Source organism: Streptomyces sp. NPDC001450 (assembly GCF_053597295.1).
Map to the genome: position 1 here is coordinate 128,653 of NZ_JBSFHY010000011.1, position 104,026 is coordinate 232,678.

The 104,026-nt window shown below is 70.9% G+C and carries 94 protein-coding genes and 2 riboswitches (1 of these 96 cut by a window edge); of the genes, 32 read left to right on the forward strand and 62 right to left on the reverse strand.

Annotated elements, in window-relative coordinates; translation table 11 throughout:
* On the reverse strand, positions 1 to 3,479 hold the 5' portion of the coding sequence (gene dnaE, locus ACWC5O_RS14800) for a DNA polymerase III subunit alpha (RefSeq protein WP_450587271.1). It extends 61 nt beyond the left edge of the window; only the first 3,479 of its 3,540 coding nucleotides appear in the window; it begins with the start codon at positions 3,477 to 3,479; the stop codon falls past the left edge of the window.
* Positions 3,480 to 3,648: 169 nt separating this feature from the next.
* Here dnaE and ACWC5O_RS14805 point away from each other — a divergent pair, with 169 nt between their 5' ends.
* The 4 genes from ACWC5O_RS14805 (at position 3,649) to ACWC5O_RS14820 (ending at position 8,401) form a co-directional block, all read left to right on the forward strand.
* On the forward strand, positions 3,649 to 4,989 hold the full coding sequence (locus tag ACWC5O_RS14805; protein ID WP_450587269.1) for a DUF2252 domain-containing protein: 1,341 nt from the start codon (positions 3,649 to 3,651) through the stop codon (positions 4,987 to 4,989).
* Between the two features lie 67 nt (positions 4,990 to 5,056).
* Positions 5,057 to 5,740 carry a hypothetical protein gene (locus ACWC5O_RS14810; protein ID WP_450587267.1) on the forward strand — a complete coding sequence of 228 codons (684 nt, stop codon included), beginning with the start codon at positions 5,057 to 5,059 and terminating at the stop codon, positions 5,738 to 5,740.
* A gap of 66 nt (positions 5,741 to 5,806) precedes the next feature.
* Complete coding sequence (locus tag ACWC5O_RS14815; protein ID WP_450587266.1) at positions 5,807 to 6,625, forward strand: thioredoxin domain-containing protein; 819 nt, start codon at positions 5,807 to 5,809, stop codon at positions 6,623 to 6,625.
* A gap of 105 nt (positions 6,626 to 6,730) precedes the next feature.
* Positions 6,731 to 8,401, forward strand: a complete 1,671-nt coding sequence (locus ACWC5O_RS14820; RefSeq protein ID WP_450587264.1) for an alkaline phosphatase D family protein — start codon at positions 6,731 to 6,733, stop codon at positions 8,399 to 8,401.
* Positions 8,402 to 8,408: 7 nt separating this feature from the next.
* Here ACWC5O_RS14820 and ACWC5O_RS14825 read toward each other — a convergent pair whose 3' ends face one another.
* Positions 8,409 to 8,978 carry a dienelactone hydrolase family protein gene (locus tag ACWC5O_RS14825; protein WP_450587262.1) on the reverse strand — a complete coding sequence of 190 codons (570 nt, stop codon included), beginning with the start codon at positions 8,976 to 8,978 and terminating at the stop codon, positions 8,409 to 8,411.
* A gap of 107 nt (positions 8,979 to 9,085) precedes the next feature.
* Here ACWC5O_RS14825 and ACWC5O_RS14830 point away from each other — a divergent pair, with 107 nt between their 5' ends.
* Positions 9,086 to 10,168 carry a mechanosensitive ion channel family protein gene (locus tag ACWC5O_RS14830; protein WP_450587260.1) on the forward strand — a complete coding sequence of 361 codons (1,083 nt, stop codon included), beginning with the start codon at positions 9,086 to 9,088 and terminating at the stop codon, positions 10,166 to 10,168.
* Between the two features lie 113 nt (positions 10,169 to 10,281).
* On the opposite strand, the gene ACWC5O_RS14835 is transcribed toward ACWC5O_RS14830, so the two are convergent.
* From ACWC5O_RS14835 to ACWC5O_RS14855, 5 genes are all read right to left on the reverse strand, one after another.
* Positions 10,282 to 11,868 (reverse strand): Na+/H+ antiporter, encoded by a 1,587-nt coding sequence (locus tag ACWC5O_RS14835; RefSeq protein ID WP_450587258.1) that lies wholly within the window; start codon positions 11,866 to 11,868, stop codon positions 10,282 to 10,284.
* 85 nt (positions 11,869 to 11,953) lie between these two features.
* Complete coding sequence (locus tag ACWC5O_RS14840) at positions 11,954 to 12,421, reverse strand: GNAT family N-acetyltransferase (protein ID WP_450587256.1); 468 nt, start codon at positions 12,419 to 12,421, stop codon at positions 11,954 to 11,956.
* Positions 12,418 to 13,362, reverse strand: a complete 945-nt coding sequence (locus tag ACWC5O_RS14845) for an RluA family pseudouridine synthase (RefSeq protein WP_450587255.1) — start codon at positions 13,360 to 13,362, stop codon at positions 12,418 to 12,420. Before ACWC5O_RS14845 ends, ACWC5O_RS14840 begins: the two co-directional genes overlap by 4 nt.
* 74 nt (positions 13,363 to 13,436) lie before the next feature.
* Entirely contained in the window at positions 13,437 to 14,039 is a 603-nt protein-coding gene (gene lspA, locus ACWC5O_RS14850) for a signal peptidase II (RefSeq protein ID WP_450587254.1), read from the reverse strand.
* A gap of 67 nt (positions 14,040 to 14,106) precedes the next feature.
* Complete coding sequence (locus ACWC5O_RS14855; protein WP_450780993.1) at positions 14,107 to 15,342, reverse strand: TraR/DksA family transcriptional regulator; 1,236 nt, start codon at positions 15,340 to 15,342, stop codon at positions 14,107 to 14,109.
* A 1,098-nt stretch (positions 15,343 to 16,440) separates the two neighbouring features.
* Between ACWC5O_RS14855 and ileS the strand changes: the two genes are divergently transcribed.
* Positions 16,441 to 19,617 carry an isoleucine--tRNA ligase gene (gene ileS / locus ACWC5O_RS14860; RefSeq protein WP_450587251.1) on the forward strand — a complete coding sequence of 1,059 codons (3,177 nt, stop codon included), beginning with the start codon at positions 16,441 to 16,443 and terminating at the stop codon, positions 19,615 to 19,617.
* Between the two features lie 255 nt (positions 19,618 to 19,872).
* Here ileS and ACWC5O_RS14865 read toward each other — a convergent pair whose 3' ends face one another.
* From ACWC5O_RS14865 to rsmH, 16 genes are all read right to left on the reverse strand, one after another.
* Positions 19,873 to 20,997 carry a DivIVA domain-containing protein gene (locus ACWC5O_RS14865; protein ID WP_450587249.1) on the reverse strand — a complete coding sequence of 375 codons (1,125 nt, stop codon included), beginning with the start codon at positions 20,995 to 20,997 and terminating at the stop codon, positions 19,873 to 19,875.
* A 55-nt stretch (positions 20,998 to 21,052) separates the two neighbouring features.
* A complete protein-coding gene (locus ACWC5O_RS14870; protein ID WP_094220204.1) occupies positions 21,053 to 21,340 on the reverse strand; it encodes a YggT family protein in 288 nt (95 codons plus the stop codon).
* Between the two features lie 50 nt (positions 21,341 to 21,390).
* Positions 21,391 to 22,032 carry a cell division protein SepF gene (locus ACWC5O_RS14875; RefSeq protein ID WP_450587246.1) on the reverse strand — a complete coding sequence of 214 codons (642 nt, stop codon included), beginning with the start codon at positions 22,030 to 22,032 and terminating at the stop codon, positions 21,391 to 21,393.
* Positions 22,033 to 22,160: 128 nt separating this feature from the next.
* Entirely contained in the window at positions 22,161 to 22,880 is a 720-nt protein-coding gene (locus tag ACWC5O_RS14880) for a YggS family pyridoxal phosphate-dependent enzyme (protein WP_450587245.1), read from the reverse strand.
* A gap of 6 nt (positions 22,881 to 22,886) precedes the next feature.
* Positions 22,887 to 23,615 (reverse strand): peptidoglycan editing factor PgeF, encoded by a 729-nt coding sequence (gene pgeF / locus ACWC5O_RS14885; RefSeq protein WP_450587243.1) that lies wholly within the window; start codon positions 23,613 to 23,615, stop codon positions 22,887 to 22,889.
* Positions 23,612 to 24,814 (reverse strand): cell division protein FtsZ, encoded by a 1,203-nt coding sequence (gene ftsZ, locus ACWC5O_RS14890; RefSeq protein WP_450587242.1) that lies wholly within the window; start codon positions 24,812 to 24,814, stop codon positions 23,612 to 23,614. Before ftsZ ends, pgeF begins: the two co-directional genes overlap by 4 nt.
* 278 nt (positions 24,815 to 25,092) lie before the next feature.
* Positions 25,093 to 25,887, reverse strand: a complete 795-nt coding sequence (locus tag ACWC5O_RS14895; RefSeq protein WP_450587240.1) for a cell division protein FtsQ/DivIB — start codon at positions 25,885 to 25,887, stop codon at positions 25,093 to 25,095.
* Positions 25,888 to 25,913: 26 nt separating this feature from the next.
* The gene (gene murG, locus ACWC5O_RS14900; RefSeq protein ID WP_450587238.1) at positions 25,914 to 27,002 is read right to left on the reverse strand and encodes an undecaprenyldiphospho-muramoylpentapeptide beta-N-acetylglucosaminyltransferase; all 1,089 of its coding nucleotides are present in this window, start codon (positions 27,000 to 27,002) and stop codon (positions 25,914 to 25,916) included.
* Positions 27,003 to 27,008: 6 nt separating this feature from the next.
* Positions 27,009 to 28,370: a putative lipid II flippase FtsW gene (gene ftsW / locus ACWC5O_RS14905; RefSeq protein ID WP_450587236.1), complete on the reverse strand. Its 1,362-nt coding sequence runs from the start codon at positions 28,368 to 28,370 to the stop codon at positions 27,009 to 27,011.
* 97 nt (positions 28,371 to 28,467) lie between these two features.
* Entirely contained in the window at positions 28,468 to 29,916 is a 1,449-nt protein-coding gene (gene murD, locus ACWC5O_RS14910; RefSeq protein WP_450587234.1) for a UDP-N-acetylmuramoyl-L-alanine--D-glutamate ligase, read from the reverse strand.
* Positions 29,898 to 30,971 (reverse strand): phospho-N-acetylmuramoyl-pentapeptide-transferase, encoded by a 1,074-nt coding sequence (gene mraY / locus ACWC5O_RS14915; protein WP_393466407.1) that lies wholly within the window; start codon positions 30,969 to 30,971, stop codon positions 29,898 to 29,900. Before mraY ends, murD begins: the two co-directional genes overlap by 19 nt.
* Complete coding sequence (locus tag ACWC5O_RS14920; protein ID WP_450587232.1) at positions 30,968 to 32,374, reverse strand: UDP-N-acetylmuramoyl-tripeptide--D-alanyl-D-alanine ligase; 1,407 nt, start codon at positions 32,372 to 32,374, stop codon at positions 30,968 to 30,970. The genes mraY and ACWC5O_RS14920 overlap by 4 nt, the downstream gene beginning before the upstream one ends.
* Before the next feature lie 4 nt (positions 32,375 to 32,378).
* On the reverse strand, positions 32,379 to 34,091 hold the full coding sequence (locus ACWC5O_RS14925; RefSeq protein ID WP_450587230.1) for a UDP-N-acetylmuramoyl-L-alanyl-D-glutamate--2,6-diaminopimelate ligase: 1,713 nt from the start codon (positions 34,089 to 34,091) through the stop codon (positions 32,379 to 32,381).
* 44 nt (positions 34,092 to 34,135) lie between these two features.
* Positions 34,136 to 36,100, reverse strand: coding sequence for a penicillin-binding transpeptidase domain-containing protein (locus ACWC5O_RS14930; RefSeq protein WP_450587229.1), 1,965 nt, complete (start codon positions 36,098 to 36,100; stop codon positions 34,136 to 34,138).
* A gap of 5 nt (positions 36,101 to 36,105) precedes the next feature.
* Positions 36,106 to 36,699, reverse strand: a complete 594-nt coding sequence (locus ACWC5O_RS14935) for an FtsB family cell division protein (protein ID WP_450587228.1) — start codon at positions 36,697 to 36,699, stop codon at positions 36,106 to 36,108.
* Between the two features lie 63 nt (positions 36,700 to 36,762).
* The gene (gene rsmH / locus ACWC5O_RS14940; RefSeq protein ID WP_450587226.1) at positions 36,763 to 37,719 is read right to left on the reverse strand and encodes a 16S rRNA (cytosine(1402)-N(4))-methyltransferase RsmH; all 957 of its coding nucleotides are present in this window, start codon (positions 37,717 to 37,719) and stop codon (positions 36,763 to 36,765) included.
* Positions 37,720 to 38,074: 355 nt separating this feature from the next.
* On the opposite strand from rsmH, the gene ACWC5O_RS14945 reads away from it, so the two are divergent.
* The 4 genes from ACWC5O_RS14945 to ACWC5O_RS14960 all read left to right on the forward strand — a co-directional run bounded on the left by ACWC5O_RS14945 (position 38,075) and on the right by ACWC5O_RS14960 (position 43,735).
* A complete protein-coding gene (locus ACWC5O_RS14945) occupies positions 38,075 to 38,683 on the forward strand; it encodes a beta-class carbonic anhydrase (RefSeq protein WP_450587224.1) in 609 nt (202 codons plus the stop codon).
* Between the two features lie 266 nt (positions 38,684 to 38,949).
* The gene (locus ACWC5O_RS14950; RefSeq protein WP_386574287.1) at positions 38,950 to 39,990 is read left to right on the forward strand and encodes an AAA family ATPase; all 1,041 of its coding nucleotides are present in this window, start codon (positions 38,950 to 38,952) and stop codon (positions 39,988 to 39,990) included.
* Complete coding sequence (locus ACWC5O_RS14955) at positions 39,990 to 41,348, forward strand: DUF58 domain-containing protein (RefSeq protein ID WP_450587222.1); 1,359 nt, start codon at positions 39,990 to 39,992, stop codon at positions 41,346 to 41,348. The genes ACWC5O_RS14950 and ACWC5O_RS14955 overlap by 1 nt, the downstream gene beginning before the upstream one ends.
* Complete coding sequence (locus ACWC5O_RS14960; protein WP_450587221.1) at positions 41,348 to 43,735, forward strand: transglutaminase TgpA family protein; 2,388 nt, start codon at positions 41,348 to 41,350, stop codon at positions 43,733 to 43,735. The genes ACWC5O_RS14955 and ACWC5O_RS14960 overlap by 1 nt, the downstream gene beginning before the upstream one ends.
* A gap of 102 nt (positions 43,736 to 43,837) precedes the next feature.
* On the opposite strand, the gene ACWC5O_RS14965 is transcribed toward ACWC5O_RS14960, so the two are convergent.
* The 3 genes from ACWC5O_RS14965 to ACWC5O_RS14975 all read right to left on the reverse strand — a co-directional run bounded on the left by ACWC5O_RS14965 (position 43,838) and on the right by ACWC5O_RS14975 (position 46,017).
* A complete protein-coding gene (locus ACWC5O_RS14965; protein ID WP_450587220.1) occupies positions 43,838 to 44,224 on the reverse strand; it encodes a DUF3040 domain-containing protein in 387 nt (128 codons plus the stop codon).
* Between the two features lie 277 nt (positions 44,225 to 44,501).
* Positions 44,502 to 45,329, reverse strand: coding sequence for a methyltransferase (locus ACWC5O_RS14970; RefSeq protein WP_450587218.1), 828 nt, complete (start codon positions 45,327 to 45,329; stop codon positions 44,502 to 44,504).
* 124 nt (positions 45,330 to 45,453) lie between these two features.
* Positions 45,454 to 46,017 carry an SAV_6107 family HEPN domain-containing protein gene (locus ACWC5O_RS14975; RefSeq protein WP_450587217.1) on the reverse strand — a complete coding sequence of 188 codons (564 nt, stop codon included), beginning with the start codon at positions 46,015 to 46,017 and terminating at the stop codon, positions 45,454 to 45,456.
* Between the two features lie 167 nt (positions 46,018 to 46,184).
* Between ACWC5O_RS14975 and ACWC5O_RS14980 the strand changes: the two genes are divergently transcribed.
* The 5 genes from ACWC5O_RS14980 to ACWC5O_RS15000 all read left to right on the forward strand — a co-directional run bounded on the left by ACWC5O_RS14980 (position 46,185) and on the right by ACWC5O_RS15000 (position 52,263).
* Positions 46,185 to 46,997 carry an ATP-binding cassette domain-containing protein gene (locus ACWC5O_RS14980; RefSeq protein WP_450587215.1) on the forward strand — a complete coding sequence of 271 codons (813 nt, stop codon included), beginning with the start codon at positions 46,185 to 46,187 and terminating at the stop codon, positions 46,995 to 46,997.
* Complete coding sequence (locus tag ACWC5O_RS14985) at positions 46,969 to 49,053, forward strand: YhgE/Pip family protein (RefSeq protein ID WP_450587214.1); 2,085 nt, start codon at positions 46,969 to 46,971, stop codon at positions 49,051 to 49,053. The genes ACWC5O_RS14980 and ACWC5O_RS14985 overlap by 29 nt, the downstream gene beginning before the upstream one ends.
* A 47-nt stretch (positions 49,054 to 49,100) precedes the next feature.
* Entirely contained in the window at positions 49,101 to 49,730 is a 630-nt protein-coding gene (locus ACWC5O_RS14990; protein ID WP_403954841.1) for a TetR/AcrR family transcriptional regulator, read from the forward strand.
* A 363-nt stretch (positions 49,731 to 50,093) separates the two neighbouring features.
* Positions 50,094 to 50,708, forward strand: a complete 615-nt coding sequence (locus tag ACWC5O_RS14995; RefSeq protein WP_450587212.1) for a DUF4126 domain-containing protein — start codon at positions 50,094 to 50,096, stop codon at positions 50,706 to 50,708.
* 46 nt (positions 50,709 to 50,754) lie between these two features.
* Positions 50,755 to 52,263: a phytoene desaturase family protein gene (locus ACWC5O_RS15000; protein WP_450587211.1), complete on the forward strand. Its 1,509-nt coding sequence runs from the start codon at positions 50,755 to 50,757 to the stop codon at positions 52,261 to 52,263.
* Between the two features lie 13 nt (positions 52,264 to 52,276).
* Here the strand turns inward: ACWC5O_RS15000 and ACWC5O_RS15005 are convergent, their stop codons facing one another.
* The 6 genes from ACWC5O_RS15005 to ACWC5O_RS15030 all read right to left on the reverse strand — a co-directional run bounded on the left by ACWC5O_RS15005 (position 52,277) and on the right by ACWC5O_RS15030 (position 57,089).
* Positions 52,277 to 53,209, reverse strand: a complete 933-nt coding sequence (locus tag ACWC5O_RS15005; RefSeq protein WP_450587209.1) for an SCO2102 family sporulation regulator — start codon at positions 53,207 to 53,209, stop codon at positions 52,277 to 52,279.
* Between the two features lie 56 nt (positions 53,210 to 53,265).
* Complete coding sequence (gene metF, locus ACWC5O_RS15010; RefSeq protein WP_450587208.1) at positions 53,266 to 54,189, reverse strand: methylenetetrahydrofolate reductase [NAD(P)H]; 924 nt, start codon at positions 54,187 to 54,189, stop codon at positions 53,266 to 53,268.
* Positions 54,190 to 54,304: 115 nt separating this feature from the next.
* Positions 54,305 to 54,952 (reverse strand): thiamine phosphate synthase, encoded by a 648-nt coding sequence (gene thiE, locus ACWC5O_RS15015; protein WP_450587206.1) that lies wholly within the window; start codon positions 54,950 to 54,952, stop codon positions 54,305 to 54,307.
* Positions 54,953 to 55,042: 90 nt separating this feature from the next.
* Positions 55,043 to 55,408 (reverse strand): Rv2175c family DNA-binding protein, encoded by a 366-nt coding sequence (locus tag ACWC5O_RS15020; protein WP_094220178.1) that lies wholly within the window; start codon positions 55,406 to 55,408, stop codon positions 55,043 to 55,045.
* A gap of 65 nt (positions 55,409 to 55,473) precedes the next feature.
* Positions 55,474 to 56,706: an NAD(P)/FAD-dependent oxidoreductase gene (locus ACWC5O_RS15025; protein ID WP_450587204.1), complete on the reverse strand. Its 1,233-nt coding sequence runs from the start codon at positions 56,704 to 56,706 to the stop codon at positions 55,474 to 55,476.
* A gap of 32 nt (positions 56,707 to 56,738) precedes the next feature.
* A complete protein-coding gene (locus ACWC5O_RS15030; protein ID WP_450587203.1) occupies positions 56,739 to 57,089 on the reverse strand; it encodes a hypothetical protein in 351 nt (116 codons plus the stop codon).
* A gap of 53 nt (positions 57,090 to 57,142) precedes the next feature.
* Positions 57,143 to 57,254, forward strand: a riboswitch (TPP riboswitch).
* On the opposite strand from ACWC5O_RS15030, the gene thiO reads away from it, so the two are divergent.
* The 6 genes from thiO (at position 57,252) to ACWC5O_RS15060 (ending at position 63,002) form a co-directional block, all read left to right on the forward strand.
* Entirely contained in the window at positions 57,252 to 58,412 is a 1,161-nt protein-coding gene (gene thiO, locus ACWC5O_RS15035) for a glycine oxidase ThiO (RefSeq protein ID WP_450587201.1), read from the forward strand. Its footprint overlaps the riboswitch before it by 3 nt.
* Complete coding sequence (thiS, locus tag ACWC5O_RS15040; RefSeq protein WP_450587200.1) at positions 58,409 to 58,621, forward strand: sulfur carrier protein ThiS; 213 nt, start codon at positions 58,409 to 58,411, stop codon at positions 58,619 to 58,621. The genes thiO and thiS overlap by 4 nt, the downstream gene beginning before the upstream one ends.
* Before the next feature lie 3 nt (positions 58,622 to 58,624).
* Positions 58,625 to 59,419, forward strand: coding sequence for a thiazole synthase (locus ACWC5O_RS15045; protein WP_450587199.1), 795 nt, complete (start codon positions 58,625 to 58,627; stop codon positions 59,417 to 59,419).
* A 90-nt stretch (positions 59,420 to 59,509) separates the two neighbouring features.
* Positions 59,510 to 61,438 (forward strand): Stk1 family PASTA domain-containing Ser/Thr kinase, encoded by a 1,929-nt coding sequence (pknB, locus tag ACWC5O_RS15050; protein ID WP_450587197.1) that lies wholly within the window; start codon positions 59,510 to 59,512, stop codon positions 61,436 to 61,438.
* A 34-nt stretch (positions 61,439 to 61,472) separates the two neighbouring features.
* Complete coding sequence (locus ACWC5O_RS15055; protein WP_450587195.1) at positions 61,473 to 62,378, forward strand: deoxyribonuclease IV; 906 nt, start codon at positions 61,473 to 61,475, stop codon at positions 62,376 to 62,378.
* A gap of 75 nt (positions 62,379 to 62,453) precedes the next feature.
* Entirely contained in the window at positions 62,454 to 63,002 is a 549-nt protein-coding gene (locus ACWC5O_RS15060) for a DUF4396 domain-containing protein (protein ID WP_450587450.1), read from the forward strand.
* 18 nt (positions 63,003 to 63,020) lie between these two features.
* Here the strand turns inward: ACWC5O_RS15060 and ACWC5O_RS15065 are convergent, their stop codons facing one another.
* Positions 63,021 to 63,653: a sulfite oxidase-like oxidoreductase gene (locus tag ACWC5O_RS15065; protein WP_450587193.1), complete on the reverse strand. Its 633-nt coding sequence runs from the start codon at positions 63,651 to 63,653 to the stop codon at positions 63,021 to 63,023.
* Between the two features lie 176 nt (positions 63,654 to 63,829).
* Here ACWC5O_RS15065 and bfr point away from each other — a divergent pair, with 176 nt between their 5' ends.
* Positions 63,830 to 64,309 carry a bacterioferritin gene (gene bfr / locus ACWC5O_RS15070; protein ID WP_450587191.1) on the forward strand — a complete coding sequence of 160 codons (480 nt, stop codon included), beginning with the start codon at positions 63,830 to 63,832 and terminating at the stop codon, positions 64,307 to 64,309.
* Here the strand turns inward: bfr and ACWC5O_RS15075 are convergent.
* Both ACWC5O_RS15075 and ACWC5O_RS15080 read right to left on the reverse strand, forming a co-directional pair.
* On the reverse strand, positions 64,306 to 64,530 hold the full coding sequence (locus tag ACWC5O_RS15075) for a (2Fe-2S)-binding protein (RefSeq protein ID WP_450587190.1): 225 nt from the start codon (positions 64,528 to 64,530) through the stop codon (positions 64,306 to 64,308). The genes bfr and ACWC5O_RS15075 overlap by 4 nt on opposite strands.
* Positions 64,531 to 64,668: 138 nt before the next feature.
* A complete protein-coding gene (locus ACWC5O_RS15080; RefSeq protein ID WP_450587188.1) occupies positions 64,669 to 66,021 on the reverse strand; it encodes a class II 3-deoxy-7-phosphoheptulonate synthase in 1,353 nt (450 codons plus the stop codon).
* A 105-nt stretch (positions 66,022 to 66,126) separates the two neighbouring features.
* Here ACWC5O_RS15080 and ACWC5O_RS15085 point away from each other — a divergent pair, with 105 nt between their 5' ends.
* Together ACWC5O_RS15085 and ACWC5O_RS15090 are read left to right on the forward strand one after the other, a co-directional pair.
* On the forward strand, positions 66,127 to 66,183 hold the full coding sequence (locus ACWC5O_RS15085) for a trp operon leader peptide (protein WP_146468532.1): 57 nt from the start codon (positions 66,127 to 66,129) through the stop codon (positions 66,181 to 66,183).
* Positions 66,184 to 66,272: 89 nt separating this feature from the next.
* Complete coding sequence (locus tag ACWC5O_RS15090) at positions 66,273 to 68,144, forward strand: anthranilate synthase family protein (protein WP_450587186.1); 1,872 nt, start codon at positions 66,273 to 66,275, stop codon at positions 68,142 to 68,144.
* An 18-nt stretch (positions 68,145 to 68,162) separates the two neighbouring features.
* On the opposite strand, the gene ACWC5O_RS15095 is transcribed toward ACWC5O_RS15090, so the two are convergent.
* From ACWC5O_RS15095 to ACWC5O_RS15110, 4 genes are all read right to left on the reverse strand, one after another.
* A complete protein-coding gene (locus tag ACWC5O_RS15095) occupies positions 68,163 to 69,191 on the reverse strand; it encodes a 6-phosphofructokinase (RefSeq protein ID WP_450587185.1) in 1,029 nt (342 codons plus the stop codon).
* Positions 69,192 to 69,314: 123 nt separating this feature from the next.
* Positions 69,315 to 69,992 carry a response regulator gene (locus ACWC5O_RS15100; RefSeq protein WP_450587183.1) on the reverse strand — a complete coding sequence of 226 codons (678 nt, stop codon included), beginning with the start codon at positions 69,990 to 69,992 and terminating at the stop codon, positions 69,315 to 69,317.
* Complete coding sequence (gene macS, locus ACWC5O_RS15105; RefSeq protein WP_450587181.1) at positions 69,989 to 71,203, reverse strand: MacS family sensor histidine kinase; 1,215 nt, start codon at positions 71,201 to 71,203, stop codon at positions 69,989 to 69,991. Before macS ends, ACWC5O_RS15100 begins: the two co-directional genes overlap by 4 nt.
* 28 nt (positions 71,204 to 71,231) lie before the next feature.
* The gene (locus ACWC5O_RS15110; RefSeq protein WP_450587448.1) at positions 71,232 to 71,966 is read right to left on the reverse strand and encodes a lysophospholipid acyltransferase family protein; all 735 of its coding nucleotides are present in this window, start codon (positions 71,964 to 71,966) and stop codon (positions 71,232 to 71,234) included.
* Between the two features lie 162 nt (positions 71,967 to 72,128).
* Here ACWC5O_RS15110 and ACWC5O_RS15115 point away from each other — a divergent pair, with 162 nt between their 5' ends.
* Positions 72,129 to 72,908 carry an alpha/beta hydrolase gene (locus tag ACWC5O_RS15115; protein ID WP_450587179.1) on the forward strand — a complete coding sequence of 260 codons (780 nt, stop codon included), beginning with the start codon at positions 72,129 to 72,131 and terminating at the stop codon, positions 72,906 to 72,908.
* The gene (locus ACWC5O_RS15120; protein WP_450587178.1) at positions 72,901 to 73,464 is read left to right on the forward strand and encodes a hypothetical protein; all 564 of its coding nucleotides are present in this window, start codon (positions 72,901 to 72,903) and stop codon (positions 73,462 to 73,464) included. Before ACWC5O_RS15115 ends, ACWC5O_RS15120 begins: the two co-directional genes overlap by 8 nt.
* Before the next feature lie 6 nt (positions 73,465 to 73,470).
* Here ACWC5O_RS15120 and ACWC5O_RS15125 read toward each other — a convergent pair whose 3' ends face one another.
* The 6 genes from ACWC5O_RS15125 to ACWC5O_RS15150 all read right to left on the reverse strand — a co-directional run bounded on the left by ACWC5O_RS15125 (position 73,471) and on the right by ACWC5O_RS15150 (position 78,575).
* Positions 73,471 to 74,226, reverse strand: a complete 756-nt coding sequence (locus tag ACWC5O_RS15125; protein ID WP_450587176.1) for an endonuclease/exonuclease/phosphatase family protein — start codon at positions 74,224 to 74,226, stop codon at positions 73,471 to 73,473.
* A gap of 58 nt (positions 74,227 to 74,284) precedes the next feature.
* Positions 74,285 to 75,238 (reverse strand): ROK family glucokinase, encoded by a 954-nt coding sequence (locus ACWC5O_RS15130; protein ID WP_450587174.1) that lies wholly within the window; start codon positions 75,236 to 75,238, stop codon positions 74,285 to 74,287.
* A 67-nt stretch (positions 75,239 to 75,305) separates the two neighbouring features.
* Positions 75,306 to 75,842 carry a DUF5304 domain-containing protein gene (locus tag ACWC5O_RS15135; protein ID WP_450587172.1) on the reverse strand — a complete coding sequence of 179 codons (537 nt, stop codon included), beginning with the start codon at positions 75,840 to 75,842 and terminating at the stop codon, positions 75,306 to 75,308.
* A gap of 57 nt (positions 75,843 to 75,899) precedes the next feature.
* Entirely contained in the window at positions 75,900 to 77,120 is a 1,221-nt protein-coding gene (locus ACWC5O_RS15140; RefSeq protein ID WP_450587170.1) for an ArsA family ATPase, read from the reverse strand.
* Positions 77,121 to 77,202: 82 nt separating this feature from the next.
* Positions 77,203 to 77,643 carry an SRPBCC family protein gene (locus ACWC5O_RS15145; RefSeq protein WP_450587169.1) on the reverse strand — a complete coding sequence of 147 codons (441 nt, stop codon included), beginning with the start codon at positions 77,641 to 77,643 and terminating at the stop codon, positions 77,203 to 77,205.
* 134 nt (positions 77,644 to 77,777) lie between these two features.
* Positions 77,778 to 78,575, reverse strand: a complete 798-nt coding sequence (locus tag ACWC5O_RS15150; protein WP_450587167.1) for a metallophosphoesterase family protein — start codon at positions 78,573 to 78,575, stop codon at positions 77,778 to 77,780.
* 296 nt (positions 78,576 to 78,871) lie between these two features.
* Here ACWC5O_RS15150 and ACWC5O_RS15155 point away from each other — a divergent pair, with 296 nt between their 5' ends.
* A complete protein-coding gene (locus ACWC5O_RS15155) occupies positions 78,872 to 80,668 on the forward strand; it encodes an AMP-dependent synthetase/ligase (protein ID WP_450587165.1) in 1,797 nt (598 codons plus the stop codon).
* A 17-nt stretch (positions 80,669 to 80,685) separates the two neighbouring features.
* Here the strand turns inward: ACWC5O_RS15155 and ACWC5O_RS15160 are convergent, their stop codons facing one another.
* Both ACWC5O_RS15160 and ACWC5O_RS15165 read right to left on the reverse strand, forming a co-directional pair.
* Positions 80,686 to 82,323, reverse strand: coding sequence for a GMC oxidoreductase (locus ACWC5O_RS15160; RefSeq protein WP_450587163.1), 1,638 nt, complete (start codon positions 82,321 to 82,323; stop codon positions 80,686 to 80,688).
* A 64-nt stretch (positions 82,324 to 82,387) separates the two neighbouring features.
* Entirely contained in the window at positions 82,388 to 83,530 is a 1,143-nt protein-coding gene (locus ACWC5O_RS15165) for a glycosyltransferase family 4 protein (protein WP_450587161.1), read from the reverse strand.
* A 97-nt stretch (positions 83,531 to 83,627) separates the two neighbouring features.
* Here ACWC5O_RS15165 and ACWC5O_RS15170 point away from each other — a divergent pair, with 97 nt between their 5' ends.
* On the forward strand, positions 83,628 to 84,845 hold the full coding sequence (locus ACWC5O_RS15170; RefSeq protein WP_450587159.1) for a glycosyltransferase 87 family protein: 1,218 nt from the start codon (positions 83,628 to 83,630) through the stop codon (positions 84,843 to 84,845).
* On the opposite strand, the gene ACWC5O_RS15175 is transcribed toward ACWC5O_RS15170, so the two are convergent.
* Complete coding sequence (locus tag ACWC5O_RS15175; protein ID WP_450587157.1) at positions 84,809 to 86,128, reverse strand: MATE family efflux transporter; 1,320 nt, start codon at positions 86,126 to 86,128, stop codon at positions 84,809 to 84,811. The two genes, ACWC5O_RS15170 and ACWC5O_RS15175, sit on opposite strands and share 37 nt — an antisense overlap.
* A gap of 90 nt (positions 86,129 to 86,218) precedes the next feature.
* Between ACWC5O_RS15175 and ACWC5O_RS15180 the strand changes: the two genes are divergently transcribed.
* Complete coding sequence (locus ACWC5O_RS15180) at positions 86,219 to 86,749, forward strand: PadR family transcriptional regulator (RefSeq protein ID WP_450587155.1); 531 nt, start codon at positions 86,219 to 86,221, stop codon at positions 86,747 to 86,749.
* Here the strand turns inward: ACWC5O_RS15180 and ACWC5O_RS15185 are convergent.
* The 5 genes from ACWC5O_RS15185 to ACWC5O_RS15205 all read right to left on the reverse strand — a co-directional run bounded on the left by ACWC5O_RS15185 (position 86,737) and on the right by ACWC5O_RS15205 (position 92,133).
* Positions 86,737 to 87,978 carry a hypothetical protein gene (locus ACWC5O_RS15185; protein WP_450587153.1) on the reverse strand — a complete coding sequence of 414 codons (1,242 nt, stop codon included), beginning with the start codon at positions 87,976 to 87,978 and terminating at the stop codon, positions 86,737 to 86,739. The genes ACWC5O_RS15180 and ACWC5O_RS15185 overlap by 13 nt on opposite strands.
* A gap of 28 nt (positions 87,979 to 88,006) precedes the next feature.
* Positions 88,007 to 89,029: an NlpC/P60 family protein gene (locus tag ACWC5O_RS15190; protein ID WP_450587151.1), complete on the reverse strand. Its 1,023-nt coding sequence runs from the start codon at positions 89,027 to 89,029 to the stop codon at positions 88,007 to 88,009.
* Between the two features lie 236 nt (positions 89,030 to 89,265).
* The gene (locus ACWC5O_RS15195) at positions 89,266 to 90,300 is read right to left on the reverse strand and encodes an NlpC/P60 family protein (protein WP_450587149.1); all 1,035 of its coding nucleotides are present in this window, start codon (positions 90,298 to 90,300) and stop codon (positions 89,266 to 89,268) included.
* Between the two features lie 212 nt (positions 90,301 to 90,512).
* A complete protein-coding gene (locus ACWC5O_RS15200; RefSeq protein ID WP_450587147.1) occupies positions 90,513 to 91,856 on the reverse strand; it encodes an NYN domain-containing protein in 1,344 nt (447 codons plus the stop codon).
* 37 nt (positions 91,857 to 91,893) lie between these two features.
* Entirely contained in the window at positions 91,894 to 92,133 is a 240-nt protein-coding gene (locus ACWC5O_RS15205) for a hypothetical protein (RefSeq protein ID WP_014672226.1), read from the reverse strand.
* Between the two features lie 153 nt (positions 92,134 to 92,286).
* On the opposite strand from ACWC5O_RS15205, the gene ACWC5O_RS15210 reads away from it, so the two are divergent.
* Positions 92,287 to 93,030, forward strand: a complete 744-nt coding sequence (locus ACWC5O_RS15210) for a rhomboid family intramembrane serine protease (RefSeq protein ID WP_450587145.1) — start codon at positions 92,287 to 92,289, stop codon at positions 93,028 to 93,030.
* Complete coding sequence (locus ACWC5O_RS15215; protein ID WP_386574341.1) at positions 93,027 to 93,308, forward strand: Lrp/AsnC family transcriptional regulator; 282 nt, start codon at positions 93,027 to 93,029, stop codon at positions 93,306 to 93,308. The genes ACWC5O_RS15210 and ACWC5O_RS15215 overlap by 4 nt, the downstream gene beginning before the upstream one ends.
* A 34-nt stretch (positions 93,309 to 93,342) precedes the next feature.
* On the opposite strand, the gene ACWC5O_RS15220 is transcribed toward ACWC5O_RS15215, so the two are convergent.
* From ACWC5O_RS15220 to ctaE, 6 genes are all read right to left on the reverse strand, one after another.
* A complete protein-coding gene (locus ACWC5O_RS15220) occupies positions 93,343 to 94,704 on the reverse strand; it encodes an aminotransferase class V-fold PLP-dependent enzyme (protein ID WP_450587143.1) in 1,362 nt (453 codons plus the stop codon).
* Positions 94,705 to 94,897: 193 nt separating this feature from the next.
* Positions 94,898 to 95,014: riboswitch (SAM riboswitch) on the reverse strand.
* Between the two features lie 74 nt (positions 95,015 to 95,088).
* Positions 95,089 to 96,153 (reverse strand): anthranilate phosphoribosyltransferase, encoded by a 1,065-nt coding sequence (gene trpD, locus ACWC5O_RS15225; RefSeq protein WP_450587141.1) that lies wholly within the window; start codon positions 96,151 to 96,153, stop codon positions 95,089 to 95,091.
* Between the two features lie 119 nt (positions 96,154 to 96,272).
* The gene (qcrB, locus tag ACWC5O_RS15230; protein ID WP_450587139.1) at positions 96,273 to 97,904 is read right to left on the reverse strand and encodes a cytochrome bc1 complex cytochrome b subunit; all 1,632 of its coding nucleotides are present in this window, start codon (positions 97,902 to 97,904) and stop codon (positions 96,273 to 96,275) included.
* Positions 97,901 to 98,959 carry a cytochrome bc1 complex Rieske iron-sulfur subunit gene (qcrA, locus tag ACWC5O_RS15235; protein WP_450587138.1) on the reverse strand — a complete coding sequence of 353 codons (1,059 nt, stop codon included), beginning with the start codon at positions 98,957 to 98,959 and terminating at the stop codon, positions 97,901 to 97,903. Before qcrA ends, qcrB begins: the two co-directional genes overlap by 4 nt.
* Positions 98,956 to 99,768, reverse strand: a complete 813-nt coding sequence (gene qcrC, locus ACWC5O_RS15240; RefSeq protein WP_450587137.1) for a cytochrome bc1 complex diheme cytochrome c subunit — start codon at positions 99,766 to 99,768, stop codon at positions 98,956 to 98,958. The genes qcrA and qcrC overlap by 4 nt, the downstream gene beginning before the upstream one ends.
* A gap of 62 nt (positions 99,769 to 99,830) precedes the next feature.
* On the reverse strand, positions 99,831 to 100,451 hold the full coding sequence (ctaE, locus tag ACWC5O_RS15245; protein ID WP_450587135.1) for an aa3-type cytochrome oxidase subunit III: 621 nt from the start codon (positions 100,449 to 100,451) through the stop codon (positions 99,831 to 99,833).
* A 146-nt stretch (positions 100,452 to 100,597) separates the two neighbouring features.
* On the opposite strand from ctaE, the gene ACWC5O_RS15250 reads away from it, so the two are divergent.
* Positions 100,598 to 100,999 (forward strand): hypothetical protein, encoded by a 402-nt coding sequence (locus ACWC5O_RS15250; RefSeq protein ID WP_450587133.1) that lies wholly within the window; start codon positions 100,598 to 100,600, stop codon positions 100,997 to 100,999.
* Positions 101,000 to 101,101: 102 nt separating this feature from the next.
* Here the strand turns inward: ACWC5O_RS15250 and ACWC5O_RS15255 are convergent, their stop codons facing one another.
* From ACWC5O_RS15255 to ACWC5O_RS15265, 3 genes are all read right to left on the reverse strand, one after another.
* Positions 101,102 to 102,364: an Ig-like domain-containing protein gene (locus tag ACWC5O_RS15255; protein WP_450587132.1), complete on the reverse strand. Its 1,263-nt coding sequence runs from the start codon at positions 102,362 to 102,364 to the stop codon at positions 101,102 to 101,104.
* Positions 102,365 to 102,494: 130 nt separating this feature from the next.
* Positions 102,495 to 102,893, reverse strand: coding sequence for a cytochrome c oxidase subunit 4 (locus tag ACWC5O_RS15260; RefSeq protein ID WP_450587131.1), 399 nt, complete (start codon positions 102,891 to 102,893; stop codon positions 102,495 to 102,497).
* Positions 102,890 to 104,026, reverse strand: a 1,137-nt coding sequence (locus tag ACWC5O_RS15265; RefSeq protein WP_450780989.1) for a cytochrome c oxidase subunit I, incomplete at its 5' end; no start/stop codon positions are given. The genes ACWC5O_RS15265 and ACWC5O_RS15260, both read right to left, overlap by 4 nt.

Below are 104,026 nucleotides of genomic sequence, written 5' to 3' on the forward strand. Positions count from 1 at the left end.
GGCTTCACGCGGTGCCGGTCCAGGCGCAGCACAGTGGTCTTGCGCGGCCCCTGGAGCTTGATGCGGACCTCGCTCTCGCCCTTGTGGTGGCTGAGGATCTCGCCGAGGCGGCTGACCATGGGCGGGGTGACCTTGACCGCCGGGATGGTGAGGATCACCGGCGCGTTGGTGCCCGCGTTGGACAGGTCGGGCACCTGCAGCTCCATCGCGACCAGCCGCGGCACGTCCTCACGCTTGTCGAGCCGGCCCTTGACGAACACGACCGCGTCCTCGACGAGTTGGGTCGACACGAGCTGGTACGTCGCCGGGAAGAACATGCACTCGATGGAACCGGCGAGGTCCTCGACCGTGGCGATCGCCCAGGCGTTGCCCTGCTTGGTCATCTTGCGCTGCAGGCCCGAGATGATGCCGCCGATGGTGACCACCGCGCCGTCCGCGTGCTCACCTCCGGTGAGCTGGGCGATGCCCGCGTCGGCCTTGTCGGACAGCACGTGCTCCAGGCCGAAGAGCGGGTGGTCGGAGACGTACAGACCGAGCATCTCCCGCTCCTGGGCGAGCAGATAGGTCTTGTCCCACTCCTCGGTGGTGAACTCCACGTCCAGTCCGAAGCCGGGCTCGCTGGAGGCCTCGTCGCCCATGCCGCCGAAGAGGTCGAACTGCCCCTCGGCCTCCTTGCGCTTGACCGCGACCACGTTGTCGATCATCGGCTCGTACTGCGCGGTGAGGCCCTTGCGGGTGTGCCCCAGGGTGTCGAACGCGCCCGCCTTGATCAGCGACTCCGTGGTGCGCTTGTTGCACGCGACCGCCTCGACCTTGTCGAGGTAGTCGGGGAAGGAGGCGTACTTGCCCTTGGCCTTGCGGCTCTTGATGATCGACTCGACCACGTTGGTGCCGACGTTGCGCACGGCCTCCAGGCCGAAGAGGATCACGTCGTCGCCCTGCGCCGCGAAGTTGTGCACGGACTCGTTGACGTTCGGCGGGAGCACCTTGATGCCCATGCGGCGGCACTCGTTGAGATAGATCGCCGACTTGTCCTTGTCGTCCTTGACCGAGGTCAGCAGCGCGGCCATGTACTCGGCGGGGTGGTTCGCCTTCAGGTACGCGGTCCAGTACGACACCAGGCCGTACGCGGCCGAGTGCGCCTTGTTGAACGCGTAGCCGGCGAAGGGGACCAGCACGTCCCACAGGGCCTGGATGGCCTCGTCGCTGTAGCCGTTCTTGCGGGCGCCGGCCTGGAAGATGGTGAAGTTCTTCGCCAGCTCGTCGGGCTTCTTCTTGCCCATCACGCGGCGGAGGATGTCGGCCTCGCCGAGCGAGTACCCGGCGATGATCTGGGCGGCCTTCTGCACCTGCTCCTGGTAGACGATCAGGCCGTAGGTGACCGCGAGGACCTCTTCGAGGGGCTCCTCCAGCTCCTTGTGGATCGGCGTGATCTCCTGCTGCTTGTTCTTGCGCAGCGCGTAGTTCGTGTGGGAGTTCATGCCCATCGGGCCCGGGCGGTACAGGGCCGAGACGGCGGAGATGTCTTCGAAGTTGTCCGGCTTCATCAGGCGCAGCAGCGAGCGCATGGGGCCGCCGTCGAACTGGAAGACGCCGAGGGTGTCGCCGCGCTGGAGCAGTTCGAAGGTCGTCGGGTCGTCGAGCGGGAGGCCCAGGAGGTCGATGTCGATCCCCTTGTTGGCCTTCACCATCTTGACGGCGTCGTCCATGATCGTGAGGTTGCGCAGGCCCAGGAAGTCCATCTTCAGCAGGCCGAGCGACTCACAGCTCGGGTAGTCCCACTGTGTGATGGTCACACCGTCGGTGTGCCGGACCCAGACCGGGACGTGCTCGGTGATGGTCTCGCTGGACATGATCACGCCGGCGGCGTGCACGCCCATCTGCCGGACCAGGCCCTCCACACCGCGCGCGGTGTCGATGACCTTCTTCACGTCCGGCTCGTTCTCGTACATCCCGCGGACCTCGCCGGCCTCGCTGTAGCGCGGGTGGCTGGAGTCGGTGATGCCGGACAGCGGGATGCCCTTGCCGAGGACGTCGGCGGGCATGGCCTTGGTGATGCGGTCGCCCATCGCGTACGGGTAGCCCAGCACCCGCGCGGAGTCCTTGATCGCGTTCTTGGCCTTGATGGTGCCGTAGGTGCCGATCATGGCGACCTTGTCGGCGCCGTACTTCTCCGTCACGTACCTGATCACCTCGACGCGCCTGCGCTCGTCGAAGTCGATGTCGACATCGGGCATCGAGATGCGCTCGGGGTTGAGGAACCGCTCGAAGATCAGGCCGTGCGGGATCGGGTCGAGGTCGGTGATGCCCATGGCGTAGGCGACGATCGAGCCGGCCGCGGAGCCTCGGCCGGGGCCGACGGCGATGCCGTTGTTCTTGGCCCACATGATGAAGTCGGCGACCACGAGGAAGTAGCCGGGGAAGCCCATCGAGATGATGACGTCCATCTCGTAGTCGGCCTGCTTCTGGCGGTCCTCGGGGATGCCGCCGGGGAAGCGGCGCTCCATGCCGCGGCGCACCTCCTCCTTGAACCAGGTGACCTCGGTGTAGCCCTCGGGGATGTCGAACTTGGGCATGAGGTCGCGCTTCTCGAACATGCCGGTGGTGTCCACCATCTCGGCGACGAGGAGCGTGTTGGCGCAGCCCTCCTGCCAGGCGTCCGAGGAGTCGATGGCGTACATCTCGTCCGTGGACTTCAGGTAGTAGCCGGTGCCGTCGAACTTGAAGCGGTCCGGGTCGGAGAGGTTCTTGCCGGTCTGGATGCACAGCAGGGCGTCGTGGGCGCCCGCCTCGTGCGCGTACGTGTAGTGCGAGTCGTTGGTGACCAGCGGCGGGATGCCGAGCTTCTTGCCGATGTCGAGGAGGCCCTGACGGACCCGGTGCTCGATCTCGATGCCGTGGTCCATCAGCTCCAGGAAGTACCGGTCCTTGCCGAAAATGTCCTGGTAGTCGGCGGCGGCCTTGAGGGCCTCCTCCTCCTGGCCGAGGCGCAGCCGGGTCTGGACCTCGCCGGAGGGGCAGCCGGTGGAGGCGACGATGCCCTCGGACCACTGGGCGATGGTCTCCTTGTCCATCCGGGGCCACTTCTGCAGCCAGCCCTCGGCGTAGGCGTCGGAGGAGAGCCGGAAGATGTTGTGCAGGCCCGTCTTGTTCACGGCCCACATCGTCTTGTGGGTGTAACCACCGGAACCGGAGACGTCGTCGCGCTTCTGGTGCGGCTGGCCCCACTGGATCTTGCGCTTGTTGCGCCGGGACTCGGGGGCGACATACGCCTCGATCCCGATGATCGGGGTGATTCCGGCCTTCTTCGCGGTGTGGAAGAAGTCGTACGCGCCGTGGAGGTTGCCGTGGTCGGACATGGCGATGTGCGTCATGCCCATCTCGTTGCAGGCGTTGAACATGTCCTTGAGCCGCGCGGCACCGTCCAGCAGCGAGTACTGGGTGTGGACGTGCAGGTGCGTGAAGGGCGGCTTTGACACGGTGAGGCCTCCAGGGGAAACACTCGGCGACGGGCGGCGGACAGTTCTGGGGTCAGCGTCGAAGTCTATGCCTCGGGACTGACACTCCCCGGGCACTCCCACGTACCTTCGTGCGTTGGAGACGGCAGAAACGCTGTCGTACAGGCACTGCACCAGGAGGCACCCCGCGATGTCGGTTCCCCAGCTCAACGACGAGCAGCGCGGCGAGGAGATCCTCGCCGTCTTCGACACCGCCTTCGGCCGGCTCCTGGCCGCCGACCCGGCCGCGTTCCGGGTGAAGTTCCGGAAGATGGCGGCCTCGGCGTTCGCGTTCTACCGGGGCACGGCGGCCCTCTTCTACCACGACCTCACTGCGAACACTCAGTTCGGCTCGAAGCGCGGCGGCCCGTACCTGGACGACCGCACCTCGCGGGTGTGGATCCACGGCGACCTGCACGCCGAGAACTTCGGCACCTACATGGACTCCAACGGCCGCCTGGTCTTCAACGTCAACGACTTCGACGAGGCCTACGTCGGCCCGTTCACCTGGGACCTGAAGCGCTTCGCCGCCTCCGTCGCGCTCATCGGGTACGCGAAGGCGCTCAGTGACGAGCAGATCACCGAACTGGTGACGATCTACGCGGCCGCCTACCGCGAGCGCGTCCACGCCCTGGCCACGGGCGCCAAGAGCGACGAGGTGCCGCCGTTCACGCTGGACACCGCGCAGGGTCCCCTTCTGGACGCGCTGCGTGACGCCCGCTCGCTGACCCGTTTCGGGCTGCTGGACTCGATGACCGAGATCCGCGACTTCGAGCGCCGCTTCGCACCGGGCGGCGGCTCCATCGAGCTGGACGCCGCCACCCGCTACAAGGTGCTGGCGGCCTTCGACGGCTACCTGGAGACCCTTCCGGACGCGTCCCTGGCCCGCCCGGACTCGTACCGGGTGAAGGACGTCGTGGGCCGTCGCGGCATCGGCATCGGCTCGGCCGGCCTGCCGTCGTACAACATCCTTCTGGAGGGTCACAGCGACGCCCTGGAGAACGATGTCGTGATCTACATCAAGCAGGCCCAGACCCCGGCCGTCTCCCGGCACGTCACGGACCCGGCGATCGCGGAGTACTTCCAGCACGAGGGCCACCGCACGGTGATCTCCCAGCGCGCCCTGCAGGCGCACGCCGACCCGTGGCTGGGCTGGACCGAGCTGGACGGCGCGGGCCAGCTGGTCGCCGAGGTCTCGCCGTACGCGGTCGACCTCGGCTGGGGCGACATCGACGACCCGGAGGAGATCGCCGCCGTCGTCGCGGACCTGGGCCGGGCCACGGCCACGATGCACGCGGCGGCGGACGACACCTCCGGCGAGTCCCTGGTGCCGTTCTCCACCGAGCGGGCCATCGACGCGGCACTCGCGGCCGACGAGGAGGGCTTCGCGCCCCTCCTGGTGGACTTCGCGCACAGCTATGGCGCACGCGCGCGTGCCGACCACCAGATCTTCGTCGACCTGTTCCGCAACGGCCGGATTCCGGGGCTGTAACCTCGCACACTCACAGGCACTCTTCAGGGGTCTCTTACTCGCGTACGTGACAGACTCTGCTTTCGCTATGGACATATCCGGGACCCAGCTCAGAGCCGTGCGCGCGGCGCTGTTCACGGCCGTGGTCGTGACGCTCAGCACCGCGTCCCACGTCCTGCTGTCCAGGGCCCCGCTGCCGGTGTCGACCGTGGCCGCGGTCGCCACCGGCGTGTTCCTGACCGCGTACGCGCTCGCGGGTCGCGAGCGCGGCTTCGGCCGGATCGCGGCCCTGCTGATCCCGCTGGAGCTGGCCGCGGACACGGTGTTCACCACCGGCCAGCACGCCTGTTACGGCAGGGCGGGCGGTCCGGTCGCCGGACCGCTGCGCGCCCTCGGCCTGGACGTGCTGTGCCAGGGCAGCGTGGGCACCCCGCTGGCCCAGGTGACCGGCGCCTCGGGCCGCGGCGGCGGGGCGCTGCTCGCGCAGGCCAGCCCGGCCGCCGCCTGGCTGCTGCTCGCCGCGCACATCGGCGTGGGACTGCTGGCCGCCGCCTGGCTGCGCCGGGGCGAGCGGGCCCTGACCCAGCTGCTGCGCGCGGCCGCCGCGGCCACCTTCCGGCCGCTGCTGCTGGCGGTGGCCGCGGTCGCCGTACGGCTCTCCCCGGCACACCGGCTGCCGCGCCCGGCCCCGCGTCCGATCGCCGCGCGTGACCGGCTCCTCGTGCACTCCCTGGGACGGCGTGGACCGCCGTGCTCACCGGTATTCACCTGAGCACGATCAGTCCCCCATACGTATCCCGCGTACGACGTGTGCGCGTCCCACATGGAGATCACCAACATGAGCAAGCGGAACAGCCAGGCGGCGAAGACGGCGGCCCGGGAGCGGCTGCGCCAGGAGCGCGAGCGGCAGGCCAAGCGCGACAGGGTCAGGCGGCAGGTCATCGTGGCCGCCTCGGTCGTGGGCGTGCTGGCCGCGGCCGGCGGCATCGGCTACGCCGTCGTCCAGCTGAACAAGCCCAGCTACTGGGAGGGCCTGAAGGACGCCTCGGTCGTCGCCCCGGCCAACACCACGGGCACGAAGGGCACCACCGTCGTCATCGGCAAGGACAGCGCCAAGAAGACCCTCAAGGTCTACGAGGACCCGCGCTGCCCGGTCTGCGCCCAGTTCGAGCAGACGGTCGGCTCGACCGTGAAGAAGGACATCGACGACGGCAAGTTCAAGATCGAGTTCATCAGCGGCACCTTCATCGACAACCACGACAACGGCGTGGGCTCCAAGAACGCGCTGAGCGCGCTGGGTGCCGCGCTCAACGTCAGCCCCGAGGCGTTCCTCGACTACAAGACCGCGCTGTACTCCGCGAAGTGGCACCCGGGCGAGCAGACCGACAAGTTCAAGGACGACAGCTACCTCATCAAGATCGCCGACACCGTGCCCGCCCTGAAGAACAACGGGAAGTTCCAGGACGCGGTCAAGAAGGGCACGTACGACGCCTGGGCGATGGCCATGTCGAAGACCTTCGACGACAACAAGGACGGCGTGACGGGCACCCCGAGCTTCGTCATGGACGGCAAGAAGCTCACCACCGGCACCCAGGGCAACCCGCCCATGTCGGTGGCCGATTTCAACACGGCGGTGGACGCGGCCCTCAAGGGCTGACGACCCGCCTGGCGACCCGTCAGAATCCGATCACCGCATGAAGGGCAGGCGAACTTTCGGAGTTCGCCTGCCCTTGACGCGTACCGGTCAGTAGCCTGATCGGTCGTGACCAGTCGATACAAGCCATCCGAGGCTGCCAAGCGCCTCAACTCCCTGTCGCCCCGCCGCCGTACGGTCGTCAAGGCCGCGGCGGCGACTGCTGTCCTGGCCGGCCCGCTCGCCGCCGCCCTGCCGGCGCGCGCCGCCACGGGCGCCCCCGCCTTCCTGCACGGCGTCGCCTCGGGCGACCCGTTGCCCGACGGCGTCCTGCTGTGGACCCGCGTGACCCCCACCCCGGAGTCGATACCCGGCTCCGGGGTCGGCCCGGACACCGAGGTGAGCTGGGTCGTCGCGAAGGACAAGGCGCTGACGAACGTCGTCGCCAAGGGCTCGACCACAGCGACCGCCGCCTCCGACCACACGGTCAAGGCGGACATCCGCGGCCTGGAGCCGGCCACCGACTACTGGTTCCGTTTCTCGGCCGGCGGCACGGACTCCCCGGTGGCGCGCACCCGCACCGCGCCGGCGGCGGACGCTGCCGTCTCCGGCCTGCGCTTCGGCGTGGTCTCCTGCGCCAACTGGGAGGCCGGCTACTTCTCCGCGTACCGCCACCTCGCGGCCCGCAGCGACCTCGACGCCTGGCTGCACCTCGGCGACTACATCTACGAGTACAAGTCCGGCGAGTACGCGGCCCGGGGCACGGTCGTCCGCCCGCACGCACCCGCGAACGAGATCATCACGCTCGCCGACTACCGGATCCGGCACGCGAAGTACAAGACCGACCCCGACCTGCAGGCGCTGCACCTGAAGGCGCCGGTCATCGCGATCTGGGACGACCACGAGTTCGCCGACAACTCCTGGTCGGGCGGCGCGGTCAACCACACCGAGGGCGCCGAGGGCACCTGGACGGCCCGTCAGGCCGCCGCCAAGCAGGCCTACTTCGAGTGGATGCCGGTCCGCCCCGCGATCGCCGGCACCACCTACCGCCGGCTGCGCTTCGGCAAGCTCGCCGACCTCTCCCTGCTGGACCTGCGCTCCTTCCGATCCCAGCAGGCCGCCACGGCCAGCGGTTCGGTGGACGACCCGAACCGTACGATCACCGGCCGGGCCCAGCTCGACTGGCTGAAGGCCGGGTTGAAGGCCTCCGACACCAAGTGGCGGCTGGTCGGCAACTCGGTGATGATCTCGCCGTTCTCCTTCGGCTCGCTCTCCGCCGACCTGTTCAAGCCGCTCGCCAAGCTGCTCGGGCTGCCGCAGGAGGGAATCGCCGCCAACACCGACCAGTGGGACGGCTACACCGACGACCGTCGCGAGCTGCTGGACCACCTGCGCTCCAACGCCATCGGCAACACCGTCTTCCTGACCGGTGACATCCACATGGCGTGGGCCAACGACGTGCCGGTGGACGCGGGCACCTACCCGCTGTCGGCCTCGGCTGCCACCGAGTTCGTGGTCACCTCGGTGACCTCCGACAACCTCGACGACATCGTGAAGGTCCCCGAAGGCACCGTCTCCGCGATCGCCTCGCCGGTCATCAAGGCCGCCAACCGGCACGTCCACTGGGTGGACACCGACCGCCACGGCTACGGCGTCCTGGACATCACCACCGACCGTGCGCAGATGGACTACTACGTCCTGTCCGACCGCACGGACGCCGACGCGGCCTCCTCCTGGGTGCGTTCGTACCGCACCCGCAGCGGCACGCAGAAGGTGGAGCGCACCTACGACCCGGTATAGCCGACCACTACAGGCTGTCGAGGAAGCCGAGCGCCACCCGCCAGGTGGCCTCGGCAGCCTCCGCGTCGTGGTCCGGCAGCCCGGGGTCGGTGTACAGGTGGCCCGCCCCGGCATACCGGTAGACCTCCACGTCCGCCCCCGCTCTGCGCATCTGCAGGTACCAGGCGCTCAGCCAGTCGTCCGTCTCGAACGGGTCCGGCTCGGCCACGTGCAGCTGCACGGGCAGCTCGTCCACCTGAGCGTTCGGCGTCAGGTCCGAGGTGCCGTGCAGGAGCAGCAGGCCGCGTGCCTTCTCGTCCCCGAGGGCCAGGGTCTGCGCGATGGAGGCACCGAGCGAGAAGCCGGCGTACACGAGCCCCCGCTCCGAGTACGGCGCCGCCGCCAGCACAGCGCGCTTCAGCAGCTCCTCCTTGCCGATCCGCTCCTTGAACTCCATCCCCTCCTCGACCGTGTCGAACGTGCGCCCCTCGAAGAGGTCCGGCGTCCACACCTCGTGGCCCGCCGCGCGCAGCCGGTCCGCGGCCTCGCGCACCGCGGGCCTGAGCCCGTAGGCCGAGTGCAAGAGCATGATGTTCATGAGGCCATGGTGCCAGCCGGGTAGGACAACGCCGTAGCGCGGCCTTCCCCGGGTACGTCGGGAAGACGCAGGTTCACGACCCCGCGAGCCTGGTAAGACGCGAAGGCATGGAGACCGTGCTCCGCCCCCTGATCGTGCTCGGTGGTTCGGTGCTGCTCACCCTGGCCATCGGCTGGGCCACCGACCGGCTGCTGCGCAAGGCCGACGAGCGAAACCCCGAGACCCCGCTGTGGGACCTGCTGCGGCGCGGCCGCATCCCCTATCAACTCCTCCTGTGCACCGCCCTGCTCAGAGGCTCCTACGACCACGCGAACCTGCTGCAGCGGCATCAGGCCGGCGTGGGTCGGGCCCTGACCCTGGTGCTGATCGGGTCCGCCGCCTGGCTGGTGATCCGGATCGCCGCGGCGGTCGTCGAGACCTCCTACACCCGGTACGCGCGCGCCCACCCGGACGCCGCCCGGGTGCGCCGGGTCCGCACCCAGGTGGAGCTGATCATGCGGGTCGTCTCCGCGATCGTGATCGTGGTGGCGAGCGCCTCGATGCTGCTGACGTTCCCGGCGATGCGCGCGGCCGGTGCCTCGCTGCTGGCCTCCGCCGGCATCCTCGGCATCGTCGCCGGCGTCGCCGCCCAGTCGACGCTGTCGAACATGTTCGCGGGGCTGCAGATCGCCTTCGGCGACATGGTGCGCATCGGCGACACGGTGGTGGTGGACGGCGAGTGGGGCACCGTCGAGGAGATCACCCTGACCTTCCTGACGGTCCGCACCTGGGACGAGCGGCGGATCACGATGCCGGTGTCCTACTTCACCTCCAAACCCTTCGAGAACTGGTCGCGGGGCACGCCGCAGATGACGGGCACCGTCTTCTGGCACCTCGACCACAGCGCGCCGATCGAGGCGATGCGCGAGCGGCTCCGCGACATCCTGCGCCAGTGCCCGGCCTGGGACGGCCGCACCTCCAACCTGTACGTGACGGACACCACCCCGAACACCATCCAGGTCCGCGCCCTGGTGACCGCGAAGGACGCGGACGACATCTGGACGGTCCGGGTCACCGTCCGCGAACAGATGATCACCTGGCTCTCGACCGAACACCCCTATGCCCTGCCCCGCGTCAACACGGCAGAGGCGACCCTCCCACCATGGCAACCCGCACGCTCCCCCAACGGCCCGGCCCGGTACCACCGTTGACCCAGGGCGAATCACGGAAAGCCGCCGACGACGCCGCACCCCCACGGCGAACGCCCACCTCTCGGCCAACTGGAGCCAGGTGGTGCGTGGGTGGGCGGGCGGGAGAAAAGATCTCAACGCAAGCTCCGCACATCGAGATGCCTCAGCACCCGATCCACGATCTCCGGATCCGCCCCCGGCTCGCTCCGCGCAGCCAACACCTCATGCCGAGCCGCACTCAACATCTCCCCCTGAATCCGCCTCACCCGCTTCACCCGCCGCTCCCGCTGCTGATGCGCCTCCCGCCGCTCCGCCTCCCCCATGTCCGGGCTGATCCGGATCCCGATGTCGAAGGCCCGCCGCAACATCTGCTCCGCCAGCTCCTCCGGCAACTCCTCCACCTGCTCGATCTCCCGCAGCCTCCGCCTGGCGGCCTTCGTGGCCCGTCGCGCCAGCTCCTCCTCGAACTCCGTCTCCCGCTCGGAGTCGGCCCGCACCCCCAGCCGCTTCACCAGCCAGGGCAGAGTCAGCCCCTGCAGCACCAGCGTGGCGATGATCACCCCGAAGGCGATGAAGACCATCTCGTCCCGGTCGGGAAAGGGGGATCCGTCGTCCGTCCTGAGCGGGATCGCCAGCGCCAGCGCCACCGAGGCCACCCCGCGCATCCCGGACCACCACATGATCACGGTCTCCCGCCAGCTCATCGGGATGTCCTCGTCGTAGTCCCGCCGGGCGTGCAGCCGCTTGGTCAGCCAGGTCGCGGGCAGCAGCCACAGCAGCCGTACGAGGACGACGACGCCGACGACGATGGCGGCCCAGCCGAGCAGCTCGCCCCAACGCCCGGTCGCCGTCCTGATCGCGTTGTGCAGTTCGAGGCCGATCAGCCCGAAGGCGACACCGGTGACCAGCGTGTCGACGATGTCCCAGAAGGTGTACCCGGCCAGCCGGGTCATCACGTCGTCGGCGTCGGTGGCGTACTCGGCGAGGAAGAGGGCCGTGGTGAGCACGGCGAGCACCCCGGACCCCTGCAGCTCCTCCGCGAGCACGTAGGAGGCGTACGGCACCAGCAGGGTCATCCCGATCTGCAGGGTGGGTTCGCCGAGCAGGTCCATCAGCTTGTTCGCGCCCCAGCCGAGCACCAGCCCCACCGCGACCGCGACCACGGCCGACAGGACCAGGTCGAGACCGGCGCGCCAGGCCGAGAACTCCCCGCTCACGGCGGCGGCGATCGCCACGTGGTAGAGCACGATGGCCGTGACGTCGTTGAAGAGCCCCTCGCCCTCCAGGATCGACACCAGCCGGCGCGGCAGCCCGAGCCGCCCGGCGACGGCGGTGGCGGCGACCGGGTCCGGCGGGGCGATCAACGCGCCCAGCGCGACGGCGGCCGCGACCGGCAGTCCGGGCACGATCGCGTGCGCGACGGCGGCCACGCAGATCATCGTCACGAAGACCAGGGCGACGGCCAGCAGGAAGATCGGCCGCTTGTTCGCCGCGAACTGCCGCCACGAGGTCCGCCGTACGGCGGCGTAGAGCAGCGGCGGCAGCAGTCCGGGCAGGATCAGCTCGGGCGGGATGTCCACGTCGGGCACGAAGGCGGCCACCGCCAGGACCCCGCCGAGCAACGTCATCAGCACCGGCGCCGGCAACCCGAACCGTTCCCCCACCGGGACGCTCACCAGGGCCCCGAGCAGCACCACGAACAACAGAGCCAACTGATCCACGGCCGGCGCTCCGGGAGTCGACGATCACACGGCAGGCGTCCAGCCTGCCACGGCCCTCCGCGCGCCGGCCGTCATGGCACCTCGGCTACAGAACGCGCCGCATCGCCCGGTGCGGGATCCCGGCCTCCGGGTACTGCGGGCCGTACGCCTCGTACCCGAGGCGCTCGTAGAAACCCAGGGCGTGGGTCTGGGCGTGCAGGTCCACCGCGGCCAGGCCACGCGCGCGTGCCGTCTCCTCGATGGCCCGCACCAGGGCCACGCCGACGCCCAGCCCGCGCGCCTCACGGGCGACGGCCAGCCGCCCGAGAGAGCCCACCGAGGCGTCCCCGCCGGTCTTCGCGGCGGCCGCCTCGCCGTACAGCAGCCGGCCGGTGCCGAGTGGCACGCCGTCCTCGCGGACCGCCAGCACATGGACGGCCACCGCGTCGTACGCGTCGTACTCGATGTCCTGCGGGACGCCCTGCTCGACGACGAAGACGTCCTTGCGCACCGCGAGGCAGGCCTCGCGGTCGGCGGGGTCCTCGGCGATCCGGACGGTGTACGGCGTGCTCACGCCCACGTCTCCTCGCGGACCTGGTCGAGGGCACTCTGCAGGTCCTCCGGGTAGTCGCACGCGAACTCCACCCACTGCCCGTCCCCGGGGTGCTCGAAGCCGAGCCGCACCGCGTGCAGCCACTGGCGGGTCAGGCCCAGCCGTTTGGCGAGGGTCGGGTCGGCACCGTAGGTCAGGTCGCCGACGCAGGGGTGGCGGTGGGCGGACATGTGGACGCGGATCTGGTGGGTGCGGCCGGTCTCCAGCTTCACGTCGAGCAGGGAGGCGGCGCGGAATGCCTCGATGAGGTCGTAGTGGGTCACGGAGGGCTTGCCGTCGGCCGTGACCGCCCACTTGTAGTCGTGGTTCGGGTGGCGGCCGATGGGGGCGTCGATCGTGCCGCTCGTCGGGTCCGGGTGGCCCTGGACGAGGGTGTGGTAGCGCTTGTCGACCGTGCGCTCCTTGAACTGGCGCTTGAGCGACGTGTACGCGTACTCGGACTTCGCCACGACCATCAGGCCGGAGGTGCCGACGTCCAGGCGGTGCACGATGCCCTGGCGCTCGGCGGCGCCGGAGGTGGAGATCCGGTACCCGGCGGCGGCGAGACCGCCGATGACGGTCGGGCCGCTCCAGCCCGGCGAGGGGTGCGCGGCCACGCCGACCGGCTTGACGATCACGACCACGTCATCGTCGTCGTGCACGATCTCCATGCCCTCGACCGGCTCGGCGACCACCTGCACGGGCGCGGGTGCCTGGGGCATCTCGACCTCGAGCCAGGCGCCTCCGCGCACCCGCTCCGACTTGCCGACCACCGCCCCGTCGACCTGGACCTTGCCGGCCGCGGCCAGCTCCGCCGCCTTGGTGCGGGAGAAGCCGAACATGCGGGAGATGGCGGCGTCCACGCGCTCGCCCTCCAGGCCGTCGGGCACGGGCAGGGTACGGATCTCGGGAATCGTGCTCACCCGACGAGTATGCCGGACGGCTACGACGACCCCGAACGAGCCTGTGGACAACGCCCCCGCGGTGCCGGCCGGCGTCAGTCCTTGTGGACGGTGCCGTCGGGGTCCAGGCCGCGGAAGGACAGCAGCACGATCAGGATGCCGCCGCACACGATCGCCGAGTCGGCCAGGTTGAACACCGCGAAGCCCTTGGGCGCGATGAAGTCCACGACCTCGCCCTGGAAGATCCCGGGCTCCCGGAAGATCCGGTCGGTGAGGTTGCCGAGCGCGCCGCCGAGCAGCAGGCCGAGGGCGATCGCCCAGGGGAAGCTGTAGAGCTTGCGGGCCAGGCGGATGATCACCACGATCACGGCGGCCGCGATGAGCGTGAAGATGATCGTGAAGGCCGCGCCGAAGCCGAAGGCCGCGCCCGGGTTGCGGATGGCGTGCAGCTCCAGCAGGTCCCCGATCAGCTCGATCGGCGCGTGGTGCTCCAGCTTCGCGACCACGATCATCTTGCTGATCAGGTCGAGGGCGTACGCGAACGCGGCCACCGCGAACAGCACGGCGATCCGGCGTCCGCGCCCGGTCCGCCGCGGCGCCGCCGCCCCCTGCTCACCCGCGCCGGGCAGGCCGGACGTCTGCTCGCCGCTGTCGTCCGGGGTGTCCGGCGTACCGATGATGCGCTCCGCCTCTGCCACGTGAGTCCCTCAACCTAGGTGCCTGACTGAGGACGAGAGTACGGCACGTCCCGGCAGGCCCTGGTGCTCAGGAGCGACGTTCCTGCTTCTGCTTGCACTCCACGCACAGCGTGGCCCTCGGGAACGCCTGCATGCGGGCCTTGCCGATGGGGTTGCCGCAGTTCTCGCACAGCCCGTAGGTGCCCGCGTCGAGCCGTTCCAGGGCGCGCTCGGTCTGGGTCAGCATCTCGCGCGCGTTGGCGGCCAGCGCCATCTCGTGCTCGCGCGTGATGTTCTTGGTGCCGGTGTCGGCCTGGTCGTCACCGGCACCGTCCCCGGAGTCCCGCATCAGGCCCACCAGAGAGGCCTCGGAAGAGCTGATCTCGGTCCGCAGCCGCTCCGCCTCGGACTGCAGCTCGGCGCGGGCCTCCGCGACCTCTTCCGGGGTCCAGGGGTCCTCTCCCGGGCGCACCGCCAGCTCGCCGGGCTCCGCCGCGGAGACCCGCGCCTTGGGAACGGCGGTCTGCTCCGCCGTGGCCGTGCCAGGAGTCTTCTTCGCAACCACCGTCGTGGCTCCCGTCTGCTTCGCGGCCCGCGCCGCGCCCGCTTTCTTGGCCATGCTCTTCCCGGCCGCCCCCGTGGAGACGCCCTCGCCGGCCGCCTTCTCGGCGACGGCCTTCTCGGCGACGGCCTTCTCGGCAGCCCCCTTCACGACTCCACCGGCGACCGTCTCCTCGGAGGCCACCTCCACCGCCTTCTTGCCCCCCTTCCCAGCGACGCCGCCCTTCTTGACGCCCGCCTTCACGGCGGCCGCCTTCTTGCCGACAGCCGTCGCCTTGGCGGCCGTCTCCTTGGCCGCCTCCTTCTTGGCCGCCGTCTCCTTGGCCGCCGCCCTCTTGGCCGCCGTCTCCTTGGCCGCCGCCCTCTTGGCCGCCGCCTTCGCGGCCGAGCCTTTGACGACCGTCCCCTTGGCGCCCGTTTCCCTGACAGCGGCCTTCTTGGCCGCCACTGTCGTAGCCGAGTCCTCGGCAGCCACCCTCCTGCCGGCCGTCTCCTTCACCGCCGTCTCCTTGGCCGCCGCTGTCGTGGTCGAGTCCTTGACAGCCGCGCTCTTCGTGGCGGCCGTCTCAGCAGCCACAGCCTTCTTGGCCACTGCCTCCTTGGCCGGAGCTTTCCTCGGTGCCGTCTCCTTGGCCGCTGTCTTCCCGGCCGTCGTCTTCCGGGCCGCTGTCTTCCCGGCCGTCGTCTTCTCCGCCGCGGCCTCCTCGACCGCCCCCACGCCGGCCGCAGCCTTCCCTGCGCCCGCTTTCTTCCCAGCCGCCATACCGGCCGCAGCCTTCCTGCTCGCCGCCTTCCCAGCCGCGGCCTCCTCGGCCACCCCCGCCTTGGCCGCAGCCTTCCTGGCGGCAGGCTTCGTGCCCGCCTCCGCAGTCGCCGTCTTCTTCGCCGCCTTCCCGGCCGAGTCGCTCTTCGCGGCCTTCTCGACTGGGCCCTTCCCGGCGTCCTCGAGCACCGGGCCCTTCCCTGCCCCCGCCGTAGAGCCCCTCGTCGCAGTAGTGCTCCGTCCGGCCTCCTCCGCCGCGGCGGCCGCCCGCTTCGTGGCAGTGCCCGGCTCCTCCCCGGGCGGCTTTCTCGGTGTCTTGGCGGTTGCCGTGGTGCCCGGGGGGCGGGCGGAGCATTCTGTTCCGTCAGCGCGGGAGCGGACCGGTTTCGGTCCCGCCCGGCCGGCCGAGGCGGCACCCGCGCGCGTGGTCTTCTTGCGGCCGGCTCCCTGGGAGCGGCCGGTCGCCGGCTGCTGTACGGCGGTCTTCTTCGCCACCATGGCCGCGACCCCTTCACATATTGTGATCTTGCCCGCGAATCGTGCTGGGACGATAAATCGACTTGAGTCCCGCGGCAACGGGGCGCACCGCCCGATTCGCCCGCCCGCACCCCCCGCGCAGCGGACCTGCATCCGTTGTGCCCAGCTCCCCGCCGGGTAATCCGCCGAGGAGGACGCGCCCGGATGCGCGCGCCCGCACCCCCGCCATTCGGGTCATCCCGCCGCCGCCTCCGCCGGGCCCCGCGCGGCCCGGAAAAGCGGTCGGCCGCTGTCCGCGTGGCGCCGTACACTGGGCGGAGCGAAAAGCGTGGATGGGGACGAGTAGCGACGTACGCAGCCCAGAGCGACCCGGGGACGGTGTGAGCCCGGGGGCGAGCGCGACGTGAAGATCACCCCGGAGCCGCCGGAAGAAAGCCGTGGAGGACCCACGGCGAGTAGAGCCGGCTTCGCGACCCCAATGAGGGGGCTCACCGGAGCGTACGGCGCGACGGGGAGCCAAGGAGGGTGGTACCGCGGGAGCGCGCCGCACACGGCGTAGCAGGAATGAAGGCTCTCGTCCCTCCGACGGAAGGCAGCAAGTCCGTTGGAGGATGCTCGCAGATGACAGCGCCGACGTACCGCCAGGTGCCCGCCCAGGTCGACCTGCCCGCGCTTGAGCACGCCGTGCTCGACTTCTGGCGCGACCAGAAGATCTTCGCCAAGAGCCTGGAGCAGTCCGAGGGCCGCCCGGAGTGGGTGTTCTACGAGGGCCCGCCCACCGCGAACGGCATGCCCGGCGCCCACCACATCGAGGCGCGGGTCTTCAAGGACGTCTTCCCCCGCTTCCGCACCATGCGCGGCTACCACGTGGCCCGCAAGGCCGGCTGGGACTGCCACGGCCTCCCGGTGGAGCTGGCGGTCGAGAAGGAGCTGGGCTTCTCCGGCAAGCAGGACATCGAGGCGTACGGCATCGCCGAGTTCAACGCCAAGTGCCGCGAGTCGGTGACCCGGCACACCGACGCCTTCGCCGAGCTGACGACCCGCATGGGCTACTGGGTCGATCTGGACGACGCCTACCGGACCATGGACCCCGAGTACGTGGAATCGGTCTGGTGGTCGCTGAAGGAGATCTTCAACAAGGGCCTGCTGGTCCAGGACCATCGCGTCGCCCCCTGGTGCCCGCGCTGCGGCACCGGCCTGTCCGACCACGAGCTGGCGCAGGGCTACGAGACGGTCGTGGACCCGTCCGTGTACGTCCGTTTCCCGCTCACCTCCGGACCGCTCGCCGGCGAGGCCGCGCTCCTGGTGTGGACGACGACCCCGTGGACCCTGGTGTCCAACACGGCGGTCGCCACGCACCCCGAGGTGACCTACGTCGTCGCGACCGACGGCGAGGAGAAGCTCGTCGTCGCCGAGCCGCTCGTCGCCAAGGCGCTCGGCGAGGGCTGGGAGACCACCGGCCAGTCCTTCACGGGCGCCGAGATGGAGCGCTGGACGTATCAACGTCCGTTCGAGCTCGTGGAGTTCCCGAGCGTCAGCGAGGGCACCAACGGGCACAGCCCGGAGCCGGCCCACTACGTGGTGAACGCCGAGTACGTCACGACCGAGGACGGTACGGGTCTGGTCCACCAGTCCCCCGCCTTCGGTGAGGACGACCTCAGGGTCTGCCGCGCCTACGGCCTGCCGGTCGTGAACCCGGTCCGCCCCGACGGCACCTTCGAGGAGGACGTCCCGCTGGTCGGCGGCGTCTTCTTCAAGAAGGCGGACGAGAAGCTCACCGAGGACCTCAAGCAGCGCGGTCTGCTGTTCAAGCACATCCCGTACGAGCACAGCTACCCGCACTGCTGGCGCTGCCACACCGCGCTGCTCTACTACGCGCAGCCCTCCTGGTACATCCGCACCACGGCGGTCAAGGACCGCCTGATCCAGGAGAACGAGCAGACCAACTGGTTCCCGGAGACGGTCAAGCACGGCCGCTTCGGCGACTGGCTGAACAACAACATCGACTGGGCGCTGTCCCGCAACCGCTACTGGGGCACCCCGCTGCCGATCTGGCGCTGCGAGGACGACCACCTCACCTGCGTCGGCTCCCGCGCGGAGCTGACCGAGCTGACCGGCGCCGACCAGGCCGGCCTGGACCCGCACCGCCCGTACATCGACGACGTCACCTTCGCCTGCCGTCACGACGGCTGCGACAAGACCGCGACGCGCGTGCCCGAGGTGATCGACGCCTGGTACGACTCGGGTTCGATGCCGTTCGCGCAGTGGGGCTACCCGTACAAGAACAAGGAGCTGTTCGAGAGCCGGTACCCGGCGCAGTTCATCTCCGAGGCGATCGACCAGACGCGAGGGTGGTTCTACACCCTCATGGCGGTCGGCACCCTCGTCTTCGACAAGTCGTCGTACGAGAACGTCGTCTGCCTCGGCCACATCCTCGCCGAGGACGGCCGCAAGATGTCCAAGCACCTGGGCAACATCCTGCAGCCGATCCCGCTCATGGACCAGCACGGCGCGGACGCGGTGCGCTGGTTCATGGCGGCCGGCGGTTCCCCGTGGGCGGCCCGCCGGGTCGGCCACGGCACCATCCAGGAGGTCGTCCGCAAGACGCTCCTCACGTACTGGAACACGGTGGCCTTCCAGGCGCTGTACGCCCGTACGTCGAACTGGGCGCCGTCCGCCGCGGACCCGGCCCCGGCCGACCGCCCGGTGCTGGACCGCTGGCTGCTGTCCGAGCTGCACGCGCTCACCGACCAGGTGACCCAGGCGCTGGAGGCGTACGACACCCAGCGCGCCGGCAAGCTGCTCTCCGCGTTCGTCGACGACCTGTCGAACTGGTACGTCCGCCGTTCGCGCCGCCGCTTCTGGCAGGGCGACAAGGCCGCGCTGCGCACGCTGCACGAGGTGCTGGAGACGGTCACGAAGCTGATGGCCCCGATCACCCCGTTCATCGCCGAGCGGGTGTGGCAGGACCTGGTCGTGCCGGTGACCCCGGGCGCCCCGGAGTCGGTGCACCTGGCCTCCTGGCCGGACGCGGACCTCGGCGCGATCAACCCCGATCTGTCGAAGCAGATGGTCCTGGTCCGCCGGCTGGTGGAGCTGGGCCGTGCCACGCGCGCGGAGTCGGGCGTCAAGACGCGCCAGCCGCTGTCCCGGGCCCTCATCGCCGCCACCGGCTTCGAGAACCTGGACCCCGAGCTGCACGTCCAGATCACCGAGGAGCTGAACGTCTCCTCGCTGGCGTCACTGTCCGATGTCGGCGGCTCGCTGGTGGACACCACCGCCAAGGCCAACTTCCGCGCCCTGGGCAAGCGGTTCGGCAAGCGCGTCCAGGACGTGGCCAAGGCCATCGCGAACGCGGACGCGGCGGCGCTGTCCCTGGCCCTGCGCGAGGGCACGGCGTCGGTCGAGGTCGACGGGGAGACGGTCGCCCTCGCCCCGGACGAGGTGATCATCACGGAGACCCCGCGCGAGGGCTGGTCGGTGGCCTCCGACTCGGGCGCGACGGTCGCCCTGGACCTGGAGATCACCGAGGCGCTGCGACAGGCGGGCCTGGCCCGTGACGCGATCCGGCTGATCCAGGAGGCCCGCAAGAACAGCGGCCTGGACGTCACAGACCGGATCGCCCTGCGCTGGACCTCCACGGACCCGGCGGTCATCGCGGCCCTGACCGAGCACGGCGAACTGATCGCCGAGGAGGTCCTGTCGACCGACTTCGGCCAGGGTGAGGCGGACGACAGCTTCGGCGAGCCGTTCACCGACGAGGGGCTGTCTCTCACGTTCCGACTGCGCAAGGCGTAAGCGCTGATCGTTTGAAAGGGCCCGGTCTCCACGTTGGGGATCAGGCCCTTTCTCACGAGTGCGGGTCGGGCAGGTACCGTGCGCCCACGCGGCGGGGCCGCATATCGCTGCAGCCCCGCGCTCCTGAAGTGCCTCCGTGCGCCCCGGCACCGCCTCCTCAACACGCGTAAAAAGGGCGGGGCCCCGGACCGAAGTCCGGGGCCCCGCCCTGTTGAACGCTGCCGACGCCGTTGTCGTACTAGTGGCCGCGGCCCGTCAGTTGTCGTCCTCGTCGATCAGGAACCCGCGCATCGGCGAGGGCGCCTGGCCCATCGGGGACGGACCCTGCGGACGGACCGGAGCCATGGGCTGGGTCATCGCGGGGGTCATCTGCTGCTGGCCGCCGTAGGACGGGGCGGAGGGCGCCGGAGGGCCGCCCATCCCCTGGTTGCCGCCGTAGGACGGGGCGCTCGCGCCGGCCGGGGCCATGGAGGGCGCCGGGGACGGCGGGAGGGAGGCGGTGGCCGGGGTGCGCGGCGGAGCCAGGGAGTCGTCGGCCTGCGTCTCCAGCTGGCGCAGCTGCGACTCCAGGTACGACTTCAGACGCGTGCGGTACTCGCGCTCGAAGCCGCGCAGGTCCTCGACCTTGCGCTCCAGCGTGGCGCGCGCGGACTCCAGGGAGCCCATGGCGACGCGGTGCTTCTCCTGCGCGTCCCGCTCCAGCGCGTCCGCCTTGGCACGGGCGTCACGCTCCAGACCCTCGGCGCGGCTGCGGGCCTCGCCGACGATCTTGTTGGCCTCGGAGCGGGCCTCGGCGATCGCCTGGTCGGCGGTCTGCTGGGCCAGCGAGAGGACACGGGCGGCGCTGTCGCCACCGGGGCCCTGACCGGGGCCGCCCATCGGGCCACCCATGGGGCCGCCCATCGGGCCACCCATCTGCTGCGGCATGGGCGGCTGACCACCCATGGGGCCCTGACCCATCGGACCCTGGCCCATCGGGCCGGGACCCTGCGGGCCGCCCTGACCGCCGGGGCCGGCGGGCAGCTGCGGGGCGCCGCTCGGCAGCTGGGGCGGGCCACCCATGGGGCCACCCATCTGCTGCTGCGGCGGGCCCGATATGCCGGCGGGCACCGGAGCGCCGGGGCCTCGCATCCCCTGCTGAGGCATGCCGGGCTGCTGGTCCTGCGGCTCCGGAGGCTTGCGCATGTTCTGCTGGTTCTGGGCAGCAGCGCGCGTGGCCGCGGCCAGCTTGGCGCGCAGGTCCTCGTTCTCGCGGAGCAGACGGGTCAGCTCGGCTTCGACCTCGTCGAGGAAGGCATCGACCTCGTCCTCGTCATAGCCTTCTCGGAGGCGGACGGTCGTGAACTGCTTGTTCCGCACGTCCTCGGGGGTCAACGGCATCTCTTCACCTCAACGTAGTCATCGGCAGTCGGCAAGACCGTATCGTCCACCCTCATCACAGGAAGCTCTGCACAACGGAGATGAGGATGTAGACGATGATCATCAGTACGAAGAAGGACAGGTCGAGCGCCACGCCCCCGAGACGCAGCGGCGGGATGAACCGCCGCAGAAGCTTCAGCGGTGGATCGGTGACAGTGTAGGTGGCCTCAAGGACGACCACCATCGCCTTGCCGGGTTGCCACGAGCGGGCGAACTGGAAGACATAGTCCATGACCAGCCGGAAGATGAGCACGACGAGGAACACCATCAGCGCGATGTAGATCACCTGCGCGAACACGCTCATGGCCTGGACTTCCCTCTCCCCTGTTCCGTGCTTCTTTCCGGTGGTGCGTCTCAGCTCTGGTTGAAGAACCCGCCCTCTGCGATGCGGGCCTTGTCCTCCGCCGTGACATCGACGTTAGCAGGAGACAACAGGAACACCTTCTGCGTCACCCGCTCGATGCTGCCGTGAAGACCAAACACCAAACCGGCCGCAAAGTCGACAAGTCGCTTCGCGTCTGTGTCATCCATCTCAGTCAGATTCATGATCACCGGGGTGCCCTCACGGAAGTGTTCCCCGATGGTACGGGCCTCGTTGTAGGTCCGCGGGTGAAGCGTGGTGATCCGGTAAGGCTCTCGTTCCGACACAACCTTGGGCATGATCACCGGTGCGTTCTTCTCCAGGGACTGACGTTCTTGTGTGATGGACGCCACGGGCGCGATGCGCGCCGGACGTCCGGATTCCGCGGCGAGCGAAGTCGCACGGGCCACCGGTTCGCGCGGCGTGGGCGGCTGCACGATTCGCACCTCTTCGTCCCTTTGGGACTGATGTGCACTGTGCGACTGGTGTGACGATTCATGCCGTCGGTGGTCCCGCTCGGGCTCCGGGTCCAGTTCGGGCTCGAAGTCGTCGTCGGGGTCAAATCCGCGGCCGTCGTACCCATCGTCCTCCACGAGGCCGAGGTAGACCGCCATCTTGCGCATCGCGCCGGCCATGCTCTGAGTCCTCCGCTCTGTGGTGGATCGACTGACGACTGCCAAGTGCCCGCGATCCACGAGGTCGTTGTGCCCGCCTTCACGGGCATTGACCATATTTTCTGCTGTGGTCCGACTTCTTGGCGACGTTACCCGAGCCTGGGGCGGACTCCGAGTACCGCGGTGCCGACGCGCACATGTGTCGCCCCGGCGGCCACAGCCTGTTCGAGGTCCGCACTCATCCCTGCCGACACCATGGTTGCAGCCGGATGGGCTCGGCGCAGGTCGGTCGACAAATCCATGAGCCGCTCGAATGCCGCCTGTTCGCGTCCCGCGTACTCCCCGGTGAGCGGAGCGACGGTCATCAGCCCGTCGAGCCGCAGTCCGGGCGACGCGGCCACGAGGTCGGCCAACTCTTCGATTCCGCCGGGCGCCACGCCACCGCGCTCGCCCCGCAGGCTCTCGCCGGCGTCGAGCGCGACCTGGATGAGACACCCCACCTCGCGCTCCGCCCGCACGGCCTCCTTCGACAGCGCCGTGACCAGTCGCGCACGGTCGATGGACTGCACGACATCGGCGTAACCGACCACGGAACGCACCTTGTTGGTCTGCAACTGACCGACAAAATGCCAATTCAGGGGCAGATCAGCACAAGCCGCGGCCTTCGGCGCCGCGTCCTGGTCACGGTTCTCGGCGACATGACGCACACCGAGTTCCGACAGAATCCGCACATCGCTCGCCGGGTAGGTCTTGGTGACCACGATCAGGGTCACCTCTTCCCGTCCCCGCCCGGCCGCCGCGCACGCGGCGGCGATGCGCTGCTCCACTTTCGCCAGATTTGCGGCGAGTTCGGTCTTACGGTCCGTCATGCCCCATCAGTCCAGCCAGACATAGCCCGCGAGCCGCCCGGTGGTGCGGTCACGGCGGTACGAGAAGTGATCGCCCGACTCCATCGTGCACACCGGCGACTGCGCCCGGTCGCACACCCCGAGCCGGTCGAGCTGCGCGTGCACTCCGGCGCTCACGTCGACCGCGGGGGTGCCCCAGCTCGTCTCGGCGTGCGCCGTCGGCTCGACGGCGGTCACTTCGGCGCGCATCCGCTCCGGCACCTCGTAGCACCGGCCGCAGACCGCCGGTCCGGTACGGGCGACGATGCGGCCCGGCTCGGCGCCCAGTTCGGCCATGGCCCGTACAGCGGCGGGGACGACGCCCTTGACCATGCCGGGCCGCCCGGCGTGGGCCGCGGCCACGACCCCGGCGACGGGGTCGGCCAGCAGCACCGGCACGCAGTCGGCGGTGAGGACGGCGAGGGCGAGTCCCCGGCGGGCGGTGACGATCGCGTCGACCTCCGGTACGGGCCGATCACCCCAGGGCGCGTCCACGACGGCCACGTCGGCGCCGTGCACCTGGTTCATCCAGACGACCTGCCCGGCGTCCAGCCCGAGCGTCTTCGCCGCCAGCTCCCGGTTCTCCCGCACCGCCGCCGGGTCGTCCCCGACCGCGCCGCCGAGGTTGAGCTCCTCATACGGAGCGGCGCTCACCCCGCCCCACCGGTCGGTGAAGGCGAAGTGCGCGCCGCTCACGCTCTCGCGCTGTCCTATCACTTCAGGAAGTCCGGGACGTCCAGTTCCTCGGCCGCGCTGTCCGAGTAGCTCCGCGACGACGGGACCGGCGGGGCAGCCGGGACGTCGGCCACCGGCTCGGGCGCCGGCTCCGGCTCCTCCTTCGGGGTCACGCTGCCCAGCGAGCCGAAGGACGGGCGGCTCTCCGGCTGCCGTACCGGAGCGGGCTCCTCGCGGCGGGGCGTGGAGGAGGCGGAGGCCGAGCCGAGGACGTTGTCCCGGCGGGCCGGCGGCTGGCCGCCGTCGAAGCCGGCCGCGATCACGGTGACCCGCACCTCGTCGCCGAGCGCGTCGTCGATGACCGCGCCGAAGATGATGTTGGCCTCGGGGTGGGCGGCCTCGCTGACCAGCTGGGCGGCCTCGTTGATCTCGAACAGGCCGAGGTCGGAGCCGCCGGAGATGGAGAGCAGGACGCCCCGGGCGCCGTCGATGGACGCCTCGAGGAGCGGCGAGGAGATCGCCATCTCGGCGGCGGCCACCGCGCGGTCGTCGCCGCGGGCCGAGCCGATGCCCATCAGGGCCGAACCGGCCTCGGACATGACCGACTTGACGTCGGCGAAGTCGAGGTTGATCAGACCGGGGGTGGTGATGAGGTCGGTGATGCCCTGAACACCGGAGAGCAGGACCTGGTCGGCGGACTTGAAGGCGTCCAGGACCGAGACCTGGCGGTCCGAGATGGACAGCAGCCGGTCGTTCGGGATGACGATGAGGGTGTCGACCTCTTCGCGCAGCTCGGCGATGCCGTCCTCGGCCTGGTTCGCGCGGCGCCGTCCCTCGAAGGTGAACGGGCGCGTGACCACGCCGATGGTGAGGGCGCCCAGCGAGCGCGCGATGTTGGCCACGACGGGCGCGCCGCCGGTGCCGGTGCCGCCGCCTTCACCGGCCGTCACGAAGACCATGTCGGCCCCCTTGAGGACCTCCTCGATCTCCTCGCGGTGGTCCTCGGCGGCCTTGCGGCCGACGGCCGGGTTGGCTCCGGCGCCGAGTCCGCGGGTGAGTTCGCGGCCGACGTCGAGCTTGACGTCGGCGTCGCTCATCAACAGCGCCTGTGCGTCGGTGTTGATGGCGATGAACTCGACGCCCTTGAGACCGACCTCGATCATCCGGTTGATGGCATTGACACCACCGCCGCCGACACCGATGACCTTGATGACTGCGAGGTAGTTCTGCGGTGCTGCCACGTCGAAGGCCTCTCGCCTCGAATTACGTTGTCGCCACCGGGCGGTTCCCCGCGCCGGGACGACGGATGTCGAATGGGACGGTCCGAACGCCGACCCGAACCCTAACCCTGAAGTTTAGGGTTACCAGTGTGTCTGTTCCCTGGAGTCTTCTGAACAGGACACTAAGTCGACAAGTGGCGCCCGTTCAACGAACACGCCGAACCTCCCGTTTTTCTTTTCACCCTATGTGATCAGCCATAGCAGTGCCCAACCAGGGTGCTGGCCTGCGCTGATGTGCGTCAACTCCCTGATGACGCAGGGGCGGTGGGGACGCTGACATCGAAGTGCCGCGCGCCGGGAGCTGCTTTCATGAGAGCTGTGAGGGCCCGTGCCTTGGCGGGGCCGCTCTCGCCGCTACCCCATGCCACCGTGCGGCCGTCGCCCAAATCCAGCGAGATGTCGTCGTAGGAACGGACTTGGACGGTCCGGGTGCCCCGCGCGACCGCGGCCGGCAGGTCGCCGGCGACCTGGACCGCCTCGCGCATCAGCCGGTCGGTGCCGAAACGCCGGAAGCTGGCGGAACCGGAACCCTTCCGGGACGCGGTCAACTCCAGCGCCGGAACGCCTTTCGGCGCCTGCGAAACCGTGGCGAAACGGACACCTTCATCGTCGACTTCGACGAAGTTCCCGGCTTTTCGGACAAGTAGCACCGGGGTGCGCTCGACCACTTTCAGGCCGATTCCATGAGGCCAGGAACGGACGACGTCAACGGTGTCAATTCGGGGCAATTTCCGGCGGAGTCGGGCCGCGATGGCGTCCGTGTCGACGGAAATCAGTGGCTCCCCGACCGGCACGGAGGCGGCCTCGCGCACGTCGGCCGGGGTCAGGACGCGGGTGCCCGAGATCGAGACACGCTGCACCCGCAGCCACGAGGAGCCGTACAACACCCAAGCCGAACCCGCCCCGAGGAGCACCAGGGCGACAGCCAGAATGACGATCGTACGAAGGCGGGTTTTCCTCAACCGCCGCGCGAGCGGCGGGCCGGACGACTCCTGCTGGCGTTCACCGCGCTCGGCGGTCGTCGGTCCGGCCACGCTCACAGCCCCTTCGTCATACGGTCCTATCGGCGCGAGGCGATCGCCTCGTACACCATGCCGACGAGCAGCTCGTCGGCGTCCCGGCGACCGAACTCGCCTGCCGCGCGCGACATCTCGTACAGCCGGTGCGGGTCGGCCAGCACGGGCAGGACGTTCTGCTGCACCCACTCGGGGGTCAGCTCCGCGTCGTCGACGAGGAGTCCGCCGCCGGCCTTGACCACCGGCTGGGCGTTCAGCCGCTGTTCGCCGTTACCGATGGGCAGCGGGACGTAGGCGGCCGGGAGCCCGACGGCGGAGAGTTCGGCGACGGTCATCGCGCCGGCACGGCAGAGCATCATGTCGGCCGCGGCGTACGCGAGGTCCATCCGGTCCAGGTAACTTACCGGGATGTAGGGGGGCATTCCCGGCATCTGCTGCACCTGCGGCAGTTCGTTCTTCGGGCCGACCGCGTGCAGGATCTGGATGCCGGCCTGCTGCAGCCGGGGAGCGACCTGCTGGACGACCTCGTTGAGGCGCCGGGCACCCTGGGAGCCACCTGAGACGAGCAGCGTGGGCAGGTTCGGGTCGAGGCCGAACCGGGCGCGGGCCTCGGGGCGGACGGCGGCGCGGTCCAGGGTCGCGATGGAGCGGCGCAGCGGGATGCCGATGTAGCGGGCGTCGCGCAGCTTGCTGTCCGGGGTGGAGACGGCGACCCGGGCCGCGTACCGCGAACCGATCTTGTTGGCCAGGCCGGGCCGCGCGTTGGCCTCGTGGATCACGATGGGCACACCGAGGCGCTTGGCGGCCAGGTAGCCGGGCAGGGCGACGTAGCCGCCGAAGCCGACCACGCAGTCGGCCTTGGTGCGCTCCAGGATCTGCTCGGCGGCCTTGATCGTGCCGCGCAGCCGGCCCGGGACGGTGATCAGCTCGGGCGTGGGCTTGCGGGGCAGCGGCACGGCGGGGATCAGCGCCAGCTCGTAGCCGCGCTCCGGGACGAGTCGGGTCTCAAGTCCGCGTTCCGTGCCCAGGGCCGTGATCCCCACGGTCGGATCCTGCCTGCGCAGGGCGTCCGCGAGGGCGAGCGCGGGCTCGATGTGGCCGGCGGTCCCCCCACCAGCGAGTACGACATGCACCGAAATTCACCGCTCTCCGGACGAACGCGCCACCGAGGCACGCCGTCGCATCGTGTTCCATCTCCGAGGCCCCCGATCCATCCTGGGGCCTCCAGCCCGCTTTCTACCAAAGCGAGGTTGCCGCATCGCAAGCGCCGCCCGCGCAGCGGGCTCGTCGCGTGCGAAGGCGATCAGCAGCCCGATGGCGAACATGGTCGGCAGCAGGGCGGACCCTCCGTAGGAAAACAGCGGGAGGGGGACGCCGGCGATCGGCAGCAGACCGAGCACCGCACCGATGTTGATCACCGCCTGGGCGGTGATCCAGGTGGTCACGCCTCCCGCGGCGTACCTCACGAAGGGGTCCTCCGTGCGTCCGGCCACGCGGATACCCGCATAGCCTAGAGCCGCGAACAGGGCGAGCACCGACAGCGTCCCCGCCAGGCCCAGTTCCTCACCGGTGACGGCGAAGATGAAGTCGGTGTGTGCTTCAGGTAGTTGGCCCCATTTTTCCACACTCGCGCCAAGACCGGAGCCGAAGAGTCCGCCGGAGGCGAGGGCGTAGATCCCGTGCACGGCCTGCCAGCAGTCGGCGACCCCGGACTTCGGCTCTGTGGCGCCGATGCAGGCGAGCCGGGCCATCCGGTTGGGGCTGGTCTTGATCAGGACCACACCGATCAGACCCGCGATCGAGAGCACGCCGGCGAACAGCCGGGTCGGTGCCCCCGCGAGCCACAGCAGGCCGAACAGGATCGCCGTGAGAATGATCGCGGTGCCCATGTCGCCGCCGAGCATGATCAGGCCCAGCAGCAGGAAGGCGACCGGCACCAGCGGCACCAGCATGTGCTTCCACTGGGTCAGCAGCTTCTTCTCCTGCTTGCGGGCGATCAGGTCCGCACCCCACAGCACCAGGGCGAGCTTGCCGAACTCGCTGGGCTGGATCTGGAAGGAGCCGCCGAGGGAGATCCAGTTCTGGTTGCCGTTGACCGCCATCCCTATCCCCGGCACCTGCACCAGGACCATCAGGAAGACGGCACCGGCGAGGATCGGGTAGGCGAGTGCGCGGTGCAGCTTCACCGGCATGCGGGAGGCGACGAACAGCAGCGCGCTGCCGATGAGCGCGGCGAGGAACTGCTTGCGGAAGAAGTACGACCCCGGCAGCGACAGCTGCAGCGCGGTGATCTGGGAGGCCGAGTAGACCATCACCAGGCCCAGCACTGTGATCAGCAGGCTGCCGCCGAGGATCACGTAGTAGGCGGTCAGCGGTCGGTCCCAGGCCTTGCGCGCGCGCAGGTAGAGCCGTAGGACGGGGTTCTCGCCCGGCGGCCGGGACGTCGCGGGCCTTCTGGCGGCGCGCTGAACCGGAGGACGGCCTGTACGGCTACTGGACATCACCAGCTCCTCGCACCCGCCGACCAAACCCGAGCCACATCCGCCTCACGCGTCCCTCCACGGGTCCCGAAGCACCCCAGGTGGCCGAGACCCGCCGTCAGGCGCCCGCGCCGAGTTCGCGGACCGCCGCCGCGAACGCGTCACCGCGCTGGTTGTAGTTGGTGAACATGTCCATGGAGGCGCAGGCGGGGGCCAGCAGCACCGTGTCGCCGGGCTGCGCGAGCCTCTTCGCCTCCGTCACCGCCTGGAGCATCGCCCCAGTGTCGGCCCGTTCGAGGTCGACGACGGGTACTTGCGGGGCGTGTCGCGCGAGGGCCTCGCGGATCAGGGCGCGATCGGCGCCGATCAGCACGGCACCGCGAAGCCGCTTTGCCGACTTGGCGACCAGCTCGTCGAAGGTCGCGCCCTTCGCCAGACCGCCCGCAATCCATACGATCGGTTCATATGCCGCCAACGAGGCTTCCGCGGCATGGGTGTTGGTCGCCTTGGAGTCGTCCACGTACGCCACCCCGTCGATGTCGGCGACGTGCGCGATGCGGTGGGCGTCCGGCCTGAAGGCCCTGAGGCCGTCGCGTACGGCCCTGGCGGGCACCCCGAAGGCGCGCGCGAGGCCCGCGGCGGCAAGGGCGTTGGCGATGTTGTGCGGGGCCGGCGGGTTGACGTCGGAGACCTCGGCCAGCTCCTGCGCGTTCTTGTGGCGGTTCTCCACGAAGGCGCGGTCGATCAGGATGCCGTCCACGACGCCGAGTTGGGAGGGACCCGGGGTGCCGAGGGTGAAGCCGATGGCGCGGCATCCCTCCTCCACGTCCGCCTCGCGCACCAGGTCCTCGGTGAGCTTGTCGGCCACGTTGTAGACGCAGGCGACCCGATTGCCCTCGTAGATGCGGCCCTTGTCGGCGGCGTAGGCCTCCATGGAGCCGTGCCAGTCGAGGTGGTCCGGGGCGAGGTTCAGGACGACCGCGGAGTGGGCGCGCAGGGAGGGCGCCCAGTGGAGCTGGTAGCTGGAGAGTTCGACGGCCAGGACGTCGTACGACTCCTCGCCGAGGACCGCGTCCAGCAGGGAGACGCCGATGTTGCCGACGGCGGCCGTGCGCAGGCCCGCGGCCTTCAGGATCGACGCCAGCATCTGGACGGTGGTGGTCTTGCCGTTGGTGCCGGTCACGGCCAGCCAGGGGGCCGCGTCGGGGCCCCGCAGGCGCCAGGCCAGCTCCACGTCGCCCCAGACGGGCACGCCCGCCTGCTCGGCCGCGAGGAACAGCGGCTTGTCCGGCTTCCAGCCGGGCGCGGTGACGATCAGCTCGGTGCCCTCGGGCAGGGTCGCCCCGTCGCCGAGGCGCACGGTGATGCCGAGCGCCTCCAGCTCCGCGGCCTGCTCACGCGCGCGTGCGTCGTCGCCGTCGTTGACGACGGTGACGATCGCCCCGCGCGCGTGCAGCACTTTCGCCGCCGGGACGCCGGAGACGCCGAGCCCGGCGACGGTGATGTGCTTGCCCTGGAAGCCAGAAGGCTCAGAAGGCACCGAGGAGGTCACTTGTCCGCTGCCCATCCCGCATAGAAGAGGCCAAGTCCGACAATCACACAGATTCCCTGGATGATCCAGAAGCGGACCACCACCAGGACTTCGGACCAGCCCTTGAGTTCGAAGTGGTGCTGGAGTGGCGCCATCCGGAAGACGCGCTTGCCGGTGAGCCGGAAGGAGCCGACCTGGATGACGACCGACATGGTGATGAGGACGAACAGGCCGCCCATGATGGCCACCAGCAGCTCCGTGCGGGAGAGGATGGCCAGGCCCGTCAGGACACCGCCGAGGGCGAGCGAACCGGTGTCGCCCATGAAGATCTTCGCCGGCGAGGTGTTCCACCACAGGAAGCCCAGGCAGGCGCCCATCAGGGCGGAGGCGACCACGGCCAGGTCCAGCGGGTCGCGCACCTCGTAGCAGGCGGCCGGGTTGGTCAGGGTGCCCGCGTTGGCGCAGGACTCCTGGAACTGCCAGACGCCGATGAACGTGTAGGCGCCGAAGACGAGGACGGAGGCGCCGGTGGCGAGGCCGTCCAGACCGTCGGTGAGGTTCACGCCGTTCGACATCGCCAGGATCATGAACAGCGCCCAGACGACGAACAGCACCGGGCCGATGGACCAGCCGAAGTCCGTGATGAACGACAGCTTGGTGGAGGCCGGGGTGTTGCCCCGGGCATCGGCGAACATCAGCGACAGCACCGCGAAGCCGATGCCGACGATCAGCTGGCCGGCCATCTTCGCCTTGGCCCGCAGGCCCAGCGAACGCCGCTTGACGATCTTGATGTAGTCGTCCAGGAAGCCGACCAGGCCCATGCCGAACATCAGGCCGAGCACCAGCAGGCCGGAGTAGGTGGGCGGGTAGCCGGTGATGAGCTTGCTCAGGAAGTACGCGGCGATCGTCGCCAGGATGAAGGCGATACCACCCATGGTGGGCGTACCGCGTTTGCTGGCGTGCTCACGCGGGCCGTCGTCACGGATGTACTGGCCGTAGCCCTTGCGGGCCAGCAGCTTGATCAGCAGCGGGGTCCCGATCAGAGTCAGGAAGAGGCCGATGACTCCCGAGAACAGGATCTGCTTCATCATCGGGCGGCAACCTCACCCTCGGCACCGGTCTCGACGAGCGCCTGGGCGACGCTTTCGAGCCCCACCGAACGGGACGCCTTCACGAGTACGACGTCCCCCGGGCGCAACTCGCTGCGCAACAGGTCGACCGCCGCCTGTGCGTCGGACACGTGCACCGACTCCTCACCCCACGAACCCTCGTTATATGCGCCCAGTTGCAGCCAGGAGGCCTCAATCCCCCCGACCGCGACGAGCTTGCTGACGTTGAGCCGGACGGCGAGCCGTCCGACGGCGTCGTGCTCGGCGAGCGCCTCGCCCCCCAGCTCGGCCATCTTGCCGAGCACCGCCCACGTGCGGCGCCCCTTGCCCATGGCCGCGAGCGCCCTGAGGGCGGCCCGCATGGACTCGGGGTTGGCGTTGTAGGCGTCGTTGACGATGGTCACGCCGTCCGGGCGCTCGGTGACCTCCATCCGCCAGCGGGAGAGGGAGCCCGCCTCGGAGAGCGCGGTGGCGATCTCTTCCGCGGACAGGCCCAGCTCATGGGCGACGGCGGCCGCGGCGAGCGCGTTCGACACGTGGTGCTCACCGTACAGGCGCATGGTCACATCGCTTGCACCGGAGGGTGTGTGAAGTCTGAAGGCGGGCTGTCCGCTGTCCGTGAGTCGCACGTTCTCGGCGCGTACGTCCGCTTCGGCCGACTCTCCGAAAAGGACCACCTTCGCCTTGGTACGGGAGGCCATGGCACGTACCAACGGGTCGTCGGCGTTGAGGATCGCCGCGCCGTCCTCGGGCAGCGCCTCCACCAGCTCGCCCTTGGCCTGCGCGATCTGCTCGCGGCCGCCGAACTCTCCGATGTGGGCGGTGCCGACGTTGAGCACCAGGCCGATCCTCGGCGGGGTGAGGTCGGTGAGGTAGCGGATGTGGCCGACGCCGCGGGCGCCCATCTCCAGGACGAGGAACCTGGTGTCCTCGGTGGCGGACAGGGCGGTCAGCGGCAGTCCGATCTCGTTGTTGAGCGAGCCGGGCGTGAACACCGTCGGCGCCTTGCTCTGGAGCACCTGGGCGATGAGGTCCTTGGTGCTGGTCTTGCCGGCCGAGCCGGTCAGGGCGACGAGGGTCGCGCCGAGCCGGCGTACGACATGGCGGGCGAGGGCGCCGAGGGCGGCCTGGACGTCGTCCACGACGATCGCGGGCACGCCGACGGGACGCGACGCCAGTACGGCGACCGCGCCCGCCTCCACGACGGCCTGCGCGAAGTCGTGGCCGTCCACGCGCTCGCCGACGAACGCGGCGAACAGGGTGCCGGGCACCACCTCGCGGGAGTCCCGGACGACCGGTCCGGTGACCTGGACGGACGGATCCGGTATGTCGTGCGTCTGCCCGCCGACGACTGCTGCGATCTCGGCGAGGGAGAGGGCGATCACAAGTTCATCCCTGGGTCTTCTGGATAGCTTCGCGAAGCACCTGGCGGTCGTCGAAGGGACGGACCACACCGGCGATGTCCTGGCCCTGCTCGTGGCCCTTGCCCGCGACCAGCACGGTGTCGCCGGGCTGTGCGCGGCCCACGGCGGACTCGATCGCGGCGGCCCGGTCCTCGAACAGGAGCACCTCGCCGCGCTCGTGCGCGGGCACGGAGGCCGCGCCCTGGAGCATGGTCGCGAGGATCGCGAGCGGGTCCTCGGAGCGGGGGTTGTCGGAGGTCAGTACGGCCGTGTCGGCGAGCCGGGCCGCGGCGGCGCCCATCGGGGCACGCTTGGTCTGGTCGCGGTCGCCGCCGCAGCCGAGGACGATGTGCAGACGGCCCTTGGTGACCTTGCGCAGCGCCTTGAGCACCGACTCGACGGCGTCGGTCTTGTGCGCGTAGTCGACGACCGCGAGGTAGGGCTGCCCGGCGTCCACCCGCTCCAGGCGGCCGGGGACGCCCGGTACGGCGGCGATGCCGTCGGCGGCGGCCTGCGGGTCGAGGCCGGCCGTGGCGAGGGCGACGATGGCGGCGAGGGTGTTCGCCACGTTGAAGGGGCCCGGCAGCGGCGACTTGGCGTGGACGCGCTCGCCCTGGGGGCCGACGACGGTGAACGTCGAGTCCATGGGGCCGACCTGGACGTCCTGGGCGCGCCAGTCGGCATCGGGGTGGCCTTCGGCGGAGAAGGTGACGACCGGGACGGTCGCCTCCCTGGCGAGCCGACGGCCGTACTCGTCGTCCGCGTTGACCACACCGAGTTTGCTGCGTTTCGGCGTGAACAGCTGCGCCTTGGCCCGGAAGTAGTCCTCCATGTCGGAGTGGAACTCCATGTGCTCCGGGCTGAGGTTGTTGAACACGGCGATGTCGAAGACGCAGCCGTCGACCCGGCCGAGGACCAGGGCGTGGCTGGACACCTCCATGGCGACCGCCTCGACGCCGCGTTCACGCATGACGGCGAACAGGGCCTGCAGGTCGGTGGCTTCGGGGGTGGTCCGCTCGGACTTGATGCGCTCCTCGGCGATGCGCGTCTCGACGGTGCCGATGAGTCCCACCCGTCGCTCGCCGCCGCCCTCACCCGACGACGCTTCGCGTCGGCCCCCCTCGATCGAGTCGCGGGTGCTCTTCAGACCGCCCTCCACCAGGTAGGCGGTGGTGGTCTTGCCGGAGGTGCCGGTGATCCCGATCTGGAGCAGGTCGCGGCCGGGGTGGCCGTAGATCGTCGCCGCCAGTTCGCCCATCCGCCCGCGCGGGTCGTCCACGACCAGGACCGGCAGTCCGGTCGCCGCGGCGCGCTCGGCGCCCGTCGGGTCGGTCAGCACGGCGACCGCGCCGAGGCCCGCGGCCTGGGTGACGAAGTCGGCGCCGTGCAGGCGGGCGCCCGGGAGGGCGGCGTACAGGTCGCCGGGGCGGACGGCGCGCGAGTCATGGGTGATCCCCGTGACCTCGGCGGCACTGTCCGCAGCGGCGGCACCCAGCTGATCGGCCAGTTCCGCGAGGGGTGTGGCGGAGACCTGAACCGGTCGCGGCGGTCCCGGATATGTCACGGAAGCGCCCTTCTGGGTGGTTTGGGACTGATCAGCGTGTGGCACGGCGGTGAGCGTACCGGGCGCACCCGCCCCGGAGCGAAGTGAGGGCTCTGCGGCGCCTTGGTTCCCGGAATCGGGGGTGATCGTTCTCACGGGCTCGTTCCTGGTGGTCTTCCGGTGGTGCGGGGCGGGGCTGATCAGGGCTTGTAGTCGACGGGCAGGTTCGCCGGCTTCGCCCCGGTCGGCGGGACCTGGAGGGTCTTCAGGGCGAACTCCATCACCTGCTTGTAGATGGGTCCGCAGATCTGGCCGCCGAAGTAGCTGCCGGACGTGGCGTTCTGGATCGCGCAGTAGACGGTGATCCGCGGGTTGTCCGCGGGTGCGAATCCGGCGAACGACGAGGTGTAGCCGCGGTAGCGGCCGGTGGCCGGATCCACGCGGTTGGCCGTGCCGGTCTTGCCGGCGACCCGGTAGCCGGGGATGCGGGCCTTGACGCCGGTGCCCTGCTCGTCGTCCACGACGGACTCCAGCATCTGGGCGAGCGTCCTGGCCGTCTTCTCGCTGACCACGCGGGACTTCTTGGGCTGCGCGGCGGGGGTGAAGCGGCCGTCGGCGCCCTCGGTGCCGCGCACCAGGGTCGGCTCGACGCGGACACCGCCGTTGGCGATCGTCGAGTACACGGAGGCGGCCTGCATGGCACTCAGGGAGAAGCCCTGGCCGAAAGGAATCGTGTACTGCTGCGATGTCGACCACTTGCCGGCGGGCGCGAGGATGCCGCGGGTCTCGCCGGGGAAGCCGAGCCCGGTGGGGCTGCCGATGCCGAACTTGCGCAGGTACGAGTAGAGGACCTTGTTCGCCTCCGGCTGGGTCCTGCCGAGCTGGCCGGTGGCGAGGATGGTGCCGATGTTGCTGGACTTGGCGAGCACGCCGTTGAGCGTGAGGTACCAGGTGAGGTGGTCGATGTCGTCCTGGAAGAGGCGATCGCCGCGGTGCAGCCGGTTCGGTACGACGACGTGGGTGAGCGGGGTGGCCGCGTTCTGCTCCAGGACCGCCGCCATCGACATCACCTTGGCGGTGGAGCCGGGCTCGTAGGCGTCCTGGACCGCCGCGTTGCCCATGGCCGACCCGTCGGCCTTCGACAGGTCGTTCGGGTCGAAGCCGGGCGCGTTGGCCATGGCCAGGATCTCTCCGGTGCGGGTGTCCTGGACGATGACGTAGCCGCGGTCCGCCTTGGACTTCTCGACCTGCGCGGTGATGGCGTTCTGGGCGGCCCACTGGATGTCGCGGTCGATGGTGAGCTCGACGTCGCTGCCGGGCACGGCGGGCGTCTCCGTCGAGCCCGCGGTGGGCACCTCGCGGCCGCCGGACTGGGCGTAGCGGATCTTGCCGGGCTTGCCGGACAGCTGCTTGTTCAGCTCCTGCTCGATGCCTCCGCCGCCCCGGCCCTCGGCGTTGACCCAGCCCAGTATCCCGGCGGCGAGGTCGTGGTTGGGGTACACGCGCTGGCTGCTGGGGTCGGCGAAGACGCCGGCGAGCACGTTGGCCGAGTTGTTGTCGGTCTTGGCCTTCTTGGCGAGCGCGCTCTTCAGGTCCTTGATCTGCTTCCAGACCTGCGGGGTCTGCCGGGTGGCGAGCCGGGTGTAACGCGACAGCTTGTTCGCGGGCCTGAGCTTCTTGACGATCGTGGCCTGGTCCTGGCCGAGGATCGGCGCGAGCAGCGCGGCGGCCTGTTCGGGCCCGTCGTCGATCTTGAGTTGCTTGACGGTGAACATCGTCGGGTCGGCCGTGATGTCGTACGCGTCCTCGCTGATGGCGAGGGCCACGCCGTTGCGGTCGGTGATCTGGCCGCGTTCGGCGGCCAGGGCGTGCACGACGTACCGGTTCAGTTCGGCCTTGGCGGCGTACGCGCTGGCGTCGACGGCCTGGACCTGCAGCAGCCGCACCACGAAGGCGAGCAGCACCAGGGTGAGCGCGAGGCCGACCATGCGCAGCCGGGGGCGGGGGCTGCCGAGCCGGAGGGCGGGCGGGGGCATGGGCCGGGCCCCGCTCGGCCGACGGGCCGGACGGGCACCGGGCCCGGGCTGCCGCCGTACGGCGCCCCGCGGCCGGGGCGGCTTCGCGGGGCCGGGCACGCGGCGGCGCGGCGCTTCCCTGTCGGACACTTCCGTCACCTGCCGGGGGTCGGGGTGGGCGCGGACTGGGGGGTGGAGGGCGGCGGCACCGCCCCGTCCGGGGCGGCCGCCGGGGCCGGGGCCGAGGGGACGGGGATGGCGGGCGGCTGTGCCGGCGGGACCGAGGGGAACGACGGGGACGCGGTGGTCGAGGGCGACACGGAGGCGCCGGGGGCCGTAAGGACGGTCTCCGGGGCGACCGGCCGGGTGAAGGAGGCGGGCTCGGGGCTGGCCGCGTTCGGTACGCCCTTGACCCTGCCGTCGGAGCCGAGGAAGGCCGGGTCGCCGCCGGGGACCATGCCGAGTTCGCGGGCGCGGCGCTGGAGGGCGTCGGGGGACGAGTAGGCGTCGATGTCCCGCTGCAGGGCCTGTTCCTCGTCGGTGAGGCTCTTCGTCTGCTTCTGCAGGTCGTCGAGTTTGAACGAGCCTTCGCTGAGGGCGGAGTTGAGCACCAGCAGCCCGATGAGGCCGCCGCCGAGCAGCAGGACGACGAGGAGGACGAACGGGGTGCGGGCCGCGCGGGCGCGGCCGGCCGGGAAGAGCCGGGCGAGCCGGGCGGCCCTCCCCCTCAGTTCGGGTTTCCTACTCACTGGGCCTCCGGTGGCTCCGGCGCGCCGACGGGTGAGTCCGGAAACCCAACCGACCCGATTCGCTCACTCGGCGTCCTCCCTGATGCGCTCGGCGCCCCGCAGCCGGGCCGGGGCGGCCCTGCGGTTCTCGGCGACCTCTTCCTCGGTGGGAAGTTCGGCACCGCGCGTGAGCAGCTTGAGCCGCGGCTGGTAGCGCTCGGGCACGACCGGCAGCCCGGGCGGCGCGGTGGACGCGGCGCCGGCCGCGAACACCTGCTTCACCAGCCGGTCCTCCAGCGAGTGGTACGACAGCACGGCGATGCGTCCGCCGACGGCGAGCGCCTTCACCGCGGCCGGGATCGCCCGTTCCAGGACGGACAGCTCGCCGTTGACCTCGATGCGCAGCGCCTGGAAGGTGCGTTTGGCCGGATTGCCCCCGGTGCGCTTGGCGGCCTGTGGCAGCGCGTCCCGGATCAGCTCGACGAGCCGAGCGCTGTTGCTGAACGGCTCCTTCTCGCGTTCGCGGACGATCGCGGAGACGATCCGCTTGGCCTGCTTCTCCTCGCCGTACGCGCGCAGGATCCGCACCAGCTCGCCCGCCGGATAGGTGTTGAGGACCTCGGCGGCGCTGATGCCGGTCGTCTGGTCCATGCGCATGTCGAGGGGGGCGTCCTGGGCGTAGGCGAAGCCGCGGCCGGCCTCGTCCAGCTGCATGGAGGAGACGCCGAGGTCGAACAGGACGCCCTGCACGCGCGGGACACGCAGCCGGTGCAGTACGTCGGGCAGCTCGTCGTAGACGGCGTGCACCAGGGTCGCCCGCTCACCGAAGGGCGCGAGCCGCTCGCCGGACAGGCGCAGCGCTTCCTTGTCCCGGTCGAGGGCGACGAGCCGCGCCTCGGGGAACCGCGTCAGCAGGGCCTCGCTGTGGCCGCCGAGGCCGAGGGTGCAGTCGACGACCACCGCTCCCGGCCGCTCCAGGGCGGGCGCCAGCAGATCCAGGCACCGCTGGAGCATCACCGGGACGTGTCGACTCTGGCTCAAGGGGGCCTCTCAGTTCCGGCGGGCCGTACGCACCGCCGGGTCCCCGCCCGCTCCGTGAAGGGGAGGCCTGCCGGCGCCGGAAGCGTCAGCCGACCGGGAGCGGGAGGAGGCCGAGCCGTACGTACGCGCCGCGCACGTGGGGAGACGGTCCGGTTGCGGGCCGGGGTCTCCGGGGGTTTCACCAGCAGGGAGAGCCGCCCCTCCCGCTTCGCGTCACTTTAGTCCACCGTGTCTCGCGGTCAATCAACCGGCCTGCGCGTCGCGTACCGCGCCTCGGGCGGAGTGGCAATTCGAAAAGATTCACCCATCCGGCCTACGTTTGCCCTCCGTGTGGGTTAGCTCACAACAAGCCACGATGACGTTCTTTGTCCGCTCTCACAGCAGGCCGGGACCGGGGGTGACCAGTAACGTCATGGGTATGACGACTTCCGCAGCAGTTCCCACTGGATCCGAAGGCGCCATAACGAGCGGCACCGTGACGGACCGCCTCGTGGAGGCCAACGAGCACTACGCCGAGGCCTTCACCGACCCCGGAATGGACGCCCGTCCGGTCCTGCACGTGGCGGTGGTGGCGTGCATGGACGCCCGGCTCGACCTGCACGCCGCGCTCGGCCTGCAGCTCGGCGACTGCCACACGATCCGCAACGCGGGCGGCGTGGTCACCGACGACGTGATCCGCTCCCTGACCATCAGCCAGCGGGCGCTCGGCACCCGCAGCGTCGTCCTGATCCACCACACCGGATGCGGTCTGGAGTCCCTCACCGAGGACTTCCGGCACGAGCTGGAGATGGAGGTCGGCCAGCGCCCGGCGTGGGCGGTGGAGTCCTTCCGGGACGTCGACCAGGACGTGCGCCAGTCCATGCAGCGGGTGCGCACCTCGCCGTTCCTGCTGCACACCGACGACGTGCGCGGCTTCGTCTTCGACGTGCACACCGGTCTGCTGCGCGAGGTCGACCCGGCCTGACCGGGGCCGCCGGCCCACCCCGAACACCCCCGCGCTGCGAAAGCATTCCGCCGCACGGCATCGAAAACGGTGGTCGAAAAGGCCGTAAGACCGACATCGTGCGGGCAGTTGTCCACAGGCGAGTGACACGAATCGGTAACGGCAGCAAGAATGCGGGGTGTGGGCGTCGCGTGGAACCTTTTCCACGCGGTGTCCGTGTTTTCGGGGTGGGCCGGTTTCGCATCGCAGAGCGTCGGCCCGAGTAAGAACGGGCCGAGGAGGGCCGGGTGACGACCTATGACGATCGAGCGAGCCTCACTGATCTGACCGCCACTGTGGAGCGTGTCCGCAGTTCGGTGGAGGGTGTGATCGAGGGCAAGCCCGAGGTCGTACGGCTTTCGCTGACCGTACTGCTCGCCGAGGGACACCTGTTGATCGAGGATGTCCCCGGAGTGGGCAAGACAATGCTCGCCAAGGCACTGGCGCGGTCCATCGACTGCTCGGTGCGGCGCATCCAGTTCACGCCGGACCTGCTGCCCTCGGACATCACCGGTGTGTCCATCTGGGACCAGCAGCGACGGGACTTCGAGTTCAAGCCGGGCGCCATCTTCGCGCAGATCGTGATCGGCGACGAGATCAACCGTGCCTCGCCCAAGACCCAGTCCGCGCTGCTGGAGTCCATGGAGGAGCGGCAGGTCACCATCGACGGGCAGAGCTACGAACTGCCCAGCCCCTTCATGGTGGTGGCCACGCAGAACCCGGTGGAGATGGAGGGCACCTATCCGCTGCCCGAGGCGCAGCGCGACCGCTTCATGGCCCGGGTCTCCGTCGGCTACCCGAGCGTCGAGGCCGAGCTGCAGATGCTGGACGTGCACGGCGGGGTCTCCCCGCTGGAGGACCTGCAGCCGGTGGCGCACGCGCACGAGATCGTGAAGCTGATCGAGGCGGTGCGCGGGGTGCACGTCTCCGAGGCGGTGCGGCGGTACGCGGTGGAGCTGGTCGCGGCCACCCGCACGCACCCCGACCTCAGACTCGGCGCCTCCCCGCGCGCGACGCTGCATCTGCTGCGCGCGGCGAAGGCGTCCGCCGCCCTCAGCGGCCGGGAGTACGCGCTGCCGGACGACGTCCAGGCGCTCGCCGTCGCCGTCCTCGCCCACCGGCTGCTGCCCACCGCCCAGGCCCAGCTCAACCGCCGTACGGCCGAACAGGTGGTGCTGGAGATCCTGCAGCACACCCCGGTGCCCGCGGCGCCGCAGCAGCAGAGCGGATTCGGCGGTCTGGGCCGCGGTGTGCCGGCCTATCCGCAGCAGCCCCCGCGGAGTCTGTGATGAGCGCCGGGGGGGCAGGGCAGGCGGAGCCCGACCGCGGGGAGGCGGACGGGGTCCGCACGGCCCTGGCGGGGCTCACCACCCGCGGGCGTTCCTTCCTGGCCGCCGGGATCGCGGCCGCGATCTGCGCGTATGTGCTGGGCCAGATGGATCTGCTGCGGGTCGGCCTGCTGCTGGCCGTGCTGCCCCTGCTCTGCGCGACAGTGCTCTACCACACGCGCTACCGGGTGGCCGGCAGCCGCCGGCTCTCCCCCGCGCGTGTGCCCGCGGGCAGCGAGGCCCGGGTGCACCTGCGGGTGGACAACGTCTCCCGGCTGCCCACGGGCCTGCTGATGCTCCAGGACCGGGTGCCCTACGTGCTCGGGCCCCGGCCGCGCTTCGTGCTGGACCGGGTGGAGCCGGGCGGCCGCCGCGAGGTGTCCTACCGGGTTCGCTCGGACCTGCGCGGCCGCTACCCGCTGGGTCCGCTGCAGCTGCGGCTGACCGACCCGTTCGGTATGTGCGAACTCACCCGCGCCTTCTCGACGTTCGACACGCTGACCGTCATACCGCGCGTGGAGCCGCTGGCGCCGGTCCGGTTCAGCGGCGAGGCCAAGGGGTACGGCGACGGGCGGCAGCGCTCGCTGGCCCTCGCGGGCGAGGACGACGTGATCCCGCGCGGATACCGCTACGGCGACGACCTGCGCCGCGTGCACTGGCGCTCCACCGCGCGCTACGGCGAGCTGATGGTGCGCCGCGAGGAGCAGCCGCGCCGCTCGCGCTGCACGGTCCTGCTGGACACCCGGGGCATCGGCTACGAGGGCGCGGGCCCCGACTCGGCCTTCGAGTGGGCCGTCTCCGGCACCGCGTCGGTCCTGGTGCACATGCTCGAACGGGGCTTCACCGTGCGCCTGCTGACGGACAACGGCAGCTCGGTGCCCGGTGCGGGCGCCGACGGGTTCGCGGGGACAGGCCAGGATTCCGCGGACGCGGCCGGGCTGATGATGGACACCCTCGCGGTGATCGACCACTCCGACGGCACGGGCCTGTCCCGGGCCTACGACCTGCTGCGCGGCGGGAACGAGGGGCTGCTGATCGCCTTCCTGGGCGATCTCGACGAGGAGCAGGCCGCTGAGGTCGCGAAGATGCGCCAACGCAGCGGCGGTGCGGTCGCGTTCGTGCTGGACCCGGACACCTGGGTGCGGGAGACCACGGACGTGCCGGGCCCGCGCGACCGGCACACCGAGCGGCTGCGCATGCTGCGCGAGGCGGGCTGGACGGCGCTGAGCGTGCCGCGCGGCGCCTCGCTGAACGATCTGTGGCGGCAGGCGGACCAGGAACGCTCGGGCCTGACCGCGCTGAGCGGGGAGGCACTGTGATGAGCGGGCGGGCACGACTTGGCCTGTGTGCCGCCGCGGCGACGCTGATGGCCGCGTGCGCACTGCTGCCCCTGGTCGACCAGCCCACGTGGCTGTTCCAGACGGTGCTGCTGGTCGCCGTGCAGACCGGGGTGGGTGCGGCGGCGCGGCGGGTGCCGCTGGCGCGGTCACTGACCGTGGCGGCGCAGGTCCTGGCCACGCTGATGCTGCTGACCCTGGTCTTCGCCCGGCAGCAGGCGATGGCCGGGCTGGTCCCCGGTCCGGACGCCTTCCGGCACTTCGGCGACCTGCTCCAGCAGGGCTCCGACGACGTCAGCCGGTACGCGATACCGGCACCGCTGACCGACGGCATCAAGCTGATGCTGATCGGCGGTGTCCTGGTGATCGGCCTGCTGGTGGACACCCTCGCGGTGACCTTCCGCAGCGCGGCCCCGGCCGGACTGCCGCTGCTCGCGCTGTACTCGGTGGCCGCGGGGCTGTCCGGCGGCGGCACCGACTGGCTGTGGTTCCTGGTCGCGGCGGCCGGCTATCTGATGCTGCTGCTCGCCGAGGGCCGGGAGCGCCTGGCCCAGTGGGGCCGGGTCTTCGGCGGCGCGGCCCGCGCCCCGGGCGACCCGGAGACCGGCGCGGTGGCCCCGGTGCGCACCGGACGCCGGATCGGCGCGGTCGCCCTCGGTGTCGCCCTGGTGGTGCCGCTCGCCCTGCCCGCGATGCAGGGCGGCCTGCTGGACGGCGCCGGAGCGGGCGTCGGCCCGGGCAACGGAAACGGCGGCACGATCTCCGCGGTCAACCCCCTGGTGTCGCTGCGCGACAGCCTGAACGTGGAGAACGACCGCCAGGTGCTCTCCCTGAAGACCAGTGCCGGCGACCTCTCGGACATGTATCTGCGGATCGTCTCGCTGGACGACTTCGACGGCACCACCTGGAAGCCGTCCCAGCGGCACATCGTCGGCGTGCCCGAGGTTCTCCCCACGCCCATCGGCCTGGGCACGGACGTCAAGCGCACCACCGTGAAGACGACGATCTCCGCGGCGGACTGGTACGCGCAGGACTGGCTGCCGATGCCGTACCCGCCGAGCGGCGTACGGGTCAGCGGCAACTGGCGGTACGAGCCCGTCGGCATGACGCTCGTCGGTGACCACGGGCAGAACACCCGCGGCGAGACCTACCAGGTGAACAGCCTGGACGTGCAGCCGACCGCCGAGCAGCTGACCGCGGCTCCGCAGCCGCCGGCGGCGCTGAAGCGCGAGTACACCAAGGTGCCGTCCAGGCTGCCGAAGGTGGTGGCCAAGACGGCCAGGGAGATCACCGCGGGCTCGGCCAGCCACTACGCGGAGGCGGTCAAGCTCCAGGACTACTTCGCCGTGTCCGGCGGCTTCCAGTACGACACCCAGGTGGAGGTCGGCCGCGGTCCCGACGCGATCGCGGCGTTCCTGAAGAAGAAGCAGGGCTTCTGCGTCCACTTCTCCTTCGCGATGGCGGCGATGGCCCGCACGCTCGGCATCCCCGCCCGGGTCGCGGTGGGCTTCGCGCCCGGCACCCCGCAGGCGGACGGCTCGGTCTCGGTGAGCCTGAAGGACGCGCACGCCTGGCCCGAGCTGTACTTCGAGGGTGTGGGCTGGACCCGCTTCGAGCCGACCCCGACCCGGGGCACCGTGCCGTCGTACACCCAGTCGCACACGCCCGGCACCTCCGAGCCGGACGAGGCCCTGCCGTCCCACGGGGCGTCGAAGGCGCCCTCGGCGTCGGCCTCGCCGAGCGAGGGCTGCACGGCCCAGCTGCGCAAGCTCGAGGCGTGCGACAGCCCGTCCGCGGTGGTGGCGCAGCACAGTGGTGGCGGCGGTTCGTGGCACTGGCTGTGGTACGCGCTGATCGGGCTCGGCGGCCTGGCGGTGCTGGCGATCCCGCTGGCGCCGATGCTGTGGCGGGCGCGGGTGCGGGCCGTACGGCTCGGTGCGCACGCGCGGACCGAGGAGGGTGCGGCGGCACACACGCTGGCGGCCTGGCAGGAGCTGACCGACAGCGCCTGGGACGTGGGCATCCTGCCGGACGAGTCGCAGACGCCGCGCAAGGCAGCGGCCAGGATCGTGCGGCTGGGGCAGCTCGACCCGGCGGCCGGGGCCGCCGTGCACCGGGTGGCGGACGCGCTGGAGCAGGTGCTGTACGCGCCCCGGCCGCGCCCGGTGGCGGGCCTGGCCGAGGACGTGCGCCGGGTGATCGCCGGCCTGAACCGCGGTGTGAGCGGGCGGACGCGGATGCGGGCGCGGTTCGCGCCGCGGTCGGCCGCGCGGGTGCTGTGGGCGGTGTCGGCCCGGTGGGCGGCGCTCAGGGCGCGTGCGGTGGCGGCCCGGCCGACGCTGCGCAGGCCTTCGGGGCAGCAGGGCTGAGACCGGAGAACGCGTGAGGGGTGGCCACCGGCTGGTGGCCACCCCTCACGGATGTCTGCTGTTGTGTGCGCGAACCCGCGGTGTGCGTGAACCGGCGAGCGGCTAGTGGCCCTGCTGCTCGTCCCGGCGGCGCTGCCAGCGCTGCTCGATCCGGTCCATCATGGAACGCTTCTGCCGCACTTGTCGGCGCGGGGCGCCCGCGGGCTGCTCGCCCGGCTTGGGTGTCTTCCGCCAGCCTGTGACGGCGAGTACGGCACAGCCCAGCATGACGAGGAAGCCCACCACGCTGACCCAGATCTGCTGTGCGACCATTCCGGCCATGAGGAGCGCGATACCCACGAGGAAGCCCGCGACCGCCTGGTAGACCCGCCGCCGGGTGTACGTCCGCAGCCCACTTCCCTCAAGCGCCGACGCGAACTTGGGATCTTCGGCGTACAGCGCTCGCTCCATCTGCTCGAGCATGCGCTGCTCGTGCTCCGAGAGCGGCACGGAGTCCTCCTCATCGTGCGGTCGCCGGGGCGACCCGGGGGGTCCCTTCAGGATAGGCAGGGAATCGCCCCCGTGAAACCCGCCCCTCTACGCCAATAGGCCAACCGGAATCCGCCATGGCCGTCCCGGCTCGCTGAGGCTTCCATTCCCCGGCGGCCGATCCGTCATGCCGGACGGTGTACCTCGATCATACGGCGCAAACCGCTCGATCGGGGGTCTTGTGGCGTACTCCATCTGCCGCCAAGTCCCTGATCAGCGCCGGGTCCCGGAAGGCCGCTCAGGCCTCCGCGGCCCCTCGCGTCTCGCCGAGCACATGGAGCTGGGTGGCGACGGAGTGGAAGGCGGGCAGCTCGGCCGCCGCGGCCTCCAGCTTGAGCAGGGCGTCGAGGGCGCCGGGCTCGGTGTCCACGAGGACGCCGGGCACCAGGTCGGCGAAGACCCGCACGCCGTGCACCGCGCCGATCCGCAGGCCCGCGCCCTCCACCAGCGCGGTGAGCTGCTCCGCGGTGAAGCGGCGCGGCATCGGGTCGCCGGCGCCCCAGCGGCCCTCCGGGTCCTGCAGAGCCTGCTTGGCCTCCTTGAAGTGACCGGCGAGGGCCCGGGCGAGGACGGCACCGCCGAGGCCGGCGGCGAGCACGCTGAGGACGCCCTCGGGGCGCAGCGCGGCGACCGCGTTGCGGACGCCCTCGGCGGGGTCGTCGACGTACTCCAGGACTCCGTGGCACAGCACGGCGTCGTAGCCCCCGCGCTCGACCACCTCGAACAGACCGTGGGCATCGCCCTGGACGCCCTTGACCCGGTCGGCCACGCCGGCCTCGGCGGCACGGCGCTCCAGCGCGAACAGCGCGTTCGGGCTGGGGTCGACGACGGTGACACGGTGGCCGAGGTGGGCGAGGGGCACGGCGAAGTTGCCGCTGCCGCCTCCGGTGTCGAGCACGTCCAGCGACTCCCGCCCCGTGGCCTTGACCCGGCGGTCGAGGGCGTCCTGCAGGACCTCCCAGACCACGGCGGTACGGAGGGAGGTGCGGGGTCGAGGGGAGTCGGAGCGCTGCGACGTCGTTTGAGGGTGATGGTGGGAGACGGGCGGGCGCATCGGGTCCGACACGGCAGTTGACTCCTCGGCAGGGCGGACGGCTTCAGGCGAACTCCACCCTATTGCCTCCGGCGCCGTACCTGGTCACCGCCGAGGTGTACTGCCGTGTCCGTCCCGCCAGGCGGACCGTCGGCGGTCAGCCCGCGTCCGGGAGGCCGCCGTGCGGGCCCGGGCCGCCTCGCTCGTCGGTGTCCTGGCGGGGCTGGGGCAGGACGGGCTGGAGCACCAGCATCCGCTCGACGATGCGGAGGAACATCGCCACGTCGCGTATCAGGTCGTCGGCGTCCCGCTGTCCGGCCGCTCCCTGGATGCCCGCCTCGGCGCGGGCGCGGCGGGTGGCACCGGAGGCGAAGAGCGCGCTCCACTCGGTCAGTTCGGGGGCGATCTCGGGGAGCACCTCCCAGGCGCTGCGGATGCGGGTCCGGCGGCGCGGGGAGGTCTCGGGGCGGCCCCGGGCGGCGAGCACGGCGGCGGCGGTGCGCAGGGCGGCGAGGTGGGCGGTCGCATAGCGCTCGTTGGGGGTTTCCAGGACGGCGGCCTCTTCGAGGCCGGCCCGGGCCAGCGTCAGCAGGTCGAGGGCGGCGGGCGGGGCCGTGGCCCGGCGGAGCACGGGGTGCACATCGCTCGCCGGTCCGGTCAGTGAGGGGGCAGGGCCGGTGGCGCGGCGCCGGTGGGCGGCGGCTGCGGACGAGTTGGCCATGACGAACCTCCTGTCGTCTGGGTGACGGCACGGGTGCCGTATGTGCCCATCGTGAGGTATGGCACTGACAATCCGTTCTGACCTGGGCCTTTGCTTCGATCGCAGGTTCGGGCGTATTTTTGCACTGACCAGTCAGTTCAAAAGTATGCAAGCAGGCAGGGGGGCTCGTGGACGGCGTGGACGTCACAGCCGAGGACCTAGGGCTCAAGGGGCCACGGGGGTGGGCCTTCCGGGGCGTCACCTTCGACGCGAAGCCCGGCTCGCTGATCGCGATAGAGGGACCGTCCGGCTCCGGCCGTACGTGCCTGCTGCTCGCGCTCACGGGACGGATGAAGCCCACCGCGGGCGCGGCCACCGTGGGCGGGTTCCGGATCCCCCGGCACATGGCGGCCGTGCGCCGCGTCGCCGGCGTGGCCAACGTGGCCGGTGTCACCGACCTGGAACCGGCCCTGACCGTCGGGGAGCATCTGCGGGAACGGGCGCTGCTGCAGCACAGGTTCGGCGACTCACCGCGCGAACTGCTGCGCCGCCGGGCGGACCGCGCCCGCGAGACAGGGCAGCGCGTCGACGCGGCCCTGGCCGCCGCCGGACTCGACCTCGAGGCGCTCCCCAAGGGCTCCCGCACGGCCGTACGCGATCTGGAGCGGCTGGAGGAGCTGCGCCTGTCCATCGCGCTGGCCCTGCTCGGCCGGCCCGGGCTGCTCGGTGTGGACGACATCGAGACGAAGCTCTCGGACACCGAGCGTGCCGAGATCTGGGACCTGCTGCGGTCCCTCGCGCGCGCGGGCACGACGGTCGTGGCGGTGTGCCGCACCGCCCCCGAGGACTGCGTCACCGTCGCCACCGGCCGTGGCGAGGACACGGGCGACCGAGGCGAAGCGAAGAACAGCGAAGCAAAGAACGAAGACAAGAGCGACAGGACCGAGAAGACCGACACGAAGGAGGAGGCCGATGCGCTCGCCGAGGCTGGCCGCGCTTGAGCTGAGGCGCTTCGGGCGCGGGAAGCTGCCGCGCGCCGCCCTGGTCGCGCTGCTCGTGCTGCCCCTGCTCTACGGCGCCCTGTACCTGTGGTCGTTCTGGGACCCGTACGGCCGTCTGGACCGCATCCCGGTGGCCCTGGTGAACGACGACAAGGGCGCCACGGCGGGCGGGAAGAAGATCACGGCCGGCGACGACATCGTGGCCGGGCTGCGCGACAGCAAGACCTTCGCGTGGCACGAGGTGAGCGACGCCGAGGCCCGCGAGGGCGTCGAGGACGGCACCTACTACCTGTCGCTGACGTTGCCCGCCGACTTCAGCGACCGGATCGCCTCCAGCTCGGGCGGCTCCCCGGAGACGGGCGCGCTCCGGGTGCGCACGAACGACGCGAACAACTACATCGTCGGCCAGATCTCCCGGACGGTCTTCAACGAGGTCCGCAGGGCCGCGTCCACCAAGGCGTCCCGGACCTTCCTGGACAAGATCTTCATCTCCTTCTCCGGCATCCACGACAAGACCGTGACGGCGGCCGAGGGCGCCGACCGGCTCAAGGGCGGCCTCGGGAAGGCGGAGAAGGGCTCCAAGGACCTCGCGGACGGTCTGCAGGACGCCAAGAGCGGCAGCGGCAAGCTCTCCAAGGGCCTGACGAAGCTCACCCAGGGCTCGAGCGACCTGGAGGACGGCTCGCAGCGGGTCGCGGACGGCACCCAGACCCTCGCCGACAACGTCAACGGCGTCTACCGCAAGGCCGGCCCGTTCCTGAAGGACAACGAGAAGACCATCGGGGACACCGCTCAGCTGGTCGCCGACTCGGCCGAGGCGGTCCGCCACAACCTCGACGACCTGGTGAAGCTCGCGCCGGGCGCCGCACGGGCGGCCCACGCGTCCGCGGCCGTCCTGGACGAGGTCTACCAGGCGCGCTGCGTGACCGCGGCGATCCCCGACCCCATCTGCCCTGATCTGAAGAAGGCCAGGCAGGCGGCCGCTGACGTGGCCACCGTCGCCGACGACCTCAACACCCTGATCGCCGACCAGGACGGCGACCTGAAAACGCTGCGGAACAACCTCACCAAGCTCCAGACGCAGGCCCAGGCCCTCGCCGAGCGCGCGCCGCACCTCTACGAGGACGTCGACGACGCCGTCAGGAAGATCAACAAGCTGAACGACGGCGCGGCCGAGGTCGCCGCGGGCGCGAAGAAGCTCCATGCCGGACTGGGCACCGCCGGGACGGGCGCGGCGAAGCTCGACCAGGGCATCGGGACGGCCGAGTCGGGCGCCCAGACCCTGAGCGGCGGCATGTACAAGCTGGTCGACGGCTCCGGAAAGCTCGCCGGCGGTCTGCACGACGGCGCGAAGAAGATCCCCGACTACGACAAGCAGGACCGCGACCAGCGCACCGGCGTGATGGCCGACCCGGTCCAGCTCGCCACCCACGACCTGCACAAGGCGCCCAACTACGGCACCGGCTTCGCTCCTTACTTCATCCCGCTGTCCCTTTGGGTGGGCGCGATGGTGGCGTACATGCTGATCCCGCCGCTCAACCGGCGTGCCCTGGCGGCCGGTTCGCCGGGCTGGCGGATCGCGCTGGCCGGGTGGCTGCCGGTGGCCGCGGTGGGCGTGCTGCAGACGGTGGCCCTGATGTCCGTGCTGCACTGGGCGATCGGCCTGCAGATGGCGCGCGCGGCCGGCACGGTCGGCTTCCTGTTCCTGGTGGCGGCGTGCTTCGCCGCGATCGTGCAGTGGCTCAACGCCCGCTTCGGCGCGGCCGGCCGGATCCTCGTCCTGGCCCTGCTGATGCTCCAGCTGACCTCGGCGGGCGGCACCTACCCGGTGCAGACCAGCCCGGGCTTCTTCAACGCCCTGCACCCGTTCCTGCCGATGAGCTACATCGTGGCGGCCCTGCGCCGGCTGATCACGGGCGGCGGGCTGGGCCCGGTGTGGACGGCGTGCGGGGTGCTGACCGCGTTCACGGCGGGCGCCCTGGCCCTGACCGCGCTCGCGGCCCGGCGCCGCCAGGTCTGGACGCTGGACCGGCTGCACCCGGAGCTGAGCCTGTGATCTCCAAGTCGCCCCCGCACCCGCGCGTACCTGTGACAATCAGGGCCATGGAAAGCAGCAGCGCCACGTCCGGCGGCAGCACGCGCCGCGAGGCAACCCGGCAGAAGCTCTACGAGGCGGCCGTCACACTCATCGCCGAGCAGGGCTTCTCCGCCACCACGGTGGACGAGATCGCCGAGCGGGCCGGAGTCGCGAAGGGCACGGTCTACTACAACTTCGCGAGCAAGTCGGTCCTCTTCGAGGAGTTGCTGCGGCACGGCGTGGGCCTCCTCACCGCCTCCCTGCGGGAGGCGGCCGAGCGGACCGCGGCCGAGGGCGGCAGCAAGGTGGACGCGCTGGACGCGATGGTCCGCGCGGGACTGGTCTTCATCGACCGCTACCCGGCCTTCACCCAGCTCTACGTGGCCGAGCTGTGGCGCACCAACCGTGCCTGGCAGTCCACCTTGATGGTGGTGCGCCAGGAGGCCGTCGCCGTCGTCGAGGGGGTGCTGCGCGAGGGCGTGGCGGCCGGCGAGTTCAGCGACGAGATCGACGTCCAGCTGACGGCGGCCGCGCTGGTCGGCATGGTCCTGGTGGCCGCCCTGGACTGGAAGTCCTTCCAGCCGGAGCGCTCCCTGGACGACGTCCACGCGGCCCTGTCCCGGCTGCTCCAGGGGCGCGTGAGCGGGAAGGGCTGAGCACACCGGGAGTACGCGGAAGGCGCCGGTCCGCTTGCCGGACCGGCGCCTTCCCACTCCCCCGTACTTCCCGTACTCCCCCGTACGGTTTCCCCCGTTGATCCCCCGTGGTGGTCTGCCCCGGGCCCCCGTGCCTCGCTTCCGCCGACGGATCGGCGGAAGGAGCGGCCAGGGCGCGGGCGCCGCTCCGCCGCCCCGTGTCGGCGGTGCCGGTCCGCGCCCCCTTGCCGTGCCTCCACTCTCCCGTTCACGCAGGTCGCGGCCCATCCGCGCGCGTACTCATCTCGGCGCCTAGGTACGGATACTCAGGCATGTGTGCACGGGCCCACGACGCGGGCCCGCCACCTGGCTACGATCGCCTCCGTGTCCGTACTCCCCTTGGTCTTCACCAGCGGCTGGGCCAGCGGCGTCAACGCCTACGCGGTGGTGCTGCTGCTCGGCCTCTTCGGCGTGACGGGCGTGAGCGACGACGTCCCTCAGGCGTTGCAGCGCCCCGAGGTGCTGATCGTGGCCGGCGTGCTGTTCCTGTGCGAGGCGGTCGCCGACAAGATCCCGTACGTCGACTCGGCGTGGGACTCCGTGCACACGGTCGTCCGGCCGCTCGCGGGCGCCTGGGTCGGGGCGCTGCTCGCCGGGCACAGCGGCTCGCTGCCGGACGTGGCGGCCGGGCTGGTGGGCGGTTCGACCGCGCTGGCCAGCCACTCCGTGAAGGCCGGGACACGGATGGCGGTCAACGCCTCGCCGGAGCCGTTCAGCAACTTCGTGCTGAGTCTCGCCGAGGACCTCGGGGTGGCCGGCCTCGTCTCGTTCGCGCTGTTCCATCCGCAGGCCGCGGCGGTCGTGGCGGCGGTGCTGCTCGTCTCCGGGCTCGTGGTGCTGGTGTTCCTGATCTCGCGGATCCGGCGCTTCCTGCGGCGCCGGGCCCAGCGGCGGGAGGAGCGGCGGCCGGCCCAGCAGGTGCCCGGACCGCCCGGCTGACCGCCCGCGGGCCGCGTTGTCGGTGGCGGTCGATAAAGTCGCAGGCATGGCACGGATTGCGGTGATCGGCGCCGGGATGGGCGCGATGGCGGCCGCTGCCCGGCTGGCCGTCGCGGGCCACCGGGTGGCGGTGTACGAACGTACGGAGACGTACGGCGGTGCGGTGCGCCGCTTCGAGCGGGACGGGTTCGCCTTCGACACCGGCCCCGGGCTGCTGACGCTGCCCGCCGTGTACCGCGATCTGTTCGTCAAGACCGGCAAGGAGCCACTGGAGGACGTCGTCGAGCTGGTCCAGGTCGACCCGGCCGCGCGGCACGTCTTCGCGGACGGCACCGAGGTGTCCCTGCCGAACGCCTCGCGCGCGGGTGTCGTCGCGGCCCTGGACGAGGCGCTGGGCGCGGGGGCCGGGCAGCGCTGGGGCGACTTCCTGGTGCGGGCCCGCGAGGCCTGGGACCGCACGCGCCGGCCGCTGCTGGAGGAGCCTCTGTGGCCCAACTGGCAGGTGCTGGATGAGAAGGAGCCGTATCCGGGTGTTCCGCACAAGCGGTTCTGGCGTACTCGGCGCGCGCTCAAACTGCGTGAGATCGGTGCCTGGGAGCTGCGTGACCCGCGCCTGGCGGCGCTGCTCGAGGGCTACGCGCTCGTGCACGGCGTCGATCCCGGGATCGTCCCGGCGAGCGCGGCCGTGCTGCCCTACATGGAGCACGCCTTCGGCACCTGGTACGTACGCGGCGGCATCCGGGAGTTGGCGCGCGCGGTGTACGAGCGGTGTCTGAAGCGGCGGGTCGAGTTCTCCTTCGGTGCCGAGGTCACCCGGGTCCTGGAGAAGGAGGGCCGGGCGGCCGGCGTGGAGCTGGCGGACGGAACGGTGGCCGAGGCGGACTTCGTCGTCGGCACGGGACCCTGGCGGCTGCGTGGCATGGTCCCCGGCAGGGACCTGTACGGCGCGCAGGACGTGCCCCCGGAACGCGAGGACCGCTATCCGGGCCGGATGGTGGTGTGCCTGGCGCTGCACGGCGCACGCGAGCCCGGCGCCGTGCACCGCACGGTGGTGCACGCGGCAGACGGCGAGGGTGATCTGGACCTGTTCCGGCACGGGGAGCTGCCCGACCTTCCGACGGTCGTCGTGGACCGGCCGGACGACCCGGCCCTGCGCCCGGACGACGGGCACGAGTCCGTGGTGCTGACGGCGACAGTGCCGTCGGCGACAGAGTACGACTGGGCCGCGCCGGGGGCCGCCGACGCCTTCGCCGACCGGATGGCCGCCGCCGCCGAGCGTGCCGTGCCGGGGCTGCGCGAGCGGGTGCTGTGGCGCGAGGTCCGCACGCCCCTGGACACCGAACGGGAGACGGGCGCCACGGGCGGTGCGGTTCCGCCACCGGCGCTGGCCGCACCGGAAGGGGTGCTGCACCCGGCCAACACCACGGCTGTACCAGGCCTGTTCACCGCCGGAGGCTGGTCGCACCCCGGCGGCGGCCTCCCCCACGCCGGCATGTCGGGCGCGCTGGTGGCCGGGCTGATCGTGGAGGGGCCGGAGTTCCGCGGCTCGCGGTGAACCGCGGCAGGCCTCAGAAGCGGTACTGCTCGTCGTACCCGGACCCGGGCTGGGGCTGCTGCCCGTGGCCCTGGTACGGGTACGGCTGCTCCTGCGGGAGTTCGCCGCCGTAGGTCTCGTCGTTGCGCTGCTGCGGGACCCAGACTCCGCCGGCCGGGGTCTCGCCGTAGCCGCCGGTGGCGTACTGGTCCTGGCCGTAGCCCTGCTGGCCGTACTGCTGCTGGTCGTAGCCGGTGCCGTACGAGGTGTCGCCGTAGGGCTGGGTGCCGATGTACGGGTCGGAGTAGTTGGCGTAGGCCTGCTGCTGGCCGCTGGTGTCGTAGCCGTAGCCCTGCTGGGCGTAGCCCGAGTAGTCGTAGGCGTAGTTCTGCTCGGCGGCCTGGGCCTGGGCCTGGGCCGCGCCCGCGTAGGCGGTGTCGCCGTAGACGCCGTAGGAGCCGGTGTCCTCGGGGAGGGGCTGGGGCTCGTAGACGGTGGTGGTCTCGGCGGCCGTGGGCTCGGGCGAGCGGGGGGCCGGGGTGAAGACGTCGTCGCGGTCGTAGTCGTCGCCGTAGGCGAGCTGGTCGCGGTGGTAGTCGGCGTCCCGGTCGTCGCCCTCGGCGGCCTCCAGGTCGGAGACCTCGAGGCTCGGGTCGTGGCGGTCCGCCCTGCCGCGACGGCGCTTGCTGCTCCCGCCCTCGGCCTCGGCGTCGGGTCGTTTGACCGCCCAGCCGGCGGCGAAGCCGCGGCGGAAGGACAGCGTGACGTAGGTCTGGCCGATCGCGAAGGCGATCGCGCCCACACCGATCACGATGACGGACGGCATGAGCACGCCGACCACGACACCGAGGAAGCCGACGAAGGCGAGCAGCCGCCAGCGCAGCCGCGCCTTGTACTGCAGCAGCACCTCGCCGAGCAACCACAGTGCGACGATGCCGAACGCGATGTAGAGGACCGTCCAGCCCATGTACGCCCCTCTCCCAGTGACCGCTACGCAGTGTGTCGTACCGCGGTGCGGCCGGTCTAGGCCTGCGGGGGGTGGTGCAGGCCCAGGTTCTCGTAGATTTCCAGGGTCGCCGTGGAGTTGTTCAGGGTGATGAAGTGCAGTCCGGGCACTCCCTCGTCCAGCAGCCGTGCGCAGAACTCCGTGGCGAACTCGATACCGATGGAGCGTACCGCCGCCGGATCGTCCTTCGCTGTGAGGATCCGCTCTTTCAGGGCGTTCGGGAACTGCGCGGTGCTGAGCTTGGGCAGCCGTTCCAGCATTTTCACGCTGGTGACCGGCAGGACCTCGGGGATGACCGGGGTGGCGCAGCCCGCGCCCTCGACCCGGTCGCGCAGCCGCAGATACGACTCCGGCTGGAAGAACATCTGGGTGATGGCGTAGTCCGCGCCCGCACGGCACTTGTCGACGAAGTGCGCGACATCGGTGTCCCAGTCGGTGGACCGTGGGTGCATCTCCGGGAAGGCGGCGACACCCACGCAGAAGTCGCCGGACTCCTTGATGAGCCGGACGAGTTCGGCCGCGTACGTCAGGCCGCTCGGGTGCGCGACCCAGTCACCCATCGGGTCGCCGGGCGGGTCGCCGCGCACGGCGAGCATGTTGCGGATGCCGGCGTCCGCGTACTGGCCGATGATGTTGCGCAGCTCGGCGATGGAGTGGTCGACCGCGGTGAGGTGGGCGACCGGGGTGAGCGTCGTGTCCACGACGATCTGCTGGGTCTCCTTGACCGTCGTCGTGCGCGTGGAGCCGCCGGCACCGTAGGTGACCGAGACGAAGTCGGGGGCCACCGCCTCGACCCTCCGCAGCGCGTTCCACAGGTTCCGCTCACCCTTGGGGGTCTTCGGCGCGTAGAACTCGAACGAGTACGTCTTCTTGCCGGTGGCGAGGATGTCGCGCACGGTGCGTGCGCGATCAGTCCTGGTGGATGCGGTTCCGAGGGCCATACCGGCAGGTTAGCCAGGGGCGGGCGGTCCCCCAACCGGGCACCGGGAATTTGCCTGAATTGCCGGATTCCTGTCCACCCCTTGGACAAAAACGTGGACAGACCCGGGTCCGGACCTACGCCTGGCGCAGTCGCTTCGCGAACTCCGCCGCGGCGGCTCCGGGGTCGTCGGCCTCGGTGATCGCGCGGACCACGACCACCCGTCGGGCACCCGCATCCAGCACCTCGTCCAGGTTGCCGAGGTCGATGCCGCCGATCGCGAACCAGGGGCGGTCGGTGTCCAGGGCGGCGGTGTACCGGACCAGGTCGAGGCCCGGGGCGTGCCGGCCGGGCTTGGTGGGGGTGGGCCAGCACGGACCGGTGCAGAAGTAGTCCACGCCCTGCTGGACGGCAGCCGCGGCCGCCTCGGACTCGGCGTGCGTGGAGCGGCCGATCAGGACGTCGTCACCGAGGATCGCGCGGGCCGCGGGGACCGGGAGGTCGCCCTGGCCGAGGTGGAGCACGTCGGCGGAGGCGGCGTGGGCGACGTCGGCGCGGTCGTTGACCGCGAGCAGCTTGCCGTGCCGGGCGCAGGCGTCGGCGAAGACCGCCAGGTGCTCCAGCTCCTCGGCGGCCTCCATGCCCTTGTCACGCAGCTGCACGATGTCGACACCGCCGGCCAGGACCGCGTCCAGGAACTCGGCGAGGTCGCCCTGCCGGCGGCGGGCGTCCGTGCAGAGGTAGAGGCGGGTGTCGGCGAGGCTGCCGCGGGCGGTGTCGGACATGCGTGGGTCCCCCCGTCGTCGGTGTCCATGGGCGGGCGAGGGGGTGGCGCAGGGGCCGGAGTCCCTGCGCCACCCGTGGTGCGGGTCGGTTCAGACGGCGAGCGCCTGGGCGCGGCGCTTCACCTCCGTGCCGCGATTCTCGCTCAGGGCCTGCGCGGGAGTGCCGGGCAGGGTCGGGTCGGGGGTGAAGAGCCACTCGATCATCTCTTCGTCCGTGAAGCCGTCGTCCCGCAGGAGCGTCAGGGTCCCGGACAGGCCCTTGACGACCTTGTCCCCGTCGATGAAGGCGGCGGGGACGTGCAGCGCCCGGTTCTCACCTCGGCGTACGGCGATGAGCTGGCCCTCCTTGACCAGCTGCCGCACACGTGTCACCTCGACGTCGAGCATCTCGGCGATGTCGGGGAGGGTGAGCCAGGCAGGGACGAGAGCATCGATCTTTGCGTCAATCTCGGTCACGGGAACAAGCCTGCCATCCCCCACCGACAGTCGGAAGTCAGGCCGGTCCACCTGGGAGGACGTGCCTAGTCGGCGGCGGCGTCCTTCAGGGGCCGCGCCGGGTCGGTCAGCGCCTCGGGATCCATGCGCCGGCCCGCCTCGATCAGGCGCCGGCCCTGGGCCAGATCACGCGGCCTGCCCACGGCCAGCAGGGCCACCAGGCGGTCCTCGCGCAGCCAGCAGACGGTCCAGGCCGGGCCCGCCGGGTCGCCGCGCCACACCATGCGGTCGGCCGCGGGGTGGTGGCCGGCGTACTGGACGAAGCGGCCGAACTGCTCGGACCAGAAGTACGGCACCGGGTCGTAGACCACGGGGGTCTCGCCCAGGATGTTCGCGGCGACCGTGCGCGGGCCCTGCAGGGCGTTGTCCCAGTGGTGGACCAGCAGCCGGGTGCCGTACCGGGCCGAGGGGAAGGAGGCGCAGTCGCCGACCGCGTACACGTCCTCGACGGTTGTGCGCAGGTGGGCGTCGGCCACGACCTCGCCGTGCACGCCCAGCTCGATACCGGAGCCGGCCAGCCAGGCGGTGGCGGGGCGCGCGCCGATGCCGACCACGACGGCGTCCGCGGGCAGCCGCGTGCCGTCGGCGAGCACCACCGCGCCGGGCTCGACGCGCTCCACGGGCGCGTGCGTGCGCAGCTCGGCGCCACTGTCGGCGTACCAGCCGGCCATCGGGGCGGCCACCTCGGGCGGCAGCGCGCCCGCGAGCGGCCGGTCGGCGGCCTCGACGACGGTCACCGCGCAGCCCGCCTCCCGGGCCGCCGTGGCGAACTCGGCGCCGATCCAGCCGGCGCCGACGACCACGATGGCGTGCTGCCGGGCGAGCACCGGCCGCAGCCGCTCGGCGTCGTCCAGGGTGCGCAGCAGGTGCACGCCGGGCACGCCCTCGGTGCCCGGCAGCGTGATCGGTTCGGCGCCGGTGGCGAGGACCAGCACGTCGTACGGGACGGGCCCGGCCTCGGTGTCCAGCTCGTGGTCGCCGGGGCGCACGCCCAGCACCTCGCAGCCGAGCCGCAGTTCGACGCCGAGCGACTCGAAGTCGACGTCGAAGGCGGAGCCCTCGGCCTTGCCGAGCAGCACGGCCTTGGACAGCGGCGGCCGGTCGTACGGCTGGTGGGGCTCGGCGCCGATCAGCGTGACGGTGCCCGTGAAGCCCTGCTCGCGCAGGGCGACCGCGGTCTGCACCCCGGCCATGCCCGCGCCCGCGACGACCACGCGCCGCCCCTGTGACGTGCCCTGTTGCGGTGTCTGCTCGCTCACCCGATCACCATAGACAACTGACAATTCGTCAGTCAGCGGGCGTGCTCGGTGACCTGTTCCACAACGCTGGTCCCGGTACCCGGCTGGGACTCCCACTCCCAGGTCTCCTCCAGCCGCACCCGCCCGTCCGGCAGCTCCACGACGGTCGACACGCAGTGCCCCGAGGAGGTGGTCCCGTCGTGCTTGAGCTGCACGTACCGGAAGTCCAGCCGGTCGCCCTCCCGGGTGCCGACCAAATGGCCGCGCACGACGTCGCCGCCCGCGTACTCGGCCCAGATCTCGCCGTCCTTCTCGTGGTACGCGAACCGGGTGCGGGTACCGACCTGACCTGGGGCCTGGTCCGCCACGGGGGCCAGGATCAGTCCGTCGAGCGAGCAGGCCATGGACCGGGGCTCCCTTACGAGTGACGAGCGCTGCGGGCTAGGGTGGCCACCGTACAAGCACTCGCGGGAGCCCGGACGCACCGGGCTGAGAGGGAGGCTGGCGGCCTCCGACCGTACGAACCTGATCCGGGTCATGCCGGCGAAGGGAGGGGCTGGACGCCCATGTCGTCACGTACGTCCGACGTCCTCGTCATCGGGGGCGGAATCATCGGCCTGGTCACGGCCTGGCGGGCCGCGCAGCGCGGGCTCGCCACGGCGGTGGTGGACCCCGAGCCCGGCGGCGGGGCCGCGCGGGTCGCGGCGGGGATGCTGGCCGCGGTCACCGAACTGCACTACGGCGAGGAGACGCTGCTCGCCCTGAACCTGGAGTCCGCCCGCCGCTACCCGGACTTCGCGGCCGAGCTGGCCGAACTGACCGGCCACGACCTCGGTTACCGCCGCTGCGGCACGCTCGCCGTCGCGCTCGACGCCGACGACCGCGCCCACCTGCGCGAACTGCACGCGCTCCAGCAGCGTTCGGGCCTGGAGTCGGAGTGGCTGTCCGGGCGGGAGTGCCGGCGGCTGGAGCCGATGCTCGCGCCCGGGGTGCGCGGCGGGCTGCGGGTCGACGGTGACCACCAGATCGACCCGCGGCGGCTGGCCGCGGCCCTGGTGGCCGCGTGCGAGCGGGCCGGGGTGGAGTTCCACCGGTCCTGGGCCGAGCGGCTCGACGTCGTCCGGGACCGGGCCGCCGGGGTCACCACGGCGGACGGCACCGCGCTGGCCGCGGGGCAGGTGGTGCTCGCGGGCGGCAGTCTGAGCGGGCGTCTCACGGGCGTCCCGGACGACGTGCTGCCCCCCGTGCGGCCGGTGAAGGGCCAGGTGCTGCGGCTGACCGTGCCGCGCCGGTACGCACCCTTCCTGAGCCGCACCGTGCGGGCGATGGTGCGCGGCAGCCATGTCTACCTGGTGCCCCGGGAGAACGGCGAGCTGGTCGTCGGCGCCACCAGCGAGGAGCTGGGCTGGGACACGACGGTCACCGCCGGGGGCGTGTACGAGCTGCTGCGCGACGCCCATGAGCTGGTGCCGGGGATCACCGAGCTGCCCCTCACCGAGACCAGGGCGGGGCTGCGCCCCGGCTCCCCGGACAACGCGCCGCTGCTCGGCCCGTCCGGGCTCGGAGGGCTGCTGCTGGCCACCGGGCACTACCGCAACGGGGTGCTGCTCACGCCGGTCACCGGGGACGTGATGGCGCAGCTGCTGGTCGGCGGTGAGCTGCCCGAGGAGGCCCGTCCGTTCACGCCGAAGCGCTTCGGCACCGCACTCATGGAGCAGCCCGCATGAACATCTCCGTCACCATCTCCGTGAACGGGGAGCGCCACCGGGTCGCCCCGGGCACCGCGCTGGACGCCCTCGTGAAGACTCTCACCGTGGCGCCGTCCGGGGTGGCCGCCGCCGTCAACGAAACCGTCGTCCCGCGCGCGCAGTGGGCGACCACGGCCCTCGCCGAGGGCGACCGTGTCGAAGTCCTCACCGCCGTCCAAGGAGGCTGACCCATGGCCGACGATCCCTTCGTCCTCGGCGGTGTGCCCCTCGGCTCCCGGCTGATCATGGGTACCGGCGGCGCACCGAGCCTGGACGTGCTGGAGCGGGCGCTGGTCGCCTCCGGCACGGAGCTGACCACGGTGGCCATGCGGCGGGTCGATCCCTCGGTGCACGGCTCGGTGCTGTCGGTACTGGAGAAGCTGGGCATCCGGGTGCTGCCGAACACGGCGGGCTGTTTCACCGCCGGGGAGGCCGTGCTGACCGCGCGGCTGGCCCGGGAGGCGCTGGGCACCGACCTGATCAAGCTGGAGGTCATCGCCGACGAGCGGACGCTGCTGCCGGACCCGGTGGAGCTGCTGGAGGCGGCGGAGACGCTGGTCGACGACGGGTTCACGGTACTGCCGTACACCAACGACGACCCCGTGCTCGCGCGGAAGCTGGAGGACGTGGGCTGTGCGGCGGTGATGCCGCTGGGTTCGCCGATCGGCTCCGGGCTCGGGATCCGCAACCCGCACAACTTCCAGCTGATCGTGGAGCACGCGCGCGTGCCGGTGATCCTGGACGCGGGGGCCGGTACGGCGTCGGACGTGGCGCTGGCGATGGAGCTGGGGTGCGCGGGCGTGATGCTCGCCTCGGCCGTCACGAGGGCGCAGGAGCCCGAGACGATGGCCACCGCCATGAAGCACGCGGTGGAGGCGGGGCGGCTGGCCCGGCTGGCCGGGCGGATCCCGCGCAGGCACTTCGCGGAGGCATCCTCCCCGACCGAGGGCCGCGCGCACCTGGATCCGGAGCGCCCCGCTTTCTAGTGCCCCGGCAGGGTCACAGCTCTGCTGCATTCCGTCCCCGGAACGGCCGAGCGGGCGGGACTGTCGGTCACCCCTCGTACACTCGCCTGCGTGGATACGACCCTTCAGGACCCCCTCGTCGGGCAGGTGCTCGACGGACGCTATCGCGTCGATGCGCGGATCGCGGTCGGTGGGATGGCCACGGTCTACCGGGCCCTGGACACCCGCCTGGACCGCGTTCTCGCGCTCAAGGTGATGCACCCGACCCTGGCGGCCGACGAGTCGTTCGTGGAGCGGTTCATCCGGGAGGCCAAGTCGGTCGCCCGGCTCGCCCACCCCAACGTGGTGCAGGTCTTCGACCAGGGGACCGACGGGTCGTACGTGTACCTGGCGATGGAGTACGTCGCCGGGTGCACCCTGCGGGACGTGCTGCGCGAGCGGGGCGCGCTGCAGCCGCGGGCCGCGCTGGACATCCTGGAGCCCGTGCTGGCCGCGCTCGGCGCCGCGCACCGGGCCGGGTTCGTGCACCGGGACATGAAGCCCGAGAACGTGTTGATAGGGGACGACGGCCGGGTCAAGGTCGCCGACTTCGGGCTCGTACGGTCCGTGGACACCGTGACCAGCACGACGGGTGCCGTGCTCGGGACCGTGTCGTACCTCGCGCCCGAGCAGATAGAACGGGGCACCGCCGACCCGCGCGTCGACGTGTACGCGTGCGGTGTCGTCCTCTACGAGATGCTGACCGGCGGCCGGCCGCACTCCGGGGACTCCCCCGCGCAGGTGCTCTACAAGCACATCCACGAGGACGTGCCGCCGCCCTCGGCGCTGGTTCCGGGACTGCCGTACCAGCTGGACGAGCTGGTCGCCTCGGCCACCGCGCGCACCCCGGACGTCCGGCCGCAGGACGCGGCGGCGCTGCTCGGCCAGGTGCTGCGGGCGCGGGCGGGTCTGAGCGCCGAGCAGTTGGACGCGCTGCCGCCGCAGGCGCTGTCCGCGGAGCACGAGCACCGCGACATCTCTGCGGACCGTACGAGCGTGATCCCGCGCTCGCTGACCGTGCCCCGGCCGCTGCCCGTCAACGAGGACGAGGACCCGGCGGCGGCCGTCCAGCACACCAGCCGGCTGGACAGCCCGCCCGTCGAGCCCCGGCGGCGGCCCCGGCGCGGGCTCATCACCCTCATCGCCGCGGTCCTGGTGGTCTTCGGTGTGGGTGCCGGCATCTGGTACATCAACTCGGGACAGTTCACCAAGGTCCCGCAGCTGCTGGCCAAGACCGAGGCGCAGGCGAAGGGCAGGCTGAAGGCGGCCGGGCTCGACGTCAAGCAGGTCAGGTTCGAGTACAGCGACACGGTCGAGCGCGGCGCGGTCATCAGCACCGACCCGGCCGCCGGGGCCCGGATCCGCAGCAACGACTCCGTGACGCTCGTCGTCTCCCGGGGCCCCGAGACCGTGAAGGTGCCGGACCTGCAGGGCGTCCCGCTGGGCAGGGCGCAGTCGAAGCTGAAGGCGGCCGGGCTGGAGCCGGGCATGGTCAACCGGGCGTTCAGCGACAGCGTCCCCAGGGGCGCGGTGATCAGCACCGACCCGGAGGCCGGCATCAAGCGGCACGCGGGCTCGGCGATCGCTCTCCTGGTCAGCAAGGGCAACCCGGTCGACGTACCGGACGTCACCGGTGACGACCTGGACGAGGCCAAGCAGGAGCTGGAGGACGCCGGCCTGAAGGTGATCGTCAACACCGAGCAGGTCAATTCCGACTACGACAAGGGCCAGGTGGCCCAGCAGACCCCGGACGGCGACAAGCAGGCCGCCGAGGGCGACACGGTGACGCTGACGCTGTCCAAGGGCCCGGAGATGATCGAGGTGCCGGACGTGGTCGGGGACAGCGTGGACGATGCGACGAAGGCGCTGGAGCGCGCCGGGTTCCAGGTCGAGAAGGACCGGGGCCTGCTCGGGATCTTCGGCGACACCGTGCGCAAGCAGTCGGTGGACGGCGGCGAGAAGGCGCCCAAGGGGTCGACGATCACGATCACCATCCGGTGACCGGGGGCGGAGCGCCGCGTGACACCCTGAACGGGTGAGCATCAAGCACTCCCGCCCCCTCTCCGGCAGCCCCGGAACCGGCCCCTCCCGCAACCCCGTCGGCGGTCACGTCCCCGTGGCCGGGGGCCTGCACTCCGTAGGGCTGTCGTACGCCCGTGACCTCAAGGCGGAGACCGTGCAGGTCTTCGTCGCCAACCCGCGCGGGTGGGCCACACCGGCCGGGAACCCCCGGCAGGACGAGGCGTTCCGCGAGGCGTGCGCCGAGGAGTCGATGCCGGCTTACGTGCACGCCCCCTACCTGATCAACTTCGGCTCGCACACCGAGGCGACCGTGGAGCGGTCGGTGGAGTCGCTGAGGCACTCGCTGCGGCGCGGGCGGGAGATCGGTGCGCTCGGCGTCGTCGTGCACACCGGCAGCGCGACCGGCGGGCGGGAGCGGGCCGTGGCGCTGAAGCAGGTGCGCGAGCACCTGCTGCCGCTGCTGGACGAGCTGACCCACGACGACGATCCGTACCTCCTGCTGGAGTCGACCGCCGGGCAGGGCGCCTCGCTGTGCTCGCGCACCTGGGACTTCGGGCCGTACTTCGAAGTGCTGGACGCCCATCCGAAGCTGGGCGTGTGCCTGGACACCTGCCACATCTTCGCCGCCGGGCACGACCTGACCGGGCCGAGCGGCATGCACCAGACCCTGGACCTGCTGGTCGGCACCGTCGGCGAGGGGCGGCTGAAGCTGATCCACGCCAACGACTCCAAGGACGTGGTCGGTGCGCACAAGGACCGCCACGAGAACATCGGCTCCGGCCATATCGGCGAGGACCCGTTCCGGGCACTGATGACCCACCCGGCGACCGCGGGCGTACCGCTGATCATCGAGACGCCCGGCGGCAAGGAGGGGCACGCGGCGGATGTGGAGCGACTGAAGAAACTGCGCGACGGATAACCCCTTGGGGAATACCCCTTGGGGGTATACGGTTCCTGCTCGGTGCAGGAACCGTCACCTGACATGGGGGTCGTCATGCAGCACGAGGCGCACGCAGCTCACCAGCAGCACGAAGCACACGCGCACCACCACCACGAAGCGCACGAACAGCACCGGCACGAAGCGCACGCACACCACCACGCACCCGCCGCCACCTGGTCCGTGGCCGCCCGGGCCACCCTGCACTGCCTCACCGGCTGCGCCATCGGCGAGGTGCTGGGCATGGTCGTCGGCACGGCGTTCGGGTGGGGGAACCTGCCGACCATGCTGCTGGCGATCGTGCTGGCCTTCTTCTTCGGCTACTCGCTCACCCTGCGCGGAGTACTGCGCGCCGGGGTCGACTTCCGTACGGCCCTCCGGGTGGCGCTGGCCGCGGACACCCTGTCCATCGTGGTGATGGAGCTGATCGACAACGGGGTGATCCTGGTCTGGCCGTCCGCGATGGACGCCACGCTGGGCGACGCGCTGTTCTGGATCTCGCTGGTGATCTCGCTCGTGATCGCCTTCGTGGTGACCACGCCGGTCAACAAGTGGACGATCGGCCGCGGCAAGGGCCACGCGGTGGTGCACCAGTACCACCACTGACCGGCACGCCAGGAGAAGTCAGAGCTCGGGGCCGTCCCCGGGCTCTTCCTGGTAGGAGTAGCGCTGTTCCTTCCAGGGGTCGCCGATGTTGTGGTAGCCGCGCTCCTCCCAGAAGCCCCGGCGGTCGGCGGTCATGTACTCCACGCCACGCACCCACTTGGGGCCCTTCCAGGCGTACAGGTGGGGGACGATCAGGCGGACCGGGAAGCCGTGCTCGGCGGTGAGGAGTTCGCCGTCCTTGTGGGTGGCGAAGATCGTGCGGTCGGAGGCGAAGTCCGACAGCCGCAGGTTCGAGCTGAATCCGTACTCCGCCCAGACCATCACATGGGTGACGTCCGGCGCCGGCGGGGCGAGGTCCAGGATCGCGCGGGCCGGGACGCCGCCCCACTCCGCGCCGACCATGCTGAACTTCGTCACGCAGTGCAGATCGGCGACCACGGTGGTGTACGGCAGGGCCGTGAACTCCTCGTGGTTCCAGGTGCGCTTGTCACCGTCGGCAGTGGCGCCGAAGACCCGGAACTCCCAGCGCTCGGGCCGGAACTTCGGCACGGGCCCGTAGTGCGTGACCGGCCAGCCACGCTGGAGTCGCTGCCCCGGCGGAAGCTCGGACCCTGCCGCTGCTCCAGATTCGCGCTCCACCGGATGACCCATGTCTCCATCCTGACAGACCTCGGGCAGTGCCCTTGACCACCCATGCGCAAATCAGACAACTGCCATCAAGTCGGCATCTACTTACTAAGTACGCACTTACTGGACGATCTTCACTCGCGGTGCAATCATGCGGCGGCACACCTCCCCTGTCCCCCCGTGTGGAAGGAGCCGCTGCGATGCAGGGCGACCCCGAGGTCATCGAGTTCCTCAACGAGCAGCTCACCGGCGAGCTGACCGCGATCAACCAGTACTTCCTGCACGCGAAGATGCAGGAGAACCTGGGCTGGTACAAGCTCGCCAAGTACACCCGGCGCGAGTCGTTCGACGAGATGAAGCACGCCGAGGTGCTGACCGACCGGATCCTGTTCCTGGAGGGGCTGCCCAACTACCAGCGGCTGTTCCATGTGCGGGTGGGGCAGACCGTCAAGGAGATGTTCGAGGCCGACCGGCAGATCGAGGTGGAGGCGATCGACCGGCTCAGGCGGGGCATCAAGGTGATGCGCGAGAAGGGCGACATCACGTCGGCGAACATCTTCGAGGACATCCTCGCCGACGAGGAGCACCACATCGACTACCTCGACACCCAGCTGGAACTGCTGGAGAAGCTCGGGGAGGCGCTGTACCTCGCCCAGGTGATCGAGCAGCCGGAGAGCTAGGCGGCCTCGTCCAGCTCCGAGAGGACGGGCCGACCCTGGTCGGCCAGCTCACGACGCGGGCACGCGCCCCGTCCGAGGATCGCCTGAATGCGCCGTACGCACGAACCGCAGTCGGTACCCGCCTTGCAGGCGGAGGCTATCTGGCGGGGGGTGCAGGCACCGTCCTCCGCGTGCTGCTTGACCTGCGTCTCGGTAATGCCGAAGCAGCTGCAGACGTACACGCGGATTCACCTCCCGACGGGATCACTGTCCTACTGCCATCCCCTTGATCGGTGAGGCAAACCTAACCTTACCCGCCCCGCCGGACCTGCAAAAGTGGGAAGGGGCGCGGATCGCATGTGATCCGCGCCCCAGATCACCTACTGGTCCCGGTACATCTCGGCGACCAGGAACGCGAGGTCCAGGGACTGGCTGCGGTTCAGGCGGGGGTCGCAGGCCGTCTCGTAGCGCTGGTGCAGGTCGTCGACGAAGATCTCGTCGCCGCCGCCCACGCACTCGGTGACGTCGTCACCGGTGAGCTCGACATGGATGCCGCCCGGGTGGGTGCCGAGGCCCTTGTGGACCTCGAAGAAGCCCTTGACCTCGTCGAGCACGTCGTCGAAGCGACGGGTCTTGTGCCCGGAGGCCGCCTCGAAGGTGTTTCCGTGCATCGGGTCGGTCACCCAGGCCACCGTCGCGCCGGACGCCGTGACCTTCTCCACCAGCTCGGGGAGCTTGTCGCGGATCTTGTCGGCGCCCATGCGGACGATGAAGGTCAGCCGGCCCGGCTCCCGCTCGGGGTCGAGGCGCTCGATGTACTGCAGCGCCTCCTCGGCCGTCGTCGTCGGGCCGAGCTTGATGCCGATCGGGTTGCGGATCTGCGAGGCGAACTCGATGTGCGCGCCGTCGAGCTGCCGGGTGCGCTCACCGATCCACACCATGTGCCCGGAGACGTCGTACAGCCGGCCGGTGCGCGAGTCCACGCGGGTCAGCGCCGACTCGTAGTCCAGCAGCAGCGCCTCGTGCGAGGCGTAGAACTCGACCGTCTTGAACTCCTCCGGGTCCGTGCCGCAGGCCCGCATGAAGTTCAGCGCGTTGTCGATCTCCCGCGCCAGCTGCTCGTAGCGCTGCCCCGACGGGGAGGACTTCACGAAGTCCTGGTTCCAGGCGTGCACCTGGCGCAGGTCGGCGTAGCCGCCGGTGGTGAAGGCCCGCACCAGGTTGAGCGTGGAGGCGGAGGCGTTGTACATCCGCTTGAGGCGCTCGGGGTCCGGGATGCGGGCGGCCTCGGTGAAGTCGAAGCCGTTGACGGAGTCGCCGCGGTAGGTCGGCAGCGTGACGCCGTCGCGGGTCTCGGTGGGCTTGGAGCGCGGCTTGGAGTACTGGCCGGCGATCCGGCCCACCTTCACCACGGGCACCGAGGCCGCGTAGGTCAGAACGGCGCCCATCTGGAGCAGCGTCTTGAGCTTGTTGCGGATGTGGTCGGCGGACACCGCGTCGAAGGCCTCGGCGCAGTCGCCACCCTGGAGGAGGAACGCCTCTCCCTTGGCGACGGCCGCCATCCGGGCGCGCAGCTGATCGCACTCGCCCGCGAAGACGAGCGGCGGATACGACTCAAGGTCCGCGATCACTGCGCGCAGAGCCTCGGGGTCGGGGTACTCGGGCTGCTGCGCCGCGGGCAGGTTTCGCCAGGTGTTGCCAGCGCTCGGGCTGGTCTTAGCGTTCACGGTCACCTCGTAAACATTACGGGGTCGTGTCGCCATATTTTCCTCCGGCTCGACTGGTGAGACGGAGTGTTTGCCTCATGGACGCCACGGCCGTGCGGTAGGGTTCCTCGCATGTTCGCGCTTTCGAACCAGAACTGGTGGTGGACCGCTCATCCGGCGGCCCGCTGACTGCGCGTACTCAAGACTTCGCGAAGGCCGCCCGAGAGGCGGCCTTCGGTGTTTCCGGGGTCGTTCCTCTCCATCGAGAAGGATCACCCATGGATCTCCAGAACCTCTTGCACGACCCCCGCCCCTTCGCCCTGCTCCGCCGTCGCACCCCGGGCCGCGACGAGCAGACGGTGGAGGTGCTGCTCGGTCCCGTCTCCTCCCGGGACCGCCTCGCCGACCTGCCCGACGAGGGCCTCGCACTGGTGCCGTTCCGGCAGATCCGCGAGCGCGGCTTCGACGTCCGCGACGACGGCACGCCGCTGCTGGTGCTGACACCCGAGGAGTCGCACGAGATCCCGCTGGCCGAGGCCCTGCGGTCGCTGCCGGGCCACGACGTGCGGGTCGAGGGCGGGGGCTTCGACGTCGCCGACGAGGAGTACGGCGAGATCGTCGGGCGGGTGCTGCGCGAGGAGATCGGCCGGGGCGAGGGCGCGAACTTCGTGATCCGGCGGACGTACGAGGGTGACATCCCGGGGTTCGGACGGGCCGACGCGCTGGCCCTGTTCCGGCGGCTGCTGGAGGGCGAGCGGGGCGCGTACTGGACGTTCGTCGTGCACACCGGGGACCGCACGCTGGTCGGTGCCAGTCCCGAGGTGCATGTGCGGATGTCCGGCGGGACCGTCGTCATGAACCCGATCAGCGGGACGTACCGCTATCCGGCCGGGGGACCGACGCCCGAGCACCTGCTGGACTTCCTCGCCGACGGCAAGGAGATCGAGGAGCTGTCCATGGTCGTCGACGAGGAACTGAAGATGATGTGCACCGTCGGCGACATGGGCGGGGTGGTCGTCGGCCCGCGGCTCAAGGAGATGGCGCACCTCGCGCACACCGAGTACGAGCTGCGCGGCAAGTCCTCCCTGGACGTGCGGGAGGTACTGAAGGAGACCATGTTCGCGGCGACGGTCACCGGGTCGCCGGTGCAGAACGCGTGCCGGGTGATCGAGCGGTATGAGCCCCTCGGGCGGGACGGTGTCGGACGGGGTTACTACGCGGGGGCGCTGGCCCTCATCGGCCGGGACTCCGGGGGCGCCCAGACCCTCGACTCCCCCATCCTGATCCGCACCGCCGACATCCTTGCCGACGGCCGGCTGCGCGTCCCGGTCGGCGCGACGCTGGTGCGCGGCTCGGACCCGGCGGGCGAGGTGGCCGAGACGCACGCGAAGGCGGCGGGCGTGCTGGCGGCCCTGGGGGTACGGCCGTCCCGGCCGCGCGACGAGCGGGAGCGGCCGCGGCTGGCCGACGACCCCCGGGTGCGGGCCGCGCTGGACGGGCGCCGCTCCTCGCTGGCGCCGTTCTGGCTGCGGATGCAGGAGCGGTCCCAGTTCCTCGAGGGGCACGCCCTGGTCGTCGACGCGGAGGACACCTTCACCGCGATGCTCGCGCATGTGCTGCGCTCGGGCGGGCTGGACGTCACCGTCCGGCGGTACGACGAGCCCGGGCTGCGGGAGGCCGTGCGCGCGCACGAGGGCCCGGTCGTCCTCGGGCCCGGTCCGGGTGACCCCGGCGACCTGGACGATCCCAAGATGCGCTTCCTGCGCGCTGTGACGGCCGAGGTGATCCGGGACCACCGGCACGGTGTCCTAGGGGTCTGCCTGGGCCACGAGCTGATCGCGGCCGAGCTGGGGCTGGAGATCGTACGGAAGGAGGTCCCCTACCAGGGGGCGCAGACCACGATCGACCTGTTCGGGCGGGCGGAGACCGTCGGCTTCTACAACAGCTTCGTGGCGCACTGCGACGAGGAGGCGGCACGGGAGCTGGCCGCGCACGGGGTGGAGGTGAGCCGGGCGGAGAACGGGGAGGTGCATGCCGTACGAGGTCCGGGCTTCGCCGGGGTGCAGTTCCACCCGGAGTCGGTGCTGAGCCTGAACGGGGCCGCGGTCGTACGGGAGCTGACGGGTCAGCTGCGCCGCACGACCGTGTAGCCGTCCGGGGGGCCGCGGTCAGCCGAAGAACACCCCGACCTCCTCGTACAGCTTCGGGTCCACCGTCTTCAGCCTGGCCGTGGCCTCGGCGATCGGGACGCGCACGATGTCGGTGCCGCGCAGGGCGACCATCTTGCCGAAGTCGCCCTCGCGGACGCAGTCGATGGCGTGCAGTCCGAAGCGGGTGGCGAGCCAGCGGTCGAAGGCGCTCGGGGTGCCGCCGCGCTGGATGTGGCCGAGGACCGTGGTGCGGGCCTCCTTGCCGGTGCGCTTCTCGATCTCCTTGGCCAGCCACTCGCCGACGCCGGAGAGGCGGACGTGCCCGAAGGAGTCCAGCGACTCGTCCTTGAGGACCATGTCGCCGTCCTTCGGCATCGCGCCCTCGGCGACGACGACGATCGGGGCGTACGAGGCCTTGAAGCGGGAGGTGATCCAGGCGCACACCTGGTCGAGGTCGAAGCGCTGTTCGGGGATGAGGATGACGTTGGCGCCGCCGGCCAGGCCGGAGTGCAGGGCGATCCAGCCGGCGTGGCGGCCCATCACCTCGCAGACGAGGACCCGCATATGGGACTCGGCGGTGGTGTGCAGGCGGTCGATGGCCTCGGTGGCGATGCCGACCGCGGTGTCGAAGCCGAAGGTGTAGTCGGTGGCGGAGAGGTCGTTGTCGATGGTCTTGGGCACGCCGACGCAGGGCACGCCGTACTCGTCGGACAGCCGCGCGGCGACGCCGAGGGTGTCCTCGCCGCCGATCGCGACGAGCGCCTCGACCTCCAGCTTGGCCAGGTTCTCCTTGATCCGGCGGATGCCGTTCTCCTGCTTGAGGGGGTTGGTGCGCGAGGAGCCGAGGATGGTGCCGCCGCGCGGCAGGATGCCGCGCACGGCGGGGATGTCGAGGCGGATGGTGTCGCCTTCGAGGGGGCCGCGCCAGCCGTCCCGGAAGCCGACGAAGTCGTATCCGTACTCCTGGACGCCCTTGCGGACGATGCCCCGGATGACGGCGTTGAGCCCGGGGCAGTCGCCGCCTCCGGTCAGTACTCCGACCCGCATGGAAGTGTCCCTTCGCCGCGGTTGCCTGACGCCCAGTCACGGTAATGGTGATTCGCGTCACACAGCGAGAGGCGGGAAGGGTGATTCCGGTGAATTGTCAGGATGCCGCTTGACCAGGCGGTTTCACGCGTCGTCGAGCCCGCGCTCGATCGCGTACCGCACCAACTCCACCCTGTTGTGCAGCTGGAGCTTGCCGAGGGTGTTCTGCACGTGGTTCTGGACCGTGCGGTGGGAGATGACGAGGCGTTCGGCGATCTGCTTGTAGCTCAGGCCCTTGGCGACCAGCCGCAGCACCTCCGTCTCCCGCTCGGTCAGCCGGGGCGCCCCCGGCTCGTCGGCGTCCGGGGCGGGCACGGGCTCGGAGGCCAGGCGCCGGTACTCGCCGAGGACCAGTCCGGCCAGACCCGGCGTGAACACCGGGTCGCCGACGGCCGTACGGCGCACCGCGTCCAGGAGTTCCTCCGTCGAGGCCGACTTGAGCAGGTAGCCGGTCGCGCCGGACTTCACGGCCTCCAGCACGTCGGCGTGCTCGCCGCTCGCGGACAGGACCAGGACGCGCAGGGCGGGGTTGTGGCCGACCAGCTCCTTGCACACCTGGACGCCGGGCTTGGCGGGCAGGTTGAGGTCCAGCACGAGGACGTCGGGGGCGGCGGCCCTGGCGCGGCGGACCGCCTGCTCGCCGTCGCCGGCGGTGGCGACCACCTCGAAGCCGGACTCGCTCAGGTCCCGGGCGACCGCGTCGCGCCACATGGGGTGGTCGTCGACCACCATGACCTTGATCGGGCCCTGCTGCTCGCTCATCGCTTCTCCGCCTTGTCCCGTGAGACCTTCGGTACCTTCAGTTCGACCTCCGTGCCCTGCCCGGGGACGGAGATCAGCTCGGCGCTGCCGCCGAGGTCGCGCAGCCGTCCCCGGATCGACTGGGCCACACCGAGCCGGCCCTCACCCTCGGCCTGGGCGAGCCGGCCCTCGGGGAGACCGGGGCCGTCGTCCCGTACGGTGACGACGATCTCGTCGGGCTCGTCCTCGACGAGGATCCAGGCCCGGGCCTGCGCACCGGCGTGCCGGCGCACGTTGTCCAGGGCGGCCCCGACCGCGGCGGCCAGCTCCCGCGCCGCCGGTCGCGGCAGCGGCACCGGGGCGCCGGGCTCGGCGAGGCTGACCCGGGCGCCGGCGTAGGGGGCGAGCAGGGTGCGCAGGTCGACGGGCCCGTCGTCGTCCGGTTCCTCGACCTCGCGGACGACGGCTCCGGCGGCCGCGTCCTCCGACACCCGGGAGACCGGCAGCAGCCCGCCGGAGACCAGCGTGCGCAGCGCCACCTCCTGCTCCCCCGCGAGGCGCCCCAGTTCGGCCGCCTCACCGCCGATGACCGCGCCGCGCCGCTGCACCATCGCCAGCACCTGGAGCACGCTGTCGTGGATGTCCCGGGCCAGCCGCTCCCGCTCCCGGGTCGCGGCCTCGATCTCCAGGGCGCGGGCGAGGGTGCGCTCGGAGGCGCGGGCGACCTCCACGACGTAGCCGATGGCGATGGAGGCCACCCAGACCAGGATCACGTTGTGCACGGTGTCGCGGGCCGGGGTGCCGCGCTCGACCAGGTTGACGACGGCGACGGCCGTGGAGGCCACGGCGGCCCAGCGCCAGCCGCCCTTGATGGCGAAGGCCAGCACCGAGCCGGCGGTCCATATCGACGGCAGCGTCGGGCCGCCGCCCGCGATCCGCTCGTGGCTGTCGGCGAGCGGGGTGAGCATGATGCCGGCGAGGGCGATGGTCAGGTCGGCGGCCAGGAAGCGCTTGGTGCAGCTCGCCGCGTTCGCCACCTTGGGCAGGGTGGCCAGGGTCCAGCCGACCAGGACCGCGTAGTAGGCGACGGCGACCCAGGGGCGTACGAAATGGTCGTACGCCGTGGCGCACAGGCCGATGGCGTACAGCATGGTCAGCACGCGGTACCCGGCGAGCGCACGCCACAGCGGCAGCTCGACCGACATCCGCATGACCCGCTCGCGCTTCGGCATGCCCCCCCGCTCCCCCCGGCTTTCCCCGCTAGCCCTCGGCCTGCTTCTTCTCCGCCTCCTTGGCGGCCCTCTCCGCTTCCTTGGCCGCCTTCGCCGCGTCCGCGATCTGCCGCTTGGCGGCGGTCGCGTACATGTCGACGTACTCCTGGCCGGAGAGCTTCATGATCTCGTACATGACCTCGTCGGTCACCGCGCGCAGCACGAAGCGGTCGTGCTCCATGCCCTGGTAGCGGCTGAAGTCCAGCGGCTTGCCGATCCGGATGCCCGGGCGCATCAGCTTCGGCATCACCTTGCCGGGCGGCTGGATCTTCTCGGTGTCGATCATCGCGACGGGGATGACCGGCGCGCCGGTGGCGAGCGCCACGCGCGCGAGGCCGCCGGGCTTGCCCCGGTACAGCCGGCCGTCGGGCGAGCGCGTGCCCTCCGGGTAGATGCCGAACAGCTCACCGCGCTCCAGCACCTCTATGCCGCTCTTGATCGCGGCCTCGCCGGCGCCGCGCGCCCCGGAGCGGTCCACCGGGAGCTGTCCGACACCCTTGAAGAAGGCGGCCGTGAGGCGGCCCTTCACGCCCGGCGTGGTGAAGTACTCGGCCTTCGCGATGAAGGTGACCTTGCGGTCGAGGACCGCGGGCAGGAAGAACGAGTCCGAGAAGGACAGGTGATTGCTCGCCAGAATCGCGGCACCTTCGGCCGGAATGTTCTCCAGGCCCTCCACCCAGGGTCTGAAGGCGAACTTCAGCGGTCCTCCGATGGCGACCTTCATCGTGCCGTACAACACCCGCGTGCCTCCTGTTTCCGTCGATCAGACCTTATCCCGGAGCGCCGCCAATGAGCCCGACGACCCTGGTCGGTGTCAGTGCGGTCGCGTACGGTGAAGTACATCCGCGAGTTCTTCACGCCTTTCTCAGGAACAGGAGCCCGAAAGGTGCCGGTTCTCCCCGGAGCCGAGCCGTACCGCCACGAGGGCGGGGAGGTGGGTGTTCTCCTCTGTCACGGCTTCACCGGCTCGCCCCAGTCGCTGCGCCCCTGGGCGGCGCACCACGCGGCGCACGGCCTGACCGTGTCGCTGCCGCTGCTGCCCGGGCACGGCACCCGCTGGGAGGACATGCAGGTCACGGGCTGGGAGGACTGGTACGCGGAGGTGGACCGCGAGCTGCGGGTGCTCTCCGAGCGCTGCTCCCGGGTGTTCGTCGCGGGCCTGTCGATGGGCGGGGCGCTGGCGCTGCGGCTGGCGGCCCGGCACGGCGAGCGGGTCGCCGGGGTGGTCGTCGTCAACCCGGCGACCCGGGTGCACGGCCTGTCGGCGTACGCCCTTCCGGTGGCCCGGCACCTGGTGCGGACGACGAAGGGCATCGCCAGCGACATCGCCAAGGGCGGCCCGGCGCTGCTGGGTTACGACAGGGTGCCGCTGCACCCGGCGCACTCCCTGCGAGTGTTCCTGCGCCGGCTGGACGGCGAGCTGCCCCAGGTGACCCAGCCGTTGCTGCTGCTGCGCAGCGCCCAGGACCATGTGGTCCCGGCGGCGGACTCGGCGCGGGTGCTGAGCCGGGTGTCCTCCGTGGACGTAACGGAGGTCGTACTGGAACAGAGTTACCACGTGGCGACGTTGGACCACGATGCGGACCGGATCTTCGAGGAGAGCCTCGCCTTCATCGGCCGGCTCGCACCCAGTGTCGGCAATGAAGGGACGGCCGCAGTTGGCTGAGCACGACTCCGACCGCGAGGACCGCGAGCCGGACGAGAAGGGCGTGCCCTTCGACGAGGACGCCGCCTGGCGGGCGATCGTCGCAGGGTACGGCGAGGAGCCACCGGACCCGCCGGGTACCAGGCCCTTCCGGCCGGTCGAGGATCTCGCGCTGCCCGAGCCCGAGTCCCCGGGCGAGGGCACGGCCGGCTCCGAGGAGCCGCGGCCCGCGAAGCCGCTGGGCAGCTCGGTCTCGTTCGCGCCCGGCGTGGGCCCGCGCGACTACACCGCGCCGGAACCGTCCGAGGACGACTTCGACGAGGACGACGAGGGCCATTTCGTGCCGCCCGAGCCGCCGCCGCTGCCGACCGCCGACACGACCGCGAAGTTCGCCTGGCTCGGGGTGGTCGGCGGCCCGGTCCTGCTCCTGGTGGCCGTGCTGCTCGGCTGGGAGATGACCTGGTGGCTGACGACCCTCGGCATCGGCGGGTTCCTCGGCGGGTTCGTCACCCTGGTGACGCGGATGCGGACGGACGAGGACGACGACGGTGACCCCGGTAGGGGAGCCGTGGTCTGAGACGTTCTAGTTGGCCGGGATCCTGAGGGCGGCGAGGACCGGAAGGTGGTCCGTGGCCGCCCTCAGGTCTGTCTCCGTGACCCCCGGCTGCTCCAGCGGCACCCCGCAGCCGAGCACCTCGATGCCCTTCGTGGCGAAGACGGCGTCGATGCGCTGGTGGGGGTTGGCGGGGGTCGAGGTGAACTCGCCGCCCCAAGGAGCCGCGGTCCGGCAGTCCTGGAGGGCGGCGGCGAGGTGCCGGAAGGTGGGGCCGTCGGGGCGCTCGTTGAGGTCAGCGCCCGCGACGGCGTGTTCCACGCCCAGGCCGGCGAGGCGGTCGAGGAGCATGCCGGCCTGCTCGTAGCGTTCGTCCTTCTGCAGGCTGAGGTGGCAGCTGATGACACCGAGGCGGGCGCCGCCGAACCGGACGACGGCGGTGGCGAGGCCGCGCCTGTGGAGACCTGGGGTGAGCGGGAGGAGGACGTCCTCGGTTCGCTCGACAGCGGCCCGCAGTGAGCAGAGGATCGCCGGTCCCGCTGCCGTCGCTCCCCCGGTGAGGATCACCTGGCCGGAGGCCGCTGCGAGTCGGGCCAGCTTCTTGCGCCAGCGGAAGAAGCGGGGGGCTTCCTGGACGAGGACCAGGTCGGGGGCGCAGGCGGTGATCACCCTCGCCAGGGCTTCGGTGTCGTCGCGCATCGAGCGGATGTTGTAGCCGAGGACCCGGATGACGGCGGAACCATCCGGTTCCGTACGGGAGTTGGGAAGCAGCATGACGATCAACATACGACGATGCCCGCCGTCCCGGGACCGGACGCGGCGGGCATCGTCGTAGTGGGGCCGACTACATGATCGGGTCGGGCTCGCGGGCCAGGTCGGCCGCGCCTACGAGGCCTGCCTTGTTGCCGAGCCGGGCGGCGATCACGTCGGCGACCGGACGCCAGTTGCCGCCGACCAGCCAGCGCTTGTAGGACTTGCGGATCGGGTCGAGGACCAGCTCGCCCTCCTCGGAGAGGCCGCCGCCGACGATGAACGCGGAGGGGTCGAAGAGAGAGGCCAGGTCGGCGAGGCCGGCACCGGCCCAGCGGGCCAGCTCGCGGTAGGAGTCGACGGCGACCGGGTCGCCCTGCCGGGCGGCCATGGAGATGTGCTTGCCCTCGATGCCGTCCGGGGTGCCGTCACCGAGGCCGAGCAGGGTCTCGGCGTTCTCCGGGGTGGCGTTGGCGCGCTGCTTGGCGTAGCGGACCAGGGCGCGGCCGGAGGCGTACTGCTCCCAGCAGCCCTGGCTGCCGCAGCCGCACAGCAGGCCGTCCGGGACCATGCGGATGTGGCCGAACTCGGCGGCCACGCCGAAGTGGCCGCGGCGCAGCTTGTTGCCGATGATGATGCCGCCGCCGAGTCCGGTGCCGAGCGTGATGCAGATGACGTTGCGGTGGCCCTTGCCGGCGCCGAACTTGTACTCGCCCCAGGCGGCGGCGTTGGCGTCGTTCTCGACCACGACCGGGAGGCCGGTGCGGGCCTCGACCTTCTCCTTCAGCGGCTCGTTGCGCCAGTCGATGTTGGGCGCGAAGTACACCGTGGAGCGCTGCCGGTTGACGTAACCGGCCGCACCGATTCCCACGCCGACGATCTCGTGCCCGGCGCGCGCGCCCTCGACGGCGGAGGCGATGGCGTCCACGATCGCCTCGGGCGTGCCCGGGGTCGGCACCTTGTGGGTCGAGAGGATGTTGCCTTCCTCATCGACCACGCCGGCCGCGATCTTCGTGCCGCCGATGTCGACGCCGATGGTGAGTCCCATGAATCCCTCAGTTTCGGTCGAGCCCCGCTACGGCCAACCGTACCCGAGGCCCTGCCGTGGGAGGGGTTCAGTCCAGGTCGATGCGTTCCCCCGGACCGGTGTCGTCGCCCCGGTCGCGGCGGTCGGACCAGTCGTCCTTCAGGTCGGCCGCGCCGGTGGTCCAGCGGTGTTCCTGGGCCTGGACCGCGGAGCGGTAGGCGGCCAGCAGTTCGTTGCCGGCCGCGGCGAGGTGGTCGAAGACGTCCGGGTTGCGCTCGATGACGGGCTCGACGGCGGCCTTCGCCTGCTGGACGACCTGGCGCACCACCTGCTGGGCCGCCGGCCCGGCGACGGCGCCGAGGAGCGGGGACTGGAGGCCGGACAGCTTGTCGGCCACGGTGTCCACGAGCTTGCGCAGTTCCTCGGCGGCGGAGCCCGGGGGCGGGCCCTGCTCGGCGCGGCGGCGCGCCTTCTCGGCCGCGAGGTCCTCGGCGCAGGCCGTGGCCCAGGCGTCGGAGTCGGAGTCGGTCGCCCTCCCCCGAGCTTCCGACTGCGCTCCAGCAGGGGGGACCCCCACCTCGTGGACCTCCTCGGCGGGGTCGGGTGCGGGGCGCTCTTCGCTCATGGCGGACTCCTGACTACGGTTCGCCCCTACGACGTTACCCGAACGGGCGTACGCGGTTCACCGTCCGCCGGCGGGCCACAGGTCGGGATCGGGAGCGAAGCGGATGCGCAGCTCACCCTCGCGCAGAGCAGCCCCGGCAACGGTGCAGCGGCGCAGGGCGGAGGGAAGCGGAACGATCCGCCGGAAGGGGCCCGCGGTGATCACGAGCTCGTCGCCGCGCCGGATCAGGTCCAGCTCGTCCCGTATCGCGCCGGGCAGCGGGATGTGCCAGACGAGCACGCCGTCCTCGGTGAGACAGTCGGCGACGGGCCACTCGACCGGGGGGGTCACGGGGTTGACGCCGGGGACGGCGAGGGCGTCCAGGTCGTCGGTGCCGTGCGGGTCGCGACCGAGGTGGGGGACGGTGTGGAGGTGGTACGGCTCGGCCCACTCGGCCAGGGCCTTGCGCTGCTGGGCGAGGAGAGTCAGGAAGGGCGCGAAGCTCGCCCAGGGGTGATGGCCGGGCGACGAGTGGGAGGCCCGGGTGTCGGGGGCGGTCTCGGGCAGGACGCGGTTGGCGATCAGGGCCTCGGTGCGCAGGCCGCGCAGGGCGAGGCCGAGCGTCGCGGTGTGTACGGCGTCGGCGCCGGCGGGGCCGGGTTCGGCGACCAGGCGTACGGCGGTGTGCCGGTCGGTGAGGACCGCCTCGACGGCGGCCAGCTCGACATCCCAGCGGGCCGCCGTCTCGTACAGCCACTCGGCGGGCATGGGGACGCCGGCCAGCCGGCCGAGCACCGGGCGCAGGGCGCGGGCCGCCTGCCGCTCGGGCGGGAGCAGGCGGCGCAGGTAGCGGCGCAGTTCCTCGGGGAGGGCGAGCAGGGGCAGGGCCTGCGGGAGGGGTGGGAGGTCGACGACGAGGAGGTCGTAGCGCTCGGAGAGAGCGGCGTCCCGGAGGGCGCGCAGGAAGGACAGCTCCTCGGCACCGGGCAGCGGGGTGACCTCCTCGCCGTCCAGCCGGGCGGCGCCGAGGAGGTCCAGGACGTTCGCGGCGCGGGTCTGGAAGGCGGTGAGGTCCTGCCGGAAGCGTTCCATGGCGTCGGGACGCCAGGCGGTGAGGTACTCGGTGACCTCGGTGGGGGTCGGTCCTGTCGCGGCGCCCAGTGCCGTGCCCGGGGTGTCCGTGCGGTCGGCACTCAGGAGGAGGGTGCGGGTGCCCTCGCGGGCGGCGGCGACCGCAGTGGCAGCGGCCACGGTCGTGCGACCGCTGCCGCCCGGGCCCGTGATCAGGATGGTGCGCATGAGGGTGAACGGTAACGGAGAGCAGGGGTGCCCGGTGCTGCGGCCGCCCACGGCAGTAGCAGCACGACTGGGTGGGCAGAGATCAGTCGGCCGACTCGACCCTCTTCTTCAGGCCCGCCAGCGCGCGGTCGATGATGACCTTCTCCGCCTTGCGCTTGATCATGCCGAGCATGGGGATCTTGACGTCGACCGTGAGCTGGTAGGTGACCTCGGTGGCGCCCGCGCCGGCCGGCTTGAGGATGTAGGAGCCGTCCAGCGAGCGCAGCATCTGGGACTTCACCAGGGTCCAGGAGACCTCGTTCTCGCCGGTCCAGGTGTAGCCCAGGGTCTGGTCGTCCTTGATGGCCCCGGCGTCCATGACGAGGCGGACCTGCTCGGCGCGGCCCTGGTCGTCGGCCTTGAGGACCTCCGCCTCCTTGACCTCGCCGGTCCAGTCCGGGTAGCGGGCGAAGTCGGCGATCACCGCCATGACGTCGGCCGGAGCCGCCTCGATCGTGATGCTCGAACTGGTGTGTTCCGCCATCGCCGTGGCTCCTCCAGATACAGACCTAAGAGTGTGCAGCGTGAAGGCTACCGCGCCGCCGACCTGGCGCCTTCACCCCGTCCTTCACACCGTCGCACCTCCGCCACCCCTGCGCCGCCCCGCAGTTCCGGGGCTCACCATTCCAGCGCCCACGGTCTGCCCGTCCCCGCGAAGTGCCCCACGTTCACACACTCCGTCGCCCCGATCCGCATCCGGCGCACCAACGGCTGATGGACGTGGCCGAAGAGGGAGTAGCGCGGGCGGGTGCGGCGGATCGCGTCCAGGAGAGCCCGGCTGCCGCGCTCGAAGCGGCGCGCGACCGTGTCGTACACCAGCTCCGGAACCTCCGGCGGGATGTGCGTGCACAGCACGTCCACCTCGCCGACCGCCTCGATCTTCGCCGCGTACTCCTCGTCGTCGATCTCGTACGGCGTCCGCATCGGGGTGCGCAGCCCGCCGCCCACGAAGCCGAAGGTCCAGCCGCCGATCTCCACCCGCTCGGCGTCCAGCACCGTGGTGCCGGGCCCCGCGTACTCGCTCCAAAGAGGCGGCATGTCGACATTGCCGTAGGTGGCGTACGTCGGTGCCGGGAACGCGGCGAACAGCTCGGCGTACTGCTTGCGCACAGCCTTCTCGATGGCGGTGGCCCGGTCCGAGCCGATGCCGGCCCACAGCCGGGCCCCGAAGGCACGCGCCTCCTCGAAGCGCCGCGCGGTGCGCAGTTCCACGATGCGGTCGGCGTTCTCCCTGCCGAACAGGTCGGGGAAGATCCCGCGCGAGTGGTCGGCGTAGTCGAGGAAGAGGACGAGGTCACCGAGGCAGATCAGGGCGTCCGCACCCTCCCCGGCCCGGGCCAGGTCACGCGCGTTGCCGTGTACGTCGCTGACCACATGGACGCGTGTCCTTCGGTTACCGGAGCGTGTGGGTGCCATGGCGATCAAGCGTAGGCGTGTGGGATGTGCGTGAACAGTGGCGACGCCGCCTGGGGTTACTCGCCGGTCGCTTAAGCCGTGGACTACTGTGCGCGAAGGAACGCCATCCCGTGTGACGCAGCGAACATCTCGTCGGGACCCCCTGTCGTAGAAGCCATACCGGCGGGTAACGTCCGGGCCGTCCAGTCGTGCTCTGGATTTCAACATCTGAATTCCCGAGCACCCGCCCGAGCCTTGGACCGCACCGTCGCATCACACAGTGTCGTGGCGCCGGCGCCCTATGAGGAGCAGCAGTCTTGCGCGAGTTCAGCCTTCCGGCTTTGTACGAGGTCCCTGCGGACGGCAATCTGACCGACATCGTCCGCAGAAACGCCGCGCAGCATCCCGACGTCGCCGTCATCGCCCGCAAGGTGGGAGGCGCCTGGCAGGACGTGACGGCCACGGAGTTCCTGGCCGAGGTGCACTCCGCCGCCAAGGGTCTCATCGCCTCCGGTGTGCAGCCGGGCGACCGGGTCGGCCTGATGTCCCGCACCCGGTACGAGTGGACGCTCCTCGACTTCGCGATCTGGAGCGCGGGCGCGGTCACCGTGCCGGTGTACGAGACCAGCTCGGCGGAGCAGGTGCAGTGGATCCTGTCCGACTCGGGTGCGACCGCCTGCATCGTGGAGCTGGACAACCACGCCGCCGCCGTCGAGTCGGTGCGCGACTCGCTGCCCGCCCTCAAGAACGTCTGGCAGATCGAGGCCGGCGGCCTGGAGGAGCTGGGCCGGCTCGGGCAGGGCGTCTCCGACGCGACCGTGGAGGAGCGCAGCTCGCTCGCCAAGGCCGACGACCCGGCGACCATCGTCTACACGAGCGGTACGACCGGGCGCCCCAAGGGCTGCGTCCTCACCCACCGCAGCTTCTTCGCCGAGTGCGGCAACATCGTGGAGCGGCTGCGCCCGCTGTTCCGCACCGGTGAGTGCTCGGTCCTGCTCTTCCTGCCGCTCGCGCACGTCTTCGGGCGGCTGGTGCAGATCGCGCCGATGATGGCGCCGATCAAGCTGGGCTGCGTCCCGGACATCAAGCACCTCACCGACGAGCTGGCCGCCTTCCGGCCGACTCTGATCCTCGGTGTCCCGCGCGTCTTCGAGAAGGTGTACAACTCCGCGCGCGCCAAGGCGCAGGCGGACGGCAAGGGCGCGATCTTCGACAAGGCCGCGGACACCGCGATCGCCTACAGCAAGGCGCAGGACACCCCGTCGGGCCCGTCCGTCGGCCTGAAGATCAAGCACAAGGTCTTCGACAAGCTGGTCTACAGCAAGCTGCGCGCGGTCCTCGGCGGCCGGGGCGAGTACGCGATCTCCGGCGGCGCCCCGCTGGGCGAGCGGCTCGGTCACTTCTTCCGCGGCATCGGCTTCACGGTGCTGGAGGGCTACGGCCTGACCGAGTCCTGCGCGGCGACCGCGTTCAACCCCTGGGACCGGCAGAAGATCGGCACGGTCGGCCAGCCGCTGCCCGGCTCGGTGATCCGGATAGCGGACGACGGCGAGGTGCTGCTGCACGGCGAGCACCTGTTCAAGGAGTACTGGAACAACCCCGGCGCGACTGCGGAGGCGCTCGCCGACGGCTGGTTCCACACCGGTGACATCGGCACCCTCGACGAGGACGGCTACCTCAGGATCACCGGCCGCAAGAAGGAGATCATCGTCACCGCGGGCGGCAAGAACGTGGCTCCGGCCGTGATCGAGGACCGTATCCGCGCCCACGCGCTGGTCGCGGAGTGCATGGTGGTGGGCGACGGGCGGCCGTTCGTGGGCGCGCTGGTCACCGTCGACGACGAGTTCCTGGGCCGATGGGCGGCTGAGCACGGCAAGCCGGCGGGCTCCACCGCGGCGTCGCTGCGCGAGGACCCGGATCTGCTGGCGGCGATCCAGGCGGCGGTCGACGACGGCAACGCCGCGGTGTCGAAGGCGGAATCGGTGCGGAAGTTCCGCATTCTGTCCTCCCAGTTCACGGAGGAGTCGGGCCACCTCACCCCGTCGCTGAAGCTCAAGCGGAACGTGGTGGCGAAGGACTACGCGGACGAGATCGAGGCGATCTACGCGAAGTAGTCACCCCTGAAGAAGGCTCATGGCGCGGTGTCCTCGGCGAGGACCCGCGCCATCGTGCGTTCGGCGAGCGCGGTGATGGTGACGAAGGGGTTCACACCGATCGAGCCGGGCACGAGCGAGCCGTCGGTGACGTAGAGCCTGGAGTACCCCCTGACCCGGCCGTAGTCGTCGGTCGCCTTCCCCAGGACGCACCCGCCCAGCGGGTGGTAGGTGAAGTCGTCCGCGAAGATCTTGCTGGTCGAGCCGAAGAGGTCGTACCGGTAGATGGTCAGGTTGGCCGCGTTGATCCGGTCGAAGAGCTTCTTGGCCATGGCGACCGACACGGCGCTCTGGGCCGGGGTCCAGCCGAGTTTCACGGCCCCGGACGTGGAGTCGTACGAGAACGAGGCCCGCTCGGGGTTCTTGGTGATCGCCAGGTACAGGCTGACCCAGTGCTCGAACCCCATGGGCAGCGGGGCGATCTCGGCGAAGACCGGGTTGGCGGTGTTGGCCCAGTCGTCGATGCCCATGACGGGCATGGTCGCCTGGCTGGCGCCGACGGTGTCCCACATGTGGTTGGCGCGGCCGAGCATGGTGTTGCCGTTGGTGCCCCAGCCGGCGCCGACGCTGGAGTCGAGCGCGGGCAGGGTGCCCGTCTCCCGCGCCCGGACGAGGAGTTCGGTCGTACCGAGGCTGCCGCCGCCGAGGAAGAGGTACGTGCAGCCGTACTGCTTGGTCTCCACGACCGCGCCGGTGTTGTCGATGCGGTCGACGGTGAGGACGTACGACCCGTCGCTCGCCCTGGTGACCGCCCTGACCTTCTCCAGGGTGTGGATGGTGACGTTGCCGGTGCCGAGGGCGGCGGCCAGGTAGGTCTTGTCGAGGCTGCGCTTGCCGTGGTTGTTGCCGTAGATGACCTCCCCGGCGAGCGCGGACTTCGTGGCCGTGCCGGCGGCCTCGCGCTGCATGTAGCCGAAGTCGTAGACGTTCGGCACGAAGGTGGTCTTCAGGCCTGCGTTGGCGGCGGCCTTCCGGGAGGTGCGGGTGAACCGGTACCACTCCGTGGACTCGAACCAGGCCGGGTCGATGGTGTTGACGCCGAGCATGGAGCGGGCGCGCGGGAAGTAGGTGCCGTACATCTCCTCGGCGTCCACGGTCGGGAACTGCTCGGCGAAGTAGGACTTCAGCGGGGTGACCGCCATCCCGCCGTTGACCAGGGAGCCGCCGCCGACGCCCCGGCCGACGTACACGGACATGTTGTCGTAGTGCACGCGGTCGAGGACTCCGGGGTAGGAACTGATGTCCCTGTTGACGAGGTCCAGCCAGAGGAAGGTGGCCAGCGGGGCCTCGGTGCGGGTGCGGAACCACATGGAGCGCTGGTCGGGTGCGCTGGTGGAGCAGAACACCTTGCCGTCGCTGCCGGTGGTGTTCCAGAGGCGGCCCATCTCCAGGACGAGGGTGCGGATGCCGGCCTGGCCGAGACGGAGGGCGGCCACGGCGCCGCCGTAGCCCGAACCGACGACGATGGCCGGGGAGTTGTCGACGGCGGCCGGTTCCGCTGCCTGCGCGGACTGAAGACCGATGCGGGTGAGACCTGCCGTGGCGGCGGTCTGGAGGGCGATCACGCCCAGGATGTGACGTCGACTCAGCTGACGCTGCATCAGTTTTGCTGTCATGCGCGCAGCATGTGCGGATTTTCCCGTTCCGCCTAGAGCGGGGACGAATTTTTGAAGACTGCTTTCAGAGCAGCTCCTTGAGCTTCTCCGCCAACAGATCCCAGCGCCACTTCTCCTCGACCCACTGGCGGCCTCGCTTGCCCATCCGGTCGCGCAGTTCCGCGTCTTCGAGGAGGGCGATGATGCGGTCGGCGGCCTCGGCGGGCTCACCGCCGCGGACGACCCAGCCGGTCTCCCCGTCGAGCACCGCGTCCGGCGCGCCGCCCGAGTCGCCGGCCACGACCGGCAGGCCGGTGGCGGAGGCCTCCAGGTAGACGATGCCCAGTCCTTCGACGTCCAGGCCGCCGCGGCGGGTGCGGCAGGGCATGGCGAAGACGTCGCCGGCGCCGTAGTGCGCGGGCAGCTCGGACCAGGGCACCGCGCCGGTGAAGCGGACCGAAGCCTCGACGCCGGTCTCGCGGGCCAATCGGCGCAGGTCCTGCTCGTAGGGGCCGCCGCCGACCACGAGCAGCACGGCGTCCGGCTCGGCGGCGAGGATCCGGGGCATGGCCTGGATCAGGGTGTCCTGGCCCTTGCGCGGCACCAGCCGGGAGACGCACACGACCACCGGCCGGTCGGTGAGCCCGAGCCGCGCCCGGACCTCGTCGCCGCCCGAGCCGGGGTGGAAGGTCTTCTCGTCGACCCCGGGCGGCAGCTGCACCATGCGCCGGGCCGCGCCCGGGGTCAGCGCGGTCGCTATCCGGGAGCGGGTGTACTCGCCCAGGTAGGTGATCGTGTCCGTGGAGTCCCCGATCCGGCGCAGCAGCTGCCGGGCGGCGGGCAGCTGGGCCCAGCCGGCCTCGTGCCCGTGGGTGGTGGCCACCAGCCGCTCGGCGCCGGCCCTGCGCAGCGCGGGCGCCATCAGACCGAGCGGCGCGGCCGCACCGAACCAGACCGAGGTGCAGCCGTGCTCCCGCACCAGCGAGACGGCCCGCCGGGTCGCGCCGGGCGTGGGCAGCAGCATGGTCGTACGGTCGCGCACGACGGTGAAGGGCTGCTCGGCGTCGAAGGCGGCCGTGGCCTCGACACCCTCGCGACCGCGCTTCCAGGTGGAGGCGTAGACGACCAGCCGCCCGGGCTCCAGCCGGAGGGCCATGTTGTGCAGGAAGGCCTGGATGCCACCCGGCCGGGGCGGAAAGTCGTTGGTCACGATCAGCGTCTTGTGCATCGCCGTCCGACCCTACCGGGCGCGCTTCGTGGCACACGCACAGGTGGGCAGGGAATCATGGGTCCGGACCGGGGTCGGTGTACGAACAGGGGTGCGGGTGAGCGGGAAGATAGCGGGACTGCTGGCGACCTGGTGCGCCACCCGGCTGGTGTTACTGCTCTTCGTCTTCGGGGTCTACGTCTTCCCTGGCCCCGACGTCACCACCGACGTGTCGGTGATCTACCAGGGCTGGTACGAGGTCCTGCGCCAAGGAACGTTTCCGCTGGCCGACGTGACCTGGCAGTACCCGCCCGCCGCCGCGCTCGCGATCCTCTCCCCCGCCATCCTGCCGTTCCTGAGCTACCCGCACGCCTTCTTCGTGCTGGCGTGCCTGGCCGACCTGGCCGTGCTGGCCGTGCTGGGGCGCGCGGGTCTGCGGCCCGGCCGCTCGCTGCGCGGGGCCTGGACCTGGGTGGCGGGCGTACCGCTGCTCGGCCCGACGGTGTACGCCCGCTACGACCTGATGGTGACCGCGGTGGCCGTGGCGGCCCTGCTCGCGGGGATCCGGCATCCCCGGGTGATGGGTGCGCTGGTGGGTTTCGGGGCGCTGCTGAAGGTGTGGCCGGCGCTGCTCCTGGTGGGCGCCACCCGGCTGCGGTCGTGGGTGTCGGCCGCGGTGGCCGCGTGCGGTGTGGCGACACTGTTCTCGGTGTCCATGCCGGGCGCCTTCGCCTTTCTCACCTTCCAGCGGGACCGGGGCACGGAGGTGGAGTCGCTGGGCGCCCTGGTCTTCCATGTGGCCCGGCACCACGGCTGGCGGGGCGAGGTGCTGCTGAACTACGGGTCGATCGAGTTCGTCGGCCCGTACGTGGGGCTGGTCAGCAACGCCGCGATGGCGCTGACCGGGGCGGCGTTGGGCTGGCTGGTGCTGTGGCGGCGACGGGCGTCCCGGTTCGAGGAGCACACGCTCGCGGACGCGGCCCTCACGGCGGTGCTGCTGTTCACGGTCACCAGCCGGGTGATCAGCCCGCAGTACCTGATGTGGCTGATCGGCCTGGCCGCCGTGTGTCTGTGCTTCCGGGCGAGCCGCATGGGCGCCCCCGCCCTGATGGTCCTCGCCGCGGCCTTCCTGACGGTCCTCGAGTTCCCGATCGGCTTCGTGCACGTGGTCGTGAGCGACACGTACGGCATCACGCTGCTCGTCCTGCGCAACGGCCTGCTCGTCGCCGCCACGCTCGTGGCGGCCCGCCGGCTGTGGCGCTCCACGGTCCCCGCGGCCACCGCGACCCCACCGGCCCCTCAGCCGACTCCCGCGCAGGAGACCTCGGTCTCCTGACGGCGGGCCCGCGGGAACAGCACCGCCACCGCCCCGCACTGCACGGCCATCGCGAGCGCCAGGGCCAGGCCGACGCCTGACAGGCCGAGCCCGGAGAGGAGGTACGCCAGGGGCAGTTGGACGGCGGTACCGAGCAGGGTGGCCCGGAGCAGCGCCGGAGCTCCCCCGCCGCCCTCGAAGACCCCGCCGAGCGCGATGAAGCAGGCCATCAGCAGCAGGTAGGGGCCGATGCAGCGCAGGAACAGCACACCCTGGTGGGCGACTTCGGGTCCGGCACCGAACGCGGCCATGATCCAGGGGGCGGTGGCGGCGAACAGGGCGGCGGCGCTCAGGCCGAGGCCCCCGGACACGAGCATCGCCTGCCGGCCTATGTCCCGGCGCGCGTCCTGCCCCGCGCCCCGGGTGTGCGCGGTGTGGATGGCGGCGGCCTGCCGTACCGAGTAGAAGGCCATGGTGGCGACGTACATGACCTTGTACGCGATCGAGTAGGCGGCCACCGCCGTCACCCCGAGCCGCGCCACGATCGCCACCAGCGCCAGGGCCCCGCCCTGCCGCACGGTGAAGTCGGCGGACATGGGCAGGCCGGTGGTGAGGGTCCGGCGCAGGGCGGCGGCGACCGGTTCGGCGGCCGGGGTGCCGGCCGCGGTCCGCAGCAGCGCGTCGCGGCCGAGCGCGCGCAGGCCCGCCGCGAGGGCCACGCAGCGGCACAGCACCGTCGAGGCCGCGGCGCCCCGGACGCCGTAGAGGTGGATCAGGACCGGGTCGCAGAGCAGGATCAGCCCGTTGGCCAGCAGGGCGAGCCGCATCGGGGTACGTGTGTCGCCGGTGCCCTTGAGGATGCCGTCGACGAGCTGCTGGGCGAAGAAGACGGCCATGCCCGGCAGGGAGATCGCGAAGTAGGCGGTCGCGAGGCGCAGGGCCGCCGAGTCGCCGCCGCCGAGGACCAGGCGGGCCAATGGCTCGCGCGACAGGAACCCGCCGACCACGACCACCGGCGTCACCAGACCGCACAGCGCCCGGCCGCCGCGCACCGCGGCCCGCAGGGCGGCGGGATCGCGAGCTCCCCTGGCGTGCGCGACGAGCACGGTCGTACCGGAGGCGAAGACCAGGGCGATGCCGAGCAGCACGTTCTCGGTGTTGGTCGCGACCGCGACGGCGGCCACGGCGGCACCGCCGAGCCGGGAGACCCAGACGGTGTTGATGATCCCGGAGGCGACCGAGGCGAGGAGCGAGAGGTAGACGGGGTGGGCGAGCGAGACGAGTCGCCTGCGGTGCGCGTTCACAAGAAGCCCCCTCTTATCGAGCTACATCGTTTAGAGGTAGCTCGATAAGAGCTAGCATGAGTCCCACGCCCGCTGCAAGGAGGATGTCGCGTGCTGGAACTGTCGATCCTGGGTTTCCTCGCCGAGGAACCCCTGCACGGCTACGAGCTGAAGGAGCGAATCAAGGCGCTGAGCGGGCATGTCCGGCCGGTCAGCGACGGTGCCCTCTACCCGGCCATCAACCGGCTGGTCGCCGCGGGCAAGCTGGACCAGCGCACCGAGGAGGGCGCGAGCGCCGCCCCGCGCCGGGTGCTGTCCCTGACCGGGAAGGGCCGCGCGGACCTGCTGGAGCGGCTGCGCACTCCCAAGCAGGCCGAGATCACCGACCACGTCCGTTTCAACACCGTCCTCGCCTTCCTGCGGCACCTGGACGACCCGGCGGAACAGGCCGCGGTGCTGCGCCGCCGCCTGGACTTCCTGAAGACCCCGGCGAGCTTCTTCTACCGGCACGGCGAGCCGGTGCGCGCGGAGGAGGCGGGTGACCTGTTCCGGCAGGGCATGCTGCGGGTCGCCCGGGCCACCGGCTCGGCCGAGCGGGAGTGGCTGCGCGAGGCGATCGAGGTGCTCGGTCAGGCCAGCTGAGCGCGCACGTACCGCCGCCACTCGGCGGTGAACGCCCCGGGCGTGATCCCGAGCGCCTTCTCGAGCGCCTCCTCGACCGCGCCCGCCCGCGTCCGGTGGGTGCCGACGGCCCGGTAGAAGGCGCCGAGCCGGTCCTCGCCCCAGTGGCCGGCGATCATCCGGCAGGCGAGCCAGCCGCTCTCGTAGGCCTGCGCGAGGTGGGCGGGGTCGGTGCTGAAGCCGAAGTCCTTGTCGGCGGGGAGGTGCGCGGGCACCCGGCCGTCCTGGACCGCGCGGGCCAGTTCCGGCGCGGCCTCGGCGGGTGTGCGGCCGGTGCCGAGGTAGCCGATCCAGTCGGCGTACCCCTCGGAGAGCCACAGCGGGGTGGCGGCGTCGGTGTGCGCGCGGGTGGCCACATGGGTGGTCTCGTGGGTGAGCACGACCTGCTTGCCGACGCTGCCCAGCATGGCGTACGCCTCCGGGTTGACGACCACCCGGTCCGCGGGCGCCCTGCCCGCGCCTCCCCCGGACTTCGTCCGGGGGGACCCCCATTTCGCTTCGCTCACCTCGCCGGTGGTGACGGCGGCGATGCCCCGGTAGTTGGACGCGGGCGAGCCGAGCAGCCCCGCCATGCCCTCCAGCGTGCGCGGGACGAGGACGACGACCCGGCGGGTCCAGTCCGTGCCCCACTCGTGGGAGACGGCCGGGACCGCGCGGTCGGCGAGCCGGGCGTAGGCGCGCAGGTCGCCGGCGCTCCGACCGGTGCCGAGGACCATGCTGTGCGCGCCCTTCACGGCGGTCACCGTGCCCTGGTCCCACAGCTGCTGCCCGGCCTTCCGCGCGGGCTTGTCGGCGGTGACGTACCACGCGCCGTCGGCGGTGCGGCTGAGCGCGAGGGTGCGGCGGACGCTGACCGGGGCCCGGTCGTAGCCGGCGATGCGGTAGCGCAGCTCGGCGTCGGCGGTGGCGCCCGGGCCGCGTTGGTGCACGGCGGTCACCCGGTAGGCCCAGGAGGCCAGCGGGAGCGCGCGCAGGCGGACGTACCCGCTCCCGGTGCCCGTCGTGCCGTACGCCGTCTCGTCGTGCCCGAGCAGGGCCGCGGAGCGCCGGTCGAGCACCCGCTGCACCTCGGCCCTGGCCGGGTCGGCCGTGGTTCGCCCGCCGCATCCGGCGAGGGGCGCCGCGAGCAGCAGACAGAGCCCCGCCGCCGCGGCGCGCCACACCCCCCGGGTCCGTCTGCGATCAGCCATTTCCCGATCGTACGGTGCGCGCGGGAGGTCAGGGACGGGTGACCGAGGAGATGGGCATCATGCCGACCGGGTCGTAGCGCACCGGCGCGCCCGGGTAGGGGGCGTGGATGACCTGGCCGTTGCCGACGTACATCGCCACATGGCTGGCGTCGGAGCGGTAGACGACCAGGTCGCCGGGGCGCGCCTGGGAGAGCGGGATCTGCCGGCCGGCGTACCGCTGCTCCTGCGAGGTGCGCGGCAGATGGATGCCGGCGTGCCCGTACGACCACTGCATCAGGCCCGAGCAGTCGAAGCCGGAAGGACCGGTCGCGCCCCACACGTAGGGGCGGCCGAGGGCGGAGCGGGCGGCGGCGACGGCGGCGGCCGCGCGGGCGCCGGGGGCGCCGGCGACGGACAGGTCGGGCAGGCCGACGCGGTCGGAGCCGTCGGATCGGGAGGCCCGGTCGTAGGCGGAGCGTTCGGCGGCGGGCAGGGAGTTGAGCAGCTGCCGGGCCCTGGCGAGCTTCTTCTCCACGGTCCGCTTGTGCGTGGCGACCGCCCTGCGGCTCTGCTCCAGCGCGGCGAGCTTCCCGGCGGCCTCGGCGCGCTCCTGGGCCAGCTCGCTCGTCGCCGCGCTCAACTCCCGCAGCCGGCCCGCCTGCTGGGCGCCGATGCGGTCGAGGGTGGCCGCCTTGTCGAGGTAGTCGTCGGGGTCGGTGGAGAAGAGCAGGGCGACGGCCGGGTCGATGCCGCCGGCGCGGTACTGGGCGCCGGCCAGCGAACCGAGCCGCTCGCGCATGGTGTTGATGCGCTGCCGCTGCCGGGCGATGTGGTCCTGGGCGTCCCGGACCTCCCGGCGCAGCGCGTCGGCCCGCTCGTCGGCCTTGTCGTAGGCCTGGGTCGCCCGCTCGGCCTCCTCGTAGAGGCGGTCCACCTCGGCACGGGTGTCCCGGTGCGGCGCTGCTTGGGCGGGTACGGCGCCGAGCGTGGCGGCAGCGGCCGACAACACGCACAGGGCGACGCCGGCGCCCCGGTTGAACCCGGACAGTGCAAGGCGGCGATGGAACCCCACGGCAGTCCTTCTGCTGGCGAACAGAGACAGCGTCCCCGGCGCCGGGGACGGGGAGGCCCCTGCGCCGGGGAAACGCGGCAGACAGTAGCCGTGCGGAAGGACCGCGCCGAACGGCCTCGAGCGGCGCGCGAACCCGACACCCCGCCGCAGACGCAGGTCATGGGCGGGGCGTGGAGTCAGTTTCGGTTCACCGGATTCGCCCGTTCGGGCGCCACCGAGTCAGCGTCGCGAAGTTGTCAGACCCGGACGCCGAACTGGAACGGCATGTTGCCGATCGCCTCGTAGCGGACCACGGCACCGGTGTGCGGGGCGTGCAGCACCTGGCCATTGCCGGCGTAGAGGCCGACGTGGTGCAGGTCGCTGTAGAAGAACACCAGGTCGCCGACCTTGAGGTCGCTCACCGAGCCGATCCGGGTGCCTATGTTCGCCTGGGCCTCGGAGGTGCGCGGGATGGAGACACCGGCCTGCGCGTAGGACCAGGAGGTCAGGCCCGAGCAGTCGAAGGAGGAGGGGCCGGAGGCGCCGTAGACGTAGGGCGAGCCGATCTTGCTCTGGGCGGCGGAGAACGCCGCCGAGGCACGGCCGGAGGCGGGCGGGGCGTCGCCGAGGTCCACACGCTGGGTGGAGGAGCGGTTGGCGCGCGCCTGCTCGGCGGCGAGTGCCGCCTTCTCCTTGGCGGTCAGGGTGTTGAGCAGCTTCTGCGCCTCGGCGAGCTTGCCCTGGACTTCCTTCTTCTTGTTGCCCAGCTCGGTGCGGGTGCTGGCGAGGTCCTTGAGCTTCTCGGTGGCCTCGGCCCGCTCCTGGGCGAGTTCGCGCTGTTTGTCCTGAATCTTCTTCAGGGCCTCGACCTGCTGGCTGCTCAACTGGTCGAGCGTGGAGGCCTTGTCGAGGAAGTCGTCCGGATTGGAGGACAGGAAGAGCTGGACCGAGGAATCGATGCCCCCGGAGCGGTACTGGGCGGTGGCCAGCGAACCCAGGCCGTCGCGGAGCTTGTTGAGCTCCTGCTGGCCGCGGGCCACGTTGTCCTGGATCGTGGAGATTTCCTTCTGCAGCTTCTGCTGCTTCTCCTTGGCCCCGTTGTACTTCTCGGTGGCCTGCTCCGCCTGCTCGTAGAGGTTGTCGACCTTCGCCTTGACCTCGTCCTTGCTGAGCTTCTCGCTCGGCGCGGCATTGGCGGCGTTCGCGCTGAGCGCGACGGCAGCGGCGGCTGCGGTGGTCAGCACGGTGACACGCGTGCGGCTCGGCTGCTTGGGTCGACGATGGGACGCCACGGAGGACGAACTCCTTCTTGTGAGTGATCACCCGTTCGGAGGTTCGAGCCCAGACCCTAGTGACCCAGTTGTGATCAGTTCAAATCCTCGCGGCAAAAAACCCTGTGGCGCAATAGATTCTTTGCACATAACTCACATGCAGTGAGGCGCGATTGACCCTACGTGGCACGAGAGTCGGATCAATTCGGGCATTGCGTACGCGTGTTGGACCTTCAGGACAGTCGCTTCAGAAGTACCGCAGAGGCGACAGGGCGGGCACCGGCCCTGGCGACCCCGTCGGCCACCTCCCGGTCGGTCGAGGCGACGATGACCGGACGCCCCGGCGGCTCCGCGCGCACCAGCTGGCGGATCAGCTCGTCGGCCGTGACTCCCGGCTTGGAGAACAGCACCCGCACCCCGCGCGGCGGCGCGAGCAGCACCGGCGCGGCCAGTTCGGCGCCGTCGAAGACGCACGTCACCTCGGCGCCGGTCTGTGCGGCGAGCGCCGAGAGCTGGCCCAGGAGCCGCAGTCGCTGCTTCTCCAGCGGCATCTGCGGATAGCCGGTCTTGGTGACGTTGTAGCCGTCGACGACCAGATGCGCCTGCGGCAGCGCGAGCAGCTGGTCCAGGATCGCCGGGTCGTTCTCGGACAGGGCCCGGGCCGCGATGTCCTTCGGGGTCATCCGTCCCGGTTCGACCGCGCCCACGGTCTCGGCCGGGCGCACGGAGACCGGGGGCAGGGCGAGTTCGCGCCGCAGCCCCTGGGTGGCGTCCAGCAGGGTGTCGAGCAGCAGCCGTACCCGCATGTCCTCGACGCTGCGCCCCTCGCGGGCTGCCCGGCGGGTGGCCTCCAGCGCGGCCTCGGCCTCGCCGAGGCGGGCCTTGAGCCGGCGGGACTCGCTCTCGGCGACCGACACCTGCGCCTGCCCCTCGGCGCGCACGGCCTCGATCTCGCCCTGGACCTTGCGCAGCGCGGCCTCCCCGCGCTTGACGTCGCTGAGCGCGGCACGGAGCTTACGGTGCAGCGACTCCGCTTCCTTCTTCGCCGACTCCAGCTCGGTGCGCAGCCGTTCGGTCTCCGTCCGGGTCTGCGCCCGGGCCTCGGCCAGCTCCTCGCGCAGCCGTTCCAGTTCGACCCGGCTCTCCTCGTCGGCCCGCTCGGCGTCGGCGCGCTGGGCCTCCTCGCCGGCCGCGGCGACCAGCTTCACCCAGCCCGCCGGGCGGAGCACGTAGGCCGCGGCCGCCACGTCGAGCGGATCCGCGGCCGGGGGCGGCGAGCCGGAGTCGAGGGCGCCGGACAGCTCCGGCTGCGCCTCTCTGAACTTCTCTCCGATCCGCTGCCGGAAGAGCGGGTCCGTCTCCAGTGCGGCGGCCATCGCGTTCCCGGCGAACTTGGCCCGCCGGTTCGGGGCGAACCGGGCGTACTGCCGCAATTGGGCGGGCAGTTCCGCCACGGTCAGGCCGCCGAATCCGTCGGAGACGATCTGCACGACCCGCCGGCGCACGCCGTCGGGCAGCGGACGGTCAAGCACCTCGGCGGTGCCGTCGCCCGGCCCCCCGCCTGCGGTCTCCACCATCCGTCACACCCCAATACCTCTACGGGGCCCGCTCCGCTCAGGAGCCGGCGCCCGGCCTGTCCACGAGTTCCACCTGGTCCACCGCGTTGCACCAGCGGCAGCGGACCGACTCGATGGTCTCACTGACCACCTCTCGTTCCTCGACCGTCGGCTCACCGGCGAGGTCGAGGTGGACGTACTCGACGACCTTCGACGAGCGCGTCACGTCGAAGCGGGTGAGGTTGCCGCAGAGGGTGCAGCGCCATCGCGTCGTGGCGGTCGGCAGGGGAACCGTCATCGTGACTGTTCGCTTCCTTCTCGGGTCGGTACGCGCCGCTCCTCGACGCGTGTGGCTCGTAACCCTACGGCCTGGCGGGTACTCACCGCCCGCCCGTCCACGGCGGCGAGGCGGTCTGTCAGGTTGCGTCCCCTTACGTCATGCTCTGTAGTCATGATCAACACCTGGAGCACGACGGCCGGCCGCACACTCAAAGCGCTCCGGGACACCCCCGCGCCGATGACGTACGCCCTCATCGCCGTGTGCTCCCTGATCTTCGTCCTGGGACCGGCCTCGGGGCTCACTCCGGCGTACGGCCCCGCGGACGCGCTGCCGGCCGCGCAGCGCGCGTACTTCCGGCACTGGGGGGTGGTCCCGGCGCAGCTGTTCGACGAGCCCGTCCGGGCGGCCCTGACCCCGGTCACCGCGCTGTTCGTGCACGGCAGCTGGGTGCATCTGCTCGGCAACATGCTCTTCCTCTTCGTCTTCGGGATGATGACCGAGGAACGGATGGGCCGGGTGGAGTTCACCCTCTTCTACATCGGCTGCGGCTACCTGGCCCTGCTGGGCTACGCGGCCGCCAACGCCACCTCCGAGCAGTCGCTGGTGGGCGCGTCCGGGGCGATCTCGGCGGTTCTCGGCGCGTTCCTCTACCTGTTTCCCCGCGCCCGTGTCACCAGTCTGCTCCCCTTCCTGTTCTTCCTGCCGATGCGCTTCCCGGCCTGGGTCGTGCTGCCCTTCTGGGCGACCCTGCAGTGGCTGGCGGCGGGGAGCTCCGGCGAGGGGCCCGGGGTGGCCTACCTCGCGCACCTGGTCGGCTTCGGGGTGGGGTTCGGCTACGCGTGGGTGCGTTACGGGCGTACCACTAGAGTGAAGTCCGCACCGGCTCCGGCACCCGAGGGAGAGAACCCGTCGTGATCACCGCGATCGTCCTGATCAAGACCAGCGTGGACCGGATCCCCGAGATCGCGGAGCAGATCGCTTCGCTGGATTCGGTGAGCGAGGTCTTCTCCGTCACCGGTACGTACGACCTGATCGCCATGGTGCGGGTGCGGCAGCACGAGGACCTGGCCGACGTGATTCCGGGGCGGATCAGCAAGATCCCCGGAGTCGAGGCCACGGACACGCACGTCGCTTTCCGTACGTACTCGCAGCACGACCTCGAGGCGGCCTTCTCGATCGGGTTGGACAACTGATCGGCTGAAGACCGCCGCACCAGGCGTCAGAAACTCATACCGCCGGGACGCAGCGACCTTCCTCCGTCCTGTACGTCCACTTCGCACCCTCGGTCACCAGTTCCTTCACCGCCGTGACGAAGCGTTCCACGTGCTCGTCGGGGGTGCCCGCACCGAAGCTCACGCGGATCGCGTTCAGGGACTTCTCGCCCGGTGCGGCCTCGGGGGCGCCGCACTCGCCCTGGGTCTGGGGGTCGGAGCCGAGGAGGGTGCGGACCAGGGGGTGGGCGCAGAACAGGCCGTCGCGGACGCCGATGCCGTACTCGGCAGAGAGGGCGGCGGCGAAGTGGGAGCTGTTCCAGCCGTCCACGACGAAGCTGATCACGCCGACGCGCGGGGCGTCGTCACCGAAGAGGGAGAGGATCCTGACCTCGGGGACCTCGGCGAGGCCCGCCCGGACCTCGGAGATCAGGTGCTGCTCGCGGGCGACCAGCGTGTCGAAGCCCGCCTCCGTCAGCGCCTTGCAGGCGGAGGCGATGGAGTAGGCGCCGATCACGTTCGGGGAGCCGGCCTCGTGGCGGGCCGCGGTCTCGTGCCACTCCACGGCCACTCCCCCATCCTCGCGCCGGGTGACCTTGCGGCTGGCGCCGCCGCCCGCGAGGTACGGCTCGGCCGCGACCAGCCAGTCGGCGCGGCCGGCCAGGACGCCGGAGCCGAAGGGGGCGTACAGCTTGTGGCCGGAGAAGGCGACCCAGTCGACGTCGAGGTCCTGGACCGACACGGGGTGGTGCGGGGCCAGCTGGGCGGCGTCCAGGACGATCCGGGCGCCGTGCGCATGGGCCGCGGCGGCCAGCTCGCGCACCGGCCACAGCTCGCCGGTGACGTTGGAGGCGCCGGTCACGCAGACCAGGGCCGGGCCGTAGGGGTCGCGGTCGGCGAGGGCCCGCTCCAGGGTCTCGACGGCCTGCCGCGGGGTGCGCGGGGCGTTGAGGCAGGTGACGCGGGCGTCCTGCCAGGGCAGCAGGGAGGCGTGGTGCTCGGTCTCGAAGACGAAGACCTGGCAGTCGGCGGGCAGGGCGGCGGCGAGCAGGTTCAGGGAGTCCGTGGTCGAGCGGGTGAAGATCACCTGGTCGGCCGCACGGCAGTCGAGGAACTCGGCGACCGTCTTCCGGGCGTTCTCGAACAGGTCGGTGGAGAGCTGGGAGAGGTAGCCGGCGCCGCGGTGGACGCTGCCGTAGTACGGCGCGTAGGCCGCCACGTCGTCCCAGACGCGCTGGAGGGCGGGGGCGCTGGCCGCGTAGTCGAGCGCCGCGTAGGTGACTTCGCCGCCGGTCACGAGCGGGACGGTGACGTCACGGCCCAGAACGGGCAGAGGGGCACAAACGGACTGGTCGGCGGCAGCGGTGAAGACGGACATGGCGAACTCCTGTGAGAGGCAAGGCGAGGGGGTTCGGGGGGAACCCCCAAGAAAGGACACAGCACCACGTGAGCGCGCACGGCTCGAACGTGGGGAAGGTGAAAGGGGTACGCGGAGGCGGGGCTCTACGCCCTATCGCATTCGCTTGCTCACAGAAGGCTCCCTCGACGACCAGGACCCCTGGCGTGCGAGGGGTCCGCGCTTGCCGTGGACCTCACTGCCCACGGCCTGGTCTTCACCCGGGGCACCCCGCCACGGACGGAGGGTTGCCGGACAGTCGGCCGGGGCCTCATGACTGTCACTCATGACCTGGACAGGAACGTACGTGAAGTGATCGCGGTCCCGCAACTCCTGTCCGGATCGCGGGACCGCACCTCGGATCCGTCACCTGTTGCTGGCCGCCACCCACCGCTCCAGCGCCTGCTTCGCCGCGCCCGAGTCGATCGACACGGCCGCCTTGGCCATGCCGGCGCGCAGCTGCTCGGCCAGGGGGGCCTCGGTCGGGTGGAGGGCCACCAGGGCGGCCGCCGAGTTCAGCAGCACCGCGTCCCGGACCGGGCCCTGCTCGCCGTCCAGCAGGCGGCGGGCGACCTCCGCGTTGTACGACGCGTCGGCGCCGCGCAGGGCCTCCACGGAGACGAGGTCGATGCCGACGTCCCGCGGGTCGAAGCTCTCCTCCGTGACCTTGCCGTCCCGGACCACCCACACCCGGGAGGTGGACGTGGTCGTCAGCTCGTCCAGGCCGTCGTCGCCCCGGAAGACCAGGGCGGAGCTGCCGCGCTCGGCGAGGACCCCGGCCACGATCGGCGCCATCCGGGGGTCGGCGACACCGACCGCCTGGGCGCGCACCTTGGCCGGATTGGTGAGCGGGCCGAGCACGTTGAAGGTCGTACGGATCCCCAACTGGCCGCGTGCCGCGGCGGCATGTCGCAGCGCCGGGTGGAACTTCACCGCGAAGCAGATGGTGATGCCGGCCTCGTCGGCGACCTCGGCGACCCGCCGCGGGGTCAGGTTCAGGTTGATCCCGAGCTTCTCCAGGACGTCGGAGGCCCCGGAGGCGGAGGACGCGGCGCGGTTGCCGTGCTTGACGACCTTCGCTCCGGTGCCGGCGACGACGATCGACGACATCGTGGAGATGTTCACCGTCTTGGCGCCGTCACCGCCGGTGCCGACGATGTCGACGGCCGGCCCGGGTACCTCGATCACGTTGGCGTGCTCGTACATGGTCCGCACGAGTCCGGTGATCTCCTCCACGGTCTCGCCCTTGGACCGCAGGGCCACCAGGAACCCGGCGATCTGCGCGTCGGTCGCCTCGCCGCGCATGATCAGGTCCATCGCCCAGGCCGTGTCGTCGGCGGACAGGTCCCGGCCGTCCAGCAGCCCGTTCAGCAGGGCAGGCCAGGAACGGCCCGCCGCGGTGTCGCCTCCAGCGGGGGTCACAGCGCTCATAGCCGCTCCTGGGTGTCTAGAAGAACAGTCTGGTCCCACCCTATCCAGCCCGGGACATGGCGAAGGGCCCCGTCCGCAACACGGACGGGGCCCTTCGGTGTGGCGTGGCGACGCGGGGATCAGTGGTGGCCGTGGCCGCTCGTGATCTCCTTGTACTCGTCGACAGACGGCTTCGGGATCTGGTTGTCCTCGCCGTAGTAGGCGTTGCTGAGCTTGACGCGCAGCTTCTCGGACGCCTTCACCTTGCGCTCGACACCGTTCTCGTCGACCGTCGGGCCGATCTCGGCCGGCTCGTACTGGTGGTGAGCCGTGAGGGTGTGCAGCTGCTCCTGGCTGAGCGGCTCGTGCACCTCGATGAACTCACCGTGCGGCAGGCGCTTGATGATGCCGGTCTCGCGACCGTGCAGCACCTTGTCGCGGTCGCGGCGCTGCAGGCCGAGGCAGATCCGCTTGGTGGTGATGAACGCGATGACCGGTCCGGCGAAGAAGAAGATCCGGACGAACCAGGTCACGTCGTTGATCGACAGGTGGAAGTGGGTGGCGATGAGGTCGTTGCCACCACCGACCAGGCCGACCATGTACACGGTCACCCAGGCGACACCGAACGCGGTGCGGGTCGGGGCGTTGCGCGGGCGGTCCAGGATGTGGTGCTCGCTCTTGTCGCCGGTGACCCAGGACTCGATGAACGGGTACAGCGCGATCGCCGCGAGCACCAGGCCGAAGAGCACCAGCGGGATGAACACGCCCAGGACGAGCGTGTGACCCCAGAAGTTGATCTCCCAGCCCGGCATGTAGCGGACCAGACCCTCGGCGAAGCCCATGTACCAGTCGGGCTGGGCGCCGGTGGACACCTGGTCGGGGCGGTAGGGACCCATGGCCCAGATCGGGTTGATCTGGGTGACCGCGGCGATGGCCGCGATCACACCGAAGACCAGGAAGAAGAAGCCGCCCGCCTTGGCCATGTACACCGGCAGCAGCGGCATGCCGACGACGTTGTTGTTCGTCTTTCCGGGACCCGCGAACTGCGTGTGCTTGTGGTAGAAGACCAGGATCAGGTGGCCCACCATCAGGCCGAGCATGATGCCCGGCAGCAGCAGGATGTGGATCGAGTAGAACCGGGCGACGAAGTCGTGACCGGGGAACTCGCCGCCGAAGAGGAAGAACGAGATGTACGTGCCGACGATCGGCATCGACAGGATCGCGCCCTCGGTGAAGCGGACACCGGTGCCGGAGAGCAGGTCGTCCGGGAGCGAGTAACCGGTGAAGCCGGTGAACATGCCCAGGACGAACAGCAGGAAGCCGAACAGCCAGTTGATCTCACGCGGCTTGCGGAACGCGCCGGTGAAGAACACGCGCATCATGTGCACGAACATGCCGGCGAGGAAGATCAGCGCGGCCCAGTGGTGGATCTGCCGGATGAGCAGACCACCGCGCACGTCGAAGGAGATGTGCAGGGTCGAGTTGAACGCCTCGGACATCAGCTGTCCCTGGAGCGGGACGTAGCTGCCGTGGTACTCCACCTCGTTCATCGACGGGTGGAAGAACAGCGTCAGGTAGACACCGGTCAGGATGATGATGAGGAAGCTGTACATGCAGACTTCGCCCAGCATGAACGACCAGTGGTCGGGGAAGATCTTGCGCATGTTGGACTTGGCCAGGGAGTAGATCCCGAGCCGTCCGTCGGCCCAGTCGGCGATCCGCTCGCCGGCCGGCGCCTTGCCGCGTCGCTCGTTGTTCTCGTTGGTGCTCATCCGCGCTCCCAGAATGCAGGACCGACGGGCTCCTCGAAGTCGCCGAGCGCCTGGAGGTAACCCTCGTCGTTCACGCCGATGCGGAGCTGCGGCAGGGCGTGACCGGCGGGGCCGAAGATCACTCGGGCACCGTCGGAGAGGTCGAAGGTGGACTGGTGGCACGGGCACAGCACGTGGTGCGTCTGCTGCTCGTACAGGGAGATCGGGCAGCCCACGTGGGTGCAGATCTTCGAGAACGCGACGATGCCCTCGTGCGACCACTCGAGCTCGCGCTTGTCCTTGATGTTGTCCGGCTGCAGCCGGACGATCATCAGGGCCGCCTTGGCGATCTCGTTCTGGAAGTCCTCCTGCACCTCCTCCAGGCCCTCGGGCTTGGCGAAGGTCAGCGAACCGACGGCGACGTCCTCGGGACGCAGCGGCTGGTTCGTGTTCATGTTGACGAGCAGCTTGCCCTTGGCCCACAGCGTGTGGCGCAGCGAGGTGCCGGGCAGCGGGCCGAGGTCGCGCAGCAGCATGACGCCGGAGAGCGGCACCATGGCCATCGCGCCGAACATCGTGTTGCGGATCAGCTTGCGGCGGCCGAGCGCCGACTCCTTGGCACCCTGCTTGAAGTCCGCGTGGACCTTGGCACGGACCTCGGGAGAGGCGGCGATCGCGTGCCGCTCGTCGGCGACCTCCACGTCGGACATCAGGGTGCGGGCCCAGTGGACCGCACCCGCGCCGATGCAGAACAGCGCCGTACCGAGGGTCAGGCCGAGCGCGAAGTTCAGCGCGCTGATGTGACCCAGCGGGAAGACGAAGATCGACTTGTCCTGCGGGATCGCCACGTACGAGGCGATGAAGCCGACGGTCGCCAGCATCGACACCGTGAACAGCAGGGCGACGACGCGCTCGGACCGCTTGGCGGCCCGCTCGTCGATGTCCTGGATCCGGTGCTCGTGGGGCGGCAGCCCCGGGTCCGCGAACGGGTTCTCCTCGTCCGCGACGCTCACGGCGCCGTGCGCGTGCTCCTGCTCAGCGGGCAGGTTCTCTTCTGGAATGTCTTGGCTACTCATGACTTCTTGGCCTTTGCGGTCCGAGCGGCGACCCAGACGGCTACCGCGATCAGCGCACCGAGGCCGAAGACCCACGCGAACAGGCCCTCAGTGACCGGGCCGAGACCGCCCAGCTCCATGCCGCCCGGCTGCTCCGTCTCGCTGCTGTTGATCGCGTTCAGGTACGCGATGACGTCCTTCTTGTTCTTCTCCGACAGCGTGGTGTCGGGGAAGGACGGCATGTTCTGCGGGCCCGTCTGCATGGCCTCGTAGATGTGCTTCGGGTCGACGCCCGTCAGGTCCGGCGCGAACTTGCCCTTGGTGAGGGCACCACCCTTGCCGGTGAAGTTGTGGCACTGCGCGCAGTTGGTGCGGAACAGCTCGCCACCCTTGGCGATGTCCGCCCCCTCCAGGCCGTACTGCTCCTTCGTCGGCACCTCGGGACCGGCGCCCAGCGAGGCGACGTACGCCGCGAGCTGGTCGATCTGGGCCTGGGTGTAGATGTTCTTCTTCTTTACGACCTGCGGGCCCTGCGAGGTGGCGGCCGGCATACGGCCGGTGCCGACCTGGAAGTCGACAGCCGCGGCGCCCACGCCGACCAGGCTCGGGCCGTCGGAGGAGCCCTGGCCACCGGTGCCGTGGCAGCTGGCGCAGCCGACCTCGTAGAGCTTCTTGCCCTCCTTGATGGTCAGGGACTGGGAGGTTTCATCGGCCTGTGCCTTGCTCGCGGGCGCGAACGCGGCGTACAGCCCCCCAGTGGCCGCCAGCGCGAGGAGTAGGACGACGACCGCCGCCAGCGGATGGCGTCGTCGTGCGGAGAGCTTTTTCACGGATTACCCCGGTGTCAGGATCTTCTGCGTCGATGCTTCTGGATGTGCGGGAGCGGTCCCGGCTACTTGATCAGGTAGATCGTGGCGAAAAGGCCGATCCAGACCACATCGACGAAGTGCCAGTAGTAGGACACGACGATGGCGGCGGTCGCCTGCTCGTGAGTGAACCTCTTGGCCATGTAGGTGCGGCCCAGGACCAGCAGGAAGGCGATGAGACCGCCTGTCACGTGCATGCCGTGGAAGCCGGTGGTCAGGTAGAACACCGAGCCGTACGGGTCGGAGGACAGGGAGATCCCGTCCTTCTTCACCAGCTCCGTGTACTCGTAGATCTGACCGCCGATGAAGATCGCACCCATGATGAAGGTGAGGATGAACCAGCCACGGAGCTTCTTCACGTCCCCGCGCTCGGCGGCGAACACGCCGAGCTGGCAGGTGAGCGAGGAAAGCACCAGGATCGTGGTGTTCGTCGCGGAGAACGGCACATTGAGCGCCGCCGCCTGCTCCTTCCAGTGCGCCGGACCGGTCACCGATCGGAGGGTGAAGTACATCGCGAAGAGGGCCGCGAAGAACATCAGCTCGGAACTCAGCCAGATGATGGTTCCGACGCTGGTGAGGTTCGGTCGGTTGACCGACGGGTGCGCGTGCCCGGTTTCTACTGTCGTTGCTGTCGCCACGACCGACATTATGTCGGTCGCTTATCCCGCCCTCACTCCGGGGGGTGCCGTTCGGAGTGTTGCTGCCCGCCGAACCGGTGTTGACGTGGTGTTCATGGGAGTAACATCCGCCCCGAACGGCCCTGTCCGTACGACGCTGACGTCTCGGAGGAAGCATGCAGCCGACCGCAACCGTGCTGGTGTACAGCGACGACTCCAACACACGGGAACAGGTGCGGTTGGCCGCCGGCCGCAGGCCGGCTCCCGATGTGCCCCTGGTCGAGTTCGTGGAGTGTGCGACTCCTGAGGCGGTGCTGCGGGAGCTGTCCAAGGGCGGCATCGACGTGTGCGTGCTCGACGGTGAGGCCGTGCCGATGGGGGGCATGGGGGTGTGCCGGCAGATCAAGGACGAGGTGTTCAACTGCCCGCCTGTGCTGCTGTTGATGGGGCGACCTCAGGATGCGTGGCTCGCTACGTGGAGTCGGGCCGACGCGGCGGTCACCTTGCCGGTGGATCCGGTGGAGTTCGCGGCTGCCCTGGCTGGTCTGCTCCGTCAGAAGCGCTTGCTGAGCGCCTAGGAGCTCGGGGCGCGGGGTGGCTGTGCGGTTGCGGTCCGGTGGGGGCCTTTCGCGCCCACGCGGCGAAGCCGCGGACCGACAGAGCCCCGCGCCCCTGGGTGGTCACACCGCTGTCGGCTGGAGGCGGAGGGCGTCCTGGGGGGCGGGGCCGTCCGGGGTGCCGTTGACGAGGGCGCTGCCCGTGCGCCACTTCTTCCAGTCGACGTTCCAGTCGCCGAAGCCGTTGCCGAAGGGTTCCATCGGGTTGCCGTTGGAGTTCACGACCTTGACGATGTCGCCCTCGTGGATGTTGCCGAAGAACCACTCGGCGTTGGATGTGCTCATGCCGGTGCAGCCGTGGCTGACGTTCTCGTAGCCCTGGGAGCCCACTGACCAGGGCGCGGCGTGGACGTACTCGCCCGACCAGGTGACCCGGGTGGCGTAGTAGACGGGCAGGTCGTACGAGTCGGAGCTGCCCTCGGCGATGCCGACCGTGGTGCCGCGCATGCGTACGAAGTACTGCTTGGCCAGTACGACCTTGACCCCGTTGCGGGTCTCGAAGCCGGGCTTGCCGGTGGTGACGGGGATCGACTGGATCTCCTGGCCGTTCTTGTAGAACGTCAGTTGGTGCGCCGCGGCGTCCGTGACGGCCTCGATCCGGTCACCGGTGGTGATCTTCAGCGCCTTGGACTGGCCGCCCCACAGACGGTCGCTGATCTTCACGCCGTCGAGGTTGCTGTGCACCTGGATGGTGGCGTGCGCGGGCCAGTACTCCTTGGGGCGGTAGTGGAGTTCCTTGTCGCTCACCCAGTACCAGGAGCCCTGGACGGCCGGCGTGGCGTCCACCCTGAGGGCGCGCTCCACGACGGCCCGCTGCGCCTTGTCCTTGACCTCGTGGTCGAGCTGGGCGGTGATGGGCTGTCCGACGCCGTACTGGCCCGACTCCGGCCCGAACGTGACGTTCAGGCGCTTGGTGGTGGAGGGCTTGCTGGTGTCGAAACTGAGGACCTTGCGGCCGGGCGCGCCGTCTTCGTCCTCCGTGCTCACCGCGACCGTGTAGTGGGCGTTGGCGGCCAGCGGGGAGGTGCTGTGCCAGCGGCTGCCGTCGGCGGCGAGTTCGCCCGCCACGAAGCGTCCTGTGGAGTCGTAGGCGGTGACGTCCGTGATCCGGCCGTCGTAGGTGCTGGTGGTGATCTCCAGGGGCTTGTCCGGGTCGGCTCGCTTCCCTGAGCCGGTGGGGCCGTTGAAGGAGATCTGGTCCGCTGCGTCGTACGGCTTGGCCGACAGGGGGTTGCCGTCCGAACCGCAGCCGGTGACGCCCGCGCCGAGGGCGGCCACCAGCAGGGTGCAGCTGACGACGGTGCGGGTACGCGGAGTGTGGTTCATATGATCACGCTATGAGATACAGACCCCATTTGCGCGCTATGTAACTCGTACGAGGGACAGACCTGCTGCAAAAGCAGGAGCCCGGACCCTCCTGACGGAGTGTCCGGGCTCCCGGTGCGCTCGGTGCGTGCTACTGGGTGCGGTTCTCACCGTGGTAGTACTCGAACACCCAGCCGAACAGGCCGACCAGGATGAACGGTGCGCCGAAGTACAGCAGCCACCAGCCGACCGCGACACCGAGGAAGGCCAGCGCGCCACCGAAGCCGAGGGCGAGCGGCTGCCAGCTGTGCGGGCTGAAGAAGCCCAGCTCGCCCGCGTCGTCCGCGACGTCGGCCTCCTTGTCGTCCTGGGCACCCGCGTCGACCCGCCGGGCCGTGAAGCCCAGGTAGAAGCCGACCATGATGGCCAGTCCGAAGGCCAGGAAGAGCGCCGTGGTACCGGCCGGCTCCTTCGACCACACGCCGTACACGACGGCCATGATCAGGAGAAAGACACTCAGCCAGATGAACAACCGGCCCTGGATCTTCACTTGCCGGCCTCCTTGTTGCCCTCGATGGCGCTGCCGTGACCGGCGTACTCGAGCTGCTCAAGCGCGGCGATCTCGGGGTGGTGCAGGTCGAACGCCGGGGATTCACTGCGGATCCGCGGCAGGGTGAGGAAGTTGTGCCGCGGCGGCGGGCAGGAGGTCGCCCACTCGAGCGAACGGCCGTAGCCCCACGGGTCGTCCACGCCGACCGGCTTGCCGTACTTGGCCGTCTTCCACACGTTGTAGAGGAACGGCAGGATCGACAGGCCGAGCAGGAACGAGCTGATGGTCGAGATCGTGTTCAGGGTGGTGAACCCGTCGGCCGCCAGGTAGTCGGCGTAACGACGCGGCATGCCCTCGGCACCCAGCCAGTGCTGGACCAGGAAGGTGCCGTGGAAGCCGACGAACAGGGTCCAGAAGGTGATCTTGCCCAGGCGCTCGTCCAGCATCTTGCCCGTCATCTTCGGCCACCAGAAGTGGAAGCCGGAGAACATGGCGAAGACGACCGTACCGAAGACCACGTAGTGGAAGTGGGCCACCACGAAGTACGAGTCGGAGACGTGGAAGTCCATCGGGGGCGAGGCCAGGATGACACCGGTCAGACCACCGAACGTGAAGGTGACCAGGAAGCCGGTGGCCCAGAGCATCGGCGTCTCGAAGGACAACGAGCCCTTCCACATCGTTCCGATCCAGTTGAAGAACTTCACACCGGTCGGGACGGCGATCAGGAACGTCATGAAGGAGAAGAACGGCAGCAGCACACCGCCGGTGACGTACATGTGGTGCGCCCACACCGTCACGGACAGGCCTGCGATGGCGATGGTCGCGGCGATCAGTCCCATGTAGCCGAACATCGGCTTGCGGGAGAAGACCGGGATGACCTCGGAGATGATGCCGAAGAACGGCAGCGCGATGATGTACACCTCTGGATGGCCGAAGAACCAGAAGAGGTGCTGCCACAGTAGGGCGCCGCCGTTGGCCGCGTCGAAGACGTGGGCGCCGAACTTGCGGTCCGCCTCCAGGGCGAACAGCGCGGCCGCAAGGACCGGGAAGGCCAGCAGGACCAGGACACCGGTCAGCAGCACGTTCCACACGAAGATCGGCATGCGGAACATGGTCATGCCCGGAGCACGCAT

Coding starts and splice junctions, on each gene's coding strand:
- ACWC5O_RS14945 (WP_450587224.1), top strand. CDS start 38,075: ATGACGTTCTTTGTCCGCTCTCACAGCAGGCCGGGACCGGGGGTGACC.
- ACWC5O_RS14810 (WP_450587267.1), top strand. CDS start 5,057: ATGGACATATCCGGGACCCAGCTCAGAGCCGTGCGCGCGGCGCTGTTC.
- ACWC5O_RS14815 (WP_450587266.1), top strand. CDS start 5,807: ATGAGCAAGCGGAACAGCCAGGCGGCGAAGACGGCGGCCCGGGAGCGG.
- ACWC5O_RS15060 (WP_450587450.1), top strand. CDS start 62,454: ATGCAGCACGAGGCGCACGCAGCTCACCAGCAGCACGAAGCACACGCG.
- ACWC5O_RS14825 (WP_450587262.1), bottom strand. CDS start 8,978: ATGAACATCATGCTCTTGCACTCGGCCTACGGGCTCAGGCCCGCGGTG.
- murD (WP_450587234.1), bottom strand. CDS start 29,916: ATGGGCAGCGGACAAGTGACCTCCTCGGTGCCTTCTGAGCCTTCTGGC.
- ACWC5O_RS15145 (WP_450587169.1), bottom strand. CDS start 77,643: ATGGCGGAACACACCAGTTCGAGCATCACGATCGAGGCGGCTCCGGCC.
- ACWC5O_RS14870 (WP_094220204.1), bottom strand. CDS start 21,340: ATGAGCGTGTTCGCGCAGGTGATCTACATCGCGCTGATGGTGTTCCTC.
- ACWC5O_RS15220 (WP_450587143.1), bottom strand. CDS start 94,704: ATGTCCGTCTTCACCGCTGCCGCCGACCAGTCCGTTTGTGCCCCTCTG.
- ACWC5O_RS15110 (WP_450587448.1), bottom strand. CDS start 71,966: ATGAAGGTCGCCATCGGAGGACCGCTGAAGTTCGCCTTCAGACCCTGG.
- ACWC5O_RS15185 (WP_450587153.1), bottom strand. CDS start 87,978: ATGGCTGATCGCAGACGGACCCGGGGGGTGTGGCGCGCCGCGGCGGCG.
- ACWC5O_RS14880 (WP_450587245.1), bottom strand. CDS start 22,880: ATGACGGACCGTAAGACCGAACTCGCCGCAAATCTGGCGAAAGTGGAG.
- ACWC5O_RS14990 (WP_403954841.1), top strand. CDS start 49,101: ATGGAAAGCAGCAGCGCCACGTCCGGCGGCAGCACGCGCCGCGAGGCA.
- ACWC5O_RS15125 (WP_450587176.1), bottom strand. CDS start 74,226: ATGTTGATCGTCATGCTGCTTCCCAACTCCCGTACGGAACCGGATGGT.
- ACWC5O_RS14805 (WP_450587269.1), top strand. CDS start 3,649: ATGTCGGTTCCCCAGCTCAACGACGAGCAGCGCGGCGAGGAGATCCTC.
- metF (WP_450587208.1), bottom strand. CDS start 54,189: ATGGCCCTCGGAACCGCATCCACCAGGACTGATCGCGCACGCACCGTG.
- ACWC5O_RS14960 (WP_450587221.1), top strand. CDS start 41,348: ATGAGCGGGCGGGCACGACTTGGCCTGTGTGCCGCCGCGGCGACGCTG.
- ACWC5O_RS14985 (WP_450587214.1), top strand. CDS start 46,969: ATGCGCTCGCCGAGGCTGGCCGCGCTTGAGCTGAGGCGCTTCGGGCGC.
- thiO (WP_450587201.1), top strand. CDS start 57,252: ATGTCGTCACGTACGTCCGACGTCCTCGTCATCGGGGGCGGAATCATC.
- ACWC5O_RS15150 (WP_450587167.1), bottom strand. CDS start 78,575: ATGGCACCCACACGCTCCGGTAACCGAAGGACACGCGTCCATGTGGTC.
- ACWC5O_RS15135 (WP_450587172.1), bottom strand. CDS start 75,842: ATGAGCGAAGAGCGCCCCGCACCCGACCCCGCCGAGGAGGTCCACGAG.
- ACWC5O_RS15200 (WP_450587147.1), bottom strand. CDS start 91,856: ATGGTGGAGACCGCAGGCGGGGGGCCGGGCGACGGCACCGCCGAGGTG.
- ACWC5O_RS15005 (WP_450587209.1), bottom strand. CDS start 53,209: ATGGGCTGGACGGTCCTCTACATCGCGTTCGGCATCGTCGCACTGTGG.
- ACWC5O_RS14830 (WP_450587260.1), top strand. CDS start 9,086: ATGGAGACCGTGCTCCGCCCCCTGATCGTGCTCGGTGGTTCGGTGCTG.
- ACWC5O_RS15030 (WP_450587203.1), bottom strand. CDS start 57,089: ATGGCCTGCTCGCTCGACGGACTGATCCTGGCCCCCGTGGCGGACCAG.
- thiE (WP_450587206.1), bottom strand. CDS start 54,952: ATGTCCGACACCGCCCGCGGCAGCCTCGCCGACACCCGCCTCTACCTC.
- ACWC5O_RS14955 (WP_450587222.1), top strand. CDS start 39,990: ATGAGCGCCGGGGGGGCAGGGCAGGCGGAGCCCGACCGCGGGGAGGCG.
- ACWC5O_RS15160 (WP_450587163.1), bottom strand. CDS start 82,323: ATGACAGCAAAACTGATGCAGCGTCAGCTGAGTCGACGTCACATCCTG.
- ACWC5O_RS15100 (WP_450587183.1), bottom strand. CDS start 69,992: ATGAGCGAGCAGCAGGGCCCGATCAAGGTCATGGTGGTCGACGACCAC.
- ACWC5O_RS15210 (WP_450587145.1), top strand. CDS start 92,287: ATGATCAACACCTGGAGCACGACGGCCGGCCGCACACTCAAAGCGCTC.
- macS (WP_450587181.1), bottom strand. CDS start 71,203: ATGCCGAAGCGCGAGCGGGTCATGCGGATGTCGGTCGAGCTGCCGCTG.
- ACWC5O_RS15065 (WP_450587193.1), bottom strand. CDS start 63,653: ATGGGTCATCCGGTGGAGCGCGAATCTGGAGCAGCGGCAGGGTCCGAG.
- qcrB (WP_450587139.1), bottom strand. CDS start 97,904: ATGAGCACCAACGAGAACAACGAGCGACGCGGCAAGGCGCCGGCCGGC.
- ACWC5O_RS15000 (WP_450587211.1), top strand. CDS start 50,755: ATGGCACGGATTGCGGTGATCGGCGCCGGGATGGGCGCGATGGCGGCC.
- ACWC5O_RS14865 (WP_450587249.1), bottom strand. CDS start 20,997: ATGCCGTTGACCCCCGAGGACGTGCGGAACAAGCAGTTCACGACCGTC.
- ACWC5O_RS14975 (WP_450587217.1), bottom strand. CDS start 46,017: ATGGCCAACTCGTCCGCAGCCGCCGCCCACCGGCGCCGCGCCACCGGC.
- ACWC5O_RS14855 (WP_450780993.1), bottom strand. CDS start 15,342: ATGGCGGCTGGGAAGAAAGCGGGCGCAGGGAAGGCTGCGGCCGGCGTG.
- ACWC5O_RS15095 (WP_450587185.1), bottom strand. CDS start 69,191: ATGCGGGTCGGAGTACTGACCGGAGGCGGCGACTGCCCCGGGCTCAAC.
- qcrA (WP_450587138.1), bottom strand. CDS start 98,959: ATGAGTAGCCAAGACATTCCAGAAGAGAACCTGCCCGCTGAGCAGGAG.
- ctaE (WP_450587135.1), bottom strand. CDS start 100,451: ATGTCGGTCGTGGCGACAGCAACGACAGTAGAAACCGGGCACGCGCAC.
- bfr (WP_450587191.1), top strand. CDS start 63,830: ATGCAGGGCGACCCCGAGGTCATCGAGTTCCTCAACGAGCAGCTCACC.
- ACWC5O_RS15140 (WP_450587170.1), bottom strand. CDS start 77,120: ATGCGCACCATCCTGATCACGGGCCCGGGCGGCAGCGGTCGCACGACC.
- ACWC5O_RS15250 (WP_450587133.1), top strand. CDS start 100,598: ATGCAGCCGACCGCAACCGTGCTGGTGTACAGCGACGACTCCAACACA.
- ACWC5O_RS15090 (WP_450587186.1), top strand. CDS start 66,273: ATGGATCTCCAGAACCTCTTGCACGACCCCCGCCCCTTCGCCCTGCTC.
- ACWC5O_RS15205 (WP_014672226.1), bottom strand. CDS start 92,133: ATGACGGTTCCCCTGCCGACCGCCACGACGCGATGGCGCTGCACCCTC.
- ftsW (WP_450587236.1), bottom strand. CDS start 28,370: ATGTCCAGTAGCCGTACAGGCCGTCCTCCGGTTCAGCGCGCCGCCAGA.
- ACWC5O_RS15255 (WP_450587132.1), bottom strand. CDS start 102,364: ATGAACCACACTCCGCGTACCCGCACCGTCGTCAGCTGCACCCTGCTG.
- ACWC5O_RS15045 (WP_450587199.1), top strand. CDS start 58,625: ATGGCCGACGATCCCTTCGTCCTCGGCGGTGTGCCCCTCGGCTCCCGG.
- ACWC5O_RS15130 (WP_450587174.1), bottom strand. CDS start 75,238: ATGGGACTCACCATCGGCGTCGACATCGGCGGCACGAAGATCGCGGCC.
- ACWC5O_RS15165 (WP_450587161.1), bottom strand. CDS start 83,530: ATGCACAAGACGCTGATCGTGACCAACGACTTTCCGCCCCGGCCGGGT.
- ACWC5O_RS14875 (WP_450587246.1), bottom strand. CDS start 22,032: ATGGCCGGCGCGATGCGCAAGATGGCGGTCTACCTCGGCCTCGTGGAG.
- mraY (WP_393466407.1), bottom strand. CDS start 30,971: ATGATGAAGCAGATCCTGTTCTCGGGAGTCATCGGCCTCTTCCTGACT.
- trpD (WP_450587141.1), bottom strand. CDS start 96,153: ATGAGCGCTGTGACCCCCGCTGGAGGCGACACCGCGGCGGGCCGTTCC.
- ileS (WP_450587251.1), top strand. CDS start 16,441: ATGACAGCGCCGACGTACCGCCAGGTGCCCGCCCAGGTCGACCTGCCC.
- thiS (WP_450587200.1), top strand. CDS start 58,409: ATGAACATCTCCGTCACCATCTCCGTGAACGGGGAGCGCCACCGGGTC.